Here is a 108,490-nt window from a genome sequence, read left to right as displayed (position 1 = left end):
GCGAAGTCGAGTCGGCCAGCGGCCAGTTCCTTGGTGGTCTCACGCCGCTTGGACAGGAAGCTTTCGATGATCACGGTCGGCGCCAGGCGGCGCAGGCGCTGGAACAGCGGCGGCAGGATCACAGCTTCAGTGAGGTCGGTCATGCTGATGCGGTAGGTCTTGACCGCCTGCAAGGGATTGAAGATGCGGCTTTCCTGCACCGACACGCGCAGCAACGAAAGCGCGTTGCGCACCGGGCCGATAATGTTCTGCGCCATGGGCGTAGGCACCATGCCCTGGGCGGTGCGTACGAACAGCGGGTCGTTGAACGTCTCGCGCAATCGGGCCAGCGCGTTGGACACCGCAGGTTGGGTAATCCCGACAATCTGCCCGGCGCGGGTCAGGTTGGCCTCGGTGTAGATCGCGTCAAAGACGATGAAAAGGTTGAGGTCGACCTTGCTCAGATTCATTGCGCTGCACTCTTGTTTTAGGTGGGCTCGATCAGTCGATCATATATCGGTGATGAATGTTTATACACGCCGAGAATAGGCTAGGTAAATTTTCATGGCTGTTCTAGCATCGATTGCATGAACGAACAACTCCTCTGAAACTCGTTGAAAAGGTAGAGCTGGCCATGGATTTCGCTTATTCGCCCAAGGTGCAAGAACTGCGTGAGCGCGTGACCGCGTTCATGGACACCTACGTCTATCCCGCCGAAGCGGTCTTCGAGCGCCAGGTCGCCGAGGGCGACCGCTGGCAGCCGACGGCGATCATGGAAGAGCTCAAGCTCAAGGCCAAGGCAGAAGGCCTGTGGAATTTGTTTCTGCCTGAGTCCGAACTCGGCGCCGGCCTGACCAACCTCGAATACGCGCCGCTGGCGGAAATCATGGGCCGTTCGCTGCTGGGACCCGAGCCGTTCAACTGCTCGGCACCGGACACCGGCAACATGGAAGTGCTGGTGCGCTACGCCAACGAAGAACAGAAACAACGCTGGCTCGAACCCTTGCTGCGCGGCGAGATCCGCTCGGCTTTCGCCATGACCGAACCGGACGTCGCGTCCTCCGACGCCACCAACATGGCCGCCCGTGCCGTGCGTGACGGTGACGAGTGGGTGATCAACGGCAAGAAGTGGTGGACCTCCGGTGCTTGCGATCCGCGCTGCAAGATCCTCATCTTCATGGGCCTGAGCAACCCTGACGCACCGCGCCATGCGCAGCACTCGATGATCCTGGTGCCGGTGGACACCCCCGGGGTGAAAATCCTGCGTCCGTTGCCCGTGTTCGGCTATGACGACGCCCCCCACGGCCACGCCGAAGTATTGTTTGAAAATGTCCGGGTGCCGTATGAAAACGTCCTGTTGGGCGAAGGACGCGGCTTCGAAATCGCTCAAGGTCGTCTTGGACCGGGGCGGATTCACCACTGCATGCGTTCGATCGGCATGGCTGAGCGTGCGCTGGAACTGATGTGCAAGCGCTCGGTGAACCGTACGGCGTTCGGCAAACCCCTGGCACGCCTGGGCGGCAACATCGACAAGATCGCCGATTCGCGGATGGAGATCGACATGGCCCGCCTGCTGACACTCAAGGCGGCGTACATGATGGACACCGTCGGCAACAAGGTGGCGAAGAGTGAAATCGCGCAGATCAAGGTGGTGGCGCCGAATGTTGCCTTGCGCGTGATCGACCGGGCGATCCAGATCCATGGCGGGGCAGGGGTGTCCAACGATTTCCCGCTGGCCTACATGTATGCGATGCAGCGCACCCTGCGCCTGGCGGACGGTCCGGATGAAGTGCACCGCGCGGCCATCGGCAAGTTCGAGATCGGCAAGTACGTGCCCAAGGAAATGTTGCGCAGCAGTCATTAAGACGGCAGCGCGGGCCCAATCCGGGCCCGCGCTCACTCAACGGGTCAATCCACGCTCGGCAGCCCGTAGAACGCCCGCGCGCAAGCCGTACTGTGGGCGGCCAGGTCTTCCTGGCTTTCGCCGCGGTGCAAGGCCACCTCACGCAAGACTTCCGTCAGATACGCCGGCTCGTTGCGACCGTTTTTCGGTTTGGGGCGAAGGCTGCGCGGCAACAGATACGGCGCATCGCTCTCCAGCATCAACCGCCCGCGCGGGATCTCCTTGACCAAGGGATGCAAATGCGTGCCACGGCGCTCATCGCAAATCCAGCCGGTGATGCCGATGTGTAAATCCAGGTCCAGGTAACTGAACAGCGCTTTCTGTTCGCCGGTGAAGCAGTGCACCACGGCGGCCGGCAACTGATCGCGATAGTCACGCAGGATTTCCAGCAGACGCTGGCTGGCATCGCGTTCGTGCAGAAACACCGGCATTTGCAGTTCGACCGCCAGCGCCAGGTGTTCTTCGAGGACTTTCTCTTGCTGCGGACGCGGTGAAAAATCGCGGTTGAAATCCAGGCCGCATTCACCGACCGCCACGATGTTCGGTTCTCTCAGCAGGCTGCGCAGGCGACGGGCGCTGTCGGCATTCCAGTCGCTGGCCGCGTGGGGATGAATACCGGCGGTGGCGAACAGCTTTTGACCTGTTTCGTCCAGTTGCCGGCACAGCTCCAGCGCCTGTTCGCTGCCCTCGACATTGGTGCCGGTGAGCACCAATTGGCAGACCCCCGCGGCATAGGCGCGGTCCAGTACGGCCTGGTGCTTGTCGGCGAAACTGGGGTTGGTCAGGTTGACGCCGATATCGATGAGTTGCATGGTGCTACCTCGGACCAGGGCCGCAAAGCATACCAGAGCTCTGGATTTATCAGAAAAGCCAAGAACTACAACGGGTTATGGCGGTCTCTTAATGTCGCGAACAAGTCTGGGTGGTGGCGATGCCATCATTGTGCCAGTATTTCGCGCATTGCCAGCGTCTTCAGGCGCTTTATTTCTGACGCTTGATTGCATGAAATCATTCATGTGGTTGACCTGAATTCTTTGCGGAGAGTGGATGATTCGTCCCTCGGTTTTGCTACTGCTGTGTTGCTCGCTGTTGCTGCCGATGTCGGCGGTTGCGCGGCTGCCCGGGCCGCTGCAAGCCGTGCCGGCCGCCAAGGTCCGTGACCTCACGGACATCCGCAGCAGTCGTGTGCTGCGCGTGCTGGTCAACCAGAGCCGTAACAGCTCTGGCGAAGTCCAGGGCCAGGCCATCGGTGTCGAATACCATCGCCTGCGCGCTTTCGAGCAATACCTCAATGGCCACGCCCGGGATGGCCAGGAAATCACCCTCAAGATCATTCCCAAAGCCAAGGATCAATTGCTCGGTGCGTTGCAGCGTGGGGAGGGCGACCTGGTGGCCCCCGGCGAGCTGCTCGACCTGCAGCCGGGCTTCGCCGTCAGCAGCAGTGAACCGGTCGCCAGTGACATCCCGCTGGTGCTGGTGGGGATCAAGGGTGAACGTCGCTATACCCGTCTCGAACAACTGTCGGGAAAAACCCTGGCGCTGCCCAACGGTAGCGCCGCCGGTGACGCCATCAGCCAGATCAACCAGAAGCTCGCGCTGCACAAACTGCCGCCGGTCAAGATCGAGTGGGTCGATCCAAGCCTGGCGGTCGAGGACGTGTTGGAGATGGTCCAGGGCGGGATCTTTCATCTGACCATTGTCGAGCAGCCGATTGCCGAACGCTGGGGCAAGATCCTGCCGAAATTGCGTATCGATCGCCAGGTGCTGATCAGCGAGCCAGGCGAAGAGTTCTGGTTCGTGCGCCGCGACGCGTCGATGCTGAGGGCCAGCATCGATCGTTTCCTGGCGGGCTATAAAAAGCCGTCGGACCAGGACGTAGCGTTTCTGCGCATCTATAGACGCCTTTACCAGGTCCACTATCCGTTGGCCAAGGCTGACCGCCAGCGCCTGGAAAAGCTGCGGCCGGTGCTGCAAAAACATGCAACCGCCCAGGACATGGACTGGCTGAACCTGGCGGCGCTGGCGTTCAAGGAATCGGGCCTGCAACCTGCGGCGCGCAGCGGCGGTGCGCCGACCGGGCTGATGCAGATCACCCCGTCAGCAGCGCAGCGCGTGGGCGTGAGCAACATTCACGAACTGGATGCCAATGTGCAGGCGGGGGCCAAGTACCTGGCGATGATTCGCCGCAAGTTCTTTGCCAGCCCCAAGCTCAACGAACGCGAGCGCATGGCCTTTGTGCTGGCGGCCTACAACATCGGGCCGGAGCGGGTGCAAGGCATGCGCGCAGAGGCCCGTCGACGGGGGTTGAACCCCAACCAGTGGTTTTTCCAGGTCGAACGCATCGCCATGGAGCAGGTGGGAATGGGACCTGTCAGCTATGTTAATAGCGTGAACAAGTATTACTTGGCGTTCGATCGGGAGCGGGAGTCGTTGGAGCCCCAGGGGCAGAAAGTTGCCCTGCGTAAATGATCGAATAAACTGATTGTTATGGCGGATTCTTTGCGCTTTTAACATGAGATTTACTGATTAATATAGCGGCCAACCAACACACACTCTCAAGGGATGTCACAGCATGAGCACACTGATCAACAAGGTATTGTTTACCCGCGCTGGCTACGGCCTGACCGTTTTGCGGATTTTCGTCGGCATCATCTTCGCTGCCCACGGCGCACAGAAACTCTTCGGCGCATTCGGTGGCTATGGCCTGGCGGGCACCGCGCAGTACATGGAAAGCATCGGCCTGGCGCCGGGCTACCTGATGGCGACGCTGGCGGGCGGCACCGAGTTCTTCGGCGGCCTGGCTTTGATCATCGGCTTGCTGGTACGTCCGGCGGCGCTGGGCCTGACCTTCCTTTCGCTGGTGGCGATTTTTACCGTGCATATCAGCAATGGCCTGTTCATGGCGAACAATGGCTATGAATTCGCCCTGGCGTTGCTTGGTGGCAGTATCGCGGTGCTGATCGAAGGGGCCGGCAAACTGTCGGCGGACCGCGCCATCGCCGGCTGACAGCTTTTCGAACAGACAAGAAAATGCCCGTATCACGGGCATTTTTTGTTGCATCAGAACCCGAGTCTGTCGCGCAATCCGTAGTACCACGCGCCAAGTGCAGCAAAGGGTGTACGCAGCAGTTGGCCACCCGGGAACGGGTAGTGGGGCAGGTCGGCAAAGGCGTCGAAACGTTCGGCCTGACCACGCAATGCCTCGGCCAGGACCTTGCCCGCCAGGTGCGTGTAGGTGACGCCGTGGCCGCTGCACCCCTGGGAGTAATAGATGTTGTCGCCCAGTCGCCCGACCTGAGGCAGGCGCGACAGGGTCAGCAGGAAATTTCCGGTCCAGGCGTAGTCGATCTTCACATCCTTGAGCTGCGGGAACGCCTTGAGCATCTTCGGCCGAATGATCGCTTCGATGTTCGCCGGGTCCCTTGCGCCATACACCACGCCGCCGCCGAAAATCAGACGTTTGTCGCCGCTCAGGCGGTAGTAGTCGAGCAGGTAGTTGCAGTCTTCGACGCAATAGTCTTGGGGCAGCAGGCTTTTCGCCAACTCATCGCCCAGGGGCTCCGTGGTGATCACCTGCGTGCCGCAAGGCATCGATTTGGCCGCCAGCTCCGGCACCAGGTTACCCAGGTAGGCGTTGCCCGCCACGATGATGAACTTGGCCCTGACCTTGCCCTGAGGCGTGTGCACGACCGGGTTGGCACCGCGCTCGATGCGCACCGCCGGCGACTGCTCATGAATAGTGCCGCCCAGTGACTCCACGGCCGCCGCTTCGCCCAGCGCCAGGTTGAGCGGATGGATATGCCCGCCACTCATGTCGAGCATGCCACCGATATATTGATCGCAAGCCACCACCTCGCGGATGCGGCGCTGATCCAGCAACTCCAGCTGCGTATGCCCGAAACGCTCCCACAAACGCTTCTGCGCTTCCAGATGACCCATCTGCTTGTCAGTGATGGCGGCAAATACGCCGCCGTCCTTCAAGTCGCACTGGATGTTGTACCTGGCCACCCGATCACGAATGATCCGCCCGCCCTCGAACGCCATCTGCCCCAACAACTGAGCCTGACGCGGACCGACAGTGCGCTCGATCACATCGATATCGCGGCTGTAGCTGTTGACGATCTGCCCACCATTGCGCCCCGACGCACCGAAACCGACCCTGGCCGCCTCCAGCACCGTCACCCGAAAGCCGTGCTCCAGCAGGAACAGCGCCGAGGACAACCCGGTATAACCGGCGCCGATCACGCACACATCCGTCTCGACCTCACCCTGCAACGACGGACGCGGCGGCACCGCATTGGCCGATGCGGCGTAATAGGACTCTGGGTAAGGGGTGTTCGCCATCCTGCAGCCTCTGTTTAATAAATTTAACGAATGCGTCGATCCTACCCGAGTTGAAAAACCGCCGCCAGCCACCGGAAAATCTTCTTTGCCGCAGCGAAATTAAATATTTTGCATATTCATAGGGTTAGCGCGAAAAAAGGTGTTGACACCCTCCCGGAATTCCGTAGAATGCCGCCTCACAGCAGGCACGTAGCTCAGTTGGTTAGAGCACCACCTTGACATGGTGGGGGTCGTTGGTTCGAGTCCAATCGCGCCTACCAAACAAAATCCGCTCTGCTGGGCGGTCTGGAAGGGCTCACCGAAAGGTGGGCCCTTTTTAGTTGTCTGCGATTTAAAAAGCCTATGCAAAGCCTGCGATCAAGCGCCAATCGACGCGTTGCGCAGCCCCGCCTTATTGAATGTATTTCAAACCCACCACATTCCTGTTCAGCTTGGCTCGCTCGCTCCAGGCAATGGTATGGCTGGCCTTGTTCCATCGAACGTTGCTGATCTCCTGACTTGCCGCTTTTTCAATCGCATCCTTGTTGAGACTTCCTTGGATCCACTGGCCACAAAATGGATCTCGTAACGTTCCCTCATTGACTCTGGCATCCTCGCCATTCATTCTCACTTGAGAAATATTACTATTTGAAGACGGCGTTGACGCGAGCCGAATGAAAATCAGTTCGTCTCGGGTTGAACTGCCAGCAGCCAATTGCATCAAAGCAAGACAGGCAACCGGGCATAGCTGCATCGAGGCGGGGGGGAGTGATGAGGAGGCGGACAATGATCAAGTTCTTTGCGGCTTACCTGTCCATTTGCCTCTTGCTTCAGTGGACGGTGGTCGAGGCGTCACCCTGGATTGCCAGCCATGTCCTGCTGCGCTGGATCCTGTAACGCTACGGGCGCGACAGGGGCCTCAGGCGTAAGATAAGCAGTGTTACCTCATCTGAAGGAGTCGTTTATGATCTCCGACCAAGTGAACAGACAGGCATCCGATCACAAGGCTGTGTGGGATCAATATTTCTGCGCCGCGTTGATTGCCGAAAGCAACCTGACGGCACCCGTCGTAGGCGGGGCCACGCATGAAGACCGGCAGAATCTGTTGATTGAAAGGGCCAGGGCGCTCGCGGACAAGATGATGGACTGCAGGAAATAACCAGAGCCCAGCCTTCGCGCTGGGCTCTTCACATCTGCGCAGTGGCACCGTAGCTGATTGATTCAGGCAATCAGCTCGACCTTGCCTGTGGCCAGGCGATAAATGCCCCCCACTATTTTCAACTGGCCCCTGCCGAGCGCGTCAGACAGCAAGGGAGTGGCTTGCTTGAGGCGCTCGATCGAGTTCTTGATGTTTTGTACGGTCGCGTTTTCAACCAGGTCACCTGGATGACTGCCTGCCTGCTCGATAGCGGATTTGAGTGCATCCGTCAGTGCAGGGATCTTCCCGGGGAACACCGTGTGATCCTTGACGGCTTTCACGCCGGCCTCGATGGCACCGCAGCGCTCATGGCCCAGTACCAGGATGAGCGGGGCGCCGAGCACGGCCACGCCGTATTCAAGGCTTGCCAGGCCTTCGTCCGTGACGAAGTTGCCGGCCAGGCGTACGGCGAAAAGGTCGCCCCGGGCGGTATCGAAAGCGTATTCCGGTGCAATGCGCGAGTCAGAGCAGCTCAGCACCGCCACAAAAGGGTTCTGGCCGGTAACCAGTGCTTCTCGTTCATCCTTGAAGTCGTGGGTTTCCGAGTTTCCGCTGACATAGCGTTGGTTGCCCTCCATTAGCCTTTTCAGTGCCTCATCCGGGGTGATGACGTTTTTCGGCTTTGGTGGCGCGGCGTTTTTCTCCGCTGCTTGAACAATTCGGCTCGGCAGGGCGCCGGCCAATAACAGGGCGCCTGCTCCTAATCCGGCAAGGCGAAGAAAGCGACGGCGCTCATTGGTTTTTGCTGCGGCGTTTGAATCACATGATTCACACATGATGTTGTGCACTCAAGGTCAATTTGGTGGGAATGACTGCCGTTGGGGAGCGTACCTGCGGGGGGGGCAACACTGGAATGTTTGAGTCTAGTCGGTGTGTAACATCACGTTTTACGGGGCTTGCAGCGAATGTGCGGGTGAGGCCTTGATACAAAATGCAGGTTGTCCGGCAGGTGCAATCCATTGATTGATGAGCTACTACTGACAGGCTGATTCGACTTGGTCCTTACAGGAGTTTCCCGATGCTGACTCACTGGTTGCTTGCAGCGGTTCATCTTTTGGCGTTTGCGCTTGGATTCTGGGCTGTCCTGGCGCGTGGCACGGCTTTTCGGCGCCTGGCGATCGGCACGGGAGAGGCTCGCAGTGTGTTGATGGCAGACAACCTATGGGGCATTTCTGCGGTTGTCCTTCTGGTTACCGGCGGCATGCGGGCCTTTGGCGGTTTCGAAAAAGGTACGGATTACTACCTGCACCAGCCGTTGTTCCACCTCAAGATGACGTTGTTCGTGCTCATCCTGTTACTGGAAATTGCGCCGATGGTGGCGTTGATCAAATGGCGGGTTGCACGGTCGCGTGGCGCTGCTATCGATACCTGGCGTGCGACGCTGTTTGCACGAATCAGTCATATCGAAGCTGTGCTGATGTTGCTGATGATGGTGGCGGCCACCGGCATGGCGCGCGGTATCGCTTTCGGCTGATCGAGGGGGTTCGGTTAAAGCGCAGGCGATGTTGCGCTTGCATCTTAGCCAGCCGTCGTTGCGGGGCGTACGGGCTGGCTACTGACTGCGACAGGATTCAGGTTTGTGGCTTTTCCGGGGCGGTGAGGCCGGCCTGAATGCGCTGATAAATCTCTTCGCGGTGCACTGCGACGTCTTTGGGCGCGTTGATGCCAATCCGGACTTGCTGGCCGCTTACGCCCAGGATGGTGATCGTAATGTCATCACCAATGTTTATGCTTTCACCGACTTTGCGGGTGAGTATCAGCATGGTCTTCTCCTTGATTGCTTTGTGGGGCACCTGATTCGGACAGTGCAGAGGTCGGTGTTATGTATAGATTAGTGCGAAGTCTCACAGTTTGGGTGCCTCTTTCTGACGCGCAGATGCAGCATTAATTCCCAAGGCGTAACTATACAGAGGCCGCCACTATCATTCTCGTTGTTTTGAGTCCATTTTGCGGCACTCGCGAAGTATTCATGAATGCTAAAATCCCCCGCTTTAAGCATTCAGAGGGAAACGCTGTGCGCAAAATGGTCTTGGCAATCGCGGTATTGGCGCTGGCGGGATGCGGTGAGGGCAAGCGCGAAGAAGCGCAAAAACCGCAGCCTGCAGCGGCGGCAACAGCGGCGCAGGTATCGGGGCCACAGTGGGACCTCGAAGTGCGGGGTGAAACACCTCAGGCCGTCAGCGATCTCAGCGGCTGGCTGATCGAACACAGCTTCATATCCAACGTGATCAGGGAAAACGGCAAGACCCGGATCCTGATGGGGCCGTACAGCTCCAGGGAAGAAGCCGAGGCCAAGCAGGCGCAGGTGAACGCCGCGCTGATCAAGGCGAAAAAGCGGAACATTGAAGTGCTGGTGCTGGAGCGCCCGACGGTTCAGTAAAGGTTGAAGTGGGTGGCTGAAAGACAAAGGCCCGGGGTGTGCAGCCCCGGGCCTTTGTTTGTTCGGCGAGTATTCAGCCGCAGGCTTTCATGTCCACCGAGCCGACAAATTCGTTACCGCGCCCCATGACGCACGCCACGCTCTGGTTGCGTTGGCGTTCCCAGGCTTGCACCGGGTAAGTCTTGTCCCAGGCCTTGTACAGCTGCTGGTCCTGTTTCGACAGGCGCAAACCGTATTGCTTGCTCATGTAGAAATAGGTCCGGGCGATCATGCCGCGGATGGAAGGGCGGGGCATGACCTTTTTCGCCTTGAAGTCGACCTGGGTCAGGCACGAACCGTATTGCCCCGATTGCTCCGGCAGCCAGCCGAAACTGAAGTTGCTGCGGTCACCATTGACCTCGCCGATGCTGGGCACCAGGTTGTGCAGATCGGCCTCGGCCTTCTGGTAGGTCGGATCGTACCGCGTACAGTTCTTACGCCCTCCTTCCTGCCAGCATTGACGCTGATGGCCGATTTGCCAGGCCGGAACGATGTGCTCCCACTCGATGCGCGCCGCGCGCTTGGCGTTTTTGCGCGGCACATACCCGCAGGCTGCGAGGTTCACCTTGTTGCCGGTGTATTTGCAGCCGCAATAGAACTCGGTGGATTGCGGCGCATACAGCTTCCAGGCGACTTTCTTGGCTTCGCTGAAGGTGCGTGGCGCATCGGCCTGGGCACCCGTGGCAAACACCAGGAACAGCAAGGCAAAAAAACGGACACTCATCGTCTCAGTCTTCCTTCGGCACTACCCAGAAAATCTGCACGCCACCGTCGTCGCGATAGGCGAGAGTGACGTTGTCGTTCTCGTCGATTTCTTCGAGCAGGCGTTCCCACTCGTCCACGGGCTCGTCTGGAAGGCGGAAGATCAGGGCGGCCCTGGCTTTCTGAGCAGTAGGGCCATTGATGATTTTCTGAACGCGCAGGCCCATGCGTACATAGGTGTCTGGTGAGGCGGAGGTGCTGTCCACAGGATTATCCTTATTAAGCTGTACGTGCATACAGTATTTAACTGTAGGCATTTTCGCAACCGCTTAAAATTCAAGAGAATCCTCTGACAGTGGTTTTTGCCGATTGGTGTAGGGGGATGAGAGTTTTTTGTCAGGCAAGTGCTGCGAGGCGAGTGGCCAAAGAGGTGCCCGACCGGAGTCGGTCGGGCGAGGGCGAATCAATATTCCCAGAACATCCGTTGCAGCTCTTTGCTGTCATTGGTCTTGGTCAGCGCGACCATCGCCAGGATGCGGGCTTTCTGTGGGTTCAGGTCATGCGCCACCACCCAGTCATACTTGTCGTCAGGCTGTTCGGCGTTACGCAGGACGAAACCGCCGGCGTTGACGTGGGAAGAGCGGATGATCTGCACCCCGTCCTTGCGCAGGGCTTGCAGGGTGGGAACGACCCGGGAAGACACCGAACCATTGCCGGTGCCGGCATGGATGATGGCCTTGGCGCCCGACTGGGCCAGGGCTTTGTAGGCGGTGTCGCTGACGTTACCGTAGGAGTAGGCGATTTCGACGTCAGGCAGGCTTTCAATGGTCTTGATGTCGAATTCCGAGTCCATGGTGTGGCGCTTGGCCGGGAGACGGAACCAGTAGGATTTACCTTCGACCACCATCCCGAGTGGGCCCCAGGCGCTTTTGAACGCCTCGGTCTTGATGTTGATCATTTTGCTGACATCGCGACCCGACTGGATTTCATCGTTCATGGTCACCAGCACGCCTTTGCCACGCGCGTCTTTGCTACTGGCCACGGCGACGGCGTTGTACAGGTTCAACATGCCGTCGGCGGACATTGCGGTGCCGGGCCGCATGGAGCCCACGACAATGATCGGCTTGTCGGTTTTTTCCACGAGGTTGAGGAAGTAGGCGGTTTCTTCCAGGGTGTCGGTGCCGTGGGTGATCACGATGCCATCGACGTCCTTGCTGTCCGCCAGTTCGGCGACGCGACGGCCCAGCTGCAACAGGTTGTCGTTGGTGATGCTTTCGGAGGCGATCTGCATGACCTGTTCGCCGCGGACATTGGCCAGTTGGCCAAGCTGTGGAACCGCGGCGATCAATTGTTCGATGCCGACTTTTGCTGCCTGGTAGGTGGCGCTGTTGGCGGCGCTGGCGCCCGCACCGGCGATGGTGCCGCCGGTGGCCAGGACCACGACGTTGGCCAGCTTCTGTTGGGTTTCGGCTTCTTTCGCCTGAAGGGCGGCGGGCAGGAGCAGCAGGAGGGCCAAGGTGCCCGGGAGAAGGTTTTTCAAAGCAGATGTCATTATTTTTCTCTCTAGTAGTGACGGTGCCGATGCAGGTTCATCTAGATGCGCCCCAAAGGGATCTGGACCTTTTGGGGTGCTGGAGAAAAGCACGACGCGTACCAGTTACAACTGGAATCATAAATAACTCGTAACACACTGATTTGTTTATCGTTTTAAACGGATGGTTGAATGGCGATCGCCCGGTTCTGTCCGGTTTTCCGATTATCCGTGGGTTTTTTATTCGGCATTCCGAAAGGATTACGGACCCAATTAAACATCGGCGTTAAAGAAACCCGCCGGCAGGTCGATGCTTCAATGAAGAATCATGCCCAGGGAGTTCACATGTCATTGACGATCGGTTTGCCCCATTCAGCGGTGCTCAATATCGGCGGGAAGCCCGCGGCTGCCGTCGACACCCTGAGCGACGCGACCTCGGCGCAACAGGCGGGTGTGCCAGTGAAAGAAGAAAAGCCTGTGAGCCTTGGGCAGGGCGCGCAGGCGGGTGAAAAAGCCGAAGGCGCTGGCAGCCAGCAAAGCGTCGCGGTGCAAATGTTGCTCAAGCGCCTGCAGGAACTGCAGGAGCAACTGCGCGAGCAACAGCAACAATTGGCGGCTACCCAGGCCGCGTCTTTTCAGTCTGAAGAGGCCAAGGCCACGGCCGTGATGTCGCTTCAGGCGCAGGTTGCAGATACGTCGGCGGCGTTGATGCAGGTGGCCACCAGCCTGGCGAAAGCCTTGACCGATTCTGGCAGTATTGTCAGCACTACGGCTTGACCAACCTGGCACTTGATTGTGCGCGTAGCCTGCGAACGGGGTAGGTTGACAAAGTCTGGCAACGTTCGCATAGTCAAGCTTCGCAAACGTTTGCGACACCTCCAGATGCCGCCTCGACGTTGCTCACAATAATCATAAGATCGGAGTGAATCCATGAAGCTGCCATTCGCAGGACGTCTTCTTGCTGTCGCCATACTGGCTGGCGCCACCGCCATGCTGCCTGTTTCTTCGGTGTTCGCCCAGACGCCTGAAAAGCCTAAAGTCGCGCTAGTGATGAAGTCCCTGGCCAACGAATTCTTCCTGACCATGGAAGACGGCGCCAAGGCCTATCAGAAAGACCACTCCGGCGAGTTCGAGCTCATCTCCAACGGCATCAAGGATGAAACCGACACCGCCAACCAGATTCGCATCGTCGAGCAAATGATCGTGTCCAAGGTCGATGCGCTGGTGATCGCACCGGCTGATTCCAAGGCCATGGTGCCCGTGATCAAGAAAGCCGTCGACGCTGGCATCACCGTGATCAACATCGACAATCAGCTCGACCCGGCCGTGGTCAAGAGCAAGAACATCAGCGTGCCGTTCGTAGGCCCGGACAACCGCAAGGGCGCGCGCCTGGTGGGTGAGTACCTGGCCCAGAAGCTCAAGGCCGGTGATGAAGTCGGCATCATCGAAGGGGTGTCCACCACCACCAATGCCCAGGCCCGCACCGCAGGCTTCAAGGATGCGATGGAGGCTGCGCAGATCAAGGTCGTGTCCGTGCAATCGGGCGACTGGGAAATCAACAAGGGCAACCAGGTTGCCGCCTCCATGCTCAGCGAATACCCGAACATCAAGGCCCTGCTGGCCGGCAACGACAGCATGGCGGTTGGCGTGGTGTCGGCCGTGCGCGCCGCGGGCAAGGCCGGCCAGGTCCAGGTGGTCGGCTACGACAACATCAATGCCATCAAGCCGATGCTCAAGGATGGCCGCGTCCTGGCCACCGCCGATCAATTTGCTGCCAAACAGGCGGTATTCGGCATCGAGACCGCGTTGAAGATCATCCAGGGCGAGAAGGTCGACAGCGGCACCAACGGCGTGATCGAAACTCCGGTAGAGCTGGTTACCCAGTAATTTTCCGCCGGCACAATGACGCTCGCCCGTTCCGGCGAGCGCCTGGAGAGTTTTATGTCCGTTAGCGCCCCGCACGCTGTCCTCTCGGTCAGTGGCATTGGCAAGACTTACGCCCAGCCGGTCCTGGCCGGCATCGACCTCACGCTCATGCGCGGCGAGGTGCTGGCCCTGACCGGCGAGAACGGCGCTGGCAAAAGCACGCTGTCGAAGATCATCGGCGGGCTGGTCACACCGACCACCGGGCAGATGCAGTTTCAGGGTCAGGATTACCGCCCGGGCAGCCGCACCCAGGCCGAAGACCTGGGCATCCGCATGGTGATGCAGGAGCTCAATCTGTTGCCGACCCTGTCGGTGGCGGAAAACCTGTTTCTGCACAAGCTGCCCAGCACCGCTGGCTGGATCAACCGCAAGCAACTGCGCCAGGCGGCGCTCGAGGCCATGGCTCAGGTCGGGCTCGACGCCATCGACCCGGACACGCTGGTGAGTGAGTTGGGCATCGGCCACCAGCAGATGGTCGAGATCGCGCGCAACCTGATCGGCGATTGCCATGTGCTGATCCTCGATGAGCCGACCGCGATGCTGACCGCCCGTGAAGTCGAAATGCTCTTCGAACAGATCACGCGCCTGCAGGCCCGTGGCGTGTCGATCATCTATATTTCCCACCGCCTCGAAGAACTGGCTCGGGTGGCCCAGCGCATTGCGGTACTGCGGGACGGCAACCTGGTGTGTGTCGAGCCGATGGCCAACTACAACAGTGAGCAACTGGTCACGCTGATGGTCGGGCGCGAGCTGGGCGAACACCTCGACATGGGGCCTCGGGACATCGGCGCGGCGGCGTTGACGGTCAAGGGGCTGACCCGCGCCGACAAGGTGCGTGACGTGTCCTTCGAAGTGCGGGCCGGCGAGATCTTCGGCATTTCCGGATTGATCGGGGCAGGGCGCACCGAGTTGCTGCGGTTGATCTTTGGTGCCGACACCGCGGACAGCGGCACGGTGGCCCTGGGTTCACCGGCGCAGGTGGTGAATATCCGTTCTCCGGTGGACGCGGTCGGGCATGGCATCGCCCTGATCACCGAAGACCGCAAGGGCGAGGGCCTGCTGCTGACGCAATCGATCGGCGCGAACATTGCGCTGGGGAACATGCCGGGTATTTCCAGCGGTGGATTGGTCAATCCGGGCGATGAGGCGGCGTTGGCCCAGCGTCAGATCGATGCCATGCGCATCCGCAGTTCCGGGCCGGCGCAGTTGGTGTCCGAGTTGTCCGGGGGCAACCAGCAGAAAGTGGTGATCGGTCGCTGGCTGGAGCGCGATTGCTCGGTGCTGCTGTTCGACGAGCCGACCCGGGGCATCGATGTCGGCGCCAAGTTCGACATCTACGCGCTGCTCGGCGAGCTGACTCGCCAGGGCAAGGCGTTGGTGGTGGTGTCCAGTGACCTGCGCGAATTGATGTTGATCTGCGACCGCATCGGCGTGCTCTCTGCGGGGCGCCTGATCGACACCTTCGAGCGGGACAGCTGGACCCAGGATGATTTGCTTGCCGCCGCGTTCGCCGGCTACCAGAAACGTGATGCGCAGCTCTTCGAAGCAGCGCCAAAGGATCTTCAATGAAAAGCGCATCTTCGGCCGGCCAGCGCAGCGGCAATTTCTATGGGCTGGGCACTTACCTGGGGCTGGCCGGTGCCTTGCTGGCCATGGTCGTGCTGTTCTCGCTCCTGAGCAGCCATTTCCTCTCCTACAGCACCTTCAGCACCCTGGCCAACCAGATTCCGGACTTGATGGTACTCGCGGTCGGCATGACCTTCGTGCTGATCATCGGCGGCATCGATCTGTCGGTGGGTTCGGTGCTGGCGCTCGCCGCCTCGACGGTCAGCGTGGCGATTCTCGGCTGGGGCTGGAGCGTGCTGCCTGCGGCATTGCTCGGCATGGCGGCTGCCGCGCTGGCGGGGACCGTCACCGGTTCGATCACCGTGGCCTGGCGGATTCCGTCGTTCATCGTGTCCCTGGGCGTGCTGGAAATGGCCCGCGGCCTGGCTTACCAGATGACTGGTTCACGCACGGCCTACATCGGTGATGCCTTTGCCTGGCTGTCCAATCCGATCGCCTTCGGGATCTCGCCGTCGTTCATCATTGCCTTGCTGATCATTTTCATCGCCCAGGCCGTGTTGACCCGTACCGTGTTCGGCCGCTACCTGATCGGCATCGGTACCAACGAGGAAGCGGTGCGCCTGGCGGGGATCAACCCCAAACCCTACAAGATCCTGGTGTTCAGCCTGATGGGGCTGCTGGCCGGGATCGCCGCGCTGTTCCAGATTTCGCGCCTGGAAGCGGCAGACCCCAATGCCGGCTCCGGACTGGAGCTGCAAGTGATCGCTGCCGTGGTGATTGGCGGCACCAGCCTGATGGGCGGGCGCGGCTCGGTCATCAGCACCTTTTTCGGTGTGCTGATCATTTCCGTATTGGCGGCCGGCCTGGCGCAGATCGGTGCCACCGAGCCGACCAAGCGCATCATCACTGGCGCGGTGATCGTGGTGGCGGTGGTGCTGGATACTTATCGCAGTCAACGCGCAAACCGGCGGACCTGAGTCATGGCAACGATCAAGGATGTAGCGGCACTGGCGGGGATTTCCTACACCACGGTTTCCCACGTGGTGAACAAGACCCGGCCGGTCAGTGAAGAAGTGCGGGTCAAGGTCGAGGCCGCGATCAAGACCCTCGACTACGTACCCAGTGCCGTGGCCCGGTCACTCAAGGCCAAGACCACGGCCACCATCGGCCTGCTGGTGCCCAACAGCCTCAACCCGTACTTCGCCGAGCTGGCGCGGGGCATCGAGGATTATTGTGAGCGCAATGGCTATTGCGTGATCCTGTGCAATTCCGACGACAACCCGGACAAGCAGCGCAGCTACCTGCGGGTACTGCTGGAGAAACGCATCGACGGGCTGATCGTCGCCTCGGCCGGGGGTGACAGCGGGCTGGCCCAGGGCCTGGCGAACGTGCGCACGCCGATGGTGATCGTCGACCGCGCGCTCGAAGGCGTCGATGCGGACCTGGTGCGCATCGACCACGAGTACGGCGCCTACCTGGCCACCCGGCACCTGCTGGAGTTGGGGCATCGGGATATCGCCACCATCAGCGGCCCGGCGACCACCAGTGTGGCGCAGATGCGTCTGGCCGGATTTTGCCGGGCCCTTGCAGAGGCAGGCCTCAGCGTTGCGCCCGAGCGCATGCTGGAAAGCGATTTCACCAGCACCGGTGGTTACAGCGCCGCCGCGACGCTGCTGGAACATAATCCGCCCAGCGCGATTTTTGCCGCCAACGACATGATCGGTTTTGGCGTGCTGCGTGCCGCCGCCGAGCGCAATATCCGCGTGCCCACGGACCTGTCGGTGATCGGCTTCGACGACATCCAGATGAGCCGTTATGTCTATCCGGCCTTGACCACCGTGGGGCAGTCGATCCTGCAGTTGGGCGAAATGGCGGCGGGGGTGCTGCTGCGCCGGATCGCCACGCCGACCCTTTCGACCGAGCAACGGATCGTCACCCCCAGCATCGTCATGCGCGAATCCACCGCGCCGTTGGCTGGGGTGTTTGAGCAGTACCGATAAACAAAAAGTACCGCTGAATCCAAAGCAGCGCTGAAACCGTCTTGATGAGTAGCAATGTAATGTCAGCAAAAGTAGTGGTAGTCGGCAGCTTGAACATGGACCTGATGACCCGGGCGCCGCGCTTGCCCCGTGGTGGAGAAACACTGATCGGCCAGTCGTTTGCGACCGTCTGTGGCGGCAAGGGCGCGAACCAGGCTGTGGCGGCCGCGCGCCTCGGCGCGCAGGTGTCGATGGTGGGCTGCGTGGGCAGCGATGCCTATGGCCAGGTGTTGCGCCAGGCGTTGCTGGACGAGGGCATCGATTGTCGGGCCGTCAGCGCCGTGCAGGGCACCAGTGGCGTGGCGTTGATCGTGGTCGACGACAACAGCCAGAACGCCATCGTGATCGTCGCCGGGGCCAACGGCGCACTGACGCCGGCGGTGCTCGGCTGTTTCGATGCGGTGCTGCAGGAGGCGGACGTGATCATCTGCCAGCTGGAAATGCCGGACGCCACGGTCGGTCATGCGCTCAAGCGCGCCCGTGAACTGGGCAAGACCGTGATCCTCAACCCCGCGCCGGCCAGCCGACCGTTGCCGGCGGATTGGTATGCGTCCATCGACTACCTGATCCCCAACGAAAGTGAAGCGGCGGCGCTCAGCGGTTTGCCGGTGGACTCGCTGCAATCGGCGCAGACTGCGGCCACTCGCCTGATCGAGATGGGCGCCGGCAAGGTCATCATCACCCTCGGCGCCCAAGGCTCGCTGTTTGCCGATGGCAAAGGCTTTGAGCATTTCCCGGCGCCGAGCGTGAAGGCGCTCGATACCACGGCGGCCGGCGATACCTTCGTGGGTGGCTTTGCCGCAGCGTTGGTGGCCGGCCAGAGCGAAGCCCAGGCGATACGGTTCGGGCAGGTCGCCGCTGCGTTGTCGGTCACCCGGGCTGGCGCGCAACCCTCGATCCCCACCCTGGCCGATGTGCAGGCGTTTAAAACACCATGAAAAAGACTCCTTTGCTCAATGTCGCGCTGTCGCGGCTGATCGCCTCCCTGGGGCATGGCGACACTGTGGTGATCGGCGATGCGGGCCTGCCGGTACCGCCCGGTGTCGAGTTGATCGACCTGGCCCTGACCCAGGGCATTCCGGATTTTGTCAGCACCCTGAAAGTCGTGCTCAGCGAAATGCAGGTCGAAAGCCATGTGCTGGCGCAGGAGATCCTCGACCGGCAGCCGCCGGCACTGGCGGTCCTGGACGCACTGGAAGTCGAGGGTGCGCTGGGGCGGCGCGAATTGCTCAGCCATGAACAGTTCAAGGTTCTCAGTCGTCAGGCGCGAGCGATCGTGCGGACCGGCGAATGTCAGCCTTACTGCAACATCGTGCTGGTTGCCGGGGTGACGTTTTGATCCCGATCAGCGCAAACCAGGCACCACAACCGATCGACCTGATCATCGATACCGATCCCGGTGCCGACGATGTGATTGCCTTGCTGTTTGCCCTGGCATCGCCGCAGGAATTGAACGTGCGCGCATTGACCACGGTCGCCGGCAACGTGCGCCTGGACAAAACCTCGCGCAATGCCCGGCTTGCCCTTGAGTGGGCCGGGTGCGAAGCGGTGCCGGTGTATGCCGGGGCGCCGAAGCCGCTGAAACGCACGCCGATCTATGCCGAGCACGTCCACGGCGAAGAAGGTTTGCCGGGCGTCGCGGTCCATGAGCCGAAGAAGGGTCTGGCCGAGGGCAGCGCGATCGACTTCCTGATCGACACGCTGCTGGCCGCCAGGCCCCAGAGCATCACCATCGCCATGCTGGGGCCACAGACCAACCTTGCCCTGGCGCTGATGCGCGAGCCTGGGATCGTTCGGGGCATCAAGGAAGTGGTGATCATGGGCGGTGCGCACTTCAACGGCGGTAACATTACGCCGGTGGCGGAATTCAACCTGTTCGCCGATCCGCACGCTGCCGAGGTGGTGCTCAAGAGTGGCGTGAATCTGGTCTATCTGCCGCTGGACGTGACCCACAAGATCCTCACCAATGACGCGCGCCTGGAGCGGATTGCGGCGTTGAACAACAAGGCCGGCAAGCTGGTGGGCGACATCCTGAATGAATGCATCGGCGGTGACATGGCGCGCTATGGCATTCCCGGTGGTCCGGTGCATGACGCCACCGTCATCGCCTACCTGCTCAAGCCGGCGCTGTTCAGTGGCCGCTCGGTCAATGTGGTGGTCGACAGTCGCGAGGGTCCGACGTTTGGCCAGACCATCGTCGACTGGTATGACAGCCTCAAGGCGCCGAAGAACGCTTTCTGGGTTGAAAGCGGTGACGCCCAGGGATTCTTCGATCTGTTGACCGAGCGCCTGGCGCGTCTGAAGTAGCGCTCGAACCCTGGGGGCTCACCCTCGCTGCGTTTGCCCGGCACCATGATTGTTCGAGTGTTTTTCGAAAATCTGGTCGATGAAAGACCGAGCCGCTTCGGTGCCCAGGTCCTTGACCAGCAGGTCAATGCCGATGATGGCCAGCTCTTCCGGGCTGCCGGGGCTGTAAGAAATATGGCCGTCCGGCCATTTGATCTTGATGTCGGCGTCGATGCTCACGGTGGTCATGGTAGGGCTCGAGAGTCAGGGAAAATTGTGAGTGTCGAGTTAATCACTTTATGGCGCTTTTGGCACTGCGACTTAGGCATGAGCGCAGGGCTATGCGACACTTGGTCTTTGACAATTATTCAAGGACCGCGCTGTGCAGATCGATTTGAACACTCCCGGCGGCTTGACCCTTGAAACAGTGCGTCAGTTGCTGGCTGCAGCCAGCGACGATGAGCACACGCAATTGCGCGTGACCAAGGGCGGCATCGCCTATATTTCATCGGGGGTCGTGGGTGGCACCGATATCGACGGCTTGCTGTTTCGCCTGGAGACCTGGGCCAAGGGGTCAGGTTATGTCGGGCGGGTGGCGGCCAGTGATGAAGTCTGGGTCATGCAGATCTACAATGCGTTGAAGCAGAACTGGCCAAAACCGGCTTTTGACTACATCGACGTCTACTGAGAGCCGTTCATATCCCGTCACGATTGAAAGGTGAAGGGCAGGGCGCTGCTCAGGCAAACTTGTCGTTTGTCCGTGTTTAAGGACGGGATGCCTGGGCTCGCCCGTGAAACCAAACGCCGCATTGGCGGTCGCAAGAATTCAGCTAAATCATTGAAATAAGGAGGCGTCATGCCTTGGAAGCTCGCGTCATTGGGTACTGTGCTGGCTGCTGCCATGCTGGTCGGTTGCAGCACGGCCACCACCGAGCCGACTGACCCAGCCACTACCACGGAGTCAGGTCATAGCCGTTGCGAGGCCAAAGCGGCCGAATTCACCATCGGCAAACAGGCGTCGCCTGAGCTGCTGGAGCAGGCACGCACCCGTGCCGGCGCGCAGAACGCACGGTTCCTGCAGCCTAACGACATGATCACGCTGGAATACCGCTCCGACCGCCTGAACCTCAACACCGATGCCAATCGGGTCGTCACCCGCGTCAACTGCGGCTGATCGATCAGGCTTATGTGTCGCCCATAAAAAACCCCGTCACATGGACGGGGTTTTTTTAGTGCGCCTGGAAATTACTCTGGGCGAACTTGAGCAGCTTGCATACCCTTTTGGCCTTTCTCAGCCACGAAGGAAACAGTCTGGCCTTCTTTCAGGCTTTTGAAACCGTCGCTTTCGATAGCTTTGAAGTGTACGAACAGGTCGTCACCGCCACCTTGAGGAGTGATGAAGCCGAAGCCTTTTTCATCGTTGAACCATTTAACGGTGCCGGTTTGGCGATTAGACATGGTGTATCTCCAAGAAACATATATTTTCAGTAGTACTGTGCTGCTCAGGCCAACTGGGCACACCCGAGTATCATAGTCGAAATGTTCGCTTTGGGAGCCCCCCACAGCGGTTGTTTGCCCTACAGTCGCACATTCTTTGTTCGCTTGTGGGGCTGAAAGCCCCGGTTTATAAGGCTTTCAGCCGAAAGTGAAGGCAATAAAAAAAGCTGTAAAACCTGAATAAATTGTAGGAAAGGGGCTGATTGGGCGGCTTTTTACCGGCAAATCAAGGTTCGAAAGCGCTGGGAAGGGGTCATTTCGCCTCTTTGCTGGTGGCCTTGCATTTAGCAATTTTGTCCAGGGCCGCTTTCTTCAGATCATCACTTGCGGTGTTGTTCATCAAAGCCTGAATATCGCTGGCCGGGTACGACTTGATAGCGTCGGCGCCACAGGCGCAGTGGGATTTCGCGGCCGGCGTGCCAATCTTCTCCGCGGCCGCAGGCACGCACTGCGCCATGTACTTCTGCCGCTCGCCCTTGGGCCAGTCCGCATGGGCGGCCAGCGGCAGCAGGAGAACGACTGGGGCGATGACTGCGAACAAACGATTCAGACGCATGCTGGGATGCTCCTTGTGGGTCAATGTCTTGTTATCTGAGGGGTAAAGCGCGGTTCAAGTTCAGCACTCTGGCATAAAACAACGGATTTGCCCCGCCAGAAAACCTCTTCACCGCCACGACCGTTCATCTGTGCTAGCATGCCTGGCTCGGGCGTTCGCAGGCGCCGGTCGACCTTCAGTCCCGGCCGCGGCAGATGCCCGAATAACCCTGATTTGAATCCCAGTCACTCTGGTTCGATTTCCCGGTTGGCCGCAAGGCTCCTGCCGCTGTAAGGCAGGCGTTCGTCATTGAATGGCCTGGATCGGATCTTGTACTGGCTCATCCCAACCCACGTGACCTTTGGTAGGGGTCACCACTAGGAGAGGAGGCGCCATGCCAACTATTACTCTTCCCGACGGCAGTCAACGTTCATTCGATCACCCGGTTTCCGTAGCCGAGGTCGCCGCATCAATCGGTGCCGGCCTGGCCAAGGCCACCGTAGCGGGCAAGGTCGACGGCAAGCTGGTCGACGCCAGCGACACCATCAGCAGCGACGCCACGCTGCAAATCATCACGCCAAAGGATGAAGAGGGGCTGGAGATCATTCGCCACTCTTGCGCCCACCTGGTCGGTCACGCGGTGAAGCAACTGTACCCGACGGCCAAGATGGTCATCGGTCCGGTCATTGACGAAGGCTTCTATTACGACATCGCCTTCGAGCGTCCATTCACCCCGGACGACCTGGCCGCCATCGAACAGCGCATGCAGCAGCTGATCGAAAAAGATTACGACGTGATCAAGAAAGTCACTCCGCGCGCCGAAGTGATCGAAGTGTTCAAGGCCCGCGGCGAAGACTACAAGCTGCGCCTGGTCGAGGACATGCCGAACGAGCAGGCCATGGGCCTGTACTATCACGAAGAATACGTCGACATGTGCCGCGGTCCGCACGTGCCGAACACCCGCTTCCTGAAATCCTTCAAGCTGACCAAATTGTCCGGCGCCTACTGGCGTGGCGATGCCAAGAACGAGCAATTGCAGCGCGTCTACGGCACCGCATGGGCTGACAAGAAGCAGCTGGCGGCCTACATCCAGCGCATCGAAGAAGCCGAGAAGCGCGACCACCGCAAGATCGGCAAGCGTCTGGGCCTGTTCCACACCCAGGAAGAGTCGCCGGGCATGGTGTTCTGGCACCCGAACGGCTGGACCCTGTACCAGGTGCTCGAGCAGTACATGCGCAAGGTGCAGCGCGACAACGGTTACCTGGAGATCAAGACTCCACAGGTCGTTGACCGCAGCCTGTGGGAGAAATCCGGGCACTGGGCCAACTACGCCGACAACATGTTCACGACCCAGTCGGAAAACCGCGACTACGCGATCAAGCCAATGAACTGCCCTTGCCACGTGCAGGTGTTCAACCAGGGCCTGAAAAGCTACCGCGAGTTGCCGATGCGCCTGGCCGAATTCGGTGCCTGCCACCGTAACGAGCCATCGGGTGCGCTGCACGGCATCATGCGCGTACGTGCGTTCACTCAGGACGACGCCCACATCTTCTGCACCGAAGAGCAGATGCAGGCCGAATCCGCGGCATTCATCAAGCTGACCATGGACGTCTACGCCGATTTCGGCTTTAAAGACGTCGAGATGAAGCTGTCCACTCGTCCGGAAAAACGCGTCGGTTCCGACGAGTTGTGGGATCGCGCTGAAGCTGCACTGGCTGCAGCCCTTGATAGTGCTGGCTTGCCGTACGATCTGCAGCCGGGTGAAGGTGCGTTCTACGGTCCGAAGATCGAGTTCTCGCTAAAAGATTGCCTTGGCCGTGTCTGGCAATGTGGTACCCTGCAGCTCGATTTTAACCTGCCTGTCCGTCTGGGTGCCGAATTCGTCTCCGAAGACAACAGCCGCAAGCATCCGGTGATGTTGCATCGGGCGATCCTGGGCTCCTTCGAACGTTTCGTCGGAATCCTGATCGAGCACTACGAGGGTGCATTCCCTGCGTGGCTGGCTCCGACCCAGGCAGTGATCATGAATATCACTGACAAGCAGGCAGATTTTGCCGCCGAAGTGGAAAAAACTCTCAACGAAAGCGGGTTTCGTGCCAAGTCTGACTTGAGAAATGAAAAAATCGGCTTTAAAATCCGCGAGCATACTTTGCTCAAGGTTCCTTATCTCTTGGTTATCGGAGATCGGGAAGTCGAGATGCAGACTGTCGCTGTGCGTACTCGTGAAGGTGCTGACCTGGGCTCGATGCCCGTCGCCCAGTTCGCTGAGTTCCTCGCGCAAGCGGTTTCCCGGCGTGGTCGCCAAGATTCGGAGTAATTATTATTAAGCGTGAAATGAGACAAGATAAACGAACTGCACCGAAAGCCCCGATCAACGAGAATATCTCGGCACGCGAGGTTCGGTTAATTGGGGCTGAAGGTGAACAGCTCGGGATTGTGTCAATTGAAGACGCGCTTCTTAAGGCTGAAGAGGCCAAACTGGATCTGGTGGAGATTTCCGCCGATGCAGTACCACCTGTTTGCAAACTGATGGACTACGGCAAATCGATCTTCGAGAAGAAGAAGCAGATTGCTGCGGCCAAGAAAAACCAGAAGCAGATCCAGGTTAAAGAAATCAAGTTTCGTCCAGGGACGGAGGAAGGGGATTACCAGGTAAAACTGCGCAACCTGGTACGTTTCCTGAGTGACGGGGACAGGGCCAAGGTATCCTTGCGATTCCGCGGCCGTGAGATGGCCCACCAGGAGCTGGGGATGGAACTCCTCAAGCGAGTTGAAGGTGACTTGCTCGAGTACGGTTCGGTCGAACAGCATCCTAAGATGGAAGGACGCCAGCTGATCATGGTCATCGCCCCGAAAAAGAAGAAGTAATCAACAGGGCACGGCAGGCCTTCTGATTATGTTTATCAACTGAATGCGGAGTATCCGAACATGCCAAAAATGAAGACCAAAAGTGGTGCTGCTAAGCGGTTTCTGAAAACTGCTAACGGTATCAAGCACAAGCACGCTTTCAAGAGCCACATCCTGACCAAAATGTCGACCAAGCGTAAGCGTCAACTGCGCGGTAGCAGCTTGCTGCATCCGTCTGACGTGGCAAAAGTCGAGCGCATGCTGCGCCTTCGTTAATTTTAGTCAAGAATAGAGGAAGTAACTCATGGCTCGTGTAAAGCGTGGCGTCATTGCCCGTAAGCGTCACAAAAAAATTCTGAAACTTGCTAAAGGCTACTACGGCGCACGCTCCCGCGTATTCCGTGTTGCCAAGCAAGCGGTAATCAAGGCAGGCCAATACGCCTACCGTGACCGTCGTCAGAAAAAACGTCAGTTCCGCGCTCTGTGGATCGCTCGTATCAACGCTGGTGCTCGTATCAACGGTCTGTCCTACAGCCGTTTCATCGCCGGCCTGAAAAAAGCGTCCATCGAGATCGACCGTAAGGTTCTGGCTGATCTGGCAGTGAACGAAAAAGCGGCGTTTGCTGCGATTGTCGAGAAAGCTAAAGCCACCTTGGCTTAAGTACCCCCGACAGTCACCCGGCCTCACCTCCGTGGGGCCAGGTGTTAAACGTCATAAATAGGGGAAGAGCCTTCAAGCTCTTCCCCTATTTTGTATCTGGAGTCTGTACATGGAAAACCTGGATGCGCTCGTCTCTCAAGCACTAGAGGCTGTGCAAAGCGCTGAAGATATCAATGCCCTGGAGCAAATCCGGGTTCACTACCTTGGCAAGAAGGGCGAGTTGACTCAGGTGATGAAGACCCTGGGGAATTTGCCGGCAGAAGAGCGTCCGCAAGTCGGCGCCCTGATCAACGTTGCCAAGGAGCGTGTCACAGAGGTTCTCAATGCCCGCAAGGCACTGTTTGAAGAGGCCGACCTGGCCGCCAAACTGTCTGCCGAGTCCATTGACGTGACCCTGCCTGGCCGCGGCCAGACCTCGGGTGGCCTGCATCCGGTTACGCGCACTCTGGAACGTATCGAACAGTTCTTCACCCATATCGGCTACGGCATTGCCGAAGGCCCTGAGGTCGAAGACGACTACCACAACTTCGAAGCACTCAACATCCCAGGCCATCACCCGGCCCGGTCGATGCATGACACCTTCTATTTCAACGCCAACATGTTGCTGCGCACCCATACCTCGCCGGTACAGGTCCGCACCATGGAGTCGAAACAGCCGCCGATCCGCATCGTCTGCCCAGGCCGTGTGTACCGTAGCGACTCGGATATCACCCACTCGCCGATGTTCCACCAGGTCGAAGGCCTGCTGGTCGATCGCGACATCAATTTCGCCGATCTCAAAGGCACCATCGAAGAATTCCTGCGGGTGTTCTTCGAAAAAGAACTGGCCGTGCGTTTCCGTCCTTCCTACTTCCCGTTCACCGAGCCATCGGCCGAAGTCGACATGGAATGCGTGATGTGCAGCGGTAAAGGCTGCCGCGTCTGCAAGCAGACCGGCTGGCTGGAAGTGATGGGCTGCGGCATGGTTCACCCGAACGTGCTGCGCATGTCCGGGATCGACCCGGAAGAGTTTTCGGGCTTCGCCTTCGGCATGGGCGTCGAGCGCCTGGCCATGCTGCGTTACGGCGTGAACGACTTGCGTCTGTTCTTCGACAACGACTTGCGGTTCCTCGCGCAATTTCGCTAGTCGTAACGAATTCTTAGGAGAGCAGGATGAAATTCAGTGAACAATGGCTGCGTGGCTGGGTAAGCCCGCAGGTAAGTCGCGACGAGCTGGTTGCCCGTCTGTCGATGGCCGGTCTTGAGGTCGATAGCGTTACGCAGGCCGCCGGTGAATTCAGTGGCGTCATCGTGGGCGAGGTGCTGAGCACCGAACAGCACCCGGACGCCGACAAGTTGCGCGTGTGCCAGGTCAGCAACGGCTCGGAAACTTTCCAGGTGGTGTGCGGCGCGCCAAACGTGCGCCCGGGCCTGAAGATCCCGTTCGCCACCATCGGTGCCGAATTGCCGGGCGACTTCAAGATCAAGAAAGCCAAGCTGCGGGGCGTCGAGTCCAACGGCATGCTGTGCTCGCAAGCCGAGCTGCAAGTGGGCGAAGGCAACGACGGCCTGATGGAATTGCCGGCCGATGCGCCGGTTGGTCAGGACATTCGTGAATACCTGAAACTGGACGATGCCAGCATCGAGGTCGACCTGACCCCGAACCGTGGCGACTGCCTGTCCCTGGCCGGTCTGGCCCGCGAAGTCGGTGCGCTGTATGCCGCTGAAGTCACCCGTCCGGTGGTACCTGCCGTGCCTGCCGTGCACGACGAAGTGCGTTCGATCGAAGTCCTGGCGCCGGCTGCCTGCCCGCGTTACCTGGGCCGAGTGATTCGCAACGTCGACCTGACCAAGCCAACGCCGCTGTGGATGGTTGAACGCCTGCGTCGTGGCGACGTGCGCAGCATCGACGCTGCCGTCGACATCACCAACTATGTGATGCTGGAGCTGGGTCAACCGCTGCACGCCTTCGACCTTGCCGAAATCAATGGCGGCATCCGCGTGCGCATGGCGGAAGAAGGCGAGAAGCTGGTACTGCTCGACGGTCAGGAAGTCAGCCTGCGTAGCGATACGCTGGTGATCGCCGACCACACCCGCGCCCTGGCCATCGCCGGCGTCATGGGTGGCGAGCACAGCGGTGTGAACACCGCGACCACCCGCGACATCTTCCTCGAAAGCGCGTTCTTCGATCAGATCGCCGTCGCTGGCAAGGCCCGTTCCTATGGCCTGCACACCGATGCCTCGCACCGCTACGAGCGTGGCGTGGACTGGCAACTGGCCCGTGAAGCCATGGAGCGCGCCACTGGCCTGCTGCTGGAAATCACCGGTGGCGAAGCCGGCCCGATCATCGAGACCGTCAGCGAACAGCACCTGCCGAAGATTGCCCCGGTCACCCTGCGTGCCCAGCGCATCACCCAGATGCTGGGCATGGAAATGGATTCGGCCGAAGTCGAGCGCCTGCTCAACGGCTTGGGCCTGACCGTTTCTACCGACGGGGCAGGGCAGTGGCGCGTAGAAGTGCCAAGCCATCGCTTCGACATCAGCCTGGAAGTCGACCTGATCGAAGAGCTGGCCCGCCTGTACGGCTACAACCGCCTGCCGGTTCGTTACCCGCAAGCGCGCCTGGCGCCGCAAGCCAAGGCTGAAGCCCGTAGCGACCTGCCTGAACTGCGTCGCCTGCTGGTCGCCCGTGGTTACCAGGAAGCGATCACCTACAGCTTCATCGATCCAAAACAGTTCGAGCTGTTCAATCCAGGTGTCGAGCCGTTGCTGCTGGCCAACCCGATCTCGAACGACATGGCCGCCATGCGCTCGTCCCTGTGGCCAGGCCTGGTCAAGGCGCTTCAGCACAACCTGAACCGTCAGCAGGATCGCGTTCGCCTGTTCGAAAGCGGCCTGCGTTTCGTCGGCCAATTGGAAGGCCTGAAGCAAGAGCCGATGCTGGCCGGTGTCGTCTGCGGCAGCCGCCTGCCGGAAGGCTGGGCACAGGGTCGCGATACCGTCGACTTCTTCGACGTCAAGGCTGACGTGGAAGCGGTGCTGGGCTTTGCCGGTGCGCTGGATGCCTTCACTTTCGTGCCGGGCAAACACCCTGCGTTGCACCCGGGTCAAACCGCGCGCATCGAGCGAGAAGGTCGTCTGGTCGGTTTCGTCGGCGCCATCCACCCGGAACTGTCGAAAACCCTGGGTCTGGACCGTCCAGTCTTCGTTTTCGAGCTGGTCCTGGCGGAAGTGGCCTCGGGTAAAATGCCTAAATTCCACGAGTTGTCGCGCTTTCCTGAAGTGCGTCGTGACCTTGCATTGATTGCTCACAAAGATGTTGCGGCCGCGGCAGTACTGGACGTAATCCGTGAAAATGCAGGCGAATGGCTGACAGACCTCAGGCTATTTGACGTGTATCAGGGTAAAGGCATTGATCCTGATAGAAAAAGCCTTGCAGTTGGCTTGACCTGGCAGCATCCATCGCGCACTCTTAATGACGATGAGGTGAATTCCACGACGCAAAATATCCTCACCTCGCTCGAACAAAGGTTGGACGCCACGTTAAGGAAGTGACGTATGGGGGCTTTGACGAAAGCTGAGATGGCGGAACGTCTGTATGAAGAGCTGGGCCTGAACAAGCGGGAAGCCAAGGAATTGGTCGAACTGTTTTTCGAGGAAATCAGGCACGCTCTCGAAGACAACGAGCAGGTCAAATTGTCCGGTTTCGGCAATTTCGACCTTCGGGACAAACGCCAGCGGCCTGGCCGCAACCCGAAAACGGGGGAAGAAATCCCGATCACGGCTCGCCGTGTGGTCACCTTTCGTCCAGGGCAGAAGTTGAAGGCCCGAGTTGAGGCTTATGCTGGAACCAAGTCATAACGACGAGCTTCCCGTCATCCCAGGCAAACGCTACTTCACCATTGGTGAAGTCAGCGAGCTGTGTGCGGTAAAACCACACGTGCTGCGCTACTGGGAGCAGGAGTTTCCTCAACTCAACCCCGTCAAACGCCGCGGAAACCGCCGGTATTATCAGCGCCAGGACGTGCTGATGATCCGGCAGATCCGCGCGCTGCTGTACGATCAGGGTTTCACCATCGGCGGCGCACGCCTGCGCCTGTCCGGCGATGAAGCCAAAGACGACACCACCCAGTACAAACAAATGATCCGGCAGATGATTGCCGAGCTCGAAGATGTCCTGGTTGTCCTCAAGAAATAAATTTCTGCTTTTAAATACTTCCAGTTTTCAAAAGCTTGCGATATATTCTTGAGCGTTCCTCGAGGTGAGGAACAGGATACACGCCTAGTCGGGGCGTAGCGCAGTCCGGTAGCGCACTAGCATGGGGTGCTAGGGGTCGAGTGTTCGAATCACTCCGTCCCGACCATATTTTTCAATGACTTAGCCCAACTTTCGCGAGTTGGGCTTTTTCATGTGCGTGACTTTTGCGTGACTTCTCGATTTTTCACGCCTGCTTCCTCTTCAAGATTGTCAGGACCGGTCCACGCGAATCGGTTGCTGATACCATGTTCGCAGCTTCAATCAGGTGCCCGAGCTCTGCGCCCGAGTAGTGACTGGTGATGCTGCCGTTCTTGTGGCCCAGAAGCGCCTTCCGGTCTTCCTCGGTGACGCCTGCTGCGCGTAGCCGACGGCCAAACGTGTGTTTGAGGTCGTGGATCCTTATGGATGCATAACCTGGGTGAGCGAGGCGAAGATTTTCCTCCTGCCAGAGTTTCGCCGCTCTCACCCGCGCCTTCTTCCAGGCCGAGTCGTTCATCCGGTGCATCGCGGTACCGTTGTAGGGAAAAACCCATTCCTTGCTCAGACCGCGCTGCTGCTCGATGATCGACTTGGCCACGTTGTTGAGCACGACCAGGCGCTCATCACCGTTTTTCACGCCGGACCGTTCGTGTCTGCCGCCAAAATCAGCAGGGATCAGAAATACACTCGTGCCGAGTTCCGGTACCGAGATTTCCCAATCCCATCGCAGCTTGCAGACCTCCTGCTCCCGGGTGCCGGTGTTCACCTTGAACAGCGCCATCGTTTGCAGGTGAGCCGGCAATTCCGCAAATAGAATCGACTGCTCTTGCCAGGACATCGGGTAGGGCTTGCGGCTCGACTTCTTCTCTTCCAATTTCGTGAGCATTGGCACGCTATCCAGCCACGGCCTGCGCTCATCGTCTCGCCACTTCCTGGCACACAACGATAAAACCCGAACCACACGCTCGATCGAGATATTCACCGTTCTGTTGCTTACACCCTTCTTTACCTTGCCGTCCTCGAGCTTCTTGGTCGCCAACCTGTCCTTGATGAAGGGCACCAGGGCTTCGTCATCAATGTGGGTGAGCGGTATATCGCCAATGAACGGGTCCAGCTGAGAAAGGTGGTGTGCCGATAACTTGATTGAAGGCTGGTCCTTGAATTCCAGCAGGAAGCGAGTCGCCGCCTCCCGCCAGATCCTCACCTTCTTTACGCCATACACCTTCTGCTGGCGGATCTGCTCCAGCCTGAAAATCAGGTAGCGTTCCGCTTCTTCCCTGTCACCAGTTCCAGTGCTTTCGTAAAGTCGTTCTCCGTTGATTTTCTTGTCGATATGCCAGATGCCTTTCCTCTCGGAGAGGCCTGTGATCGATTTTCGCGCCATGATTTATCTCCTTTCAGGCGCTCGCTGCGGGGCAATTGTTGCTCCGGGGCGCGTTTTTTATCAATTGCTTTGGCCTCGACATACGCCGTTGCCCAGTCATCCAGTTCCTGACGGTCGAAGCCGACACCCCGTTCGCCGATGGGGAACTCGCTGACATATGGGCGAACGGTTTTGTCGAATTCGGCGCGACACATGCCCAGGTATATAGGCGCAGCACCGGCACGAATGAAACGGGGAAGGATGCTTTCGCGCCGGGGCCGGGAGGGCGCCTGCGCCAGTTCTGCAGACATAGATGCTCCATGCCGCGCGTGGCGGTAGAAGGTGGTGGATTAGACGGCCATCTCGGCCTGGGTTTCTCGTTGCCAGATGGGCGAACTGTTGTGCGCTTCGATGCGATCCGCAATGACGTTTGCGCGCTGGCCGGCGGTAGGCGGGGCGTACATTCCGAAACGGCTGATGCTGCCGCCGTTGACTGCTGCGTTTGTGGAGTCAGCCGAGGCGAATGGCAGGTGCTGGAAGATCGCTGGGTCGAGCATACGCAGACCGTGGAGGCGGCAAGCGGGCCGACCTTGGTCGTCGCAGATGGCGTCCATAGCTGAGCCGATCCGCTTCCACCATGCTGACGTTCCTGGGCTAGCCCACTGGCCGGAACTGCCAATTGCCACCGTTGGCCAGTGAGCAGCCAGGCGAGCAAGACGCTCGAGGGATTCATGCAGATGCCAAACCGGTACGCCGCGCAACTCCGCCGGCCATGCCAACAGCAGTGCGTCGTTCGCGGCTTCGTCCCCATCGATGACATCGGGGATCAGCGCCCAATCGAAACCCGGGTGCCTATGCCATTGCTCAACCCAACGGGTGTATCCGTCGACGTCAAGTTTGCCGCCTTTCTTCCAGACCGAAAACGCACCGTTGTCGAAGACGAACGACTGGCAAACGTCGGCGACAACGCCCATGTCGTCTTGGCGCGGGAACGGCACGAGGGCGTGCCGGCCGGCAAGGAACCGGGCGCCGTCTTGCCGCGTGCCGCCAATTGGCGTCCCGTGATAAGCGATCATCCGCTGAGCCTCACTGTTTCGATCTCGATGCCCTGGTGGGTGGCGACGATTGTTTGATCACCGCCCAGCGTTTCAGATAGGCGATCGGCAATCTGTTCGTGCCAGCCTTTCTTGATGATCGCGGTCGCGGCCTTGATGTGTTCGACGTGGATCAACTTCGGCGACCGAACTTCCAGCTTGTAGATGATCATTTCGCCGTCGGCCGGGCAGACGGCTGCGAAGGTGTATCGGTAAATATTCACGCGCAGTCCTCGCCCGCCGTATACCGGCAGGCTGGTAGGTGGATTTGGGAAATCAGATGAGGGGTGTTAGGCAGGCTGAGTGGCTGAACTAAGGTTTATTGGTTCACCTCGCCAGTTGCGCACACGCTTTCTCCCCTGAAGGTAACTGGCGGGGTGAACCCCTATCACCGCGGCCTTTTGTAGCAATACACGTAGGCGAACCAGGCGAGGGCGATCATGGCGTTACCTTCTGGTCGAGTAGGACATCGCTGACGCACTTCTCTGGAGATAGGTTGAGATGGATTAAGATTCAGGAGTGAGCAATTAGCGCCGGATCGCTTCAGGTGCATTCTCGGTGCTAATCCCAGGCGTCTACTGCCCACCACGCGGTGGAAGGACAGGTGCGAAAATGTGGGTGCATTGCACGTACTGTAATGGAACAGGGAAGGTCGGATATGGGGTGATGGAACCAAAGTTTCAGTGCTCCGTCTGCCAAGGAATCGGTAGCTATGAGGATGGCAAGATTCCTGAGCGTCCTTTGCCTCCCCCCGGCGATCGCATCATTACGGATTCGGATACAGTCGGAATACTTTCGAGTAATAAAAAATTTTCAACACTAGTCGGATGGGTTGTTGCAGGTTTTTTGTTCTGGAGGTTGTATCTCGCGGGTGCTTTAGAGAAAGAGTGGTATTTCATCGGTCCTATTGTCGCGGGTTGTTTAGCAACATGGCTGCTTCGTCGCGCAGATTGGCTCTGCACCGTTCTTCGAAGGGTTGTATTGGCCGTAATATTTTGTGGCGTCCTAGCAGTGGCCTATTTCTTTCTTAAGAGCTAACAGACCAAAATAGCTTCTCAGGTATGGCTGGTCCTTGCCGCTATAGCGGCTGACTTTGAAGGGGGAGTGGGGTAGTTAGTACTACCGTGTCGATTAGGCTTTCAGCCTAAATACAGGATTGGATCCATTTGATATCATGTGGCCACTCTCCCAGCTCTGGCTCTTTACCAGGCACGGATTGCTAGGCCAGAGTTGGGTGAGCTCTCAGGCCGTTCATTGGCCAGCGGAGGTAGGTGCGCTTCATGCTGCAACCTTCGGCGTGTAGGTCAGCGTGCCGTCGAGAATCGCCGCCTTGATGGCTTCAAACTCCCAGGCGTAATACTGCGACTCGACGTAGACGCGCATTTCGCCGTAGTCGTGCTGCTTGCGCCTGATAAATGCCTCCGCGGCGTCCTTGGTGAAGTGGCTGTTCACTATCTCCCAGCGCTTGTTCCAGCCGGTGACGGTGTGGTCGTCGAGTTCGGCCAGGAACTCCCACTGGTCATCTTCATCAAGCTCAAGGAAATCGCACTCGACGCTTTCTTGAGTGGCCCGGTTTATCTCAGCCTGCTCGTCTTCGTCGAGGTCCTCCCAATATTCAACCGGGGTGAACCACGATTGATCTTCAAGGCACATGACCAGGCCTTCGGCATAGTCCGGCTCGAAGCCGTAATCGATTCGCTTGGTCTGTACGGTGAAAAGCGCGGCCGCTGTGTGGTGCCATTTGACGCCGGCACCGTTGCAGTCATGGCGAAGGCGTTCTACGAAGTCGGTCCAGGTCGCTGCATCGAGGTCGGCGCCGGTCGCCAAGCTCGGTAGCTGCTCGGCCGGTTTGTTTTCTGTGGGCATGGGGATACCTCATGGGTAGCTATAGTTAACGATTCATGGGGAGGTAATTGCGATGGCTATTTACAGCGTTACTGCAGCTAGACATGACAAAGACGGAAAGTTGATTGCGATCCAGGGGCAAGAAACACATGGCCACGTGGCCAACACTTTGCCCCAGGTCTCCGCAGAGTCGCGTGACTTTTCCGTAGCTGAGGTATTGGGACTAATAGAGGGTGGAGATAATTTTCACCTAGTCTTCCGTATGTCAGGTGCCCCCGTTGGCGCAGGATTGATAATTCCCGATGGCAATGGGTCGCTGACAGAGGAGCAGTGTATTCCTGGCAGGCAGATCGCCGACCTTCCTCCGTTCTGAAGGCGTGCCGGCCACATTGGCCCGTCGGTATTGCCGATCAAGCGGCTTTAAGCAAAGCCTCAATGACACGCTGACCAGCCAGCGGAGGTACCGCGTTGCCGGCCATGTGCATGGTCAAACGATGATTGTCCGGCCGCTTTGTATCCGCCGGAAACGACATAGCGGCCAGTGCTTCGTTGGCAGAGAGCATTCGCATCTCATCGCCGCGCACCAAGGCCCACCGGTCTAGCGTCGTGATGGTGCCGATCGGCCTATCCAGGCTGCGACCGGTCAGGCCCGAGCCGGATCCGTAGTAGGGCATGATGAATCGCTCACCGAAGCGCTCCCGGCCATTCTTCACGCGGAGCAGCGTCGATTCAGCTCGTCCAGGCTTCTCGACCTTGCTCCACTTACCTGCGTCGAAATCAATGAACGATGAGGCTGGGACATGCCGACGCTGGTGAAGCTGAAGGTTCAGCGGTGCTTTACTCCTGGTGCAGACGAGAAACAGGCGCACCCGGTGCTGAGGCACGCCGAGATCGGCGCAATCGACAACATGGGGCGCGATCATGTAGCCGAGCGCAGCCATTGCCTGCGACCACGCGGGGTACAAGGCCCAGGCTGTGAACTCTTCGACGTTCTCGACCAGCACCACTTCCGGCCGGTGGAACTCGGCAGCCGACACAACCGCCCAGGCTGTTGATCGCGATGCGTCGTGCTGAGCGTTCCCAGACTTCTTGCCGCGCGCCTTCGAATGCCCCTGGCAACACGGCGAGGCGAGCATGATGTCGTGGGCAGGAACCTTCGACCAATCCGCCTGGTGCAGGTCCTGGCAGATGTGAATTGCATTCGGGTGGTTAGCGCTGTGCCACTCGACGGCGACAGGCCAGTGATTGGCGGCCCAGATTACGTCGATACCGGCATTGCGGGCACCGGTTGACCATCCGCCGAGACCGGCGAACAAATCGATTGCTGTAGGCATTGAGCGTCCTATGCCGGGTAGTGCCCGGGTGGTGGATAGTGGAGAGAGATCAACTAGAGTTCAGCGAGCAATCAACAGCACTCTAAGAAAGGGGAGATTTATGTCGGAGGTCGATACAACGCAGGCGCTTCGTAGGGCCACCAATCCGTATTGCTGGGGCGGCTTTACGATGCTTGGCGTCGCAGCGGTGGCGCCATTAATAGCGCTGTTCGTACCTTGGGTTCCTGTCGGGGAATCACAGGCGACTTGGTTTCAAAGAAGCGGATCGATTACCACAATCTTTTCACTGCTTGCCGCAACCCTATCGATAGCAGCCTCAAGAAACCTACACAAACCAGGTACTTGGGGAGACCTGTATGCGATTACCGTGTTGGCGGAGTACCAGCCAAACTTAAACCGGATAGAGCAGATGTCATTTGTTTTAACTTTGATCGGAACAATAATTTGGGGTTACGGCGACATTCCCTTCAGACATGGCTGAAACTCAATCGCCGCAGAAGCAGTCGATGTCTTCGGAATAGCCAAACGCATCCATCTGGCCCTTGTAATTTTCCGCGTACCAGGCCAAGTGAGAGTACTTCGGGCGGTCCATGCGAAAGACCTGGTTGAACCTTTCCTCGGCGCCAGACCAGAAAATCACCCGTTCCGGCTCGGCCTGAATTGCCTTGAACAGCTTGTCCTCACCTTTTTTCCAGCAGAGGTCGCAGTTGCCCAGGTCGGAGTCCATGCCGAGGTCAAAGGCCTGCGCCTGCCAGAATGCGGCGACGTCTTCCTTCGTGATGCCTGCGGTATAGGAGGGGCAAACGTTGTCCCAGCGAGTGCCGCCCTTTGCGTTGGCGGCCATCATCCGCTGGTAGCGTCCGGGCTCATCCTTGCGGATGCCGATCACGCAGTCCCACTCCTCGTAACCCAGCGAGCGCATGTGCTTTTCGCCAATCTTGATCTTCAGATACGCGGTGCACATGTTGTTGGAGAAGTTGGGCAGCACCGGTGACAGGTTCTTCTCTGCCTTCCGGTACGCGGCGTAATACTCGAGCATCATGGTGAATGGTTCGCCGTCGCGGCTGGCCGTTTCGAAGTCCACCAGCCTGTACCAGGGCGCATCATCCGGCTGGCCGTACACGCGGCACCACTCCATCCAGACGATGTTCACGTTCCAGCGCTTGGAAATCTGATCGATGAAGATCAGCGTTTCCTCGCGCTCCTTGCCGGTGTTCTGGAAGAACAGGTGCACGTCTTCCGGTAGGGCGCCGCCATGCGCTTCGAGGATTTTGTAGACCATGTGCCCGCTGGTGCGACCACCGCTGATGCCGATCTGGGCCGGACCCGTGATCAAATAGGGATTCATAACTGCTCCAGACAGCCGATTGCCTCGCCGGCTGGCGTGATTCGTTGAAGTGGGGTATTTGTGTTCGGCCCGGCATGGGGCCGGACAGGGAGAAGGTAATGAACTGGGAGTGCGTTTTTTACTGGATCGAGCATCACCCGGGCCTGGCTTCTTGGGTGCAAGCGATAGGCTCGGTAGCAGCAATACTCGTTGCCATTTATCTTGCAAGGGGCGAATCAAGAAGAGCAAAAAAAGACAGAAAGGAGCATGAGAGAGTTGTAATCTCAGGACTCATTTCAATGGCAGACAACGCAGCTCTCGCAGTCGAACGCCTGCACGCAAAAGCTTCTCCGAACTCAAGAAGTGCTGAGGATGTTGCTTACGTTGAAAGCAGTCTTGCATCTTTTATGTCAATCGATTTACTGACGCTTCCCAACGAAAAAATTCTAAATGAGGTTCTCAAGGTGCGATCAACCTTAGAGGTGGCCCTGCAAAAAGAAAGTTTATGCCATGGCTTACTGGATCAGGAATCTGCAAAAAAGGAACATGCTTTTATCAAGGAAGCAAGCAAGCTTATCTATGCTTCGTCGTTCAATTTGCAGGCTCTTCGAGCGCGTGTTTAAAATTAGACTCCAGCTTCAGTATTTGGTCATTACGGCCTGATCAGATAGTCGCGCGTTTGAGCTGCTCGCTGAGCTGGGAGGGCAGCCCACGAAGAGTCAACGTGCCGCCGTCTTTGTCGAATTCGATTTTTGAGCCGAGCAGGTGTTGCTCGAAGCTGATCGACAGCCCCTCGGCGCGACCGGTGAAGCGTCTGAATTTGTTCAGGGTCTTCTTGTCGGCGGGGATTGTGGCCGACAGGCCGTAGTCCTTGTCGCGGATGAAGTCGGCGAACACCTTCGGCTGGTCTTCATTGATCAGCTCTGACAGCTCGTCGATGGTTATTGGCTCGCCCAGCTTGGCCTGGGCCATGGAGTAACTGACCAAGGCGTGAATCTTCTCGCGGGCCGACTCTTCCCCCAGGTCTTCGCTTTCCACGAAGTCGCTGAACGCCTTGAGCAGGGTGCGGGTTTCGCCCGGGCCGTCGACACCTTCCTGACAGCCTATGAAGTCGCGGAAGTAATCGTTTGCTTTGCGCCCATTCTTGCCCTTGATGAACGATATGTACTGCCGTGACGCGGGATTGCTCTTCCACTCGCTAAGGTTGATTCGGGCCGCCAGGTGAATGTGATCCATATCCAGGCGCCGGACGGGTAGCAGCGTGAGCGCGTCGGTCATGACAACCGCTTCTGTATCTTGCACCATGGCAATGATCAGGTAGTCGGTCAGGCCCTGCTGGTAGTGGCAGAACAAGGCGTTGCCACCGACTGAGAGATTCGACTCTTCCATCAGCTTCACCAGGTGCTCAACGGCGTTGTCGCTGAAGGAAACGAATCCTTCGCTGCCGGCCAGGTACTTGCCGAGCCATCCACTGAACGGGTAGGCACCTGATTCGGCGTGAAAGAAACCCCAGGCCTTGCCGGCCTTAGCGTTGTAGCTTTCGTTGAACTGGTGCGTCAGGTCGTCCCGAGCCTGGCTCTCGACCAGCTCTGCGTCGCTGCGATGCAGAATTGCAGGGTTACCGTCGGGCTTCTTGTCGATCTTGTGGATAACGCTGTGAAGAACGGGCATTGCGAGTACCTCGGGTAGGCGCCGCCCTCCGTGACCGGATGCGGCATGGTGGCAATTTGGTTTGGGATGGGGTATTACGGTGTGTCCGGCATGGGGCCGGGTTAAGGAGATAATTGTGAAACCGGAAGTTTTCATCAGGGAGTTTGCTAAAGAAGACGTTCCTGAATATCCGTGCCCTTCTTGCGGAAAATCGAAGTTATCAAAAAAAGCTTTTGTATCTGACTCAAACGCTGCGACTAAAAGGAATGACGGCTCAGAGGACTGGGAGCCAGACTGGGATGAGTACGTTTTCAGTCTTACCTTAGAGTGCAAGGAGTGCCTCGAGACTGTTCTCGTCAGTGGTGACGGTTATGTCGACGAGGAAATCGATGTTGACGAGCATGAAAACTGGTCTAGGCAGTGGGTTGTAAAGTACCGGCCGAAGTATTTCTTCCCGGCTCTGCGCTTCATCGAATACCCTCAAGCTACCCCGCGAGAGGTGAAGCAGAGCGTCGACTCCGCGGCTGCGCTGTTCTACGCCCATCCTGGAGCATCATGCAATTCTCTGCGTATGGCCGCAGAGGAGGTGCTGACTTCACTTGGCGTCGCCGAGGCTCGCGTAGGTGAATTCGTTTCATTGGCGAGCCGTATCAAGAGCCTTCCAGAAGATTCCGCTGAGAGGAATCTCTTGGACGCTATTCGTTGGCAGGGTAATGATGGAAGTCATTCGAAATCGATCATTACTCATGCGGATGCTGAGGACACCTTCAATTTGATGAACCTTCTAATCGAAGAGGTCTACAGCGACCGGAAGCGGAAGATTCAAGAGCTAGCCAAGGCCATTAATGAGCACAAAGGCCCGGTTAGATTGCGTGGTTTTAAAGACTGACTATCGTTCGCGCTGGATTGGGCCGACTACTTCATCCCCCGGATCCTGCTGGATCATCAGCAGGCTCTTCCGGTGAAAAGCCTGCGACACGTTTTGGGATACCTCAATAACGTGTCGTGGGGGCCCAAGCAGGGGCGGGGCCCCGCCAGGGCCCAAGCCGTGCAGGTGGTGAATCATCAGCGTGATGGCCTCGCCTTGTTCCTCAATTCCACTCCAGGCCATCAGCTCAGCCAGGGCCTGGCGGGTGCCAGCCATGCAATGCAGCCGGATTTCTTCCTCTCCGCGAGCCTTTCGCCTCGCAGCCGTCTTTGCTGATCGATCTTTCTGCGCGACAGCCATGGGATACCTCTTCGATGCCGCTGGCCGGCAATGCCAGCCAGGCTTGTCGTTTGCGTTGTTGCACGCGTGCCATCCTGCGCATCAGGCTGATGCCGGGAAGTCGAGTGAGTAATCGGCGATCAGCCGGCGGCATAGCGTTTCGCTAATGCCGAGGTGCTTGCTGGCCTTGTACCGCGTCATGCCGGCCGCTTTGCACTCCACCAGTTGAGCGGCCAGAGCGGCTTTTTCGTCGGCGCTGATGAGTCTTCCGCGCTTGGTCTTCGGCGCCTCGATGCTCCGATAGCCGTAGGCCGGCTTCGGGATTTGATCGACGCCAGGGCTGTCCTTGCCGAGGCCTGTTGGAATCAGCTGTGCCTGACCCCCGGATGCAAAGAAGGCAGCTTTCGCCGCTTCCAGTCCACTTTGCCGCTTTGCGGCTTCATCGATTGCTTGGTCCATGTCAGGCACCTTTCGAGCGACTGTTGATGTTGATGTTGTGGATTTCGGCTAGCTCGCGCAGAACGGCCCGGGTGATGCCCAGGGCTGAGCAGATCTCCGCTTGTGACCGGTTGCCGGCCAAGGCCTTGATCTGGGTGACCATTGAGGCCCTATTCTGGCGGCGCACTTCCATCGTCTTGGCGGTGCTGGTCGAGAACTCGACGCCATGCTCAATGGCGATGCGGTTCAGCGTACGGGTTGAGCGGTGCAGCGCCTTTGATGCGGCGAAGACCCCTGCATCAGCGAACTGATGCAGGGCCTGGGCAATGGCTGGCTCGGTGGCCTTGTGGGCATCCCACCTCATGCTGCCGCCTTGACCAGCCTCACGCCGGCCATGCTGAAGGTTTGGCCCTGATCCGCGACCATCGCATCGAGCGCTTCCCAGTTGACGGTCAGCAAGGAGATAGGCGCCTGCCCATAGGCCACGGCTTTGACCAGGTCGAGCAGGTCGAATACTTCGGCCTGAAGGTTCACCGTCTGGTGCGCTGTCGCGGTCGCCGACTTGGGTGTCGACTGTGCCACCGGTGCGGACTTGATCGGGGCAGGCGTCACAACTGGCGCAGGCTCAGCGACAGGCTCGACAGCCTGCTTCGCCTTGGCATCCTCGATCTTTTGCAATTCCTCCTTGCGGATCTGCTCGCGCTGGGTTTCAGCCTTCTGTTCTTCGGCTTTCTGGTGCTCAGCAATTCGAACCTTGATCAGCGCGACCAGGTCGTCATTCGCCTTCATCACCAGTTGCTGAGCATCGATGAACAGGAAGGCATGGTCGGCGGCAAGGGTGCGCAGGCTTTCGAGGTTCAGGCGAATGCCGTCGGCCATCTGGCTCGCGTCAATCTTCGCCCGGGCCAGCTCGGTATCAACGGCGTCTTGCAGGCTGGCGATGGTGCGCTTGTTCTTCATGGCGCCCGCGAAGTCTGCGGCCACTGCCGGCAGGGTCACATTGCCCAGGGTCTTATTGATCGCTGTGACGTGATCAGTCAGCGCCTGCTCGGCCTTCTGCTTGATGTTGGTCTTCACCAGCAGCTCTTGAGCCTTCACCAACTTGTCGACCTTCAGGCGTGTTTCCCGGGCGTGCTTGCTGATGCGGTCCAGCGAGCAGAAGAGCTCGTCGATGGTCTGGGTTTGTGACAGCGCCTGCTTCTTCGCCGCGGTCACGGCGTCTTCGACATCGCCACACCACTTCACGGCCTTTTTCGCGTCCGCGAAATCCTGGTCGGTGGTCAGCGTGGTTTTCACCGAGTCAATCACAGCCAGAGCCGACTCCTCAAACACCTTCAGGTTGCTGGCGGTAACCATGCCAGTCAGCTCAATGCGCAGCGCTGGCAGCTCGTCCGGGGCCTTGCCGACGACGATAGAAGGGGCGTCCGCCACCTCGTGGCCGGCGAGATCCGCCTCGAACTGTTTCCATCCTTCGATCAATTGAGCCGCGCGACCGGCGACCGGGCGATATTCCATGCTGACGAAGTTTTCGGCGGTACCGTCGGAGCAAACGAAGATCACGCGCTCGGCGCCGCTCACCAGCAGCTGCTGCTCAAGCTGCCAGTAGTAGTGCGGGCCCAGGTCTTCTGTGCGCACCTGGGCAGCCAATGATTCGTTCCAGAGCTTGTGCTCGAACAGCGTCTCGCCGAGCATCGTCGCGCCGTCCATCGAGGCGAGCAGGTTGCCCTCGGTGCCCACGACTGGGTACAGCTCTTCGCCGATCATCACCTCAACCAGCGGTCTGGCCATCGCTTCCGTGGCGTGACCTTTGTCGAAGATGTACTGCTGCGACTGCGTGACTTCCGGCGCAATGCCGGTCTTCTTCAGTGTCAGCAGATCGGTGCGGGTCTGGTACTTCGAGGCGCCCATCATTGCCGGGGCTTCGGAGGCGGTGAAATGCTGGCTGCGCAGGGCATGCCACTCGGCGGAGCCTTGAGCTACGTTGTGAATTTTCATGCTGCGTCTCCATCGAGGGCTTTGAGGTTGTTGATCTTTTCTTTCTGCGCATCGGTCAGCGTGTACTTGCTGCTGATGGTGGCGATCAGGTGCTCGGGGCTGGTGCGGTTTGCATCAATCAGCGGCCGCCACTTGACCAGGTTCTCGGCGAGCAGGTCGTCCGAGTAGGCCGGCAGCGCTTCAGGATCCGGTTCCGACCTTTGCTGATGCGGGGTTACGTCGCGCGCCGGCTCTTCGAAGGACTTGCCTTCCATTTCGTCGGCGGTAGGGGCTGATCCGACTTCGGGGAACGCCTTGCGCAGGGCCTGGGCCTCGGCGCACTTGGCGAGCTGGGCAAAGGCCCGGCGCTTCCACATGGCGTTCGGTGCGATGGTGTCTTTGCCGGAGGTTGCGTAGTTCTCCAGCCAGCGCTCGCTGGCGGTGAACTCGGCGACAAGCCCGTTCGACATCTGGCGCTTTACCGTCACCCGGCACCATTCTGGATAGGTGACTTCAACGCCTGCCAGCTTCGTGGTGATCGATGGCCCGAACTCAGGGTCGCTGATGCCGGCGTATTGCCCGGTGCGCGCCGCCTGAATGCGGTAGAGGCCAATCCCGGGCATGACCACATCGACCATCCCGCGGCCTTTCTGGTAGACCGGAACGATGTGGACCGGCTTCAGCATTGGGTCCAGGTGTGCGGCCTGGCAGTAGGCCAAGACCATTACCACCGAGTTATGCGCGGCGCCCGGGTACAGGCTGCCACTCAAGACCTCGACAAGTGCTGCCTCAGACATGGCCGGCGCGTGGTCGACCTGTTTCATTACTGCGGACATGGGGAATCCTTGCCGCGATGCTCGCAGCGTTCGAAGGTGGTGGTTATTGGGTGATCTGGCCGGAGTAGGCGCTTGCCAGCATCCAGGCAGTGAAGAGCAGAAGGGCGATTGCTGAGCCGCGCCAGGTGTGAAGGCGCTTGGCGCGTTGATAGGAGGTCAAGGCCGAACCCTCACAGCGATCCGTCCACCCTTCATGGTTGCAGCCAGGCGCTGCGGCAGGTTGGCGACCAGTTCTTCGCGCTTGCGACCGATCACCTCATTGAAGGGCAGGCCGAAGCGGAGAATGGCGATGCGCCGCTCGATGCCTTCGAGCTGCTCATCGATGACCGTTTTTACTGGTGCTGTGCTCATGACAACTCCTTGCGCTTGCGGCTGATCTTCAGCAGACGAGCGCTGTAGTGGTGGAATTCTTCGGCGGTGATCTCGCCGGCGGTGAAGAGCCTCACAAGCAGTCCGTCGGCGAGGCTGTCGTCGATGTCTCGGCTGCCGGGGTGCTCCAGGGCTTCAAGCGCTTGGTCGATGGTGATGTGGGGGCTCACAGATCGGCGTCCTCGGCCTGGGCGATCAGTGCATCGTCTGCGAGCGGCTCGAGCAGGACTTCGGCAATCTCGCCCAGCTTGCCCAGCGGGTGGTCGCTGTTGCCGAGCAGCTCTGACGCGGAAGTCTTGTCGACCTGGCCCCGCTCAGCAGCGATAAGCAGCCGTCCGAGCGCCGGGGTATCGACCTCGCTGTCAGCCAACCGGTTGTTCACGTACTCGTCCACCGCCAGAGCTAACTGATCAGCTGTCACGCCCTGCGGCGCACGCATGCGGCGCTGGAATGAGACGTTGCTGGAGCGCAGCAACTCTTCGGCAGCGTTGTACAGCCATTCAGCCCGGGCGGCATCCTCCGGGCTGTCGCTCACTGGAGGCGGCCGGTGGCGACCTTGCTTCAACTGAGAAATCTGCGTTGCGTTCATGATCGCCTCCAGGGGCGAGGTGGAGTAGGCGAGGGCCGCCCATCCGTTTTAAACATATGGACCGCGGGCCATTTGGCGCGATCCACTTTTCAGATAAGCGATGCAGTGGGCCGCGTTGCGCGGTGCAGAATCGTCCGCATCGGGGTGTGATCTGGCAGGTGCCAATCTCTGCATCAGCCCTGTTCATCGCTCGGGCTTCGCTGCGTGGAAGCTTGCTGCTTGGCGGCAGGATTCAGATCACACTCCGATGCGGCCTGGTGCTGGGGAGTACCAGGTGCTCGGGCAGTTATCGTCAGGCTGACGTGACGCTGGTTGGTATTACCCGTGGGTGATGGATAGATCACTGATCACGCAAATCGAAGCGTCCTCAGGATCGGTTGATTCGGAGTAGTCGATCTGGTTGTAGACGCCGCCGTGGAAAGCGAGAGTCTTCGTATCCCAGGTGTTGTCGAGGCGCATGATTGCGGAAGCGGATTTGACGCCGTTGCAACTGGCAGATACCGATACAGCGCCGCTCGAATTGGCGTGAATGTTGATCTTGAAGAGTGCGCCGAGCGGCACGTTTTCCAATACCGTCGAGTTGACCGGATCGTCTTGTAGGTAGCTCGACCGGAACCCCATGGTGATTTTGCCTTTGTTCCAGAACACCTTTACCGGGGGGCGTTCAGAACCCTGCACATGAATTTGGCCGATCACGACCTTCTGCAACGAATTGACCTTGGTCAACCGCATTTCCTGACGACACCAATGGTCAGCAGCACTAGAAAATGGCCAGTAACCAGGTTCTTTCCATTCGCAGCGAGTTCGATGGACGCTTTTACTGGATGCGCCAAGGGTGGGCGCTGTCATCTGCAGCGATCCGTCGGGAAGCATTGAGATGACGCTGGGGCATTCGATCAGCGCTCGCCAACCGATCAGGTCGAGGGAGATAGGGTTCGTGTCGGAAATTGGAAGCGGGGTGGCGATGGTGAAGTTGCTGATGTCCACAGTCATTGTCGATTCCTTATTGCCTGATTTCCCGTCTGGCCCTGTCGCCAAGGCCAGCCAGTGAAATTAAATAATCGCCGTCATAGTCTTGGAGCCGTCACCATGTTCAGTCGTGATCATCATCGGCGTGGGTCGACCTCGGCGTTGTATGAAGGCATTCGCTTGCATAAACACGGAGTAGGGCTCGCCATCGCCATCAGGCAGTAAGGTGTTGCACACCAAGCCAGTGCAGTCCTCACCGTTCGGGCCTTCACCATCATGCCCAATGGCAAAGCTGGCCATCATCGCAATGCCTTGGGCCTTGCAGATTTCGATGATTTGCAGCATCAGCGGGCTGATCTGGCTGTCGTAGATCTCTTCTTTGTTCACGGTGCTGCCTCCGGTTGTTTTCCCAATGCACCCGGGTATCCAGGTGCATCAGTGAAATATTCCGTTGTTTCGCTCCCCCGTTACTGGCCACGGTCGGCTTGGCTGAACTAGGGCAAAAATGCCCTAGTTCGATCTCGCACCACGTCTGCCGGGTATCCCCACCTCTGCCCGTCGTCGCACATTTCGTGTTCGATGCTGTTACGGGTGGCTGTGCTGCTTTGCGTCCTCCATGTGGGAGGCCGGCCAGTTCCAGAGCTGGCATGGGCGACGATTTAGCTTGTCTCGACCCTTTCGGGTACGTCGCGTTGGTCACGTCAGGTTTTTAAAGAGCGGTCAGGCCGCTTGAGGCCCTTCGCAGTGGCGGTCCCTTTCGGGGGACTCGGTTGCGATGGGTTGAATATGTACTAATGGTTCACAGCGGTCAAGTACCAAAAGTACATAATTTTTCGAGAGGTACACAAACGGTGAAAATACCGTGAATGCTTTTTTACGGATTTACCTCAATGAATGGCTTCGCTATAGTTCGCACGGTACTGGATGCATATACAGCAAAAAGGGGGATGAAATGGCTAAGCCTAAGAAGCAGGAAAAACCCGCTGAGCGTCGTGAGATGAGCGGAATTGAAAGACTTGGCCTCCGCGTCTCATCGATGATTAATCACCCTGTTGCGCAGGTTCAGCGTTGGGTAACGATCCATCGTTTGGATACGGACGGAGACAGGGAGTGGGAGGAGGTGATGGGCTTGCTATCCGAGACGGACGGCATAGAGATGACGTTCAACGACGATGAGTCAGTGACCTTGAGATGGGAGGCCAGTACTGAGGAAGACCGCCCGGCAGAGGTGTTTGAGCCAATAGAGGAGCCGGCACCTTTCTAATGGGTAACAAAAATCCCGCTCGGCGGGGTGGGCTTGTGGTTTAACTGTTAGAAAGGGCAAATGCGAAAAGCCCGGCGCTAGGCCGGGCTCTCGAAGAATTTAGGCTGCGATAGCCTCAGTCCATTTATGCTCATTTAGCTGGAATACGGTTCTTTCATGCGTCTTAGCGCACGGTTCAACCTTCGCTGGGCCGAAGCTCGCGTGGATGAATGCAGAGTAGAACGCGCGCATCGAGATGTCGGCGGGTCCCTGGATTGCTTCGTTGCCTTTCTTTTCCCAGTTTGCAATTGTCTGGACATCGACTCGCAATAGGGCCGCCATCTCCTCTTGGACCAGGTCTTGCTCCTTTCGAAGGAAGCGGAACTGGTTTCCGGTCATGGGGGTCTTTTGCCTGATGATGTCGATCGCAATTGCGCGGTGCAGGCCCTCTATGTCTTCGATGATCACGCCCTGACCATAGGAAGACTCGACGATCTTGTAACCGTTTTTCAGGAAGATGCCGTCAAGGCCGCTGCCTGTGTAGTTAAACATTTTTTACCTCCCAAACCGTGATGGCAAAAAGCTCTCCTGGCTGAACCACCGGCTTTACAGAGACGACCATACATACGACATCTCGCGGTGGCGGTTCGCACATCCGAAACTCAAAGCTTTTATGCGTTGGGCTGTAGCTTGGGCCACGCACTATAGATCCTCTCTGCAAGCATCGTAACGCCTCGCCCATTGTTACGCCTCTCTGGACAAGCCTCTGCATGCAGTGATTCGTGAAGATAACCTTCGACGAATCCTTCGCCAGCACATGGACCAGGTCCTCAAGCTGCTGCCGCGACCATAATGGCTGATTTGTGCTCATATAAGCCTATAAGATTTATAGGTCGCGCCATACTATTCCGCAACCAAAAATAGTCAACAGGATGTTTTAGCTACCACCCCTTCGTTCTTGATAACACTGGATGCTTCAAAAGAGTCTCAGACCAGCGGGGCATTCTCTCTCCTGGGGCATCCTCTAAATCCCGCGCCTTAAGGTGCCAGCTGGCTCGCCATCATCCAAGAGTTCTACGGAGAACAGTTAACCGAGTTAACACTTACGCGGCGTGAGACCACCTTCCGATGGTGCGGCATCAAACCAGGTGCGCATTCCATACCAGCAGCACGCGTGCCTGGATGTAGGTGTCTTCCGCCCTGATAGTTTGAGGCGGATGCCGAGGGTTGTCAGAAAGCATGTTGATCTGCTCGTCACCCAACCACTGAAGCCGTTTGATGTAGAGGTGACCTTCCCAAGAAAACATGTAGATCCCATCGCCCGCGAATTCACGGATGCTGATGTCGACGAGAAGAGGATCGCGGTGCTTGATGGTCGGCGCCATCGATTGGCCCCAGCCGGTCACCATCTTGAGATGGAAATGCTCTTTGAACTCGACGCCCATCTCGCGAAGGTGCTGCGGGCTGACCCTCACATCCTGGAGCAATTCCGGATAGTCATGGGGGATCTGTCCGCCACCCATAGCGGCGCGGACGTCGTAATGCGCGATCCATACCTCGTCACCGACGACACCAGGCCGGTAGTAGTCGACCTCAAGAACGCCTCCGCCACCATCGGCTTCAGCGACTGCGAGCAATCGCCTCCGAGCATCCTCGGTCAATCCTTTCCCATGGTGGGCAAGCATGTTCCGCACTACATCGGCTGCCGATAGGGGATGTTCGCCAGTGACTCCGCCCTCATCTTTGACGGGTTTTGGCAAGCCGGGCTCTTCGCCCGAGCCGTGCTGAAGCCACTCGATCTTCACCCCAAGCGCGTCCGCAATAGCGCTCATCTTGGCAGGCCCTGGCATGGACTCACCGTTCAGCCATTTGCTCGTTGCTTTAGGCGTGACCTTGGCAATTTCGGCCAGCCGAGCGCCTGCGCCCCACTGGTCAATGCCGCGAGCGGATAAAGCCTTCTTAAGGCGCGTCACAAAAGCCGCGCGAATTTCTTCTATGTGAACCATGGGTTCATTTACGCACGGGCTTGCATGTACTTTCAGTTCCGACATAATATGTACTGTAAGTTCATAATTTACCCCGGAGGCCTTATGCGGCCGCTCAAGAAATCGATAGATGACGCTGGTGGAGTGCCGGTGGTGGCACTGGCCTGCGAAAAGTCACCTCGCGCCGTTTACAAGTGGCTCACCGCTGACTGTTTGCCGCGCACCGAATACACCGGAGAGACACGCTATGCAGAGCGGATTGCCGCTTTAGCCGCCGCCAATGGGAAGCCGTTCGAGCCATCTTGGTTGCTCTCGGAAGCACACCCTAAAAAAGCCGCCGCCTAACTTTTCCAATCGCAAGGAGCAAGACCCGCATGTACGCCAATCCCAAGCACCTACATGACCGAGAGATCAAGGTCCGGGTTGATGAGGACACGTTCGAGTTAATCCAGGCCCTGGCCAAATTCCACCGAACTCAGCGAGCGGTTTTGTGCCGCGAGCTTCTGGAAGCGCAGCTCGCTGCATTGGCTTCGGAGAATACCGACGAACACCAAGTGGCTTGAAGGCCTAAAGGAGGCCCCATGCCTATCGAACAGGTCCAGTTGGGTCAGCGAGAGATGGAGCAGCTTGAGCGTGAGGCAGAGAAGAGGGGGGTAACCCCCGAAGAACTGGCCGCCGAGTTGATGCGTCGAGAGCTGGCTCAACGGACAAAACCCCGAAATCCGCGGGGAGCAGTAAAGCCTTTCCGAAGAAGGGACTGAGCAGGCCCTGAAGCGTAACTACAAAGCTCATCCAGACCACACGATCACAGAAGCAAGCAGGGGAACACCTGATGGCCTATGACGACAAAGCCCACCGCCACGACCACCAGGTCAAGGTTCGTCTGGATGACGAAGACTTCCATGAGCTCAAGGGATACGCCCATGAGCTCAAGGCGCAACACAGCGTGCTGGCTCGCGAGATCATTCTCGCCGCCTTGGCATTCAAGAAAGAGCACGGCTACCTGCCGTTTATTAGCGAAAAAAAGCTCAGGGCCTGAATAGGTCATGGGAGGACCGATGCCAGCAGCAAACGATGCAACGCCAATCCGTGAGGTTGAAGTCGCGCATTTCAGGAAGAACGACTTCGAGGACCTAGAGCTTTGGGCCTCGGAGATGGGGATAAGCACCGATGAACTGGCATCGCAGATCTTGCGCAAAGCCGGCCGGTTTCTCTCGCGGAGAGGGAAGTCGACAGCGGGTGACAACGTCGTCCAGTTCGGGCCGCGAAGGTAAGCGCTCAGTCCCTTATTAGGGACCAAAGAAAAGGTCCCTCTAAGGGGACTGAAGTTTTCAGTAGGCAAAAAAAAGCCGGGGTAGTGACCCGGCTCTCTTCAAACGCTTGTGGAGCGAATCATGCACCATTCAATAGAAACCAGCAATCCCCAGGGCCATGTCGCGACACGTTTTATGCAATCGCAAAACGTGTCGCGTGACAAAAGCAGTAGCAGCACGCGGAGCGGTGCGTGTGTTTATGCCGTTCTTTTCTCCGATGGGTGGCTGAAGGTTGGCCGCGGACGAAACGCGCAAGCAAGGATTGGGTCGCACGCGGGTATTTCCTCAATGCGTAATGCGACGGTAATGAAATCTGTCGTATCCGGGCTGCTGGTGAATCCAAAAAAGGCAGAGAAAAGGCTGATTGATTTCTGCATGAGCATTGCACTGCCTGTACACGGTCGAGAGTGGTTCGTGGGGGTTGACTTCGAGTCAGTTGAATCAATCATCAATGCCGAATTTCAAGGGGACTCAGATGATTCTTTCGCTGTCGCCAAGGCTCGCTCTGACAAGGCGCAAGACAGCCTGTTCAAATCGATCAATAAGGCTTTCGCTCCCGGGGGCGAGGTCAAATCCTCCAGTGTCGAGGACCCGATCCGCTGGGCGACAAGCATCTCCCATGCGCGAATCATCAACAGCATTTACATCGGTGACCTCTATGGCGGGCAGCTATTTCAGGCCGCCCCGTGGGGAATGACTAATTTCGAAACACTTGCCGCACTTGCCCTCCACGGTATGGATGACTCGCAAATTGCGGGTATCTATGGCTCGGTCTTCGCTAATCCTGGTGAAGCTCTGGAGATGATTGTTGGTGCCGGCGAGAGCGTTGTAGATGCCTACCGTTTAGAGGAGGGCATCTAATGGCCCGTGCACGCAACATCAAACCAGCCCTGTTCAAGAACGAGATCCTCGGTGTCGCCGATCCGATGGCGACGTTGTTATTTGAGGGCCTGTGGCTGCTGGCTGACAAAGCCGGCCGTCTCGAAGACCGACCGTTGCGCATCAAGGGAGAGCTGTTTCCGTACCGCGATGGCGTGGACATTGAAGGTCTATTGGGATTTTTGGCTTCGGAAAGCTTCATCACTCGGTACACCGTTGAGGCAAAGCGGTACATCCAGGTTGAGAACTTCGACAAACATCAGAACCCGCATCGTAATGAGCCGGAGTCAGTTATCCCTTGCGCATCAATGGGTTGTATCACTACCGATTTTGGCAGAACTACTTCTGCCATTCTCGGGTGCACTCCGGCTGATTCTCTGATTCCTGATTCCGGATCCCTGATTCCTGACCCCCTCAACACGTCAACGCCTCCGGCATTGCCGCCTTCGCCGAGTGACGAGCTTTTCCCAAAGTTCTGGAAGCTGTACCCGAACAAGAAGGGCAAGGCCGCCGCCGAGAAGGTATGGAAGAAACTCAAGGTCACTGACGACCTGTTCACTCTGATCGCCCAAGGCCTCGCCAAGCAGGTGGTGTGCGCTGAATGGACCAAGGATGGCGGCCAGTTTATCCCCCATCCCTCCACCTGGCTAAACGGCAAACGCTGGGAGGACGAAGTCTCTATGCCGAGCAACGTGCACCACCTGCCAACCAGCCGACACACTGGCTTCGCTGATCGCGACTACACCGCGGGTCTGACCCGTCGGGAGGATGGAACCTATGCGTTCTGAAAAAGTTATCACCATGCCTACGGCCGCGCCTGGTCCACGGCGAACTACCGGCGTGTGCGAAGAGCACGGCCAGTTCCCGCAGACCGTGAACGTGATCTTCGGCAAAGAGTTCAAAACCGCCTGCCCGGACTGCCAGCAGATCGCCAAGGAAACCGAGGCCGCTCGCGTCAAGCAGCAGGCTCGCGACGAACTGGTCTACAAGCTGGGTTCTGCCTTGGTGCCGAAGCGCTTCACAACCAAGACCCTGAATGGTTACGTCGCGGAGTCGGCCGGTCAGCAGGAGGCGCTGCGAATCTGCCGCAAGTACGCGGACAAGTTTCCGGAGATCTCACAGACCGGCCGCTGCCTGTTACTGCTAGGCAAACCCGGCACCGGCAAGACGCACCTGGGCGTGGCCATTGCCAACGAGATCATGCGCAAGACCGCCGCTACGGCCGTGTACCGCACGATCGGCTCGGTCCTGCAGGACATTCGCGCCACGTACGACAAGTCCAATGACCGCAGTGAGAGCTGGATCCTGTCAGGGCTGATCAGTCCGTCGCTGCTCATCCTCGATGAAATCGGCGTGAGCAAGGAAACCCCGAGCGACTTCGAGCTGACGACGCTGTTCGCGATCATCAACGGCCGCTACGAGCAAATGCGCCCGACGGTGATCATTTCCAACCTGGATGCGAAAGCGCTGCCGGCCGCCATTGGTGAGCGCTGCGCCGACCGTCTGCGCGAGGGTGGGGTGATAGTCGTTCCGTTTGAGTGGGAATCGCAGCGCGGCAAGGAGGCTTTCTGATGGCCGCCAAGATCAGTGTAAACAGCCAGGCCAAGCTTTCCGAGGCCATCACCAGCCTGACCGCAATGTACCGCGACAAGAAGTTCGTCGTTGTGTCGCTGCGCCCGGGCAAGGATCGCACCCTGGATCAAAACGCCCTGTGGTTCTCGCTGTACCAGCGCATCGCGGCGATGACCCAGATCGGCGACGTCGAGGATGCGCGCCGCTACTGCAAGCTGCATTTCGGGGTCCAGATCCTGCTGAACGAGGAAGACGACTTCCGTGCGGCCTGGTACCAGACCATGCGTCACCTGAGCTACGGGCAAAAGCTCGAGATGATGGGAGGGTGCTCGCTGTTCGGCCCCGACGGCTTCCCGGTGACACGGTTGTTCAGTCGCGCCCAGGGCATCGCCTACACGGATCGCATCGTGGCCGACTTCACTGGGCGCGGCGTGGTGTTCACGGATCTGCTGGGCGAGGTGGCTGCATGAGCCTTCCAGCCAAACAGCCTCGACCGAAGAAGTGCAAGAACACGGCCTGTGGCATCAGCTTCCCGCCGCAGCGCCTGGGTCAGGCCGTGTGCAGCCCCAAGTGCGGCCTGGCCATAAAGGACGTGAATCAGGAGAAGGCACGCAAGTCGCTGGCCCAGATCGAGCGCCGGGAGATCAAGGTCCGCAAGGAGAAGCTGAAGAGCAGGGCGGAACACCTGCGCGAAGCCCAGGCCGCATTCAACGAATGGATTCGCCTGCGTGACGCCGATCGTCCTTGTGTGAGTTGCGGTCGCCACCACGAAGGCCAATACCACGCTGGGCACTACCGCTCTGTGGGAGCGAACCCCGAACTGCGATTCGAGCCGCTCAACGTGTGGAAGCAGTGCGCCCCTTGCAATACGCATCTGTCCGGCAACCTAGTGAATTACCGCCTTTCGCTCCTACAGCTGATCGGCGACGCACAAGTCGAGTGGCTGGAAGGGCCTCATTCGGCCCGCAAGTACACCGTCGACGAGATCAAGACCATCAAGGCCGAGTACCGGGCCCTGACCAAAGAGTTGAAGGGAGCAGCAGCATGAAGATCAATTCTGCACGCCAGGCATGGCATGACTGCACGTACAACCCGGCCCCGGGCCAGACCTCGGACGTCGCCGTGCTGGGCGTTGTGGTCCAGAGCACCGAGCGCGGGCCGACTGCGAATCACGCAGTGCACGGCGCATTGGCTGGCCAGATTCAATCGGCGATCGCGCGCCTACACTACCAGCTCCGCGCATTCGGCAATGCTATGTATGCGGCCGAGCCAACCGATGATGACCGGGAAGAGGCGGAAGAGGCAGTGTTCAATCTGGCGTGCACCCGGGCGCCGCGCATGACTGCCGACAAGAGAGAGCGAGCCGAGTACGTAGCCAAAGGGGTGTTCCGTCGCTACCGCTACATGCACCAGGGCGGCCAGTCGGCCAACGATGACCCGCTGATCAAGCCTGAACTGTTCAGGTCCTGGGTTAATGCCGAGTACGGGATCAAGCTTCCATCCGCTGCCTGGGGGCGAGACTGGGAACCGTTCGTTCAGCTCTGCTTCGACGCCTGCTACGACATCGACGCGAAGGCGCTGAGCCCGATCGGGGGAGTGATTTACAAGATGAGAGAGGCAGCTTGACTTCCCGCACGGCTGAGGGCATCATTTCGCCATATTGAGTATTTTGCCTGCGGCAACTTGCTCCGAAAGCCCGGCTAAACAGCTGGGCTTTTTAGTTTATGCAGATGATGTTGAATGTTCGGTATGAGAGGGATAGGGCGAGCCGGCGCGTAAAGCGGAGAGGTCGCAACGCTGCTTAAAGGCCCGTTCCCTGCTGATTTGCCAGGCGACCTAGCACGACTTCAGCACCGGCTATCTGCACCCATTACCAGGCCCTGCTCTCGAGCGGGGTTTTTTGCGTCTCCAGTTTATCCCCTTGCCATTGAGCGTCGGCTCGTCTCGCCCCAATAGGCCCTCATTCAGGCCTCTGCACTCGCAGGGGTCTTCCCGTATCTGGCACCCATGCCCCCGTCTTTGCTCCGAGCGGATGAGGACAGCATGGAGCGCCGGACCAATCACAACGCCGAGATACCGAGGCGCCATGAGATATCAATCTATGTCCGAGCCCGGCCCACTCACTGCCGCTGGCGGTATCGCGCTGTACAAGCTGGGGGCGTTTGGCTTCGTTGCCGTCCTGGCTGCTGTCGTCGTTATGGCGATGACGCTACCCAAGACCGTGCGCGAGTTCACCGTCGCCATGATCAGCACGTCGGTGTCGAGCATTTGCGGGGGCGCCTTCGTAGTCCGCTGGCTTGGCATTGCCCACTGGGTGAATGACGACGCCGGGATGATCGCCATTGGCGGAATCATCTTTGTGTGTGGCCTTCCTGCGTGGGTGCTGGTTCGCGCTTGGTTCAAATGGGCAGAGAAGCGCCGCGACAACGACCTGGCCGAAATCGTCGGCGACCTGGCCGAGCTTCGCAAAGCGGTAGCCGACGCCGCCCATCAACAGAATCCGTAAGGAGTGACCCATGCAACTGATCGACAACTGGAAACAAGCGCTGAGCATGACAAGCGTTCAGGCCGGCGGCGCCATTGCTGCCCTGGGCATTGCCGAGCAGCTGATGCCGCAACTACAGGCCGTGCTGCCACCGGTGGCCTATGGCGTGATGGGCTTCCTAGTGATGGTTGCCCGCGTGATCCTTCAGCCGAAATTGAGCAAATAGGTCAAGACACGCTTAGTGAGACAGCAAGCTGTGGCACGAAATTAAGCTTCAGAGCTCTTTTCGGCGAATGCCTGTAGGTTATGCAGTACATAGGAAAGTTCAGACTCCACTTCATGCAATCCCCTTGCCCACGCCTGGCTATGCGGGCTTGTATCGGTGCGCATTCTGAAATTCGCGGATGTGCTCCTAACTGCTGGACCAAAGAAACATTGCTCAAGGTCGGTCTTTGGTGTTTTACGACGAGATAGAGTCTCGTTCTTCGCAGCGCCCTTGATATCTTCTTTGAGGGTGGTCAATCGGGCCTTCAAATGGTCGATGCTATTTGAAGAGAGTCTTGACTTGTCACTGGCATCGTTAATCAGGCTCCAAGCTTCGTCATGCCATCTTTTGAGCTCAGCAATAATCGCCTGAGCCTCTTGTTGATTGAACTCCATATGAAAGTCCCTTTCGATGTGGGGGGGGAGGTGTGCCGCAGGTGAGTGCGGCACGGATGGATCACTTCACTTTCAATGCTGCCTGGATCTGGTCAGCGTATGTAGAAAGATTGACGAACTCTACTTTTAGGGTTGTGGCATCTGCACCTGAGGCCTTCGCGGCAATTACTTCAAGCGCGGCGGCAACTGCAAGCGCCCGTTTCTCTGACGCGTCCAAATCACGACTTTCACCAGCGGCTGTTACGGCGTTCAGTATCGTTTCTGACATGTTGCTCTCCATGCTGTTGATTGAATCACCACCAATACCGGCTACTCGCCATTATTTCAAGCCTCCGAGATACCTCATGACGACGAAGCAACCCGACTGGGAGGCGATCGAACGAGCCTACCGGGCCGGATTGCTTTCCATCCGTGAGATCGCATCAGCCCAGGGCATTACTCATGGCGCAATCAACAAGCGCGCCAAGCGTGACAGGTGGGAGCGAGACCTCAAGGCAAAGATCAAAGCCAAGGCCGACGCGCTGGTATCCAAGCGCACGGTATCCACTGAGGTATCCACCAAAACAGCGGATACCGAACGGGAGATCATCGAGGTCAACGCCGAGGTAATTGCTAGCATCCGCATGGCTCACCGCGGTGACATCTCGCGTGGCCGGCGACTGACCAACAAGCTGCTGGATGAGCTGGAAGGTCTGACCGATAACCGGCACCTGTTTGAAGAGCTGGGCGAGCTGATGCGCTCCGAAGACGACAATGGACAGGACAAGCGTAACGACCTGTACCAAAAGATCATTGATCTGCCTGGCCGATCCAAAACGATGAAGGAAATGGCGGAGACGCTGAAAACTCTCATTTCCCTTGAGCGCCAGGCTTATGACCTTGACGCCAAGTCTGGAGGCAGCGAGGCAGAAGAGCTCTCCAAGCTGATGGACGAACTTTCAAAGGACGCATGACATGAAGCCCGAGCACATGAAACTGCTCAGGGACAAGCGTTGGCGCCTGAACAACCTGTACTGCATCACCGACAAGCAGGGTAAGAAGGTCCGCTTCCGGATGACGGACGAGCAGATTGAGTATTACGACGGCCTGCACACCCGCAACATCATCCTGAAGGCCCGACAGCTCGGCTTCACTACCGAGCAGTGCATCATCCAGCTGGACGCCGCCCTGTTCGAGTCGGCCAAGTGCGCCCTGATTGCCCACACCCTGACGGACGCCAAGCGCCTGTTCCGGGAAAAGATCAAGTATGCCTATGACAACCTGCCCGCCGAGATCCGCGCAGCCAACCCGGCCAGCAACGATGCTGCGGGCGAGCTGGTGTTTCGCAAAGGCGGCTCGCTGTATGTGAGCACGTCCTTCCGGGGCGGGACACTGCGTTATCTGCATGTGTCCGAGTTCGGTAAGATCTGCGCCAAGTTCCCCCACAAGGCGCGGGAGATCGTCACCGGTGCCTTCGAGGCGGTGGCCACAGATTGCTTCGTCACCATCGAGTCGACGGCTGAAGGTCGAGCCGGCTACTTCTACGATTACTCCCAGAGTGCTGAGAAGCAGCAACTGAGCGGCACGCCCCTGGGCTTGCTGGACTGGAAATTCTTTTTCTTCTCCTGGTGGAAGAACAAAGGCTACTGGCTGGACCCTGTCGGCGCGGTCGTGCCGCAGCGCCTGACCGATTACTTCAACGAACTGCATGCCAAGCACGGGATCGTCACGAACGACGGCCAGAGAGCCTGGTACGCAGCCAAGGAGAAGACGCTCGGCGACGACATGAAGCGGGAATACCCGTCGATACCTGCCGAGGCCTTCCAGCAGTCGGTAGAGGGCGCCTACTACGCCAAGCAGTTCGCCAAGCTCTACCTCAATCAGCGCATCGGCACTGTCCCGGACAACAGCCACCAGCCGGTGATGACCTTCTGGGATATCGGCGTCGGCGACTCTACGGCCATCTGGTTCGTGCGCCAGGTCGGATACGAGTATCACGTCATCGACTACTACGAGAACTCGGGCGAAGGCCTGCGGCACTACATGAAGGTGCTCAAGGATCGGGGTTACACCTATTCCGAGCACTGGGGGCCGCACGACATCGACAACCGCGAGTTCGGCAGCGATGCCAAGACCCGCCGCGAGCTGGCCCGTGAGGGCTACGAGATCGACGGACAGAAATACAGCATGACGTTCCAGGTCGTGCCGAAGCTCGGCGTCACTGACGGCATCGAGCAGGCGCGCGAGATCCTCCCCAAATGCGTTTTCGATAGCGCCAAGTGCGAAGAGGGGATCGCATGCCTTGAGGGCTACCGCAAGGAATGGGACGACAAGCGCGGCTGCTGGAAAGACAACCCGTTGCACGACTGGACATCGCACGGCTCTGACGCCTTTCGTTACTTCGCCGTCGCGAAGAGCGCGAGAAAGCCGGTTAAATCAATCAGCATGGGATTCGCCCGATAATGGCCAACGACGTCACTTTTACCCGCCCGGAATACGACGCGGCCCTGAACCGCTGGCGCCTGGTGCGTGACGTGTGCAAAGGGTCAGAGGCGATCAAGGCCGGCAAGGAACGGTATCTGCCGAAGCCGAACCCGGATGACAAGAGCGCGGCCAACACCGCGCGCTACGAGGATTATCTCAAGCGGGCCGTGTTCTATAACGCCACCGGGCGCACGAAACACAGTCTGGTGGGTGCGGCGTTTCGCACCTGGCCAACGCTGACCGTTCCCGGCGCGCTCGAATACGTGGCCAAGGACATCGACGGCCAGGGCGTAAGTATTTATCAACAGTCGCAGTCGGTGACCGGGCATCTGCTCGAAGTCGGCCGTCATGGGCTGCTGGTGGACTATGCCTCCGTGAAGTCGGGCACTGTGAGCAAGGCAGACGAACAATCCGGTCGTGCTCGGGCGAACATTGCCAGCTACCCGGCCGAAGCCATCAGGAACTGGAAGACCCGCAAGGTCGGCGCCCAGCACCTGCTGAGTCTGATTGTTCTGCGCGAAGACGTGGACATTGACACCGATGACGGATTCGGCAGTGAAAAGGTCGTGCAATATCGAGTGCTGCGCCTGGACGATGCCGGAACCTACACGCAGGAAGTGTGGCAAGAGGGCCCCAGCGCCACCTTGATGGTCACTCCAGCCTTCTCGCCCCTGAATGGTTCCGGCCAGCCGTGGTGGCTTATCCCGTTCCAGTTCCTCGGCAGCGAGAACAACGACACTAGCATCGACGATGCTCCGCTGTACGACATGGCCGAGGTCAATATCGGGCATTACCGCAACAGCGCGGACTACGAGGATTCGGCCTACTTTGCCGGGCAGCCGCAGTTCTGGATTTCCGGCCTTGATGAGGCGTGGCGCGATCACCTGGAGGCGAACGGCATCTATGTCGGCTCCCGTGCGCCGCTAACGCTGCCAAAGGATGGATCTTGCGGATTTGCCCAGCCTGAGCCTAACACCCTTGTCAAAGAGGCTATGGACGCCAAGAAAGAGGACATGGTTTCTCTTGGCGCCCGACTGATCGAGCGCGGCAGCGCGGTGAAGACCGCCACCCAGGCCGACAACGACAGCGCCGCCGAGCACAGCGTCCTGTCGCTGATCGTGAGCAACGTCAGCGAGGCCTACACCCAGTGTCTGGTCTGGATGGCTGAGTTTTCGAACGCCCCAGGCGAGACCGCCTACAAGATCAATCAGGACTTCACCCAGGTCAGCCTGGACGCAGCGATCATGTCCGCTCTGTTCAATGCCGTGCAGGCCGGTCGCGTGCCCGAGTCGGACTTCTGGCAATACCTGCGTGATCGCGGTGTGATCGACGCCGAGAAAACCGACGAAGAAATCCGGGGCGAACTGGAGTCCAGCCCGGCGGGCCTGGCCCTTGGCGGTGACTGATGACGACCTTCGAGCAGCTCGACAGCAGCATCCGCAACATGGTCATGCTCGAGCGGCTGAAGTCAGGGGAAGTGAAGAAATTCGGTCCCTTCCTGGTGCAGATCGACCAGAGCATCCGGGAGAGGTTGAGCGGCGACGAACTGACCGACTTCACCCGGGCGCGCCTGGACAAGCTGCTGAAGGAAGTCGACACGGTCCTGGCTGACATTCTCGGCCGTTACACCGATCAGCTGCAGCTCGACTTGATGGACATTGCGCAGTCGCAGGCCAGCTTCGAAGCCAAGCTGCTGACCAACACGCTGCCAGTCGGTATCAGCCTCGATGCAGCCGTGCCAGCGCTCCAAACACTCAGGACAGCAGCCTTCAAGAACCCGCTCAGCATCAAGGGTAATGGCGGCGGCAAGCTGCTCGAGTCGTTCATCAAGGACTGGTCGGCAGCCGAGGTCGAGAAAATCAGCGGGTCGGTCCGGCAGGGCTGGTTCGAAGGGCAGACCAACTCCGAGATAGTCCGGCAGATCCGGGGCACCAAGGCGCTGGCCTACTCCGACGGCATTCTGGCTACGACCGAACGCAACGCCGCAACGGTGGTGCGCACGTCGGTGCAGCATGTCGCCAGCCAAGCGCGCAGTGAGGTCGCCAAGGCAAACGACGACTTCGTGACCGGGGTGCAGCTGATCGCCACCCTCGACAGCAAGACAACGCCGTTCTGCCGGTCAATCGACCATCAGGTCTACCCGGTCGACTCAGGCCCCCGGCCACCGTTCCACCCGAACTGCCGCACCAGCTTCATCCTGCTGACCAAGTTCAGCCAGATGTTCAGCAAAGGCGCGACCCGGGCGAGCGTCAACGGCCAGGTGCCGGCGAGCCTCACGTATTACGCCTGGCTGAAGACCCAGCCGATGAGTTTCATCGAACTGGCCATCGGCCCGAACCGCGCCAAGCTGCTGATGAATGGCGGCCTCGACGCTGACAGGTTCGCCGCCCTGCAGCTGGGCAAGAACTTCAAGCCGATCACCCTGGACCGTATGCGCGAACTTGAGCCGGAAATGTTCAAGCGCGCCGGACTGTAACCCTACGAGGCAAGATATGGACAACCAGCACAAGAAGATCACCGGTTACCGCGACCTGACCCAGTCCGAGATCGACGGCATGAACTCCATCAAGGCGCTGGAGGCTGATGCAGGCGAACTGTTCAAGCAGATCGGCCAGATTGAAGGCGTTGATCCACGAGTGCTGGCCTTGGCCAAGACCAATCTGCAGCAGGGGTTCATGTGGTTTGTGCGCTCGATCGCCAAGCCGGCCGATCCGTTCGCCTGAATCGCGACACAAAACGCTGATACGCAAAAACGTGTCGCGACAAATCACCAAGCCCCGCCAAGTGCGGGGTTTTTCACATCTGCGGGCTGGGCCTGCACCAAAGTCTCTGGGAGACAGCAATGACCTTGAAATTCCAACTGGACACCCTCGAAGGCGTCGACGATTCCGTAAAAGCGCTGTACGTCGAGAAGGACGGCAAATTCGTGCTAGGCATCGAAGGCTTGCCGCAACCCGAGGACGTGAGCGGCCTGAAGTCGAAGGTCGAGGAACTGCTGAGCGAGAAGAAAGCGGCCGAGAAGGCCCGTCGCGAAGCTGAGGAAGCAGCCCGCGCAGAGCGCGAAGAGGCGGCCCGCAAGTCCGGTAACGTCGAAGAGCTCGAAAAGTCCTGGTTGGAAAAATACAACCGCCGCGAAGCCGAGCTGAACGGCATGCTGGAGCAGGAGCGTGGCAGCTTGAGCGGGCAGATCCGTGATCTGACTGTCGGCCGTACCGCTACTGACATCGCGTCTGCCCTGGCAATCCCAGGCAGTGCAGAAGCCCTGTTGCCGCACATCGAGCGCCGTCTGAGCGTCGAGCAGCGCGACGGGAAGCCTGTTGTTGTCGTACTCGACAAGCAGGGCAAGCTCTCAGCGTCAACGCTGGACGAACTGAAAGCTGAATTCGCAAACAACGCGGCCTTCGCGCCGTTGATCGCGGGTAGCAAGGCATCTGGTGGCGGGGCTGCGGGTGCTGGGAATGGCGGCGGGGCCGCAAAAGGAAAAATCGGCGGCACCAAAGAGGAGCGGCAGGCCGCAATCGCGAGCCGGTTCCCTGATCTCCCACAATCGTAAGGAAATAACTCATGTCCCTGTCGCAAATGCAGGTTTTCAACGAATACATCATGCCGGCGACTCTTGAGACGCTGGACCAGTATCTGGCCGCTTTCAACGCTGCCAGCCGCGGCGCAATCGTGCTGTCTCCGGACGGCTTTACCGGCGACTTCCTCCAAGAGTCGTTCTTTCAGACCCTGGCGGCAGCCCAGCGCCGCGTGGATCGCTACAGTGCAAACGCCACTGTGGCCGCCACCGACCTGACCGAACTGAAAAACACCTCGGTGAAAGTCGCCGGCGGCTTCGGTCCGATCCGTTACGAGCCGTCGCAAATGACCTGGCTGGAGCGCCCTACCGCGCAAGGCATCGAAGTAGCTAGCCGTGCGTTCGCTGAAATCCTGCTGAAGGATCAGCTGAACACTGCGATCGCTGCCTTGGTTGCTGCAATCACCGCCCAAGCCGCGGCGGTCAACGATGTGTCGGCTACCGCAGGCATCACCTACGCCGGCCTGAACAACGCTCACGCGAAGTTCGGCGACGCGAGCCAGAACCTGGTTACTCAGGTGATGCAGGGCACCAGCTACCACAAGTTGGTCGGCCAGAACCTGGCGAATCAGCAGCAGCTGTTCCAGGCAGGCAACGTCCGCGTGGTGGACATCCTCGGCAAGATCTCCGTTGTGACGGATGCCCCGGCGCTGATGCAGGCCGGCACCCCAAACAAGGAAATTATCCTGTCCCTGGTGCAGGGCGCTGCCCTGGTCCACGACGGCCGCGACATCATCAGCAACGTCCAGACCACCAATGGTAAGGAGCGTATCGAAACCACGCTCCAAACCGACTATACCTTCGGCCTGGGCCTCAAGGGCTACACCTGGGATACCACTACCGGCGGCAAGTCGCCAACCGACGCAGAGCTGGCGACCGGCACCAACTGGGACAAGACCGCTACCAGCATCAAGCACACCGCTGGTGTTGCTCTGATCGGTGATGCCTCCAAGTAACCCTGATATCTGAGTCGGGCTAGTGCCCGGCTCGACGAGGACGAGATCATGAGCAACAAAAACATCTGGTATTTGCCTGGCCCGTTCCACCAGTACCAGGAAGACGTAAAGGCGTTGGCTAAGGAGCATGGCTTGCGCATCATCGACGCTAGCGCTACCGGCAGCCGCGAAAATGCTGCTGATGAAGTGCCCGACGTGACGATCAATGAAGTCGAGCAGCATCCAGTATTGGTTGTAGGCACAGGCAACAGCCAGGCCGAACTGGAAGACCTGATCGGTAAGCTGCGCATCGAAAGCGATACGGTCCGCTCTGTTATTGATGGGCTCGACGCTGGCGAAATCGAAAAGCCGGAAGCCGGCGAGCTCGCAATCCGACTGTTCCAAGCGCTCGATGGCATTCGGCTTCGGATGGAAGATCTGGCCGGTGCGCGTGACGAGCTTGCCCTGGAGAACGAGAATCTACGTAACGAGCTCGCTGCACTTAAGACCGAGGGCCAGGAGGTCGAAGCTCTGAAGGCTAAACTCGATGCCGCCGGTGTGGCGTACCGCGCCAATGCCTCGAAAGAGTCCTTGGAAAGGCTCATCGCCGAACTGCCCGCTGCGTAATTCATTGGCTGCCGGTGAGCCGGTGGCCACTTATTCAGAACTCATTTCAGCGAGTTGATCCATGACGCTCATAATCGAGGACGGCACCAGCAAGTCTGACGCCGAAAGCTACGCAAGCGCCGCGAACCTGGTCATTTACGCCGGTAAGTTTGGCTTGGTCCTTCCTGTGGATGTACCGACACAGGAATCGTTGTTGCGCCGGGCCGCTTTGGCGATGAATGGCATGACTTGGAAAGGGCGCAAGACCAGCAGCGATCAGGCACTGGCCTGGCCGCGGCGGGGCGTTGAGCTGGATTGCGAGATCAAGCCCGACAACTACCTACCGGCGCGAATCCAGTACGGTCAGATGGCCCTGGCCGCCGAGATTTATCAGGACGACATTGATCCGCCAGAGAAACGCAAAGGTGCCGTCACGCTGGAGCGTGTCGAGGGCGCTGTAACTCGCGAATACGCGACAATTTCGAACACCAGCAGCCGGCTGTTGCCGGCGGCGCCGGATCGGCTGAGCGCTACTCAATTTGCCGACTATCTCCAGAAGCGTGGCTTGTTTGCGGTTCGTGCCTAATCATATACCCAAGTCGATTATGAACAACTCCTTAGGGAAAACGTCGATATATGACGGATAAGAGCTCACCTTGATCGCATCGCTGATAGCTAGTAATTCCTCTTCTTGAAATGGCAGGTTTATAGAGATAAGACGGTTTACTAGAGCGTCGTAAATCTCCATTCCCCTTGTTCCCTCTAGCACCTTTTTAAGCCTTACCCGTAAGGAGAACTTTATCGCCACTACCAGTGGATTCTCTGTTCGGATTGCTTCTTGCAGGCTGCGAATTCCTTCATTCAGGTACTCGGATTTTTCCACGTTGTTCATTTTTGCTCCCTGGAGTCGCCTGTATGGGGTTTTACGACGATATGGCCGCTATGGCGCTGGATATGATCTCAGAATTTGGCCAGAAAATAACATTGCGCATCGTTACACCTGGCGGGTATGACCCAGCGACGAGCGAGACGACATCGGAAACGATCACCGAGCAGGAGGGGCAGGGCATCCTGGCCGACTACACCGGCCTGGAGTTCCAGGCGAATAGCCTGATTAAGCAGGGTGACAAGAAGCTGAAACTGGCCGCCAAGGGCCTGACTTCGGCGCCGTCGCTGCTGAACGAGGTAATTGCCGACGGCAAGACGTATTCGATCGTCCCGCCGCTGAAAGAGATCAACCCGGCCGGCACGCCGCTGCTGTATGAACTGCAGGTGCGTGCGTAATGGCCAATAAGATGCAGGCCAAATACGGCGGGAAATCGGGCAACTTCGCCCTGGAGCTGGCCAAGTTCGCCGAGCAGGCGACGGAAGCGATCGACGCCAGCCTGCGCGAGATCATCATCGAGGTCGGCAACTCCCTGATCCGCATGTCGCCGGTCGACAGCGGTCGTTTCCGCGGGAACTGGCATCTGTCCATCGACGTGGTCGAAAGCGTCACGTTTAACGAGCTCGATCCTCAGGGCAAGGAGGCTATTGCCGCTATCGCTGCGGCCGTCAGCGACTTCACGGCCGGTCAGACGGCCTACCTGATCAATAACCTGCCATACGCCATCCCGCTGGAATACGGCCACTCGACGCAGGCGCCCCAGGGCATGGTCAGGGTGACCCTGGCCCGCTTCCAGGCAATCGTCAACCAGGCAGTCAGGAATCAACAGGTATGAGCCATCGAACCATCCGCCAGATCTACGAGGCCCGCCTTGCTGCCTGGGCTGCCGCCAGAACGCCGTTACTGCGCATCGCCTATCAAGGCGTGACATTCACTCAGGCGCCCGGCGAAACCTATCTCGCGGCCTTCACGCTGCCAGCCGGAACCAGCAGCGAGACGTTGGGCGGCGACCATAGGGCCTATACCGGGCTGTTTCAGGTCAACGTCGTGACACCGGCAGGCAGTGGCACCGGCAAAGCCGAGGGCATTGTCGACGAGCTCGCCGCATTGTTCCCGCTGAATGCCCGGCACACCAAGTCAGGCCTAACGGTCATGACTCTGACGCCGGTCGAGCCAGGCCCGGACATCGAGGTCGACAGCAACTTGACCGTTTCCGCGTCGTTCGAGTACCGCGCCGACACCAACTGACCCGCCGCAGAGCAACACCAGAGCCCGCCTTGTGCGGGTTTTTTCATCTGAGCATGAGGAAAACCCATGTCTGTTTCGCTTCCCAACGGCGCGGTAGTTGCCGCCGCCAACACCTACGCGGCGCCGAAGACCATCACCGCCATCAGCAACGCCGCCGAGGCGTCCGTCAGCTCTGTGGCCCACGGCTTCGTGGCTGGTGACATCCTCGAACTGACTTCCGGCTGGTCACGCCTCAATAGCCGCATCGTCCGCGTGAAATCGCAAACGACTGACGCCTACGTGCTCGAAGGCGTGGACACCAGCAACGTCAACCTTTACCCGGTCGGCGGTGGCGCTGGCTCGGCCCGCAAAATCCTGACTTGGGTGCAAATCACTCAGGTGCTGGAGTTCACCACCTCGGGAGGCGAGCAGCAGTTCGTGACCTATTCCTTCCTCGAGGAAGACGTCGAGCACCAGATCCCAACCGTCAAGTCGGCATCGAGCTTCGCCATGACCATCGGCGATGACGCATCGCTGCCCTGGTACTCGCTGCTGTCTGCCGCCAACGATGACCGCGTGCCGCGGGCGGTTCGCATCACCCTGCCGTCGCAGTCGAGCATCCTCTACAACGGGTATGTGACGCTGAACAAAACCCCGACCCTGACCAAGAACGAGATCATGGGCTTGCAGGCGACTGTCTCCCTGACCTCCGAGCCGATGCGCTACTCGGCCTGACCACCATAGCCCGCCCCTGTGCGGGCTTTCTTTTCTGGAGCAGAAAGATGACCGTTAAATTCAGCCTGAAGGCCGCCCCGACGTTCAAAAAGACCGTGGACCTTCCGGTGCATGGCAGTGGCGTCGCCCCCGTCGAGTTCGAATTCAAGCACCGCACCAAGGACGAGCTGAATGCCTGGCTAGAAGGAATCGAGACGAAATCAGACGCCGACGTTTTGGTCGACTGCGTTGCAGGGTGGGATCTCAAGGACAAGTGCACCGCTGCCAGCTTCGAGTTGCTGATCCAGAACTACGCCGGTTCCGGCAAGGTGATCGTGCAGAGCTATATTGACGAGATCCTGCAGGCACGCCGAAAAAACTGATCGACGCTGCCCGTAGGCTGTATGCGAAAGGCCCTGACACAAGCGAGCTGGCCGCGTTCGGCTTCCGCCCGGAGGATATGGGCAGCGACGAATTCGATATTTGGCCCGACAACTGGAAAATCGTTGACGTATTCATGTCGATGGGTACGCAGTGGCGCACAGGAATGAACGGGCCGACCGGGCTGGATTACGGGGTGTTGCCCGACGTGATGCGCCTTCGCGGCGTGCCGAAGGCGGATCGCGCTGAGGTATTCGACTGCATCATGCTGATGGAAGCAGAGGCGCTCAGTCAGATGCGAGAGTCGAAGTGAGCATGTTAAAGTTCGAGGATTAACCAAGGACGAAAACCAATGCGCTCATTCCTCGCCTCACTTTTTCTTGTCGCCGCACTTACCGGCTGCGCTGGCTCACCATTCACTTTTGATCAGGCCCGACAGGTTCGCGTGGGAATGTCCGAGCAACAGGTCACCGAAATTATGGGGCGGCCATACCAGGTTGTATCGAGGGCTGAAGAGCAGACTTGGATCTGGAGTCATGCGAATGGGCTGACCGGAGCAAGCCAAGTTATTTCCTTCAAGATGAAGGACGGCAAGGTCACCGAGGTTCCGGTGATCCCGTCCAGCTTTCAATAGATACGCCTAATACAACACAACCCGCTTCGGCGGGTTTTTTATTGCCTGGAGGAAAGCATGACCTCGATTGCCGAACTGGGCATACGCGTAAATTCTACCGAAGCCGCCCAGGCGGCGACCGACCTCGACAAGCTGGCGCAGTCGGGGGCCAAGGCCGAAAAAGCCACGGTTGGCCTGACCCAGTCGACCGAGAAGTCCGAGAAGTCCTTCAAGGGTATGGGCGAAGGGGCAAAGGGGGCCGAGAAGTCCACTGAAGGATTGACCAAGCAGACCGAAAAGCTCGGGATTTCGGCCAAGCAGACGGCGGCGGCTCTTCGTGGTGTGCCGGCGCAGTTCACCGACATTGCTGTCTCGCTCCAGGGCGGCCAGGCTCCGCTGACGGTCCTCCTGCAACAAGGTGGCCAGCTCAAGGACATGTTCGGCGGCGTAGGGCCAGCGGCTCGGGCGTTGGGCGGCTACGTCGCTGGCCTGGTGAATCCGTTTACCCTGGCGGGCGCTGCCGCTGTGGCCCTGGCCATTGCGTATAACCAAGGCAGCAAGGAGGCGGACGCCTTCAACAATGCGCTGATCCTGACCGGGAAAGTCGCCGGCACCACCGCTGACGCCCTGGGCACCATGGCGCGCAACGTCAGTTCGAGTGTCGGCACCACTGGCGCAGCGGCTGACGTGCTGGCTCAACTGGCCGGCAGCGGCAAGGTCGCAACGGACAGCTTCGAGGAAATCACTGTCGCGGCCCTGTCCATGCAGCAGGCCACCGGCAAGGCTGCCGAGGAAACCGTCGCCGAGTTCGTCAAGATCGGCAAGGACCCGGTCGCCGCAGCGAAAGAGCTGAACGACCAATACCACTTCCTGACCCAGTCGATCTATTCGCAGATCGTGGCAGCCAAGGAAAGCGGGAACACGACCGAAGCGTCTCGCCTGCTGACCGAGGCCTACGCCAACGCCATTCGCAACCGCACGGCAGAAGTCACCGGCAACCTGGGGTTGATCGAACGCGCCTGGCTGGGGATCAAGAACGCCGCCCTGGGCGCGCTTGACGCAACCCTGAATGTTGGCCGGGACAGCACGCTCGGCGAGCAGCTGGCCGATGCCAAGAAGCTCCTTGCAGATCTAACCGCAGGCGGACGCGATGCCGCCAAGGAAGACCCGTTTCGCTACGAGTCGACGACCAAGGAAATCGGCTTTCTCGAAATGCAGATCGAGGCCGAGAAGTCGCTCGCCAAGTTCGTCGGCGATCGGCAGAAGGTCCAGGACGCGGGCGTGGCTGCGGCTGAGCGTGTGGACGCGTTGACGAAGTCGACTTACACCAATGAGCAGAAGCGCGGCGAGGAAATCAAGAAGTACAAGGCCGATCTCGACAAGATCCGGGAGGCCAACCCGAGCGATGCCAGGCTCAATCAGGCGTCGATTGACAAGAACATCGCCAACATCAACGACAAGTACAAGGATGCGAAGGCGCCGAAAGGCCCGACCTTCCGCGAGGATGCCGGCGAGCGACTTCTGACCTCCCTGCGCAGCCAGGAAAGCTCGCTCTCTGCCCAGCTGAAGAGTGACGACAAGCTGACAGAGGCCGAGCGAAAGCGCGCTGAGATCACCCAGCAGATCGCCGACCTCAAGACGCGGTCGGTGCTGACGGCGGATCAAAAAAGCCTGCTGGCCAGCGAATCCGGCATCAAGGCCCAGCTCGACAAGAACGTCGCGGTTGCCGAGGAAGTTCGGCTGCACACCGAGACGATCAAGCTGCAGGAGCGGTCGGCGCAGATTCAGGCCTCGATCGCCTCGGCCTCCGAGAGCAAAAACGACCAGCGCACCACTGAGCTATCGACCATTGGTCTCGGGCGACAGGCGGCTGAACGTGCAGCAGAAGAAGCGGCCACTCGCAAGGAATTTCAGCGCTATCAGGACCAGTTGAACAAGGCCACGCCAAAAGACCAACTGGGCGGCCCGGCCTACACAATCGAGGCGAGCAAGATCCAGGAACAGCTAAACCTGGCTTTAGCTGCCAACGAGGATTACTACGACAGACTCGCAGAAAAGCAGGCCAACTGGAAAAACGGTGCGTCTGATGCGCTTCGGGACTATATGGACGAGGCTCAAAATCTTGCCGGACAGACCTACGACATCATCGGCGGCACCATGGAGGCCCTCACAACGGGCATCGCTGATAGCTTCGCGCAGTCGATAGTCATGGGTGACGAGCTTGGCGAGTCAATGCGTAGACTCGGCCAGACAGTTCTGACCGAAGTCCTCAGCTCAATGATCCAGGTAGGGGTTCGAATCGCTGCAAACACAGCGCTAGAGCAGTCGGGAATAATCGCGGTAACAGGCACAAAAGTCGCAGCTGAAGGAACCAAAACGGCAGCCGAACTGACCAGAATTGGCGCGGTCACCACGGCATCGCTCGCGTCAACCGCTGCTACCACCACCGCCCAAGTGGCAGCTGCGGGCACAACGCTGTCGGCCTGGCTACCGGCTGCATTGGTGGCGTCGGTCGGCTCGTTCGGCGCAGCGGCAATCGTCGGTGGCACTGCGCTGCTGGCGGCATTCGCTCTGACCAAGGGGTTCAAGACCGGCGGCTATACCGGCGACGTTGGCACCAATGACGTGGCGGGCGTGGTGCACGGCAAGGAATACGTGTTCGACGCAGCCAGCACGGCGCGCATCGGCAAAAGCAACCTTGATGCTATCCGTGCCGGGAAGATGGAGGCGCCAAGCCCGGCCGGGATCTACACCGGTTCAGGCCCGGGTGCTGCGGCAAGCGAGACCAAGCCCGCGGCGCCTGGCGGCGTCATCGTCAACCTGCATGAAGACGCCAACCGCGCAGGGCAGGTGCAAACCAGCATCGCGCCGGACGGCAGGCAGCAAGTCGACACCTACGTTTCGGATATTCGCGGCCAGGGCAAGATGGCCAAAACCCTTGAACAAACCTATGGATTGAAGAGAGTGGGGCGATGACGGCACTTGAAACGCTGTACGCCTCTGGCGGCAAAGCCGTGACCATCCCGACGCTTGAACTGTTCTGTATTCCGTGGGCAGCGCCGATTTACATCTGCCAGGGCTTCAACGACATAACTGCGACAACTGAGGCAGGTGTAACCGCGAAGTTCACTGCTGCGGGGTTCGCCGCGGCACTGCCCAAGCGGGATAACAGTGGCAACCAGACGTTGACCTTCGCTATCGACAACGTGACAGGGGAAGCTCAGCAGCTGATCGACAAGGCGCTGGATGCTCGAGCGAATATCGGGCTGGTTTTCCGGATCTTTATCTCGAGCGATCTGACCGCCCCGGCCGAGCGGCCTTATCGAATGAAAGTGCTCAACGGGTTCATGGAGGGGCCGAGCGTGCAACTTAACGCCGGCTACTTCGACCTGATCAACCTCGGCTGGCCACGGCGCAAGTACACCCTGGCCTTCGCGCCCTGCCTTCGGTACATCTAAATGTTCGAAAAATACCTGAACGCTTCCTACGAGGATGGCGGGCGAGGCCCTGCGCGTCTGGACTGCTGGGGCCTGGCTCGACTTGTCCGGCATGAAGTCTACGGCCTGCCCCTGCTACCAAGTTGGGGGCATGTCCGCAACACCATGCCGAAGGCGTTCACCCAGGCGGTGAACGAGGGCGCAGCAGCCATGGAACGCTGTGAGCCTGAGGTCGGCGCGATCGCCTGTATATGGCGCGGGCGGTTCTGCATTCATGTCGCCGTGATCATCGAAGTCGAAGGCCGGCTTCACGGGATGGAAATGAAGCCTTCGGGCGCGACCATCAAGCCGCTGCGCAAATTCCAAGACCAATACCTGACAGTGAGTTATCACCGTGATCGAACTCTACCCGAGCAAACTTGAAGGCCAGCCGCTGGAGCGCCACAAGACCGATCGCGTGATGACCATCGAAAGCTGGCTGGTGGCCAAGGTGCCGAGCTACCAGGTGCGCGAGTCGCCACCGATCAGCATCGAGGTTAACGGCCTGTTTATTGATCCGGCACACTGGGCAAAGGTTGAATTCGGTCCGGCCGACACCGTGCGGATCTATCCTGAGCCGAAGGGTACTGGCCTGGAGATCGCCGCGTGGGCTGTCGTTGCCGCGATCGTTGCTGTCGGCGCGATCATGCTGACGCAGAAGCCGTTGGTCACGCCGAGCACGGCGAACAATGCAGCATCAGGCAAGGGGCTCGGGCTGGCCAAAACCACCGCGAACCAGGTCAAGCTGGGCGATGTGATTCGCGAGTGCGCGGGTAAGAACGAAATATTCCCTGATTACCTCACCCCGACGCGTCGTTACTTCGGCACCGATCCGAAGGTGCAGTGGGTCGAAATGCTGCTCTGCATCGGTGTGGGCGAGTTCGAAATTCAGCCTGGCCAGGTCCGTATTGGTGGGACGCCGATCGCTTCTCTCGGCAGCACGGCCAGCTATGCCATTTATGGACCAGGAGAGTCGGTAGCTGCCGAGCCCGCCAGGCTCTGGTGGCACAATTCGGAAGAGGTCGGATCTACCTCTACAGGTAGCGCAGGCCTAACCCTCACCACCACTACCAACATCGATCAGCAGCTCAATGCAGCAACCGTGCAGTTCAGTGAGTACGTGGTGTCCGTTCCTGTCGGGGCGGGATGGTTTCCGACGGGGTGGGATGCTGGCTTGATCGCCCGGATTGAGGTTCTGTATCCCTACCTGTTCACCGCGCCGGCGGACGGTTCGGCAACCGTTATCAGCGGCGACTATATCCCGATGCTCAAGCCGTTCGTTGGCATGAAGATCGAGGTCACCGGTGCCAATGCCGGCGATTACGTGGTCGCGAGCTATGACCCCTATGTTCCAGCCGTGCCCGCGGTGACCGGCAGTGCTTCCATGGTCACCGGCAGTGCTGCCCCGACACGGTACGACTTCGACGTCACGCCGCTGACATTTACGGTCAGTCGCGGCGCGAGCACCTACTCGGTAACCCTGAGCTCGGCGACAACCAACCTCGCCGGGCTGGTCACCGCGGTAAATGCTGCCCTGGTCAGCACCGGCCTGGTTGCGAGTGCCTCAGGCAGCTTACTGCGGATCGCCGAGTCTGCATCGCCGTACAGCGGTGTTGCCGTGAACCTGGGCGGTTCGTCGTCAACGGTGTTCGGCTCGTCTCCTGTGTTTGTCACGGGAGTGAAGACGGTCACAGCTGCTGATGCCGTGCCTGCCAAAATCACCCTGGCTTACGATGGCGGGGCGCCCGCAGTAGGGCTGCAGACCGGTACGCTGTGGTCGTGCATTGGTTATCGCGATCTTCGGTACCGAATTGCCTCGGTATCGGATGATGCTGTTCAGGATGACGAAAGCACCGCAGATGTCGACGAAAGTCACGGACCGTCAGCGATCACCGTCATTCGGCTGACCGATACCGGCGCCGAAGATGAGGACTGGTTGGGTTACGACGACATCGAAACAAATACAGCCTCGATTACGCTCGATGGCTCGACCACTGAAGGCGACTGGGCAGGGCCGTTTTATGCCTGCCCAGAAGGCGAGACCATTCGCCGCTTTGAAGTGGATTTCTTTTTCCCGCAGGGATTGGTTCGATACACCGAGAAGAACGGGAACATCCGCTCGCACTGGGCGAAAACAGAGGTCCAGTATCGTGATGCTTCGACTGCTGGAGCCTGGACAAGTGTGTCCTACACCTTCACCGCAATGAGCCCTGATCAACAGGGTTACACACGGGCGATTGTGGCGCCGACCTACATCCGGCCAGAGGTCAGGATCCGTAGAATCGGGGACGAGTCACCGGAAAACTTCAAATTCAACCGTGTGCAGTGGTACGGGCTCCGGGGACGAATCGACAAGGCGCCAACGAAATACAACGACTGCACCATCATGGCGCTCTACGTACGCGGCGGCGACAAACTGTCAGCTCAGTCTCAAAACCAGGTGTCGGTGATCGCCACAAGGAAGCTGCCGATTCTGGTGGATGGTTCGTGGAGTGCGCCCGTGGCCACGCGTGACATCGTGCCTTGGGTGAACTACGTCATGAAGTCGGCGGGCGGTACCGATGACGATATGGATATCGACGAGCTGGCACGCTACGGCGCCATCTGGAACGGTCGCGGCGACTATTTCGACTACGCGGTCGAAGACGACAGCACGGTCAAGGAGTGCATCAATGACGCGCTTCTGGCTGGCTTTGCCGAGTTCACCCTTGAGCGCGGCCGGGTGACACCGGTTCGTGATGAGGTCCGCACGCAGATCAGTCATATGTACACGCCTCAAAACATGACCGAGCAGCTCAAACGCAGCTTCACGTTACCAGCTCCCGACGATTACGACGGCGTCGACATCAAGTACATCGACGAGAAGACCCGCGCGACTGAGGTGGTCAGGTGCAGGCTGCCTGGCGACCTCGGTTTGCGTGTGCAAACGGTCACGCTGAAAGGGGTTACCAACCGAGATAAGGCTTGGCGGATCGGGATGCGCATTCGGCGGGCGCAGGTTTACCGCAACAAAAGCTACAGCTGGAGCACTGAGTTTGATGCTTTGAACAGCGGATACCTCAGCTATGACGCGGTTGCCGACGACATTCCTGGTTACGGCCAAAGCTCGATTCTGCTGGGAATTACGACCGGGAATGGCCTCGTACTTCTGGAAAGCTCCGAACCCCTGACTTGGAAGACGGGCGTTTCCCATGTGGTCGGCCTGCGACGACCGGACGGCACCGTCAGTGGGCCTTGGCCTGCAACGCGCCTCGATGACTTCAGGCTCACCATCGCTTCGTTGGATTTTGAACCGGACTTTTCATGGGACATCGATCCGCCGCACCTACTGTTCGGCGAATCGACACGCTGGTGTTATCCGGTGCTGATCTCGTCAATCGACCCAGGCGATCACTCTGCGGATGTCGAGGCGGTGAATTACGACCCGCGTGTTTATGCGGATGACGACAACTTCGCCGACAACTAAGGATCGCGAAATGCTGACAATGCCTAACGGTATTCCGCTGCCGTTGCGAGACGGTTACGGATTCAAACCGACAAGCCCTATCGTCCGCTCTCGATTCGTGAGCGGTCGAGCGAGGAATCGGCGGCGCTACCTGAGTGTGCCAACAGAGGTATCTGTTTCGTGGCTGTGCAATGCCGAACAGGCTCCAATGTTTGAGGGGTGGTGCAAGTGGGGGATCGGCTGGGCCGATTGGTTCATGTGTCCCATCCGAAGCCCGCTCGGCCTGACGATGACGCAGGCCCAGTTCACGGACATCTACGACGGCCCCACGTTGGTGGGCGTCAACCTCTGGCGATACACCGCTGTGTTATCGCTCTTTGAAATGCCGGTTATTTCAGAAGCAGAACTGACCGACATGATGGCAGGGATTGATATCGGGGTGATGAATTCCAACCTGCGCAGCCAGCTGAAGCGCTGGTACACAAAGTCTTGGCCAGGTGCGACGTAGCCCTGGGATTGAGCGCACCGAAATTTCCAGCCCACTACTCAGTGGGCTTTTTTTTGTCTGGAGAAAATATGAGCGGACCTTCGGATCTCGCGAGGCTGACGGCGACGATTGACACAGCGAATGAGCTGTTTCTGTCGGAAGTGCCAGAGATGATCGACGTGGGCGGCGGGGTAATGCGCCCCACCAACGCCAAGGTGTTGGCCGACCTGGCAACGCAGATGACCGGAGCGCTGATCTATACCTCGGTTGTTCTTGGCCTGGCTGGCACTGTTTCGGGTGGAATGTTCAGCGTCAAATCATCTGCTGCAGATGAGTACATCACCCTTTATCGTAATGATGCCGGGGTGCCAGTTCAGCTCGACACCTACCCCAATGCTACCGCCCTGGCGAACGTCGCTGGTCGGATCGCAGGCTATACACCAACTGCTGAGGCAGAAGTCACGGCTCTGGTGGTCGTCAACAAGGAGAGGGGGGTCGTGGCTCGCGTCACGAACAAGAGCCTTGTTCTACCGGCCATGAAGCTATCGGCTGTAGATGGCCGAACCATTCTCAGGAACCAAGAAGGCGGAGCAGTTCTGTATGAAGACGGCCGGCGTGCGCTTTTTGGCTGGATGGAGCATCGCCCTACAACTCGTCAGGGCACCTACGTAACCAACCCTGAAGGGGGGTTGATCTGCGATCTCTCGGGAACTATTAACGTCGATTCGGCGGAGACTGACCCGTTCGCGGCGGGTGTGATGTTCTCACCGCTACTTGTTACAGCCGATGGCTTTGAACAGACGCTATACCTCAAAAACCTGCTTCCCAAGCGCGGCTTGGCACCAAGCGTCACCGTTTCATTGAACAGCACATCAACATCTGCCAGCGAGACAGGGCCTGAACTGAAGCTTTCTCCAGGCAAATACGGCACCGGGGCGGTGCTGAACTTGCGCAGCATTTCGCTTCCTGCGGCACGGCATTTCGCAAATGTTGTGGTGAAGAACGTGCCGGTTCAATCGACTCCCAAAGTCGTGAAGGTGCTGATGATTGGCGACAGTATTGTGAACCGCCAGGGTGGATTTCTGCTGAAGCAGGTGCTGCAGGCGCTCAACATCACTGCCGTGTTTGTCGGCACGCTGCGCGGCTCGTCGAGTGCGAGCGATCCCAACAACTTCACTGGAGAGCTGGGAGAGGGCCGAGAAGGCTGGGAGACGGGCGACTTCACCTACGCGATCGCGGATCGCGCCATAGTTGTCGCGCCGGGCGAGGAGGCTGCCTATACGGCGCTGGCCAAGTCAGATCAAATGTTGCGCAATCCGTTTTTGCGGGCGGCGTCGGGGGGCGATCCTGGCTCGGTGGTGCGTAACGGCTACGTCTTTGACCCGGCGTTCTATCAGAGCCGATTCGGGCTAGAGACCCCTGATGTGGTCATCCATTCGCTTGGCACCAACGATGTGCGCGATCGCAGCGCCGAGACGATCTATGACGCGGTCCTCGCCAATGACACCCTGATTCATTCGCAGATCCGTGCAGCCTGGCCATTGGCCAAGATTGTCCGGATGTTCCCCGGAACCGCGATAAACACCGCTCGCGACGCGCTTTGGGAGTCGCACTACCTGCCAATGCTCCGCGCGATTCAGCAGGCCGCCGCCAACCTCGCGGATTCCAAGTTGATCGTGGCTCCGACCTGGGCACTGACCAATCCCGAAACCGGCTACGCCTTCTCGGCGACTTCGCCAGGGACTGATGGCTTCTACACCGGCGACTGGACGGACGCAATTCACCCTATTCATTCAACACGACAGCGCTTGTACGAGGTCGTCGGCGCTTACTCCGCCGCCGCCTCCCTGAACATCATCTGATCAAATATAGGAAAACTACATATGGGCGTAGCAATCACTACAGACGGCGCAATCACACCAACTCGCTTTGTAATCGCGAATGTTGATCGTGGGCTGGAGCTCTGGCACGAGTTTGATACCAGCGTTTCGAGCTTCAACCTGAACAAAGCGCCAGGTAAACCTAACTCGGTGATTATCGGTTCGCCCGTGGCTTATCCGTCCCACGCACGCTTCAAAGGGTTGAGCAACTTCATTCAAACGATGGTTGGTGATAGCGACGAAGTCACGATCATCGTGGTTGCCCGGAGCGTACTTCTTCCAACAGGCAACGCCGACGGCTCCATTCTGGTTGGTGGGTACACAGGCACTTCGGTAACTCCAGGTATCACCGGGTCGGCGGCGGGCGCTAACATTTACCTGGCCAACCCAACATCAGCTACTGGTTCTGCGAGCCGCAATGATGGTTCGGGAGTTGCCACTGCGGCAGGCGTAAGCGGCAACGGGATTATCCCTACCGGCTGGTCTATTCGCTCTGTGCGTGCGAAAACTGGATCCCCAACTGTTCTGACCGATCATACTGCTGGCCTGACTTTTACCGGTACTAGCTCCCTGCAGCGTGCGCTGAACGGCAACAAGTACCGAATCGGTTCGGGCACATCGGCCTTCACCGGCGAGTGTGATGTCTCCATGGCGGCCATTTTTTCCGCCTACCACAGTGATGCGGAACTCCAGGCGAACCTGGACATGATCCGACTGCGTCTAACGCGACTCGGAATCAACGCTTAAGGGTACCTTAGAATAAAGAACGAGAAAAAACATAAAGTGCGGTCAGTAGCCAAGCTCACCGCACTTCGATTTAGCCAATGTATGGTGGCTTCGCCATTACTGTAACCAGTGCATCGAGCCCATCTTCATGTGTTTTTTTAAGTTGCTTGATTTGAGTTGTCACGCCTGTAAGCCCCAATAGTGATAGGGCGTCCAGCTGCGCTGGAGTGTCGAAAATCAACAGATAAACTCCAGTGTTGGCTGTTCCCATTTGTATTACTATCCCTGTTCCAACTCCTTTTACGTCATGCCCGAGACTGTGCAATAGTCCGCCGAGTTGTTCGGCGTAAGTTTTTGCCTCGAAGTCATGGCCGTTACATTCAATCTGTATCTTCAGCTTTCTATTAATCCTAGCTGAAGAATCTCTGATTTCTTTTTCTGTTTTTTTTGAAATGCTACGTCTTTCTACGGCTTTCTGTAGCTCAAGTCTTTCTTTACGCTCTTTCTCAAGCTTGATCTGAAGCTCGAGATTTTGTTTGGTCAATATTTCAGTGTTCGCATTTGCTTGTGCAGCAGCGTTATTTGCTTCAGCGCTTACGCTATTGGCCTTGGCAATCGCTTCGTCGGAGTAACGCGCCAGAGTTGATGCAGACATGTAAGTAAGTACGCCGGCTATTGCAGTAACAAAGCCAGCCGAAATGGCAATTATGGATGCGTAAGAATTTATCGTGTTAGCTATTTCTTGTGACACGTTAAGCATAGTTTTTTTCTTCATGTTCTTTGCTTTGATGGGGTTGATGGTTTATTTGAACGCTTTTTTATATGGCCATGATTTTTCCACTGATCAGCGCTTATGCTCTGTATTTTGCCCTCTAGCTTAGCGGAATAAGTAGCGACTGGAAGAATTCCTCTATTAATTTTTCCGCCCCGTGCGGTTAATCGCTTGGAAAAAAGTATGCCGATCACCATGCAGCAGTTGTTGCAGATCTTCCCCAACGCCGGCCCAGTTGCCGGCGTTTTTGTGTCCGCGCTAAATGACGCGATGGCACGCTTCAAGATTCAAGGTTCGTTGCGTGTTGCCGCGTTCCTGGCACAGGTCGGGCACGAGTCCGGTCAGTTCCGGTACGTGAAGGAGTTTGGCGGCGACCAGTACCTGAGCAAGTACGATACCGGCACGCTGGCTAAGCGCCTGGGGAATACGCCGGAAGCTGACGGTGACGGCCAGAAGTACCGCGGGCGCGGCCTCATCCAGATCACCGGGTACGACAATTACCTGGCGTGCAGCAAGGCGCTGTTCGGCGACGCTCGCTTGCTGCGCACCCCTGAACTGCTGGAGCAGGCCGAGTGGGCTGCGAAGTCGGCGGCGTGGTTCTGGAGTTCGCGGAAACTTAATGCCCTGGCTGATGCTGGTGAGTTCAGCGCGATCACCCGGCGCATAAATGGAGGCTTAAACGGCTTGGCCGAGCGACTTACCTTCTACAACACTGCGTTGAAGGTGCTGGCATGACCACCATCTGGCTGCGGATCCTTCCTTATATAACTGCGCTGGCGTTTGTAGTCGGCGCGCTGTTCGGGGCCTATCACCGCGGCGTAACGGTTACGGAGGAAAAATGGCAGGGCGAGTGGAGTGCCCGCGACACCCGTGACGCAGTCGCCAATGCGAAAAACGAAGCTACCGAGCGTACAAAAGAACAGGCCTACCAACACTCAATCGATAAGGCGGTTCAAGATGGCCAATAGATCATTGACCAAGTTACAGCTGATGCTGCTGCCGATCGCGCTTCTTCTCACGGGCTGCGCGGGACAGTTGACGACCTTACCCGTCGACTCGCAGCCAGTGAAGCGAGCGGCCATTCCTGCACTGCCTCCGCAAGCAAGACAGCTGCCCGCTACGCCACTGTGCTTGCCGACGTGCTCAAGCGCGCTGACCAGCGAGCGGGCGACCTGGCTGAAGCTGCTGACCAAGCCCGTTCTCGAGGATTGATCTGCGAAGAGGCGTATGACGGGTTGAAGGCGGCGCCTTAATGCCTTCACCACAACGGCTTACGCGTTTTGGGCAATTCTGCTACTAATCCTGCTCCGTTTAATCCACGTCATCGAAGGCTTCTCAATAAAGATATGTATTAGAAGTGATGCCAAGTACGCGCAAACTGTAGCTGTCGCTATCGAAGCGTATGTGCCGAATCCGTGATCCACCAGCACATACATAATGGCGTAGCCAAACAATGCGTGTACTACATAAAGTGGATAGCTGATGTCGGAAAAGTGAGAGAGCACCTTGTTTTCTTTGATGCTGTTTCGAAGCAGGAAGCAGATGTAAAATACGGCCATCGCAATAATGTAGCCGATTATCCATTGTTTTATATAGCTTGCGGGTTCTGCTACTCCCAGCCAAAGGAGTAGAATTAATGCGAATACAGTTGTCTGTAGAATCCAAAATTCCTTTGTGGTTATTTTTCTGTTTAGTAGTGAATAATAGGCTGTCCCTAGCAGAAGCAATAACCCTGCGGCGACCTGAACACCCATAAGGTAGCCTTGTGTCTTAAATGTTAAGGTCGATGCGGCCGCAATAGCCAATGCAGTCGCTAGGTATTTTTTTATGTCGAAATCTAAAACTCTTGCTCCAAATACGCACATTACCAAGTAGAAGTAAATTTCAACTTCCAAAGTCCAACTGATTCCGTCAATTCTATCTACTCCCAACGGAGCGCGGGTAATCACGCCAAAGTGCGCGAGCATGTCCCCGATGGAAAACATGAAAGGCCTGTCTGTATAATATGAAAGGCAATATAGGGAAAGCATTACAACGCAAAATCCAGCTATGTAAACCGGATAAATGCGGATGGCGCGCCGATATAAGAAACCAAGCTTGGTATCACTTCTCAGTGAGAATGGAATCACAAGTCCACTTACGATAAAAAACACGCCTACTCCGAACTGCCCAAAAACAATGCAGTAATCAGATAAGACAGATAGTGGAAATTCTAAGCTAGGAAAGTTCTCTAGCTTAGGCACTTTCATTAGGTCGGAAATTCCAGGATGCATTACCCAGAAAATCCCAATGTAGTGGGATATCAGCACGGCAATCGCGCCGACACCTCGAAGGATGTTGGCAAAAACAATTCTTTCGCTCGTCATGTACATTTCCGACAGGGGTGAAGATCGGCGCCAAGATTACCATTTGTTGCTTTTCAGGTCGCGGATTTGGATGAGGGGAGCGGACGCTGGCGCTAGGCTACCAGGTCTTCTATGAGGATGCCTTGAGGGCCATATGCCTCTACCTTCAGCCGATTAATCAAATGAAATGGAGTCGGAATGGAAGGTGTAGAGCTAAGCCCGAAGATCGAGCGCGAAGCCGACAAGCTTCTTGATCAGATCGCTCGGGCGGATTCGATGATTGTTGCAGCGAAAGCTGGCGCACGCGCTGAGGGGTTCGTTCTTGGCCTGGAATCGGCCCGCGCGCTGAGTGAGGCAACCATTGATCGGCTCTATGTCATCTTCGATTCCGCGACTGAAGAGCGGCTCAGGGCACTGGCCCCAACTTAGAACAAACCGTCTTCCTCGGCTGGCTTGATCAAATCAGGCCCCTGATTGCGCACGTTGCCTATTGCCCGATCTACCTTGAACCACTCGAACGCCTCGGAGGGTTCGCCTTGGTGCATGACCATCTGTTCTGCGCGCTCCTTTGGCGTGGCCGGGTCGAGCCATTCTCGGGCGAGTTCTGGCGATAGCGTCACAGGTCGGCGGTCGTGTATATCGACCATACCGCCAGCGCTGTCGGCGGTGATTATCACAAAGCCGTCGTGCTCGCTGGGCTCATGCTCAGCGTTCGGATATTGGCCGATCGCTGCACACAGGATTGGCGACCGGTTGCGCCGGCGGATCAGGTAGGGCTGCTTCTTCGGTCCGCCTTCATCCACCCATTCGAACCAGTTGTTGATCGCGATGATCGTCCGGTGCGGCCAGATGGCACGGAAGAAAGGGCCGTGACTTTCTCCACCCTGGCATTGATTGGTGCTGCGCGGTCCTTGGCCCAGTGCGGGCGCCACCCCCAGCGCACCATGTCGGCGTGCAGGTATTCGCCTTCCTGGTGAAAGATGGCGAGCTGGGTTGTTGGAGCGGCGTTGAACCGCTCGAGCAGTTGGTCTCCTGAATTTTCGTCATGAGTTGTAGTCCACTACTCTACTCCGTCACTTAATCAAAAATTTATGGAAGTCAGTACCGTGCTAGCCAAAAGAAAGTTAAAGATTAAAGATTCAATATTTTTTATGGCTCCCTTGTCGTTGATGTGTGCCCTATGGTATCAGCCAGCGAGCGCGCAAGAGGTTGGAGGCTGTCAGCTGCCAAACTCCGGAAGGTTAAGTGGTGCCATAGAGTTACAATCGAACTGCACTTACCCGCAAGGCATAACTGTCAGTGACTCTAATACGCATATCGACTGCAAAGGCGCAACGCTGGATGGGAAGCACTCAGAAAAAATAGGAATTCTTATCAGTAGCGAAGGACGCTCTCTGAGAAATGTCAGCGTTAAAAACTGCACGGTAAAGAATTTTTCCCAGACAGGTGTCTTGGTGACGTCAGAAATTCCTAACTACAAAAGATCTAACGATCACGAAAAAAACTACAATGAAACGCCGACTAACGTAACGCTGGACTCTTTGAATGTTTTATCCAATGATGGCGCCGGTGTTTACTTTCACAGTTACGTGTCCAATTCAACTCTGAAAAACTCAAGAATCGAAAAATCTAAAGCGGAAGGCATCTACCTTGACCAAAGCTCGAGGGGGAATCACATACTTAACAATACAATAAAAAACAATGGTGAACTCGACGGTCCCAATAGTGGCCAAAGGGTAGGGCTGGCTATTGATTCCTCCGCCAAAAATCTGGTTGAAAACAATAAGTTTATCGGGAATTTTGGGGGCGGTGTATTTTTATACAAAAACTGCGGTGAAAACTTCAGCAAAGGAATGTCTGTTATTCGATGGCAGCACAGCGATGAAAATACAATAAAAAATAATGTGTTTGATGGCGAAAAAGTAGGAGTCTGGATTGCTTCGCGACAAAGCTCAAATCTTCAGAGAAAAGATTGTGGAGATAAGCCGCTAGATGCAGATGGCAAGTACTACCAAGATTTCGCCAACAATAACACCATTACCGGGAATAAATTCTGCCGAAACAAAACCTATATAAGAGTGGAGGGTGACAATAATACAATCACAAACAATCGATCCGATAATAATGGTAGGTGGGTTGTCGAGCCGACATCTATGAAAACACGCCTAACCGGCATCCCCACAACAGGAAATAAAATCACCAACAACAGCTTTGAAAAGTGTGAAATATAGCTGGCTGGCCAAAAAAATGACTGAACACCTGGCTTTAAAATTGCGATCGCAGTTCGAAGACTTTATCGAAGAAGCCGGCCAATGTACCGCCACTGAGGTCGTTACGGATTATCAGCGGCGGATCAGCCCAGCGTGACGAGCTGTAGGAGGAGGCATTGCGATCGGCAAAGGCTTTCGGCGATTCCTATGCGGCATCCCAAGGCTTTGCCGCTGAGAAGTCACTCCGGAGTCATCATTACCGCGAGCGTCATTTTGATGAACTCCTCGTTCTTGTCGATGGTGTCCAGGGCGCCGCGGACGTTATCGGCGACCTCGGCGCCGCCGTGGTGTTCGACCCAATTGGACAGTTCCATGATGGCGGCTTCCAGGGCGAGTTGGTTTTCGTTGATTTTGAAAAGCAGGGAAGGGAGCAGGTCTGAGTTCGGCATGGGATTTCCTCTATGTCGGAAACCAGCGTAGCAGTCGGCGATACATTGGCTTGAAGGGAGAGGGGTACACATTCGGCAGAACGCCGGAATGGGAGTAAAAAGCTGTCTAAAACTACCTCTGGCTTGCTCGGTTTCATTGACCCGAAAGGCGCCTAAGTCGGGCTAGAGTTTTAGACAAATGACAATGCATATCCTTGAAACACAAGGCCTCTAGGCTATTTCCATAAGTACTGTTGCAGTAGCGGTGCCAGGGGAGCGACGGGCGAGCTGGACGATTGATTAGGTGGCGCAAGGGCGGTATAGAAGAAGGATTATTTTCTCGCCATGGAAGAGCTCCAAATGAAGCACATAAAAATACTGATGCCAGTTTTTATCTTCCTGGGGCTGGCCGGCTGCATGTCTGCTGACATGGTTTCCTCTCCAAATTCTGGATCCGCCTACGCCCCTGTAAACGAAAGCTCGAGATCCGGAATTGTGAAGTACCTGAACGCCGGAGCAGACTATGTTCGTAAACAGCGCCGCGAGGATGCTTATAAGCAGATGCATGACGCTTGCAACGGCTCCTACAAAATTGATGCCGAAGGCTCAAATGCGGAAGGCGGATCGGTCATAAACTCCGGTGGGGCATCTATTTGGACTCAGACCAATTACTGGTACATCCAGTTTTCCTGTGTTCGATAAAAGCAAAGCCCCGAAGGTTCGCGGCTCCGGGGCTTCTATTTTCGCCCGCATCCCTTAATGCCTGGCGAACGTGGCGGCGAGATTACCAGCGTTGAATCGGTGACTCACTACCTGCGATGGGCGGATTGTTTTCGGTCGGCAGGACGCCGAAGGAGGACAGAAGCTATACCGGCTTTGCGAGGGGCTGAAACCGACCCGTTGCCGTAAAGGGATTACGACAGCGAAAATTATTATGCCAACGGGTAGAGTTACCTCCAATCTTTTTTGCCATGAGTTCGACTATGACACGCCATTGGTCTGAAGACCCCTACTGGACAGAGGCTGCTGACCGCTTCTACGAGCGTCGCGAGGAAGGGACGAAGCAGCTCGTCATTGACCTCGATGCCATCAGCGAGACGCTATACGATGGGGATGGTCCAGCATACCGAGCGCTTGAGGCCATGCTGTCGGTGCACGAGCATGAGGGCTGGGATGGATGCCGCGGGGCTCCACGAATTGTCCTGGCACTGCTGCAGATACTCAGCGAGCAGGGCCGCAACTCTAAGCAATAAATTCATTATTTAGAGCTGTAAGCGGTCGGCAGGACGCCGGGGAGGGTAACAAAGCGTGCGTGACTTTTGCGTGACTTCCTCACGCACCTATAAGCTCTTGTAGGCATTCGGTTGCAGCGAGCGCCAGTAAAAACGGCCATTACAAAGGGGCTTGCATGGGCCCTGCGTGCATGGGGTGCTAGGGGTCGAGTGTTCGAATCACTCCGTCCCGACCATATTTCCTGATTAAAATCAGACACTTAAGCCGATCATCTAGATCGGCTTTTTTGTGCCTGCGCAAAACCCGCGCAAAACCCGCGCAAAACTAGCCGGTGATTTCGCTGATATTCAGGTCCCGATTTCCTCGGCCCCCAGATGGCGTCCTCGTGGTCGCGCTGGTAGTTTTTGGTCATGCCCTCGCTCGCATGATCTGCGCGTGGATCGTCGGATTGGTGGGGTATCCAAGCAGTAATTGGCGATGTCTCCATTCAGGCGCCCTAAGTGGGGGGGACCGTTCGTCGGCGCTCGCGCACGATCAACAAATTGCCAAGTCGATGAAGTAGCCCAAAAAAAAGACAGGTTCTTATGCGACCACTAATCCTCGATTTGCCGAATGGGCGTGAGCTCGCAAATGAACTTGATCTTGCAATCGGGCAGATGATGGCCATCCCGGTCGAACTAATCGGTGGCACAGAGTGGCTGGCGGCTTCCACCAGGCAGCAGCAAGCCTTCCAAAAATGGCGAGAGTATCTTCAGCTCATGGCTGATGGGCGAGTAAATGTCGAGTCGTTAAGGGTCGCCTGATTTATGGCCCGTTGTAGATGAGTCGGTGCAAGTAGAGCGGGGCTGCTATAGACAGGAGGATCATGTCTTGCCAACGGCCTCTCGGTCATATGCGAGGGTTGCATGGCGTCAACAGCACTGCACGGCGCAGGGCCGGTGCTGACCGCAAATGAAAAAGCCCGACACTGGGTCGGGCTTTGCAATCACGTAGCCAATTCCTTTTGGCTGACTGCATTGTGCTTGGCAAGTGTGACGAAGGCGTGACGGGAGTGCATATCAGGTGAAGACCTGATTTCTGACGATGCAAGGGAAACGCGCCTAAGCTCAACCCAGCTTCCATAACAATTAAAGGCCGAGGTGCAGCGTGAGTATCAAAAGCACTAGCTTTACGATCATTGTCCTTGTGTTATCAGGCTGCGCCACTTCCGGCAGCGAGCCCATGAAGCCTGTACCGCCTTCTGCGGTGACCCTGGACGACGCGCAGATTCGAGCGGCCTTGACCGGATATAAACTGAACAATGTCAACAAACCATCATCGTTGAGTTTTAACGCTGACGGGTCGGAAATCTTCAAAAGGTCTGGGGCTGAGCCTCTGACGGAACGATGGAAAGTCAAAGACGGAATTCTATGTATTGAATCCCCGGGCTACCCCATGGAATGTGCGCGAGTGAAAGCGGACAAAGATGACTACTGGTTTGTCAGTACAGACAGCGGCGAGGTGCGTTATCAGTTCACCCGGTCTCCCCAGTGAAGCGAAAACCGTCGCGGGGTGCAAAACGCAAAACTGACCTCAATGCAAAACCCTGCGACTCTCTCCAATCCTGATCCGGTCGAGCGCCCGGTTCAATGCATCCAAGGCATCAAGAAGGGCTTTCGCCTCAGCTTCCCGGCCATCTCCCCACAGTCTTTCCGCCATCTTGTTCAGGGCCTGGATGGACCTTTCAATGTCTGCAGCGGTTGCTGCGGGTGTATCTGTCTGCCGCTTCTTTGGCATTTTCAATATTGCTCCGTGCTCGATTTTAAGCGTGTGCCACAGGCGCAGCGGGGAGATAGTGGAAGCCACTATCTCGTAACGTGACTCGTAATGGCCAGTTTGAATCCGACACTCCAGGCATTCATAACAGACCACAGATACATTTGGCGCGCATCGTTTTTGTAGACAATCTCATGTCTAATTGCCACTATCGCGCGTCTTGTACCTGAACCGGATTTTTTCCATGCGTAAGCTACTTTTTCTTGTAATGCTGGCTGTTGTGGTAACCGGCTGCTCCAGCCGTAAAGACTTTTACGCAACCGGTGGGAGCCGGGCGGATGGTTCGATCGACATGGCTTACGACTTCAAACCCTTTGAGACTCCGATCGTTGACTATAAGCAAGCAGAATCGATTGCAAATAGTAAATGTGCGGTTTGGGGTTACAACCGAGCCGAACCTTTCGGCGGGCAAACCCAGAATTGCCAGGTTCGCGATGGCTGGGGTAACTGCACGGCTGGCCAGATGATCGTCAAATATCAATGCATTGGAAACATCACGCCATCTAACCAGACCACAGTTCCTACGCTCACCACTGTTCCGGTTGGACTGCTGACCCCTGCTCAGTACAAAGAATCACGCGTCAAAGCGTTAATGGATCAAAATCTCCCCTACGCCGAGTACCAAAAGCAGTATCAGGTGATAATGGCTGAGTAATTTTAACAACGCTGGTTTTACTGTTCGGCTCAATTTCTCAGCATCTCTTTGCGGCCGTTTGGGAACTGAGCCAGTTCTTCATTCGAAACAAACTGCCTCTCCGCAACAGCGTGAAATGGAGGCGACGTGGTGGTTCAAGGTGCTTCGAGACATACTCAGCAATCAAATCCGAATCCGCAGGTCACAACACATGGAAGTCACACCGCAGCTCAATGAGCTATTTGCGTGCGATGAGTTCTTGGCACTAACTCAATACACGCGGGCATTCGACCCGTTTAGGGTGATGGGGGTAAGCACCAAGGAGCTACTGCACTCCAGGGTTATAGCAGCGTTTCTCAGCGCCAACGAACCTCATGGTCTAGGGAGCACTTTTCGTGACGAGTACGTGGCGTCACTAATGAACTGCCGTCAGGTAGGGGCTGCGCGACCTATCAATGCAACAATACTGGTAAACGCTGTCGGCGCTCATGCCAAGGTCGCTAGAGAACTAGCGGGAATCGATATCCTCCTCGACTTTCCCGACTTGCGACTGGTCCTTGCAATCGAGAACAAAATTCACGCGATTGATCAACCCAAACAGCTGAAACGCTATCAAGAATCACTGTGTGAACTCTTCCCGTATTACGAGCACCGAGCAATAGTCTATCTGACACCCACCGGGCGTGACTCCCCAACTGCAAACCTGGATTGCTCGCGTGTCCCTATTTACTACCAGTCCTATGCAATGATCGCAGCCTTGCTTAGGGGGTGCCGCCCCTTGGCTAGTCCACCGGCCGGTGTTTTTATTGACCAGTTCACCAGCCATATTGAGCGCTCCATGACCGACAGTTCCGAAATCAAGGCCCTCTGCTGGGGTGTCTTCGAAAAGAGCGAAGAAGCGTACGAGCATATGGCAAAACACCTTTTTTATTGCCGGCAACGTAAGTTCGCAACGCGATTCACCGCTCTAGAACTCGAGATAAGGCAAGGCAGCCAGTTCAAAGAATGGGGCAACGAGATCCAGACACGGATCGTAGAGGCCAGCAAGGGCGATAACCCCTATTTCGATCTAGATGTCAGGCTAAAGTCTTGGCCTGATGGTGTGTGGGTAAAGCTCTACAAGCACAACTGGCTCGGGGTGTTTCCGTTTTTTCTTGCACAGGATAGCGAAATGGTTTCTCAACGCCTTGAGCAATTCTGCACACCGTCACGCGATGTGCCGGACTGGATTGGTCACAAGTATGCATCCCTCAGGTTTCAGCTGAAAACTGATCGGGCAGTGAGCGAGAACGGCAATCGCGCTGCAGATTCTGACTACAACGCGGCCCTTACTCGTGTACGTGAATGCATTGTGGAGATCAACGATGCACTAAATGCGACGCATTCCTTGCCCGCCGAATTGTCAATTGCCTGATTGGGCACGTGAATCCGTAAGCCATAACGGTCTTGTTCTGGAAGGCTTATATCGAGGGGCAATTGTCAGCCAGGACAAAGACGGTTTGTGCAAAACCTCCGCTGGAGACCACGATTTACCATTTGGATAAGGGTAAACAAGCGGATTTTTTGCCATACGTCGATGCGCCCGCTCAACAGTGAACTGGATTGGAAGGAAGAGAAGCAGCGAAACGCGACTCAAGGTCCAGGACATCGCCTGAGCATTGACTGAGGTGCAGGGCACGCATATACAGGTGCCCTTTGCACAGTTTAGTCAACGCAGGAAACGTAAATGAGCGATGAGATTGATATTCCTGAGCCCGAGCACGACCATCTGCTCGATCATGAATTCCACGATGATGAACCCTGGGTTGAAGAAGACGCCCAGGGCATTCTTGACGATGAAGACGAAGAAGATGATGACCTTGATTTTCTTGATTCGATTGATCAAGAGGACAGGGGCGACAATATCAAGGATTGCTAGGATGGCTGCGTTTTTTCAAGGAGGAAGCCAATGAAATACTCAAGGCCCTGAACGCAGCCTCAGAACGTTTTCTCAGCAGGTTTACCCGCAAGCAGTTTTTCTTTGCTGGCATCGCGGTCACCGCGGTCACCTATTCGTTGGCCTATACAGTCCCTGTATACAAGTCCCTTTACCTGGCCATGATCGGTGGTTGGCTGTTCGGTATGATGTTCGCGAGCTTTCATCCTGCCAAATGAGCTCGGAAATCGAGCAGCCAACTTTATTGATGAGGGTTGAATGGCCTATTTTTCCGACAATTTGAACGCTCTGCCGGGGCTGGCGCATGCATTCGACGAAGCCTGCGATACCCGCACACCCGCGGGCCTGTTTTATTGTGCCCAGAAGCATGGTGCCAACGTTATTGAGGTCGGTGATGAGCAACTGGCTGGAATCATCGCTGGGGATGCGGTGTTCACCCGTACAACACGTCCAATAGGCATCGTGACGGCAGATTGCCTGCCCATACTCATTGGTTCTACAACGGATCAGTTCGTTGCAGCCATACATGGCGGCTGGCAGGGATTAACGGCAGGGATAATCGAAAACTCCTTCAATGCCTTCCGTCTAGCTGGCATTTCTTTGGACAATTTGCAGGTGGCAATAGGCCCAGCCATACAGACATGTTGCTATGAGGTTGGAGGGGCCCTTGCCGACAAGATAGAACAGGTGCATGGGTACTTGTGGCGCGGGAGGCAGGCCCCTTGGTCAACCACTCGCGAAATGTCAGGGATGACCTCCAATTTCCGTCAAGCGCCCGCCAGTCACGGCGAGGCCTGGTTTGATCTCACTCTTTATTGTCTTTATTTGCTGGAGGCGTCGGGAGTGGATCGTGCTCAAGTGCAGACAGCAGGCGTATGCACTTATTGCGCAGGGCAGAACTGGGGCAGTTACAGGCGACGAACTCATCGAGTAGAGGAAAAAACCTATCAGTACTCATGGATCTGCCTAGGGGATGTTGATGCTTGAAGGCGTCATCATGAATGCGAAGGTCGTGGGAATGCAAAGGAGGATCGAGGGCCCTTAGCAGGACCCTCGCTTCAATTCTCGATCTCGTACCAGTGAAGGCAACACTAGTATGGGATCAACCGCTTAGTTGGCGGTCTTCAGCTGCCCTTGCGCGCTCGATCCGGTGCGCGTAATCACGGTCAGGATCGACAGGGCAGCAATCACCAACCCTGGTGAGGTCGCCAGCAGCACGCCAGTGGTGCCTGCACCGGCTGCGAGGATCTGCCCGGCGGCCAGGGGGCCTGCCACCGAGCCCAGGCGGCCGATGGCCACGGCGGCGCCGACACCGGTGGCGCGCACTGCGGTTGGGTAGGACGGTGGCGCCAGGGCGTAGAGCACCAGTTGCGCCGCCATGACGAACAACCCGGCGGCAAACCCGGCGATCGCCATCGGTACGATACCCACCGCGAGGCCGACCCCAGCCAGCGCCGTCAGCAACCCGGCATAGACGAACAGCACGACCTTGACGCCGTTGCAACGGTCCAGGAGCAGGCCGCCGAGCAGCGAGCCGAGGGCGCCGCCGATGTTGAACAGCATTTGCACCATGCCCGCCTGGGGTTTGCTGAAGCCCTGTTCCAGCAGTAACGAAGGCAGCCAGTTGAGCAGCATGTACATCACGGTCAGGGTGAAGAAATAGCTCAGCCACAAGGCCAGGGTGTTGCGTGTGCGACCTTCGCCGAACAGCGCCTGTGCGCTGGAGGGGCGCAGGTTGCCAGTAGCTGAATGTTGCTGGCGGAAGGCGCTGGATTCGGGCAGCAGCAGGGCCATCAGCGGTACGACCAGCAAGGGTGCCAGGCCGCCGATGATGAAGGTGGTCTGCCAGTGTTCACTGGAAAACATCGCCACCACCGCCGCGAGTGCACCGCCCAGGGGAACTCCGCAATACATGACGCTGATGGCGGTGCCGCGGTTGCGTTCGCTCACGGCTTCGGCGCACAGGGCGATCAGGTTGGGCAGGGCGGCGCCCAGGCCCAGGCCGGTCATGAAGCGCACCAGCAACAGGCTGGAGTAGCTCTCGACGTAGGCTGTGCAAAGGGAAAATACGCCAAACAGCAGCACGGCACTGACGAGGATTTTCTTGCGGCCGATGCGATCGGCGATCCAGCCGCCAAAAAATGCTCCGGGCAGCAGGCCGATGATCCCGGCGCTGAACACCCAACCCATCATCTTCGGGTCCAGGGCAAAACTCTGGCGCAGCCCGGCGGCAGCGGTGCCGGCGGCCTGCAGATCGAAACCCTCGATCAGCGCAACGATAAAGCACAAAGCGATTGTCAGCGTCGAACGACGCGATGGGCTGTCCATGGGTGAAACCTCATTGTTGTTTTTGTTGTGGAGTCGAGCCGTCCCATCGCACAGGGTACGCGGAAGATGACTGCCGATGAATAAGATAACAAAGATAACTAAAAAATGAACTGCCTCATGAAAATCCGAAAAATCAGCCGATAAGGCTTATAAATCAACTACTAAGATCATGATGAAGCGGCTAACTGGAAAATAGATAATAATATTAATGTTCGATTATCGGTCATTCGCCGTTGACAGCTGTCATCGGCTGTTTCCATTCTCTGTTCGCGAAGCCGGCTGCAGTGCGCTCCCCCGGCAGCACAAACAACAATAAAAAATGGAAATCGAACATGCCAAATCTCCCCACGCACGACGTTGCGACGGCGTCAGCCACCTGTGTGCCCGGTATCAACCGAGGGTTGGTCCTGGCGCTGCTCGGCTTGAGCGTCCTGCCCACCCAGCTTCGCGCCGCTGGTTTTATCGAAGACAGTCACGGCACCTTGACCCTGCGAAATTACTACCTGGACCGTCAATACAAGGACGATGGCGCCAAGACCGCCGCCCAGGAGTGGGCTCAGGGTTTCATCATGAACATGGAGTCTGGGTTTACCGAAGGGCCGCTGGGTTTTGGCCTGGACGTTCGCGGGCTGCTGGGGGTCAAGCTCGACTCCGCGCCGGATCGCAGCGGCACCGAGTTGTTGCCGGTGTCGGCCAGCGACAATCGTGCGGCGGATGAGTACTCGCGCCTGGCCCCGACCGCCAAGCTGCGTTTTGCCCAGACCACGGTGAAGTCCGGGGACGTGTCGATCTTCCTGCCGTTTGCCTTTGCCAGCCCCTCGCGATTGCTGCCACAGACCTTTCGCGGCACCACCCTCAGTTCCAGGGACTTCGATGGCCTGACGCTGAACACCGGGTACATCGATCGCATCGACAAGCGCAATTCCACCAACTATGAGGCGATGACCATCGCTTCGCCCAACCGGCGCTTCAACGCCACTGCCACGACTTCGCACATGGCCTACCTGGGGGGCGATTATCAGGTCAGCAAGACGCTGAGCCTGCGGGCCTACCACGCGGAAGTGGCCGACTTGTACCAACAGGACACCTTTGCCTTGCTGCATGACCTGCCCCTGGGCGGCGGGACATTGACCAGCGACCTGCGCAGTTTCTTCAGTCGCGAGGATGGCAGCGCCAAGGGCGGTGAAGTGGATAACCGCAACGTCTCGGGGCTGTTCAGCTACCGTTACGGCGGACACAAGCTGGGCATCGGCTATATGCATTCCAGTGGCGACTCGGCGACGCCCTACATCTCCGGGACAGAGTTGATGGGGATGAGTGAGCTGACCATGGCGTCTGACTTTCTCAACGCCAAGGAGCGCACGTGGCAGGCCATCTATGACTACGACTTCGTCGCGTCCGGAGTGCCCGGGCTGAGGGGGCGGTTGCGTTATTTGCGTGGTGACAATATCGAGCTGGCAGCCTTCAACGCCGAGGGCCGTAAAGAGCGAGAATTCCAGATGGAGCTGGGCTATGTGGTGCAGAGCGGTCCGCTGAAAAACGTCGCGCTGGTGGCGCGCAAGGCGATCTACCGCAACGATTTCCCAAGCGGCGCGGCATTTCGCGATGAAAACCAGACCCGACTCCTGGTGACCTACACCTTGCCGATCTGGTAACCGCCTGCAAGCTTCTCACCGGCACGCCCCTTGGGGGGGGGGCGTGCGTCACTCCTGATAAATCTTCTTCAGCAGCCGCAGCAGCTCTTCGCGCTCCTGATCGTCCAGCGCCGCGGTGGCGTCCAGGTCGCTTTGCGCGGCGATCTGGTTCAGTTCCTTGAGCAGGGTCTCGCCGGTCTTGCTGAGGAAGATCCCGTACGAGCGCTTGTCCGGCTTGCAGCGCACGCGCACTGCCAGCGCCCGGCTTTCCAGCTTATTGAGCAGCGGCACCACCTGAGGCGGCTCGATGGTCAGTGCCCGGGCCAGATCGGCCTGCATCAGGCCGGGGTTCTGATTGATGATCGCCAGGGCCGAAAACTGGGCAGGTCGCAGATCGTGGGCCGAGAGGCGGCCAATCAGGTTCTGGAACAGCTTGAGTTGTGCGCGGCGCATGGCGTAGCCGATCAGGTCGTTCAAGGCCGAATCGAGTGGTGCCTGCATCTCGGCGTTGTTCGACGGTGCCTCGATCGACTCGGCGAGGGGGGAGGGCTTGGCCATTGCGGGTGAGTCCTGGGGATTTTGGGTTAACAAGACTATCTATTTTGCCGGCGTTGACCGGTGATTGCTATGGCCAAAATCGCTGGCGTTCGGACAGCAGGGCGCTGCGCAGCGGGAAACTGGTTAATTTTATTAATAGTTAATTGACATAACTAATTCGCCGGTTTAATTTCCAGTCATCTTCAAACCAAGAACAAGAGAGCATCGTCATGAGCAATTACGAAGGTCGCTGGACAACGGTCAAAGTGGAAATCGAGGAAGGCATCGCGTGGGTCATCCTCAACCGCCCGGAAAAACGCAACGCCATGAGCCCGACCCTGAATCGCGAGATGATCGATGTCCTGGAAACCCTCGAGCAGGATCCGGACGCCGGTGTCCTGGTGCTGACCGGTGCGGGCGAAGCCTGGACGGCGGGCATGGATCTCAAGGAGTACTTCCGCGAAGTGGACGCCGGCCCGGAGATCCTTCAGGAAAAAATCCGTCGCGAAGCCTCGCAATGGCAGTGGAAACTGTTGCGCATGTACGCCAAGCCGACCATTGCCATGGTCAATGGCTGGTGCTTCGGCGGCGGTTTCAGCCCTCTGGTAGCTTGCGACCTGGCGATATGCGCCGACGAAGCGACGTTTGGCCTGTCGGAAATCAACTGGGGCATCCCGCCCGGCAACCTGGTCAGCAAGGCCATGGCCGACACCGTGGGCCACCGTCAGTCGCTGTACTACATCATGACCGGCAAGACCTTTGGCGGGCAGAAAGCCGCCGAGATGGGCCTGGTCAATGAAAGCGTCCCGTTGGCGCAACTGCGTGAAACCACTGTGGAGCTGGCGCGTAACCTGCTGGAGAAAAACCCGGTGGTGCTGCGTGCGGCCAAGCATGGTTTCAAACGTTGCCGCGAACTGACCTGGGAGCAGAACGAAGACTACCTGTACGCCAAGCTCGATCAGTCGCGCCTGCTCGACACCGAAGGCGGCCGTGAGCAGGGCATGAAACAATTCCTCGACGACAAGAGCATCAAGCCCGGCCTGCAAGCGTACAAACGCTGAGGTTCTGCGGTAGGTAGCCGGGCGCGGTTGCGTCCCGGTACTGCGGTTACATCGTTCTTAATGTATTCCCGACAAAGACTATAAAGAGGAATCACCATGCTGGACGTGCCCCTGCTGATTGGCGGCCAGTCGTGCCCCGCCCGCGACGGTCGAACCTTCGAGCGCCGCAACCCGGTGACCGGCGAGTTGGTGTCGCGGGTTGCCGCCGCCACCCTGGAAGATGCCGACGCCGCGGTGGCCGCTGCGCAGAAGGCGTTTCCCGTCTGGGCTGCCCTGGCCCCCAATGAACGTCGCACCCGTTTGCTCAAGGCAGCCGAACAATTGCAGGCGCGCAGTGCCGAGTTCATCGAGGCGGCTGGGGAGACCGGCGCCATGGCCAACTGGTACGGGTTCAACGTGCGGCTGGCGGCCAACATGCTGCGTGAAGCGGCGTCGATGACCACGCAGATCAATGGCGAAGTCATCCCCTCGGATGTGCCTGGCAGTTTCGCCATGGCCCTGCGCCAACCCTGCGGCGTGGTGTTGGGCATCGCGCCCTGGAACGCCCCGGTGATTCTTGCCACCCGCGCTATCGCCATGCCATTGGCCTGCGGCAACACCGTGGTGCTCAAGGCCTCCGAGCTCAGTCCTGCGGTGCACCGCTTGATCGGTCAGGTACTGCAGGACGCCGGCCTGGGCGATGGCGTGGTCAATGTCATCAGCAACGCACCTGAGGATGCCCCGGCGATTGTCGAGCGATTGATCGCCAATCCGGCGGTGCGCCGGGTCAATTTCACCGGCTCGACCCATGTCGGACGAATCGTCGGCGAGCTCTCGGCGCGCCACCTCAAGCCGGCGTTGCTGGAATTGGGCGGCAAGGCGCCGCTGCTGGTGCTCGACGATGCCGACCTGGATGCTGCGGTAGAGGCGGCCGCCTTTGGCGCCTATTTCAATCAAGGGCAGATCTGCATGTCCACCGAGCGCCTGATCGTCGATGCCAAGGTGGCCGATGCCTTTGTCGCCAAGTTGGCGGCCAAGGTCGCCACCCTGCGCGCGGGCGACCCCGCAGATGCGCAATCGGTGCTCGGTTCGCTGGTGGACGCCAGCGCCGGCACGCGCATCAAGGGCTTGATCGACGATGCATTGGCCAAGGGCGCGCGCCTGGTGGTCGGCGGGCAACTGGATGGCAGCATTTTGCAGCCGACCCTGCTCGACGGTGTCGACGCGAGCATGCGTCTGTACCGCGAGGAGTCCTTCGGACCGGTGGCCGTGTTGCTGCGCGGGGAAGGGGATGAGGCGTTGCTGCAGTTGGCCAACGACTCCGAGTTCGGTTTGTCGGCGGCGATTTTCAGTCGCGATACCGGGCGTGCCCTGGCCCTGGCCCAACGGGTCGAGTCGGGCATCTGCCATATCAACGGCCCGACCGTGCACGACGAGGCGCAAATGCCTTTTGGCGGGGTCAAGTCCAGCGGCTACGGCAGTTTCGGCGGCAAGGCGTCCATTGAGCATTTCACCCAGCTGCGTTGGGTCACCTTGCAGAACGGACCGCGGCACTACCCGATCTGAACAGGCGGGCAAGGCCGAAATAACAATAACAAGGCTGCAGCCAACGGCTGCCACGCTATCGCTGAGTCACCTGTGGGTGACTTGGTTTAGCGTGCCTCGACGGAGTACATGCACTTGAGTTCCGAATTCAGTTTACAAGCCCAAGCCCAGGCCAGCGCACCGCGCTATCGCCCCGTGTCCATCGGTTGCGCGGCGGTCGAGGTGACCGAGCAGCAGGGCGAACTGCACATGCGCTCCCTGGAACCCTTGGCCGAGATGCCCAGGCGCTTGCTCGACCGTCTGGTACATTGGGCCCGGGTGCGTCCCGAGCAGACCTTTATCGCCGCCCGCCAGGACGACGGTGAATGGCGTCGGGTGAGTTACGCGCAAATGCTCGACAGCGTCCGGGCGATCGCCCAAAGCCTGCTGGGCTATGGACTGTCGGCCGACAGGCCCCTGGTGTTGCTCTCGGGCAATGACATCGAGCATTTACAAGTCGCCTTCGGCGCGCTGTATGCGGGCATTCCCTACTGCCCGGTGTCGCCGGCCTATTCGCTGCTGTCCCAGGATTTCTCCAAGCTGCGCCACGTGTGCGACCTGCTGCAACCTGGCCTGGTGTTCGTCAGTGATGCCCCGGCGTACCAGCGCGCCATTGACGCCGTGCTGCCGGCCGATACGCCACTGATTATCGTCCGTGGCCAGGTCGCGGGGCGCCGCCAGGTGAGCTTTGCCAGCCTGCTCGAACAATCGGGCGGCGCCGAGGCCGAAGCCGCTTTCGCCGCCACCGGCCCGGACAGCATCGCCAAGTTTCTGTTCACCTCCGGCTCGACCCGGCTGCCCAAGGCCGTGATCACCACCCAACGCATGCTCTGCGCCAATCAGCAGATGTTGTTGCAGACCTTTCCGGTGTTCGGTGAAGAACCTCCGGTGCTGGTGGACTGGCTGCCGTGGAACCACACGTTCGGCGGCAGCCACAACCTCGGCATCGTGCTCTACAACGGCGGCAGTTTTTACCTGGACGACGGCAAGCCGACCGCCCAGGGATTTGCCCAGACCCTGCGCAACCTCAAGGAAGTGTCGCCCACCGCCTACCTGACCGTGCCCAAGGGCTGGGAAGAACTGGTCTCGGCCCTGGAACAGGACGCGCAATTACGGGAGTGTTTTTTCAAGCGCGTCAGCCTGTTCTTCTTCGCCGCTGCCGGGCTGTCGCAAAGCGTCTGGGATCGGCTTGATCGGGTCGCCGAACAACACTGTGGCGAACGCATCCGGATGATGGCGGGGCTGGGCATGACCGAGGCCGCGCCCTCCTGCACCTTTACCACCGGGCCCTTGTCCATGGCCGGTTACATCGGCCTGCCGGCACCGGGTTGCGAGGTCCGCTTGGTGCCCAGGGAGGGCAAGCTGGAAGGGCGCTTCCGTGGGCCGCACATCATGCCCGGTTACTGGCGCTCACCAAAGCAGACCGCCGAGGTGTTCGACGAACAAGGCTATTACTGTTCCGGTGACGCGCTCAAGCTGGCTGACCCGGATGACGCGCAACTGGGGCTGATGTTCGATGGGCGCATTGCCGAAGACTTCAAGCTGTCTTCCGGGGTCTTCGTCAGTGTCGGGCCGCTGCGTAATCGTGCGGTACTGGAGGGCTCGCCCTACGTTCAGGACCTGGTGGTGACCGCGCCGGATCGTGAATGCCTGGGCGCGCTGGTGTTCCCACGAATGTACGAATGCCGCCGCCTGGCGGGGCTCGGTGCCAGTGCCAACGATGCCCAGGTGCTGGCCAGCGCGCCGGTGCGGCAGTGGTTCGCCGACTGGTTGCAGCGGCTCAATCGCGACGCCAGCGGCAACGCCAGTCGCCTGGAATGGATCGCGTTGCTCGACGAGGCCCCGTCCATCGATCGCGGTGAAATCACCGACAAAGGCTCGATCAACCAGCGTGCGGTGTTGCAATGCCGTGCGGCCCAGGTCGAGGCGTTGTATCGCGGTGAAGACCCGTCGATCCTGCGTGCAGGGCCACGGTCATGAGTGGCCCGGGGCAATACTCGTCCTTCAGCGATGTGGCGATTCTTGAAGCCGTGCGAACACCTTGGATTGATGTCGGCGGCGCGTTGGCCCAGGTATCGCCCATTGATCTGGGCATCAAGGTCGGTCGCGAAGCGTTGGCCCGTGCCGGGCTCGATCCGCAGGCAGTTGACACGGTGCTGGCCGGCTCCATGGCCCAGGCCAGCTTCGACGCCTACATGCTGCCACGCCATATCGGTCTGTACAGCGGTGTGCCGCAACAGGTGCCGGCATTGGCGGTACAGCGCATTTGCGCGACCGGCTTTGAGCTGTTGCGCCAGGCCGGCGAGCAGCTTCAAGGGGGCGCACAACTGGCACTGTGCGTGGGTGCCGAATCCATGTCGCGCAACCCGATTGCCGCCTACACCCATCGGGGCGGGTTTCGCCTCGGAGCGCCGGTGGAGTTCAAGGATTTCCTTTGGGAAGCGCTGTACGACCCGGCGCCGGGCCTGGACATGATTGCCACGGCGGAAAATCTCGCCAGGCGTCACGGCCTGAGCCGCGAGGCGGTGGATGCCTATGCCTTCCACAGTCACCAAAGGGCGCTGCACGCGCAGACCAGCGGCTGGTTCAGCGATGAAATCGTCCCGGTGGATAATGAGGTGTTTGAACTGGAGGGCTATCAGCCACGGGGGATTACCCTGCCGCGTCGATGTGAAGCGGTGACCCAGGACAGCCATCCCCGGCCCACCGATTTATCCGCGCTGGCCAGGCTGCAGGCGATTCATGCTGATGGCGTGCAAACCGCCGGCAACAGCTGTGCGGTGGTGGACGGCGCAGCGGCCGCACTGGTCGGCCGAGCCTCGATGAGTACGCGTCCGGTACTGGCGCACCTGTTGGCGACTGCGGTGGTCGGTGTGGCGCCGGAGTTCATGGGGATCGGCCCGGTGCCGGCGATCCAGTTGTTGCTGCAACGCAGCGGCCTGGCCCAGGACGATATCGCCCTGTTCGAAATCAACGAGGCGCAAGGTGCGCAGGTGCTGGCGGTGGCTCAGGCGCTGGAGCTGGATAGCCAGCGGCTTAACCGCCGTGGTGGTTCGATCGCGCTGGGGCATCCATTGGCCGCCACGGGCCTGCGTTTGGTGATGACCCTAGCGCGGCAATTGCGCGAACAACATCTGCGCTACGGAATCGCCGCTGCCTGTGTCGGCGGCGGGCAGGGCATGGCCGTGCTGATCGAGAACCCGGATTTTCGTGGCTGAACCCTGGCGGTATTTTTTCCTTTAATCGACACGAGGTTTGCCATGTGGCACTACCAGGCACCGTTGCGCGACATGCATTTCATCCTTGAACACTGGCTGCAGGCGCCCCAAGCCTGGAGCCAGATGCCCGCATTCGAGGCCCTGGACTTGCCGTTGGCACTCCAGGTGCTGGGCGAGGCCGGGCGTTTCAGCGCGGATGTACTGGCGCCGCTCAACAGCAGTGGCGATCGCCAGGGTTGCCGCTTCGACAATGGCCGGGTCAGCACCCCGGACGGTTTTGTCCAGGCTTACCGGGCATTCGCCGAAGGTGGCTGGCCGGCATTGGCCTGTGATGAAGCCTTCGGTGGCCAGGGACTGCCGCAACTGCTCGATGCCGCCTTGCAGGAAATGCTCTACGCCAGCAACCACGCCTGGGCCATGTACACGGGAATCGCCCATGGCGCTTACCTGTGCCTCAAGACCCATGCGCCGCAGTGGATCAAGGAGCGTTATCTGCCGCAGATCGTCAGTGGCGAGGCGCTGCCCACCATGTGCCTGACCGAACCCCAGGCCGGCAGCGACGTCGGCCTGCTGCGCTGCCGTGCCGAACCCCAGGGCGACGGCAGTTATCGGTTGAGCGGCAGCAAGCTGTTCATTTCCGGAGGCGAACATGACCTGACCGAAAATATCCTGCACCTGGTGCTGGCACGCTTGCCCGGGGCGCCCACTGGTAGTCGTGGTATTTCGCTGTTTTTGGTGCCTAAGCGCCTGGATGACGGCCAAACCAATGCGCTGCGCTGCGACGGTATCGAACACAAGATGGGCATCAAGGGCAGTGCCACGTGCTCGCTGGTCTTCGACGGCGCCCAGGGTTGGTTGATCGGCGAGGCGAACCGTGGTTTGGCCGCGATGTTCGTGATGATGAACTCGGCGCGACTGCATGTCGGTCTCCAGGGGTTGGGGCATGCCGAGGCTGCATGGCAGAACGCCTATACGTACGCGCTGGAGCGCAGACAAATGCGTGCGCCCAAGCGTCCTGTCGGCGTTGCCGCCGAAGCGGTCGACCCGATTCATTATCATCCGGCCATGCGCCGGGTTTTGCTGGAATTACAGGCCTGCGCCGAGGGCATGCGCGCCGTTGGTTACTGGGCTGCGCATTTGCTCGATCAGGCCGATCATGCCCCGGACCTGGCCACTCGGCAGAGTACCTTGCAACTGGCGGAGCTTTTGACGCCGGTGATCAAGGCTTTTTTCACTGAGCAGGGTTTTCGCCTGGCCAGCAATGCCTTGCAGGTCTTCGGTGGCTACGGCTACGTCGCCGAGTTCGCCATTGAACAGACCCTGCGCGACAGCCGAATCGCGATGATTTACGAGGGCAGTAACGAAATCCAGGCCAATGACCTGCTGCTGCGCAAAGTGCTGGGCGATGAAGGCCGGGCCCTCGCTCAATTGTTGGCGGTGATGCGCGAAGAAGCCGGGCAGGATTGCGAAACAGCAGGCTGCGCCGGTTTTGGCGCTGAGCTGGCGTTGCTGTGCGATAAGCTCGATAGTTTGCACCTGGATATACGTGATCAGGCCGTCGAGGACGGCGAATATCCCTATCGGGCAGCGGGCGATTTTCTACGACTGTGTGGCGTGGCCCTCCTGGCGTTTGCCTGGACTCGGGCGGCGCGTGTCGGTCGGTTGCTACCGGACAGCGATCCTCTGCGCGCCAGTAAACTGCAAACCGCGAGCTTTTTCTTTGCCTACCTGCTGCCGGAAGCGGATCAGCGGATCGCTGCCATTCGTGCGGCCAAGGCACCGCTGCCGTTTCTCAAGTGAGTTCAGGAGGCGGGTCGCGGGCATCAGGCACCTGATTCCGGGTCGCTCGCAGGCAAGCCGCGAGCCTCCTTGTCGTTTTCGTCCTGATCGTTCATGTGCGGGGCGGCGTCGGAATCTTCGAGGCGAGCACCTTTTCCATGGTCCGGATGCTCACTCGAGACCGGGTTATTTGCCTCCACGCCTCTCATATCTTCATCGACAGGCGCTTCATCGTTCGGCGGCAATGGAACCTCAGGCGCATCCTTCATGGGGTCATGGCCGGTTTCGTTGTCCGTGGTTCGCGTCACGTCCTGCTGCGACCTGTTACCCACTGCATTCTCGTCAATGTCCATGCTGGTTCTCCGTTTTGATGCGCGCAATGTCCGCGCTTATACATGAGAGATAGCGGCGCGGCTCGAGTGCCGAGCTTTGGACGAGCGGCAAACTCGAGAGAGCCCTCAGGAAAGCTCAGTCCCAGTCGAAACCGAGTTCCTGATCGATCGGCGGGATGCACTGCAGGGTCGCCAGATCCAGCAGGGTGAAATAACCGTCCAGCCAGCCCGCTGTGTCGATGTGGTACACGTTGCCGAGAACCGCAGGCTGCCTGAGTGGTGTATGCCCGACTACCAGGGCGCGCAGTCCCTCAATGCAGTCGGTATCGCCGTCCTGAATCCGGGTTCGCGACCACAGGCAACTGTGCTGCACAAGTTCCAGCCGCTTGGTGCTTTCAGGTGATTGCAGTTCGGTACGCAGTTGATCCCACGACGGCACCGGGCAATCGGCGTGAACGATCCCGACCAATCCGCCAGGCGTATCCACCTCGATGGCGATCGGCAGCTCGGCGAACTGCAGCGCGAACCCTATCTGCTCGACCAGCGACAGCCCGGCGAACCATTCCCCGCCGTTGCAGATCCAGCTGTCGACGTCGCAGGTGTCGAAGTGCGCCACGTAGTCGTCATGGTTGCCGCGCACCGGGTGAAACCATGGTTTGGCAAGCCAGTCGAGTGCGTCGCGGCTCTCGGGTCCACGATCAACCAGGTCACCGACACTGAACAGACGGTCGACGACAGGATCGAAATCGACCGCCTCCAGCGCAGGCTGCAATCGGCTGAAGTGACCGTGAATGTCGCCCACCGCAAAGTCCCGGCCGGCGGTGTTTGCGGCGAAGCGCTTGATGCGTGACGACTCGATGGTTTCGATCATGGCGCACTCCGGTACGACAGAAGGCGATCCTTTGAATATTGGCATAGCTTGGCCTTGCCCGTCCTTCACCGTCGGAACCAAAACAGTCCAGAGTGTCTACATTACAGGGAGTCTTCCCTTTCTGAGAGAACGGATATGATCAGACATCGCTCGTTGATTGCAGCTATCACATGTGTCGCATTGGTCTGCGGCCCGGCCACGGCATGGGCCGATCCAGGTAATGGCAAGGGGCAAGGAAACGCCAAGGGCAATTCGCAACACAGCCAGGAGCATGGCAACCAGGGCAATAAGGGGAATAAGTCCGGGGGCGATGATTGGGACCATGGTCCAAGCATCAATCGAGGAAGCATTATTGGCATTGTCGATGGGTATCGGGACTACTGGAGCCCCGGACCTGCCTTGCCACCCGGCATTCAAAAGAACCTCGCCCGGGGTAAACCGCTGCCACCCGGGATTGCGAAAAAGCTCGATGGTCGACTGATCGGCCATCTGCCTCGTTATGAAGGTTACGAATGGCAGCAGGCGGGCACCGACCTGATACTGGTTGCGCTTGCTACCGGCCTTATCTATGAGGTCCTCAATGGCGCTTTCGATTGACGAATGACTGACGTATCCGTCCGTCGCGGAACTTGAACTGTCGGGGATTTAACGCGTCTTAAACAACGCGCAATCAACCCTCACGGAAGCAATCATGCTTTTAAAAAACAAGAGTTTCGTTGCTGTAATGTCATTCGCCATGATGCTTGCAGCCGCTCCGTTACTGCCTGCTGACCTGTCCATCATGAACTCCGCCTATGCCAAAGAAGGTGGTGGTGGTGGTGGTGGTGGTGGTGGCGGCGGTGGTGGCGGTGGCCACGGCGGTGGAAATGGCGGCGGTAATGGTGGTGGCCATGGCGGCGGTAACGCTGGCGGTCACAGCGGTTCGGGTCACTCCGGCAGTAACGGCCGCGGTGAGGGATTGAGCAGTGATCATGCGGGCAAATCGGTTCGCGACCATGGCATCAGCGGCAACCGTTACGGCAGTGATCGCAACGGTGACAAGGGTCACGGCACCACCACTTCGGGCATCGCACAATCCAAGGATACCCGCGGCCTGACTAAAGCCTCTGCAATCTCGGCCACGACGCCGGGAGATCACAACGCCAAGGGATTGAGTAATGCCGGCTCGTCAACTTCGAAAAAGTCCGATTGAGCAGAATCGGGATGAGTTGACCGCTGCAGGGTGAGCTCATCGTTATAGCGATGTGGTTCTGTGAGCAAAAAATCCCGGAGACCTTCTGTCTCCGGGATTTTTCGTTGTAAGGCCGGGGGAAATCCTGCCGTACGTCGTGATCCACCAGCTGGTTCCCTGGCTCGACTACGGTTGGATGTAAGACTGCTTTCCAACCCAGGAGCGTTAGGCATGCACAGAATCCTCTTCCTGATGTCCGCCGCCCTGGTCATGTGCGCCAGCCAGGTCATGGCGGACACCCTCAAGATCAGCGTCATCGGCGCTGGCAACGTCGGCGGTACGCTGGGTACGCTTTGGACAAAGGCCGGGCACTCGGTGATGTTTTCGTCACGCCATCCCGAGGAGCTGGCGGACCTGGTCAAGCGCGCCGGCGCCAACGCCCGGGCGGGCTCGGTGACCGATGCCGCGGCCTGGGGCGATGTGATCGTGTTGAGTGTTCCCTACGGCGCGATGCCGGTGCTGTCCGAACAGCTCAAGGGCAAGCTCGGTGGCAAGGTGGTGTTCAGCACCAGCAACCCGTTCAGCGGCCGTGATGGAGATGTCGGGAGCAAGGCGCTGGAGACGGGAGCAGCCCTGGCGGACCAGCAATACCTGCCCGGCGTACACTTGGTGCGGGCATTCAACGCCATAGGCTACGCTTCCATGAAGGACGAGTCTGGCAAGGGCAAGGCGATTCCCGTTTTCGCCGACGACGCCCAGGCCAAGGATGTGGGGGCGCGGTTGGTGCGCGACGCCGGATTCCTGCCCGTCATTTTCCCGCTGGCGCGAGCCAATGAAGGTTTACCCCGCGGTCCGCTCAGCGGTCTGTGGAACGAAGCCGAACTCAAGGGCAGGCTGGCTCCCTAGGAGAAAAACAGCATGGCTCCCGCAAACCTGTTGGTCCTGGCCTGGGGTGTGTTCTTCTGCACGGCAGCGTTCGGTCAAGGCGCGGCAGACACTGATCACCCACCGGCGATACTTCCACTGGAATCCGAGGCGACGCCAAGCCTCATTGCCTGGCCGCCGCTCGCCGAACCGCTCGCCCGTGGGGTCGTCATCATCCAGTATCGAACGGAGCACGCCAGGATCATGCCGATCTTTGGCAAAGCGGCCGCTGATGTTTCACCACGCCTGGGTCACCTTCATGTGACCGTCGACGACTGGAAAGGTACATGGGCGCACACCAGTGAAGACCCGATCATCCTCGTCGGGCTGACCCCCGGCACGCACAAGGTTCTGCTGGAAGTGGCCGACCCGACGCACAAGATCCTCACCCGTACGACAGTGAGTTTTGTCGTTCCGCAGAAGAACCCCACGGACGCGCCGCACGTTGACGAGGGTCACGCCGCAAAACCCTGACGATGAACATCAGACAAAGCCGTTACTTGCGCACGTTCTGGTACAGCATCAACCGTGAGGTTTCATGCATGGCGCGGGTCAATTGTGACAGGCGTTTGAACTCCTCGGGGTTTTGCTCGGCGACGTTGTCCAGCGGCGTCGGCGAGGCCAGGTCATGCAGGCTTGGCGAGCTGCCGTCGTGCTCCATCTGCACCATGTAGTGTTGCGTCACGCCCGCAATCAGCGGGAAGGTGCCTTCACGCAACACCAGTGGCACCACGCGTTCACCTTCGGGGGCGGGCTGCTGGATATCACGGCCCATGCCGCCGTTGCGAAACTCAAGCCCGGCCATACCCGCCACGGTGGGCAGCAGGTCCACCAGGCCGACCGCTTCCTCGACTTTGCGGGTACCGATCATGCCGGGTGCGTGGATGATCATCGGCACCGCGTTGCTTTCCAGGCCCAGTTGCTCGTAGGCCGGCGCCAGGAACGGGATCTGCGCGATACGGGTGTTGTGGTCGCCAAACATCACGAAAATGGTGTTGTCGTACCAACCGCCGGCCTTGGCGATTTCCATCAGGCGTCCGAGGTTGAAGTCCAGCAGGCGCACGGCGTTGTATTGCTCGACACTGCGCGAGCCGGCGGCCTGGACTTGCTCCAGGGTAGGGTGCTTGATCTCGAAGCCGTCATTGTCCTTTGGAATCGTGAAGGGCCGATGGTTGCCGGCCGTTTGCACATAGGCGAAGAACGGCTTGTCCTTGGGCAGCGCTTGCAGGATCTGGTCGGTTTCCTTGAACAGGTCCAGGTCCGAGATGCCCCAGACATCCACCACCGGGGATTTCCAGTCGCGCTCGTCGAACAGGCGCACGCCGTCGATACTTTGCCTGATCAAGGCATTCATGTTGGCCCAGCCGGAGTTGCCACCGATGGTGTAGATCTTCTCGTAGCCGGTGAAGGCATTGACGAGCGTGTTCTGCCGGGTGATCAGGGGATTGCGCGTCGCGGTTTCGTGGCGGGTGACGTCAGGCACTCCGGTGATGCTGGCCCAGACGGTTTTCGCGGTGCCCGTGACCGGCACGTAGAAGTGTTTGAAGAACCAGCTCTGGGTGGCCAGGCGATCGATATTGGGCGTCGGATCGATCGGGTTGCCATAGGCTCCGACGGCACTGGTGCCCAGCGACTCAAGCATGATGAACATCACGTTCGGTGGCCGCGAGCCTGGAATCTTGTAGGGCTGTGGCGCCTGGTGGCGGACAAAGTTGAGGGTCTGCGGGTCGGGTTGGTCGACACTCAGGTAGTGGGCCATGACCGCGTAGTGTTCGCGCACCTGGGCTTCGTCATAACGCGACTGGCCGACCTTGACCGTGTCGTAGAGGAAAATCACCGGGTTCAGGCCCAAGGCGGCGACCTGGTTGTTGCCCGAAAAGAACGCATCGCTCCAGCGCAGCGGCACGGGGTTTTCAAGGTTCAGGTTTTCGACACGACCCAAAATACCCAGCAGCACCAGTACCACCATCACCGCACCGCCCCATGTCGCGGAAAGTGGGTGAATGGTTGTGCGCGGGCGGTCCAGCGTGACCCGTTCCAGACGCACCAGGGCCAGTATCACGAAGGCGACTGTTGCCAGCCAGCCCAGGGTAATCCAGATGACCGGGTAGGTTTGCCAGACCATGTCACGGGATATCTGCGCATCCTCGATGAAGCGCAAGACCGTGGCGTTGATCCTCACGCCAAGGTAGGCGTAATGGCCAAAATCGATGATGTAGATCAGCAGCACAGCGCTGAGGATGGCGACCAGGTACAGACGGTTGATGATGCGCAGGAGGCGGCTGCCGACAAGGTTCCAGCGCGGGATCCAGGCCAGCAATGCCACCGGCAGCATGACCAGGATGGCCAGGCGCAAGTCGAAGCGAAAGCCGATGCCCAGGGTTGTCAGGACGTCCTCGTTGCCCAGGGCTTTGGCGTCAAAACCGGAATAGCCGAAAAAGAACAGCACCCGCAGCAGTGCAAACAGCACGAACAGGATTGCTGTTGCGCCCAGCCAGTAATGCAGTCGTCTCGATTTCAGCCAGCCCATGCGTCTTTCCTTATTGAGAATTTCGTTGAATTTCAAACGCCGCGCAGCGTCATGAGCCGGCGATACGTCCAGCGCGCCGCCAGCACCAGCAGTGCCAGGCAGCAATACAGGCCCAGCAGCGGATCGACCAGGTAATCCCAATAGTTGTGGGAAGGTTTGAGCCCGGCGATGAAGGCCAGGGTCGCACAGGTCAACATCACCACGGCCAGGTAATGGCGCAGGTAAAACAGGCTGAACGTCACCAGCGCGACGAACAACAACAGGGCGCGCGGGCTGTAACCACGCCGGTACGGGTCCAGGTCACTCAAGCCCAGGGTGGCCGGGTACAGCACCAGGGCCAACGCGGCGAAGAGGATCAATACGCTCGTGTGCCCCTGCTGCGCAGGCGGCAACACATCCAGCCGACGCAAACACCCCCAGGCCATGAACACCAATGAGGTGATCGCAAGGTCGTCGATATGGCTGCGCAAGTAAGCGGCCAGCGACAACCCGCCCAGGGGTATGAAGCTGGCGGCCAGCAGTGCGAGCAGCAGCGCGATGCGCCAGACCCTGCCCAGGCCAAAAGACGGCAGTAACAGGAAGATGATCATCGCGAAGCTGACATGGGCTTGCCACAGGTTAATCATTTCAGGCGCTCGGACAGCCAGGCATCGTTGAAGGAGACGTGTTTGATGAAGGTGTTGTTCCAGGAGTAAACCAGGTGATACATCCCGTCGGGACTGCGGATGAAGTAGGGGTATTCATATTCGAATTCACAGCCCTGGCTTTTACACACACGTTTGTCGAGGTTGGCGAGGAATGCCGCCTCCAGCGCCTGGCGCAGCTTGCCACTGGAACCGCGGAACTCTTTGCCGATGATTTCCTTGTAAACCAGGGGTGAATACGGATCGCCCTCGGGATCCGGTGATTTGTCCAGGTCGTGCAACAGGCGCCAATCGTCCATTTTTGCATCGGTGATATACAGGCTCAGCTTGAAGCGCCCCTCTTGCAGGTCGTTGAGCGCTACCAGCAACCGGTGTTCGGGCGTCGCCACGGCCGCCAGCGAGGAATTGGGGTTCGAAGGCACCAGCGGAAAAGGTTCGCTCCAGCTTTGCCCGGCATCTTCCGTGCGGCTCGCCAGGACTCGGTGGTAGGTGCTGCCGGCATAACGCAACAAGGCGATGCCGCGTTGGCCATCCAGCGGAACGATCGCCGGTTGCAATGAATTGCTGCCGTGGCTGATGCGGAATTTATCGATCACCTCACCGTCCGCGCTCAAATACAGGTACTCGGCAAATTTGCCGAGGAATTCGTGATAGACCGGCAAGCCGATGGAGCCGTCGACATGAAACACCGGTGCCGAGCGGACCAGGGTGCTGATGTTCAGGAAAGGCGAAGTGATCAATTGCCGCGGCGCCGACCAATGCCCGCCAAAGTCGTCTGAAACCATCACGTTGACCGCGCTACCGGCCCAGCCGCCCATGGAGACGGAAACGTAGAACAGCCACAGGCGATTGTCCGGCGCGAGGGCGATGACCGGATTGCCCAGTTTGCGGATGTATTTGCGCGTGCTCTGCTGGGTCGAATCCCGGGTGGCCATGACCTGCTCCTCCCCCCACTCGCCGGTGCTCAGATTGAAACGGGCGGAGCGCACCTGCACATCGGCGGCGCCTTCGCGGGTGCCGGCGAACCAGACTGCCATCAGGCTACCGTCAGGCAAGGCTGTGACCGACGCGGAATGCACGAAGTCCACCAGCCCGGAGGAGGCGAAACGGCTGGTATAGATGGGTTTGGCCTCTTTATCAGCCACCGACATGAGCGGACTGATTTGGGCAAAGGACGAATGCCTGGGAGCGGGGTGGGTGATCCATGCGACTGCAAAGAGGCAGGCCAAGGCAATGTAAATACAGAGTGCAGGAATGCCGGGAAGTTTGCTGCGCATGATTGGACCTATGGCATTTTGTGGGCCATTAGAACACTCAAGTGAAGACTTTAGTACAGGATCGCATCCCGCGAGTTTCAATTCTGCGAGCTGTTGTTTGTTCCTGGCAGTACGGACACCGCGATCATCACGCCCCGCTGGAACTCCAACGGAATCATTGAGTTACTTAATGGTCATAACCAGGGTTCAACGCCGTGCGGGTTATCCGCCGGGCAAAACCTTCACAGCCCCCGACCTTCAGGATGTTCAAATGAATCGCGCAGTAATGATGACCCTGGCCATTTCCAGTTTGCTCCTGCTGGGCGGCTGCGGACCTCACTGGGAAGACGGAGAAAGGTACGGCCGCTATCACGATCATGATCATCGCCGTGGCTATGACCAGCGCGATGACGACGACCGAGGGTATGACCATCGATATGATCGGCGTGACGATGATCGCGACAACCGTCGTTATCGCGATCGTGATGACCGCGACGACTGATAATGAAAAAGAGGGGTAGTGAGTGATCAGCTTCCCGACTCACTGCCTTTCTGATTGTCCCCGTCGTCTTCCGACGCCGCGTCTTTTTTCAACGAATGGGCATCGGCGCCGGAGTTCGAGCCTGACGCTTCCTCGCCCTTTTTATCAGCCTTTTCCTCGTTGGATTCAGCGCCCTGGTTGAGCGCGGGAGCGGAGGGTGGAATGGTTGCATCCTCGGTGGTTTTTTCGGTGGCCAGCACGCAAAGCGGAGAGGCTGACAGCAAGCCCGTGAACATGAGCGCGGCAAGGGTGGTGTTCATCGTTTGAGTCTTCCGTGCGAGGGGGGTGTACTGCATTGGAAGAGCGGCGCACAGGAAGGTGCGCAGTGGCGGACGAATGGCTGTACCCGATCTACTGTGGGAGCTGGCCTGCCGGCGATGCAATGGTGAAGCTGATGCCGCCATCGCTGGCAAGCCAGCTCCTACAGGTTTTGCGCAGGTAAGTTGAATTGGTGGCGTCACGCAAATCCGTAGGAGCCGGCTTGCTGGCGATGCGATGGTGGCCGTGACGCCGCCTTCGCTGGCAAGCCAGCTCCTACAGGGTTTGCGCAGG

The 108,490-nt window shown here is 58.5% G+C and carries 131 protein-coding genes, 2 tRNA genes and 2 pseudogenes (1 of these 135 cut by a window edge); 87 read left to right on the top strand and 48 right to left on the bottom strand.

Annotated features, from left to right (window positions below):
• Positions 1-449: the start of a LysR family transcriptional regulator gene (locus SOP85_RS05425; RefSeq protein WP_274076554.1), read on the bottom strand. It extends 481 nt beyond the left edge of the window; 449 of the gene's 930 nt are visible here — the first part of the coding sequence; it begins with the start codon at positions 447-449; its stop codon lies beyond the left edge, outside the window.
• A gap of 164 nt (positions 450-613) precedes the next feature.
• Here SOP85_RS05425 and SOP85_RS05420 point away from each other — a divergent pair, with 164 nt between their 5' ends.
• Positions 614-1,843 carry an acyl-CoA dehydrogenase gene (locus tag SOP85_RS05420; RefSeq protein ID WP_008057192.1) on the top strand — a complete coding sequence of 410 codons (1,230 nt, stop codon included), beginning with the start codon at positions 614-616 and terminating at the stop codon, positions 1,841-1,843.
• Positions 1,844-1,887: 44 nt separating this feature from the next.
• Here SOP85_RS05420 and SOP85_RS05415 read toward each other — a convergent pair whose 3' ends face one another.
• On the bottom strand, positions 1,888-2,694 hold the full coding sequence (locus tag SOP85_RS05415; protein ID WP_323607513.1) for a TatD family hydrolase: 807 nt from the start codon (positions 2,692-2,694) through the stop codon (positions 1,888-1,890).
• Between the two features lie 235 nt (positions 2,695-2,929).
• Between SOP85_RS05415 and SOP85_RS05410 the strand changes: the two genes are divergently transcribed.
• Positions 2,930-4,351 carry a transglycosylase SLT domain-containing protein gene (locus tag SOP85_RS05410; protein ID WP_323626323.1) on the top strand — a complete coding sequence of 474 codons (1,422 nt, stop codon included), beginning with the start codon at positions 2,930-2,932 and terminating at the stop codon, positions 4,349-4,351.
• Positions 4,352-4,454: 103 nt separating this feature from the next.
• Positions 4,455-4,889, top strand: coding sequence for a DoxX family protein (locus SOP85_RS05405; protein WP_274076551.1), 435 nt, complete (start codon positions 4,455-4,457; stop codon positions 4,887-4,889).
• Between the two features lie 53 nt (positions 4,890-4,942).
• On the opposite strand, the gene SOP85_RS05400 is transcribed toward SOP85_RS05405, so the two are convergent.
• Positions 4,943-6,226 (bottom strand): NAD(P)/FAD-dependent oxidoreductase, encoded by a 1,284-nt coding sequence (locus tag SOP85_RS05400; RefSeq protein WP_274076550.1) that lies wholly within the window; start codon positions 6,224-6,226, stop codon positions 4,943-4,945.
• A 183-nt stretch (positions 6,227-6,409) separates the two neighbouring features.
• Here SOP85_RS05400 and SOP85_RS05395 point away from each other — a divergent pair.
• Positions 6,410-6,486, top strand: a tRNA-Val gene (locus SOP85_RS05395).
• Between the two features lie 131 nt (positions 6,487-6,617).
• On the opposite strand, the gene SOP85_RS05390 is transcribed toward SOP85_RS05395, so the two are convergent.
• Positions 6,618-6,992: a hypothetical protein gene (locus tag SOP85_RS05390; protein WP_323626322.1), complete on the bottom strand. Its 375-nt coding sequence runs from the start codon at positions 6,990-6,992 to the stop codon at positions 6,618-6,620.
• Between the two features lie 177 nt (positions 6,993-7,169).
• On the opposite strand from SOP85_RS05390, the gene SOP85_RS05385 reads away from it, so the two are divergent.
• A complete protein-coding gene (locus tag SOP85_RS05385; protein ID WP_274076548.1) occupies positions 7,170-7,364 on the top strand; it encodes a hypothetical protein in 195 nt (64 codons plus the stop codon).
• Between the two features lie 62 nt (positions 7,365-7,426).
• Here SOP85_RS05385 and SOP85_RS05380 read toward each other — a convergent pair whose 3' ends face one another.
• The gene (locus SOP85_RS05380) at positions 7,427-8,179 is read right to left on the bottom strand and encodes a carbonic anhydrase (protein WP_274076574.1); all 753 of its coding nucleotides are present in this window, start codon (positions 8,177-8,179) and stop codon (positions 7,427-7,429) included.
• Positions 8,180-8,421: 242 nt separating this feature from the next.
• Between SOP85_RS05380 and SOP85_RS05375 the strand changes: the two genes are divergently transcribed.
• The gene (locus SOP85_RS05375; RefSeq protein ID WP_323626321.1) at positions 8,422-8,877 is read left to right on the top strand and encodes a DUF2214 family protein; all 456 of its coding nucleotides are present in this window, start codon (positions 8,422-8,424) and stop codon (positions 8,875-8,877) included.
• Between the two features lie 97 nt (positions 8,878-8,974).
• On the opposite strand, the gene csrA is transcribed toward SOP85_RS05375, so the two are convergent.
• Positions 8,975-9,166, bottom strand: coding sequence for a carbon storage regulator CsrA (csrA, locus tag SOP85_RS05370; RefSeq protein ID WP_008057174.1), 192 nt, complete (start codon positions 9,164-9,166; stop codon positions 8,975-8,977).
• Positions 9,167-9,417: 251 nt separating this feature from the next.
• Between csrA and SOP85_RS05365 the strand changes: the two genes are divergently transcribed.
• On the top strand, positions 9,418-9,783 hold the full coding sequence (locus tag SOP85_RS05365) for an SPOR domain-containing protein (protein ID WP_323626356.1): 366 nt from the start codon (positions 9,418-9,420) through the stop codon (positions 9,781-9,783).
• Between the two features lie 73 nt (positions 9,784-9,856).
• Here the strand turns inward: SOP85_RS05365 and SOP85_RS05360 are convergent, their stop codons facing one another.
• The 3 genes from SOP85_RS05360 to SOP85_RS05350 form a co-directional block, all read right to left on the bottom strand.
• Positions 9,857-10,546, bottom strand: coding sequence for an endonuclease I family protein (locus tag SOP85_RS05360; protein ID WP_323626320.1), 690 nt, complete (start codon positions 10,544-10,546; stop codon positions 9,857-9,859).
• Between the two features lie 4 nt (positions 10,547-10,550).
• The gene (locus SOP85_RS05355) at positions 10,551-10,841 is read right to left on the bottom strand and encodes a DUF1654 domain-containing protein (RefSeq protein ID WP_274076545.1); all 291 of its coding nucleotides are present in this window, start codon (positions 10,839-10,841) and stop codon (positions 10,551-10,553) included.
• A 146-nt stretch (positions 10,842-10,987) separates the two neighbouring features.
• Positions 10,988-12,076, bottom strand: coding sequence for an asparaginase (locus tag SOP85_RS05350; RefSeq protein WP_274076544.1), 1,089 nt, complete (start codon positions 12,074-12,076; stop codon positions 10,988-10,990).
• Positions 12,077-12,400: 324 nt separating this feature from the next.
• Here SOP85_RS05350 and SOP85_RS05345 point away from each other — a divergent pair, with 324 nt between their 5' ends.
• The 8 genes from SOP85_RS05345 to SOP85_RS05310 all read left to right on the top strand — a co-directional run bounded on the left by SOP85_RS05345 (position 12,401) and on the right by SOP85_RS05310 (position 19,893).
• A complete protein-coding gene (locus tag SOP85_RS05345) occupies positions 12,401-12,832 on the top strand; it encodes a hypothetical protein (RefSeq protein ID WP_323626355.1) in 432 nt (143 codons plus the stop codon).
• A 153-nt stretch (positions 12,833-12,985) separates the two neighbouring features.
• Positions 12,986-13,942 (top strand): sugar ABC transporter substrate-binding protein, encoded by a 957-nt coding sequence (locus SOP85_RS05340; protein ID WP_323626319.1) that lies wholly within the window; start codon positions 12,986-12,988, stop codon positions 13,940-13,942.
• Positions 13,943-13,996: 54 nt separating this feature from the next.
• Positions 13,997-15,550 (top strand): sugar ABC transporter ATP-binding protein, encoded by a 1,554-nt coding sequence (locus tag SOP85_RS05335; RefSeq protein WP_323626318.1) that lies wholly within the window; start codon positions 13,997-13,999, stop codon positions 15,548-15,550.
• Positions 15,547-16,524 (top strand): ABC transporter permease, encoded by a 978-nt coding sequence (locus SOP85_RS05330; protein ID WP_323626317.1) that lies wholly within the window; start codon positions 15,547-15,549, stop codon positions 16,522-16,524. The genes SOP85_RS05335 and SOP85_RS05330 overlap by 4 nt, the downstream gene beginning before the upstream one ends.
• 3 nt (positions 16,525-16,527) lie before the next feature.
• Positions 16,528-17,547, top strand: a complete 1,020-nt coding sequence (locus SOP85_RS05325; protein WP_274076539.1) for a LacI family DNA-binding transcriptional regulator — start codon at positions 16,528-16,530, stop codon at positions 17,545-17,547.
• A gap of 59 nt (positions 17,548-17,606) precedes the next feature.
• Positions 17,607-18,524 carry a ribokinase gene (rbsK, locus tag SOP85_RS05320; protein ID WP_323626316.1) on the top strand — a complete coding sequence of 306 codons (918 nt, stop codon included), beginning with the start codon at positions 17,607-17,609 and terminating at the stop codon, positions 18,522-18,524.
• Positions 18,521-18,925, top strand: coding sequence for a D-ribose pyranase (gene rbsD / locus SOP85_RS05315; RefSeq protein WP_274076537.1), 405 nt, complete (start codon positions 18,521-18,523; stop codon positions 18,923-18,925). Before rbsK ends, rbsD begins: the two co-directional genes overlap by 4 nt.
• On the top strand, positions 18,877-19,893 hold the full coding sequence (locus SOP85_RS05310; RefSeq protein WP_323626314.1) for a nucleoside hydrolase: 1,017 nt from the start codon (positions 18,877-18,879) through the stop codon (positions 19,891-19,893). The genes rbsD and SOP85_RS05310 overlap by 49 nt, the downstream gene beginning before the upstream one ends.
• Positions 19,894-19,911: 18 nt before the next feature.
• Here SOP85_RS05310 and SOP85_RS05305 read toward each other — a convergent pair whose 3' ends face one another.
• Positions 19,912-20,121 (bottom strand): hypothetical protein, encoded by a 210-nt coding sequence (locus tag SOP85_RS05305; RefSeq protein ID WP_274076535.1) that lies wholly within the window; start codon positions 20,119-20,121, stop codon positions 19,912-19,914.
• Positions 20,122-20,254: 133 nt separating this feature from the next.
• Between SOP85_RS05305 and SOP85_RS05300 the strand changes: the two genes are divergently transcribed.
• The gene (locus tag SOP85_RS05300) at positions 20,255-20,560 is read left to right on the top strand and encodes a hypothetical protein (RefSeq protein ID WP_274076534.1); all 306 of its coding nucleotides are present in this window, start codon (positions 20,255-20,257) and stop codon (positions 20,558-20,560) included.
• A gap of 168 nt (positions 20,561-20,728) precedes the next feature.
• Positions 20,729-21,046: an I78 family peptidase inhibitor gene (locus SOP85_RS05295; protein WP_274076533.1), complete on the top strand. Its 318-nt coding sequence runs from the start codon at positions 20,729-20,731 to the stop codon at positions 21,044-21,046.
• A 71-nt stretch (positions 21,047-21,117) separates the two neighbouring features.
• Here SOP85_RS05295 and SOP85_RS05290 read toward each other — a convergent pair whose 3' ends face one another.
• Positions 21,118-21,330 carry a cold-shock protein gene (locus tag SOP85_RS05290; protein WP_003179963.1) on the bottom strand — a complete coding sequence of 71 codons (213 nt, stop codon included), beginning with the start codon at positions 21,328-21,330 and terminating at the stop codon, positions 21,118-21,120.
• Between the two features lie 292 nt (positions 21,331-21,622).
• Positions 21,623-21,925, bottom strand: a complete 303-nt coding sequence (locus SOP85_RS05285; protein ID WP_323607504.1) for a hypothetical protein — start codon at positions 21,923-21,925, stop codon at positions 21,623-21,625.
• Positions 21,926-22,298: 373 nt separating this feature from the next.
• Between SOP85_RS05285 and thrS the strand changes: the two genes are divergently transcribed.
• The 9 genes from thrS (at position 22,299) to SOP85_RS05240 (ending at position 29,755) form a co-directional block, all read left to right on the top strand.
• Positions 22,299-24,221, top strand: coding sequence for a threonine--tRNA ligase (gene thrS, locus SOP85_RS05280; RefSeq protein WP_046815517.1), 1,923 nt, complete (start codon positions 22,299-22,301; stop codon positions 24,219-24,221).
• Positions 24,221-24,772 carry a translation initiation factor IF-3 gene (infC, locus tag SOP85_RS05275; protein WP_172435703.1) on the top strand — a complete coding sequence of 184 codons (552 nt, stop codon included), beginning with the start codon at positions 24,221-24,223 and terminating at the stop codon, positions 24,770-24,772. The genes thrS and infC overlap by 1 nt, the downstream gene beginning before the upstream one ends.
• A gap of 60 nt (positions 24,773-24,832) precedes the next feature.
• Positions 24,833-25,027, top strand: a complete 195-nt coding sequence (gene rpmI, locus SOP85_RS05270; protein ID WP_002553160.1) for a 50S ribosomal protein L35 — start codon at positions 24,833-24,835, stop codon at positions 25,025-25,027.
• Between the two features lie 28 nt (positions 25,028-25,055).
• Positions 25,056-25,412: a 50S ribosomal protein L20 gene (gene rplT / locus SOP85_RS05265; protein ID WP_007905879.1), complete on the top strand. Its 357-nt coding sequence runs from the start codon at positions 25,056-25,058 to the stop codon at positions 25,410-25,412.
• A gap of 109 nt (positions 25,413-25,521) precedes the next feature.
• Positions 25,522-26,538, top strand: a complete 1,017-nt coding sequence (pheS, locus tag SOP85_RS05260) for a phenylalanine--tRNA ligase subunit alpha (protein ID WP_007905876.1) — start codon at positions 25,522-25,524, stop codon at positions 26,536-26,538.
• 26 nt (positions 26,539-26,564) lie between these two features.
• On the top strand, positions 26,565-28,946 hold the full coding sequence (gene pheT / locus SOP85_RS05255) for a phenylalanine--tRNA ligase subunit beta (RefSeq protein ID WP_323626313.1): 2,382 nt from the start codon (positions 26,565-26,567) through the stop codon (positions 28,944-28,946).
• A 3-nt stretch (positions 28,947-28,949) separates the two neighbouring features.
• The gene (gene ihfA / locus SOP85_RS05250; RefSeq protein ID WP_002553164.1) at positions 28,950-29,252 is read left to right on the top strand and encodes an integration host factor subunit alpha; all 303 of its coding nucleotides are present in this window, start codon (positions 28,950-28,952) and stop codon (positions 29,250-29,252) included.
• Positions 29,233-29,589, top strand: coding sequence for a MerR family transcriptional regulator (locus SOP85_RS05245; protein WP_003179985.1), 357 nt, complete (start codon positions 29,233-29,235; stop codon positions 29,587-29,589). The genes ihfA and SOP85_RS05245 overlap by 20 nt, the downstream gene beginning before the upstream one ends.
• 89 nt (positions 29,590-29,678) lie before the next feature.
• Positions 29,679-29,755, top strand: a tRNA-Pro gene (locus tag SOP85_RS05240).
• Positions 29,756-29,833: 78 nt separating this feature from the next.
• On the opposite strand, the gene SOP85_RS05235 is transcribed toward SOP85_RS05240, so the two are convergent.
• The 6 genes from SOP85_RS05235 to SOP85_RS05210 form a co-directional block, all read right to left on the bottom strand.
• Complete coding sequence (locus SOP85_RS05235; protein WP_323626353.1) at positions 29,834-30,997, bottom strand: tyrosine-type recombinase/integrase; 1,164 nt, start codon at positions 30,995-30,997, stop codon at positions 29,834-29,836.
• Positions 30,883-31,302, bottom strand: a complete 420-nt coding sequence (locus SOP85_RS05230; protein WP_323626311.1) for a hypothetical protein — start codon at positions 31,300-31,302, stop codon at positions 30,883-30,885. The genes SOP85_RS05235 and SOP85_RS05230 overlap by 115 nt, the downstream gene beginning before the upstream one ends.
• A gap of 39 nt (positions 31,303-31,341) precedes the next feature.
• A complete protein-coding gene (locus tag SOP85_RS05225; protein ID WP_323626310.1) occupies positions 31,342-32,067 on the bottom strand; it encodes a hypothetical protein in 726 nt (241 codons plus the stop codon).
• A complete protein-coding gene (locus SOP85_RS05220) occupies positions 32,064-32,309 on the bottom strand; it encodes a hypothetical protein (protein ID WP_323626309.1) in 246 nt (81 codons plus the stop codon). The genes SOP85_RS05225 and SOP85_RS05220 overlap by 4 nt, the downstream gene beginning before the upstream one ends.
• Before the next feature lie 1,054 nt (positions 32,310-33,363).
• Entirely contained in the window at positions 33,364-33,951 is a 588-nt protein-coding gene (locus SOP85_RS05215) for a hypothetical protein (protein WP_323626308.1), read from the bottom strand.
• A 389-nt stretch (positions 33,952-34,340) separates the two neighbouring features.
• Positions 34,341-35,264, bottom strand: a complete 924-nt coding sequence (locus tag SOP85_RS05210) for a DNA cytosine methyltransferase (RefSeq protein ID WP_323626307.1) — start codon at positions 35,262-35,264, stop codon at positions 34,341-34,343.
• A gap of 100 nt (positions 35,265-35,364) precedes the next feature.
• Here SOP85_RS05210 and SOP85_RS05205 point away from each other — a divergent pair, with 100 nt between their 5' ends.
• Positions 35,365-35,745: a hypothetical protein gene (locus SOP85_RS05205; RefSeq protein WP_323626305.1), complete on the top strand. Its 381-nt coding sequence runs from the start codon at positions 35,365-35,367 to the stop codon at positions 35,743-35,745.
• A gap of 3 nt (positions 35,746-35,748) precedes the next feature.
• Here SOP85_RS05205 and SOP85_RS05200 read toward each other — a convergent pair whose 3' ends face one another.
• Positions 35,749-36,612, bottom strand: coding sequence for a hypothetical protein (locus SOP85_RS05200; RefSeq protein ID WP_323626304.1), 864 nt, complete (start codon positions 36,610-36,612; stop codon positions 35,749-35,751).
• Between the two features lie 98 nt (positions 36,613-36,710).
• Between SOP85_RS05200 and SOP85_RS05195 the strand changes: the two genes are divergently transcribed.
• Complete coding sequence (locus SOP85_RS05195) at positions 36,711-37,214, top strand: hypothetical protein (protein WP_323626302.1); 504 nt, start codon at positions 36,711-36,713, stop codon at positions 37,212-37,214.
• Positions 37,215-37,254: 40 nt separating this feature from the next.
• Here the strand turns inward: SOP85_RS05195 and yejK are convergent, their stop codons facing one another.
• Positions 37,255-38,262 carry a nucleoid-associated protein YejK gene (gene yejK / locus SOP85_RS05190; RefSeq protein WP_323626301.1) on the bottom strand — a complete coding sequence of 336 codons (1,008 nt, stop codon included), beginning with the start codon at positions 38,260-38,262 and terminating at the stop codon, positions 37,255-37,257.
• 115 nt (positions 38,263-38,377) lie between these two features.
• Here yejK and SOP85_RS05185 point away from each other — a divergent pair, with 115 nt between their 5' ends.
• Positions 38,378-39,130 (top strand): DUF4145 domain-containing protein, encoded by a 753-nt coding sequence (locus SOP85_RS05185; protein ID WP_323626300.1) that lies wholly within the window; start codon positions 38,378-38,380, stop codon positions 39,128-39,130.
• Here SOP85_RS05185 and SOP85_RS05180 read toward each other — a convergent pair whose 3' ends face one another.
• From SOP85_RS05180 to SOP85_RS05135, 10 genes are all read right to left on the bottom strand, one after another.
• Complete coding sequence (locus tag SOP85_RS05180; protein ID WP_323626298.1) at positions 39,131-39,469, bottom strand: hypothetical protein; 339 nt, start codon at positions 39,467-39,469, stop codon at positions 39,131-39,133.
• 81 nt (positions 39,470-39,550) lie between these two features.
• Entirely contained in the window at positions 39,551-39,907 is a 357-nt protein-coding gene (locus tag SOP85_RS05175; protein WP_323626296.1) for a hypothetical protein, read from the bottom strand.
• Between the two features lies 1 nt (position 39,908).
• Entirely contained in the window at positions 39,909-40,250 is a 342-nt protein-coding gene (locus SOP85_RS05170; protein WP_323626295.1) for a hypothetical protein, read from the bottom strand.
• Positions 40,247-41,881 carry a YqaJ viral recombinase family protein gene (locus SOP85_RS05165; protein WP_323626293.1) on the bottom strand — a complete coding sequence of 545 codons (1,635 nt, stop codon included), beginning with the start codon at positions 41,879-41,881 and terminating at the stop codon, positions 40,247-40,249. Before SOP85_RS05165 ends, SOP85_RS05170 begins: the two co-directional genes overlap by 4 nt.
• On the bottom strand, positions 41,878-42,684 hold the full coding sequence (gene bet / locus SOP85_RS05160) for a phage recombination protein Bet (protein WP_323626352.1): 807 nt from the start codon (positions 42,682-42,684) through the stop codon (positions 41,878-41,880). Before bet ends, SOP85_RS05165 begins: the two co-directional genes overlap by 4 nt.
• A 168-nt stretch (positions 42,685-42,852) precedes the next feature.
• Positions 42,853-43,047, bottom strand: coding sequence for a hypothetical protein (locus SOP85_RS05155; RefSeq protein WP_323626292.1), 195 nt, complete (start codon positions 43,045-43,047; stop codon positions 42,853-42,855).
• A complete protein-coding gene (locus SOP85_RS05150; protein ID WP_323626291.1) occupies positions 43,044-43,235 on the bottom strand; it encodes a hypothetical protein in 192 nt (63 codons plus the stop codon). Before SOP85_RS05150 ends, SOP85_RS05155 begins: the two co-directional genes overlap by 4 nt.
• Positions 43,232-43,654, bottom strand: a complete 423-nt coding sequence (locus SOP85_RS05145; RefSeq protein WP_323626290.1) for a hypothetical protein — start codon at positions 43,652-43,654, stop codon at positions 43,232-43,234. The genes SOP85_RS05150 and SOP85_RS05145 overlap by 4 nt, the downstream gene beginning before the upstream one ends.
• Positions 43,655-43,972: 318 nt before the next feature.
• Positions 43,973-44,647, bottom strand: coding sequence for a polysaccharide lyase family 7 protein (locus SOP85_RS05140; RefSeq protein WP_323626289.1), 675 nt, complete (start codon positions 44,645-44,647; stop codon positions 43,973-43,975).
• Positions 44,648-44,707: 60 nt separating this feature from the next.
• Complete coding sequence (locus SOP85_RS05135; RefSeq protein ID WP_323626288.1) at positions 44,708-45,010, bottom strand: hypothetical protein; 303 nt, start codon at positions 45,008-45,010, stop codon at positions 44,708-44,710.
• A 565-nt stretch (positions 45,011-45,575) separates the two neighbouring features.
• Here SOP85_RS05135 and SOP85_RS05130 point away from each other — a divergent pair.
• Positions 45,576-45,887 carry a DUF1654 domain-containing protein gene (locus tag SOP85_RS05130; RefSeq protein ID WP_323626287.1) on the top strand — a complete coding sequence of 104 codons (312 nt, stop codon included), beginning with the start codon at positions 45,576-45,578 and terminating at the stop codon, positions 45,885-45,887.
• Positions 45,888-45,986: 99 nt separating this feature from the next.
• On the opposite strand, the gene SOP85_RS05125 is transcribed toward SOP85_RS05130, so the two are convergent.
• Positions 45,987-46,418 carry a helix-turn-helix domain-containing protein gene (locus SOP85_RS05125; protein WP_223535342.1) on the bottom strand — a complete coding sequence of 144 codons (432 nt, stop codon included), beginning with the start codon at positions 46,416-46,418 and terminating at the stop codon, positions 45,987-45,989.
• A 587-nt stretch (positions 46,419-47,005) separates the two neighbouring features.
• Positions 47,006-47,872: a LexA family transcriptional regulator gene (locus SOP85_RS05120; protein ID WP_323626350.1), complete on the bottom strand. Its 867-nt coding sequence runs from the start codon at positions 47,870-47,872 to the stop codon at positions 47,006-47,008.
• 84 nt (positions 47,873-47,956) lie between these two features.
• Between SOP85_RS05120 and SOP85_RS05115 the strand changes: the two genes are divergently transcribed.
• The 11 genes from SOP85_RS05115 (at position 47,957) to SOP85_RS05065 (ending at position 54,326) form a co-directional block, all read left to right on the top strand.
• On the top strand, positions 47,957-48,196 hold the full coding sequence (locus SOP85_RS05115; RefSeq protein ID WP_323626286.1) for a hypothetical protein: 240 nt from the start codon (positions 47,957-47,959) through the stop codon (positions 48,194-48,196).
• A 29-nt stretch (positions 48,197-48,225) separates the two neighbouring features.
• Positions 48,226-48,414 carry a hypothetical protein gene (locus SOP85_RS05110; protein WP_168757765.1) on the top strand — a complete coding sequence of 63 codons (189 nt, stop codon included), beginning with the start codon at positions 48,226-48,228 and terminating at the stop codon, positions 48,412-48,414.
• Positions 48,415-48,683: 269 nt separating this feature from the next.
• On the top strand, positions 48,684-48,890 hold the full coding sequence (locus tag SOP85_RS05105) for a hypothetical protein (protein WP_323626285.1): 207 nt from the start codon (positions 48,684-48,686) through the stop codon (positions 48,888-48,890).
• Between the two features lie 355 nt (positions 48,891-49,245).
• Positions 49,246-50,025, top strand: a complete 780-nt coding sequence (locus SOP85_RS05100) for a GIY-YIG nuclease family protein (RefSeq protein WP_323626284.1) — start codon at positions 49,246-49,248, stop codon at positions 50,023-50,025.
• Complete coding sequence (locus SOP85_RS05095; protein ID WP_323626282.1) at positions 50,025-50,831, top strand: phage replication protein; 807 nt, start codon at positions 50,025-50,027, stop codon at positions 50,829-50,831. Before SOP85_RS05100 ends, SOP85_RS05095 begins: the two co-directional genes overlap by 1 nt.
• On the top strand, positions 50,821-51,615 hold the full coding sequence (locus tag SOP85_RS05090; protein WP_323626281.1) for an ATP-binding protein: 795 nt from the start codon (positions 50,821-50,823) through the stop codon (positions 51,613-51,615). The genes SOP85_RS05095 and SOP85_RS05090 overlap by 11 nt, the downstream gene beginning before the upstream one ends.
• The gene (locus tag SOP85_RS05085) at positions 51,615-52,085 is read left to right on the top strand and encodes a hypothetical protein (protein WP_323626280.1); all 471 of its coding nucleotides are present in this window, start codon (positions 51,615-51,617) and stop codon (positions 52,083-52,085) included. The genes SOP85_RS05090 and SOP85_RS05085 overlap by 1 nt, the downstream gene beginning before the upstream one ends.
• Complete coding sequence (locus SOP85_RS05080; RefSeq protein WP_323626279.1) at positions 52,082-52,663, top strand: recombination protein NinG; 582 nt, start codon at positions 52,082-52,084, stop codon at positions 52,661-52,663. The genes SOP85_RS05085 and SOP85_RS05080 overlap by 4 nt, the downstream gene beginning before the upstream one ends.
• Positions 52,660-53,241 carry a hypothetical protein gene (locus SOP85_RS05075; RefSeq protein ID WP_323626278.1) on the top strand — a complete coding sequence of 194 codons (582 nt, stop codon included), beginning with the start codon at positions 52,660-52,662 and terminating at the stop codon, positions 53,239-53,241. Before SOP85_RS05080 ends, SOP85_RS05075 begins: the two co-directional genes overlap by 4 nt.
• A gap of 475 nt (positions 53,242-53,716) precedes the next feature.
• Complete coding sequence (locus tag SOP85_RS05070; protein WP_323626276.1) at positions 53,717-54,121, top strand: hypothetical protein; 405 nt, start codon at positions 53,717-53,719, stop codon at positions 54,119-54,121.
• 10 nt (positions 54,122-54,131) lie between these two features.
• Positions 54,132-54,326, top strand: coding sequence for a DUF7940 domain-containing protein (locus tag SOP85_RS05065; protein WP_323626275.1), 195 nt, complete (start codon positions 54,132-54,134; stop codon positions 54,324-54,326).
• A 41-nt stretch (positions 54,327-54,367) separates the two neighbouring features.
• Here SOP85_RS05065 and SOP85_RS05060 read toward each other — a convergent pair whose 3' ends face one another.
• Together SOP85_RS05060 and SOP85_RS05055 are read right to left on the bottom strand one after the other, a co-directional pair.
• A complete protein-coding gene (locus SOP85_RS05060) occupies positions 54,368-54,760 on the bottom strand; it encodes a hypothetical protein (RefSeq protein ID WP_323626274.1) in 393 nt (130 codons plus the stop codon).
• Between the two features lie 61 nt (positions 54,761-54,821).
• Positions 54,822-55,028: a hypothetical protein gene (locus tag SOP85_RS05055; protein ID WP_323626273.1), complete on the bottom strand. Its 207-nt coding sequence runs from the start codon at positions 55,026-55,028 to the stop codon at positions 54,822-54,824.
• A gap of 76 nt (positions 55,029-55,104) precedes the next feature.
• Between SOP85_RS05055 and SOP85_RS05050 the strand changes: the two genes are divergently transcribed.
• The 9 genes from SOP85_RS05050 (at position 55,105) to SOP85_RS05010 (ending at position 62,927) form a co-directional block, all read left to right on the top strand.
• Positions 55,105-55,713, top strand: a complete 609-nt coding sequence (locus SOP85_RS05050; protein WP_323626272.1) for a hypothetical protein — start codon at positions 55,105-55,107, stop codon at positions 55,711-55,713.
• Between the two features lies 1 nt (position 55,714).
• A complete protein-coding gene (locus SOP85_RS05045; RefSeq protein WP_323626270.1) occupies positions 55,715-57,202 on the top strand; it encodes a terminase in 1,488 nt (495 codons plus the stop codon).
• A complete protein-coding gene (locus SOP85_RS05040) occupies positions 57,202-58,629 on the top strand; it encodes a DUF4055 domain-containing protein (RefSeq protein WP_323626268.1) in 1,428 nt (475 codons plus the stop codon). Before SOP85_RS05045 ends, SOP85_RS05040 begins: the two co-directional genes overlap by 1 nt.
• The gene (locus SOP85_RS05035; RefSeq protein WP_323626267.1) at positions 58,629-59,699 is read left to right on the top strand and encodes a minor capsid protein; all 1,071 of its coding nucleotides are present in this window, start codon (positions 58,629-58,631) and stop codon (positions 59,697-59,699) included. The genes SOP85_RS05040 and SOP85_RS05035 overlap by 1 nt, the downstream gene beginning before the upstream one ends.
• Before the next feature lie 16 nt (positions 59,700-59,715).
• Entirely contained in the window at positions 59,716-59,946 is a 231-nt protein-coding gene (locus tag SOP85_RS05030) for an Acb2/Tad1 domain-containing protein (protein WP_323626266.1), read from the top strand.
• A 119-nt stretch (positions 59,947-60,065) separates the two neighbouring features.
• Positions 60,066-60,776, top strand: a complete 711-nt coding sequence (locus SOP85_RS05025) for a hypothetical protein (RefSeq protein WP_323626264.1) — start codon at positions 60,066-60,068, stop codon at positions 60,774-60,776.
• Between the two features lie 11 nt (positions 60,777-60,787).
• Positions 60,788-61,756 carry a major capsid protein gene (locus SOP85_RS05020; protein WP_078825126.1) on the top strand — a complete coding sequence of 323 codons (969 nt, stop codon included), beginning with the start codon at positions 60,788-60,790 and terminating at the stop codon, positions 61,754-61,756.
• Between the two features lie 48 nt (positions 61,757-61,804).
• Entirely contained in the window at positions 61,805-62,362 is a 558-nt protein-coding gene (locus SOP85_RS05015; protein ID WP_323626263.1) for a hypothetical protein, read from the top strand.
• Between the two features lie 61 nt (positions 62,363-62,423).
• A complete protein-coding gene (locus SOP85_RS05010) occupies positions 62,424-62,927 on the top strand; it encodes a DnaT-like ssDNA-binding protein (RefSeq protein ID WP_323626262.1) in 504 nt (167 codons plus the stop codon).
• Here SOP85_RS05010 and SOP85_RS05005 read toward each other — a convergent pair whose 3' ends face one another.
• On the bottom strand, positions 62,928-63,233 hold the full coding sequence (locus SOP85_RS05005) for a hypothetical protein (protein ID WP_323626261.1): 306 nt from the start codon (positions 63,231-63,233) through the stop codon (positions 62,928-62,930).
• Positions 63,234-63,256: 23 nt separating this feature from the next.
• On the opposite strand from SOP85_RS05005, the gene SOP85_RS05000 reads away from it, so the two are divergent.
• The 14 genes from SOP85_RS05000 (at position 63,257) to SOP85_RS04935 (ending at position 76,197) form a co-directional block, all read left to right on the top strand.
• Positions 63,257-63,625, top strand: coding sequence for a hypothetical protein (locus SOP85_RS05000; RefSeq protein ID WP_323626260.1), 369 nt, complete (start codon positions 63,257-63,259; stop codon positions 63,623-63,625).
• 11 nt (positions 63,626-63,636) lie between these two features.
• A complete protein-coding gene (locus SOP85_RS04995; protein WP_323626349.1) occupies positions 63,637-64,062 on the top strand; it encodes an HK97 gp10 family phage protein in 426 nt (141 codons plus the stop codon).
• Positions 64,059-64,475, top strand: coding sequence for a phage tail terminator-like protein (locus SOP85_RS04990; RefSeq protein WP_323626259.1), 417 nt, complete (start codon positions 64,059-64,061; stop codon positions 64,473-64,475). The genes SOP85_RS04995 and SOP85_RS04990 overlap by 4 nt, the downstream gene beginning before the upstream one ends.
• A 66-nt stretch (positions 64,476-64,541) precedes the next feature.
• Entirely contained in the window at positions 64,542-65,189 is a 648-nt protein-coding gene (locus tag SOP85_RS04985) for a phage tail protein (protein WP_323626258.1), read from the top strand.
• Between the two features lie 47 nt (positions 65,190-65,236).
• The gene (locus SOP85_RS04980) at positions 65,237-65,551 is read left to right on the top strand and encodes a phage tail assembly chaperone (protein WP_323626257.1); all 315 of its coding nucleotides are present in this window, start codon (positions 65,237-65,239) and stop codon (positions 65,549-65,551) included.
• Complete coding sequence (locus SOP85_RS04975; RefSeq protein ID WP_323626348.1) at positions 65,548-65,862, top strand: DUF1799 domain-containing protein; 315 nt, start codon at positions 65,548-65,550, stop codon at positions 65,860-65,862. Before SOP85_RS04980 ends, SOP85_RS04975 begins: the two co-directional genes overlap by 4 nt.
• Before the next feature lie 39 nt (positions 65,863-65,901).
• Positions 65,902-66,183, top strand: coding sequence for an outer membrane protein assembly factor BamE domain-containing protein (bamE, locus tag SOP85_RS04970; protein ID WP_323626256.1), 282 nt, complete (start codon positions 65,902-65,904; stop codon positions 66,181-66,183).
• 57 nt (positions 66,184-66,240) lie between these two features.
• Positions 66,241-69,138, top strand: coding sequence for a phage tail length tape measure family protein (locus SOP85_RS04965; protein WP_323626255.1), 2,898 nt, complete (start codon positions 66,241-66,243; stop codon positions 69,136-69,138).
• A complete protein-coding gene (locus SOP85_RS04960) occupies positions 69,135-69,620 on the top strand; it encodes a DUF1833 family protein (RefSeq protein ID WP_323626254.1) in 486 nt (161 codons plus the stop codon). The genes SOP85_RS04965 and SOP85_RS04960 overlap by 4 nt, the downstream gene beginning before the upstream one ends.
• On the top strand, positions 69,621-70,022 hold the full coding sequence (locus SOP85_RS04955) for a hypothetical protein (RefSeq protein ID WP_323626253.1): 402 nt from the start codon (positions 69,621-69,623) through the stop codon (positions 70,020-70,022). It begins immediately after the preceding gene.
• Positions 69,994-73,104 carry a host specificity factor TipJ family phage tail protein gene (locus tag SOP85_RS04950; protein ID WP_323626252.1) on the top strand — a complete coding sequence of 1,037 codons (3,111 nt, stop codon included), beginning with the start codon at positions 69,994-69,996 and terminating at the stop codon, positions 73,102-73,104. Before SOP85_RS04955 ends, SOP85_RS04950 begins: the two co-directional genes overlap by 29 nt.
• Before the next feature lie 10 nt (positions 73,105-73,114).
• Complete coding sequence (locus SOP85_RS04945; protein WP_323626251.1) at positions 73,115-73,591, top strand: hypothetical protein; 477 nt, start codon at positions 73,115-73,117, stop codon at positions 73,589-73,591.
• Positions 73,592-73,659: 68 nt separating this feature from the next.
• Complete coding sequence (locus SOP85_RS04940) at positions 73,660-75,432, top strand: SGNH/GDSL hydrolase family protein (protein WP_323626250.1); 1,773 nt, start codon at positions 73,660-73,662, stop codon at positions 75,430-75,432.
• Between the two features lie 21 nt (positions 75,433-75,453).
• Positions 75,454-76,197 (top strand): hypothetical protein, encoded by a 744-nt coding sequence (locus tag SOP85_RS04935; RefSeq protein ID WP_323626249.1) that lies wholly within the window; start codon positions 75,454-75,456, stop codon positions 76,195-76,197.
• Positions 76,198-76,267: 70 nt separating this feature from the next.
• Here the strand turns inward: SOP85_RS04935 and SOP85_RS04930 are convergent, their stop codons facing one another.
• On the bottom strand, positions 76,268-76,951 hold the full coding sequence (locus tag SOP85_RS04930; RefSeq protein WP_323626248.1) for a hypothetical protein: 684 nt from the start codon (positions 76,949-76,951) through the stop codon (positions 76,268-76,270).
• A gap of 180 nt (positions 76,952-77,131) precedes the next feature.
• Between SOP85_RS04930 and SOP85_RS04925 the strand changes: the two genes are divergently transcribed.
• Complete coding sequence (locus SOP85_RS04925) at positions 77,132-77,683, top strand: glycoside hydrolase family 19 protein (RefSeq protein WP_323626247.1); 552 nt, start codon at positions 77,132-77,134, stop codon at positions 77,681-77,683.
• Positions 77,680-78,201: pseudogene (locus SOP85_RS04920) on the top strand (DUF2514 family protein). Before SOP85_RS04925 ends, SOP85_RS04920 begins: the two are co-directional and overlap by 4 nt.
• A gap of 18 nt (positions 78,202-78,219) precedes the next feature.
• On the opposite strand, the gene SOP85_RS04915 reads toward SOP85_RS04920, so the two are convergent.
• Complete coding sequence (locus SOP85_RS04915; protein ID WP_323626246.1) at positions 78,220-79,314, bottom strand: acyltransferase family protein; 1,095 nt, start codon at positions 79,312-79,314, stop codon at positions 78,220-78,222.
• A 177-nt stretch (positions 79,315-79,491) separates the two neighbouring features.
• Here SOP85_RS04915 and SOP85_RS04910 point away from each other — a divergent pair, with 177 nt between their 5' ends.
• Positions 79,492-79,722 (top strand): hypothetical protein, encoded by a 231-nt coding sequence (locus tag SOP85_RS04910; protein ID WP_323626245.1) that lies wholly within the window; start codon positions 79,492-79,494, stop codon positions 79,720-79,722.
• On the opposite strand, the pseudogene SOP85_RS04905 reads toward SOP85_RS04910, so the two are convergent.
• A pseudogene (locus SOP85_RS04905) lies at positions 79,719-80,332 on the bottom strand (SOS response-associated peptidase family protein); the annotation flags it as partial. The gene SOP85_RS04910 and the pseudogene SOP85_RS04905 sit on opposite strands and share 4 nt — an antisense overlap.
• A gap of 52 nt (positions 80,333-80,384) precedes the next feature.
• Between SOP85_RS04905 and SOP85_RS04900 the strand changes: the two are divergent.
• Positions 80,385-81,524, top strand: a complete 1,140-nt coding sequence (locus SOP85_RS04900; protein WP_323626244.1) for a right-handed parallel beta-helix repeat-containing protein — start codon at positions 80,385-80,387, stop codon at positions 81,522-81,524.
• 218 nt (positions 81,525-81,742) lie between these two features.
• Here SOP85_RS04900 and SOP85_RS04895 read toward each other — a convergent pair whose 3' ends face one another.
• Positions 81,743-81,952: a hypothetical protein gene (locus tag SOP85_RS04895; protein ID WP_323626243.1), complete on the bottom strand. Its 210-nt coding sequence runs from the start codon at positions 81,950-81,952 to the stop codon at positions 81,743-81,745.
• Between the two features lie 324 nt (positions 81,953-82,276).
• Between SOP85_RS04895 and SOP85_RS04890 the strand changes: the two genes are divergently transcribed.
• From SOP85_RS04890 to SOP85_RS04880, 3 genes are all read left to right on the top strand, one after another.
• The gene (locus SOP85_RS04890; protein ID WP_323626242.1) at positions 82,277-82,633 is read left to right on the top strand and encodes a hypothetical protein; all 357 of its coding nucleotides are present in this window, start codon (positions 82,277-82,279) and stop codon (positions 82,631-82,633) included.
• A 281-nt stretch (positions 82,634-82,914) separates the two neighbouring features.
• Positions 82,915-83,184: a hypothetical protein gene (locus SOP85_RS04885; RefSeq protein ID WP_272605612.1), complete on the top strand. Its 270-nt coding sequence runs from the start codon at positions 82,915-82,917 to the stop codon at positions 83,182-83,184.
• A gap of 1,126 nt (positions 83,185-84,310) precedes the next feature.
• Positions 84,311-84,697, top strand: coding sequence for a hypothetical protein (locus SOP85_RS04880; RefSeq protein WP_323626241.1), 387 nt, complete (start codon positions 84,311-84,313; stop codon positions 84,695-84,697).
• Positions 84,698-84,736: 39 nt separating this feature from the next.
• On the opposite strand, the gene SOP85_RS04875 is transcribed toward SOP85_RS04880, so the two are convergent.
• Positions 84,737-84,940, bottom strand: coding sequence for a hypothetical protein (locus SOP85_RS04875; RefSeq protein WP_274077396.1), 204 nt, complete (start codon positions 84,938-84,940; stop codon positions 84,737-84,739).
• A gap of 223 nt (positions 84,941-85,163) precedes the next feature.
• On the opposite strand from SOP85_RS04875, the gene yecR reads away from it, so the two are divergent.
• The 5 genes from yecR (at position 85,164) to SOP85_RS04845 (ending at position 88,536) form a co-directional block, all read left to right on the top strand.
• Complete coding sequence (gene yecR / locus SOP85_RS04865) at positions 85,164-85,634, top strand: YecR family lipoprotein (RefSeq protein WP_323626240.1); 471 nt, start codon at positions 85,164-85,166, stop codon at positions 85,632-85,634.
• Positions 85,635-85,824: 190 nt separating this feature from the next.
• On the top strand, positions 85,825-87,027 hold the full coding sequence (locus SOP85_RS04860; protein ID WP_323626239.1) for a PDDEXK-like family protein: 1,203 nt from the start codon (positions 85,825-85,827) through the stop codon (positions 87,025-87,027).
• A gap of 312 nt (positions 87,028-87,339) precedes the next feature.
• A complete protein-coding gene (locus SOP85_RS04855; protein WP_274077374.1) occupies positions 87,340-87,531 on the top strand; it encodes a hypothetical protein in 192 nt (63 codons plus the stop codon).
• Positions 87,525-87,767 (top strand): hypothetical protein, encoded by a 243-nt coding sequence (locus SOP85_RS04850; RefSeq protein ID WP_274077375.1) that lies wholly within the window; start codon positions 87,525-87,527, stop codon positions 87,765-87,767. The genes SOP85_RS04855 and SOP85_RS04850 overlap by 7 nt, the downstream gene beginning before the upstream one ends.
• A 40-nt stretch (positions 87,768-87,807) precedes the next feature.
• On the top strand, positions 87,808-88,536 hold the full coding sequence (locus SOP85_RS04845; RefSeq protein WP_323626238.1) for a polyphenol oxidase family protein: 729 nt from the start codon (positions 87,808-87,810) through the stop codon (positions 88,534-88,536).
• Positions 88,537-88,659: 123 nt separating this feature from the next.
• On the opposite strand, the gene mhpT is transcribed toward SOP85_RS04845, so the two are convergent.
• Complete coding sequence (gene mhpT / locus SOP85_RS04840) at positions 88,660-89,877, bottom strand: 3-(3-hydroxy-phenyl)propionate transporter MhpT (RefSeq protein WP_323626237.1); 1,218 nt, start codon at positions 89,875-89,877, stop codon at positions 88,660-88,662.
• Positions 89,878-90,209: 332 nt separating this feature from the next.
• On the opposite strand from mhpT, the gene SOP85_RS04835 reads away from it, so the two are divergent.
• Positions 90,210-91,532, top strand: a complete 1,323-nt coding sequence (locus SOP85_RS04835; RefSeq protein WP_323626236.1) for an OprD family porin — start codon at positions 90,210-90,212, stop codon at positions 91,530-91,532.
• 48 nt (positions 91,533-91,580) lie between these two features.
• Here the strand turns inward: SOP85_RS04835 and SOP85_RS04830 are convergent, their stop codons facing one another.
• Complete coding sequence (locus tag SOP85_RS04830; protein WP_323626235.1) at positions 91,581-92,069, bottom strand: MarR family winged helix-turn-helix transcriptional regulator; 489 nt, start codon at positions 92,067-92,069, stop codon at positions 91,581-91,583.
• 209 nt (positions 92,070-92,278) lie between these two features.
• On the opposite strand from SOP85_RS04830, the gene SOP85_RS04825 reads away from it, so the two are divergent.
• The 5 genes from SOP85_RS04825 (at position 92,279) to SOP85_RS04805 (ending at position 99,690) form a co-directional block, all read left to right on the top strand.
• A complete protein-coding gene (locus tag SOP85_RS04825) occupies positions 92,279-93,109 on the top strand; it encodes a p-hydroxycinnamoyl CoA hydratase/lyase (protein WP_274077380.1) in 831 nt (276 codons plus the stop codon).
• A gap of 96 nt (positions 93,110-93,205) precedes the next feature.
• Entirely contained in the window at positions 93,206-94,654 is a 1,449-nt protein-coding gene (locus tag SOP85_RS04820; protein WP_274077381.1) for an aldehyde dehydrogenase, read from the top strand.
• A gap of 114 nt (positions 94,655-94,768) precedes the next feature.
• Positions 94,769-96,652, top strand: coding sequence for a feruloyl-CoA synthase (locus SOP85_RS04815; protein WP_323626234.1), 1,884 nt, complete (start codon positions 94,769-94,771; stop codon positions 96,650-96,652).
• A complete protein-coding gene (locus SOP85_RS04810) occupies positions 96,649-97,890 on the top strand; it encodes a thiolase family protein (RefSeq protein ID WP_323626233.1) in 1,242 nt (413 codons plus the stop codon). The genes SOP85_RS04815 and SOP85_RS04810 overlap by 4 nt, the downstream gene beginning before the upstream one ends.
• Positions 97,891-97,932: 42 nt before the next feature.
• Positions 97,933-99,690 (top strand): acyl-CoA dehydrogenase, encoded by a 1,758-nt coding sequence (locus tag SOP85_RS04805; protein ID WP_323626232.1) that lies wholly within the window; start codon positions 97,933-97,935, stop codon positions 99,688-99,690.
• 23 nt (positions 99,691-99,713) lie between these two features.
• Here SOP85_RS04805 and SOP85_RS04800 read toward each other — a convergent pair whose 3' ends face one another.
• Together SOP85_RS04800 and SOP85_RS04795 are read right to left on the bottom strand one after the other, a co-directional pair.
• A complete protein-coding gene (locus SOP85_RS04800) occupies positions 99,714-100,022 on the bottom strand; it encodes a hypothetical protein (protein WP_323607496.1) in 309 nt (102 codons plus the stop codon).
• Positions 100,023-100,137: 115 nt separating this feature from the next.
• Positions 100,138-100,872 (bottom strand): metallophosphoesterase, encoded by a 735-nt coding sequence (locus SOP85_RS04795; protein ID WP_323626231.1) that lies wholly within the window; start codon positions 100,870-100,872, stop codon positions 100,138-100,140.
• A 135-nt stretch (positions 100,873-101,007) separates the two neighbouring features.
• Here SOP85_RS04795 and SOP85_RS04790 point away from each other — a divergent pair, with 135 nt between their 5' ends.
• From SOP85_RS04790 to SOP85_RS04775, 4 genes are all read left to right on the top strand, one after another.
• Positions 101,008-101,469 (top strand): anti-virulence regulator CigR family protein, encoded by a 462-nt coding sequence (locus SOP85_RS04790; RefSeq protein WP_274077387.1) that lies wholly within the window; start codon positions 101,008-101,010, stop codon positions 101,467-101,469.
• A 94-nt stretch (positions 101,470-101,563) separates the two neighbouring features.
• Entirely contained in the window at positions 101,564-102,064 is a 501-nt protein-coding gene (locus SOP85_RS04785) for a hypothetical protein (RefSeq protein WP_274077388.1), read from the top strand.
• Positions 102,065-102,274: 210 nt separating this feature from the next.
• Positions 102,275-102,949, top strand: coding sequence for an NADPH-dependent F420 reductase (locus SOP85_RS04780; RefSeq protein ID WP_323626230.1), 675 nt, complete (start codon positions 102,275-102,277; stop codon positions 102,947-102,949).
• A 12-nt stretch (positions 102,950-102,961) separates the two neighbouring features.
• Entirely contained in the window at positions 102,962-103,441 is a 480-nt protein-coding gene (locus SOP85_RS04775) for a DUF6130 family protein (RefSeq protein WP_323626229.1), read from the top strand.
• A gap of 22 nt (positions 103,442-103,463) precedes the next feature.
• Here the strand turns inward: SOP85_RS04775 and SOP85_RS04770 are convergent, their stop codons facing one another.
• Genes SOP85_RS04770 through SOP85_RS04760 form a run of 3 tightly spaced genes read right to left on the bottom strand, consistent with a single transcriptional unit; the run spans position 103,464 to position 107,418 of the window.
• Complete coding sequence (locus tag SOP85_RS04770; protein WP_323626228.1) at positions 103,464-105,497, bottom strand: LTA synthase family protein; 2,034 nt, start codon at positions 105,495-105,497, stop codon at positions 103,464-103,466.
• 32 nt (positions 105,498-105,529) lie between these two features.
• Positions 105,530-106,123, bottom strand: a complete 594-nt coding sequence (locus SOP85_RS04765) for a hypothetical protein (RefSeq protein WP_274077392.1) — start codon at positions 106,121-106,123, stop codon at positions 105,530-105,532.
• Positions 106,120-107,418 carry a sialidase family protein gene (locus tag SOP85_RS04760; RefSeq protein ID WP_323626227.1) on the bottom strand — a complete coding sequence of 433 codons (1,299 nt, stop codon included), beginning with the start codon at positions 107,416-107,418 and terminating at the stop codon, positions 106,120-106,122. The genes SOP85_RS04765 and SOP85_RS04760 overlap by 4 nt, the downstream gene beginning before the upstream one ends.
• 250 nt (positions 107,419-107,668) lie before the next feature.
• Here SOP85_RS04760 and SOP85_RS04755 point away from each other — a divergent pair, with 250 nt between their 5' ends.
• A complete protein-coding gene (locus SOP85_RS04755) occupies positions 107,669-107,899 on the top strand; it encodes a hypothetical protein (RefSeq protein WP_274077394.1) in 231 nt (76 codons plus the stop codon).
• Positions 107,900-107,925: 26 nt separating this feature from the next.
• Here the strand turns inward: SOP85_RS04755 and SOP85_RS04750 are convergent, their stop codons facing one another.
• Positions 107,926-108,198 carry a hypothetical protein gene (locus SOP85_RS04750; RefSeq protein WP_323626347.1) on the bottom strand — a complete coding sequence of 91 codons (273 nt, stop codon included), beginning with the start codon at positions 108,196-108,198 and terminating at the stop codon, positions 107,926-107,928.
• Positions 108,199-108,490: the final 292 nt, after the last annotated feature.

Origin of the sequence: Pseudomonas sp. YuFO20 (assembly GCF_035064975.1) — a bacterium.
In the GTDB taxonomy this organism is placed as follows: domain Bacteria; phylum Pseudomonadota; class Gammaproteobacteria; order Pseudomonadales; family Pseudomonadaceae; genus Aquipseudomonas; species Aquipseudomonas putida_AE.
The sequence above is the reverse complement of the archived record's forward strand: the minus strand, read 5'-3'. Positions and strand labels throughout refer to the sequence as shown.

Bases quoted from the DNA above. Each gene is read 5' to 3' on its own strand.
- SOP85_RS05310 (WP_323626314.1), top strand. From the start codon at position 18,877: ATGTCAGCCTTACTGCAACATCGTGCTGGTTGCCGGGGTGACGTTTTG.
- SOP85_RS05085 (WP_323626280.1), top strand. From the start codon at position 51,615: ATGGCCGCCAAGATCAGTGTAAACAGCCAGGCCAAGCTTTCCGAGGCC.
- SOP85_RS04755 (WP_274077394.1), top strand. From the start codon at position 107,669: ATGAATCGCGCAGTAATGATGACCCTGGCCATTTCCAGTTTGCTCCTG.
- SOP85_RS05015 (WP_323626263.1), top strand. From the start codon at position 61,805: ATGAGCAACAAAAACATCTGGTATTTGCCTGGCCCGTTCCACCAGTAC.
- SOP85_RS05005 (WP_323626261.1), bottom strand. From the start codon at position 63,233: ATGAACAACGTGGAAAAATCCGAGTACCTGAATGAAGGAATTCGCAGC.
- SOP85_RS04855 (WP_274077374.1), top strand. From the start codon at position 87,340: ATGAGCGATGAGATTGATATTCCTGAGCCCGAGCACGACCATCTGCTC.
- SOP85_RS05115 (WP_323626286.1), top strand. From the start codon at position 47,957: ATGCGGCCGCTCAAGAAATCGATAGATGACGCTGGTGGAGTGCCGGTG.
- SOP85_RS04955 (WP_323626253.1), top strand. From the start codon at position 69,621: ATGTTCGAAAAATACCTGAACGCTTCCTACGAGGATGGCGGGCGAGGC.
- SOP85_RS04795 (WP_323626231.1), bottom strand. From the start codon at position 100,872: ATGATCGAAACCATCGAGTCGTCACGCATCAAGCGCTTCGCCGCAAAC.
- SOP85_RS05130 (WP_323626287.1), top strand. From the start codon at position 45,576: ATGGCTAAGCCTAAGAAGCAGGAAAAACCCGCTGAGCGTCGTGAGATG.
- SOP85_RS05200 (WP_323626304.1), bottom strand. From the start codon at position 36,612: ATGAATCCCTATTTGATCACGGGTCCGGCCCAGATCGGCATCAGCGGT.
- SOP85_RS05000 (WP_323626260.1), top strand. From the start codon at position 63,257: ATGGGGTTTTACGACGATATGGCCGCTATGGCGCTGGATATGATCTCA.
- thrS (WP_046815517.1), top strand. From the start codon at position 22,299: ATGCCAACTATTACTCTTCCCGACGGCAGTCAACGTTCATTCGATCAC.
- SOP85_RS05155 (WP_323626292.1), bottom strand. From the start codon at position 43,047: ATGAGCACAGCACCAGTAAAAACGGTCATCGATGAGCAGCTCGAAGGC.
- SOP85_RS05340 (WP_323626319.1), top strand. From the start codon at position 12,986: ATGAAGCTGCCATTCGCAGGACGTCTTCTTGCTGTCGCCATACTGGCT.
- SOP85_RS05055 (WP_323626273.1), bottom strand. From the start codon at position 55,028: ATGTCAGAAACGATACTGAACGCCGTAACAGCCGCTGGTGAAAGTCGT.
- SOP85_RS05165 (WP_323626293.1), bottom strand. From the start codon at position 41,881: ATGAAAATTCACAACGTAGCTCAAGGCTCCGCCGAGTGGCATGCCCTG.
- pheT (WP_323626313.1), top strand. From the start codon at position 26,565: ATGAAATTCAGTGAACAATGGCTGCGTGGCTGGGTAAGCCCGCAGGTA.
- SOP85_RS04845 (WP_323626238.1), top strand. From the start codon at position 87,808: ATGGCCTATTTTTCCGACAATTTGAACGCTCTGCCGGGGCTGGCGCAT.
- SOP85_RS05245 (WP_003179985.1), top strand. From the start codon at position 29,233: ATGCTGGAACCAAGTCATAACGACGAGCTTCCCGTCATCCCAGGCAAA.
- SOP85_RS04750 (WP_323626347.1), bottom strand. From the start codon at position 108,198: ATGAACACCACCCTTGCCGCGCTCATGTTCACGGGCTTGCTGTCAGCC.
- SOP85_RS04775 (WP_323626229.1), top strand. From the start codon at position 102,962: ATGGCTCCCGCAAACCTGTTGGTCCTGGCCTGGGGTGTGTTCTTCTGC.
- SOP85_RS05100 (WP_323626284.1), top strand. From the start codon at position 49,246: ATGCACCATTCAATAGAAACCAGCAATCCCCAGGGCCATGTCGCGACA.
- SOP85_RS05325 (WP_274076539.1), top strand. From the start codon at position 16,528: ATGGCAACGATCAAGGATGTAGCGGCACTGGCGGGGATTTCCTACACC.
- SOP85_RS04760 (WP_323626227.1), bottom strand. From the start codon at position 107,418: ATGCGCAGCAAACTTCCCGGCATTCCTGCACTCTGTATTTACATTGCC.
- yecR (WP_323626240.1), top strand. From the start codon at position 85,164: ATGCGTAAGCTACTTTTTCTTGTAATGCTGGCTGTTGTGGTAACCGGC.
- SOP85_RS05035 (WP_323626267.1), top strand. From the start codon at position 58,629: ATGACGACCTTCGAGCAGCTCGACAGCAGCATCCGCAACATGGTCATG.
- SOP85_RS05140 (WP_323626289.1), bottom strand. From the start codon at position 44,647: ATGACTGTGGACATCAGCAACTTCACCATCGCCACCCCGCTTCCAATT.
- SOP85_RS05230 (WP_323626311.1), bottom strand. From the start codon at position 31,302: ATGTCTGCAGAACTGGCGCAGGCGCCCTCCCGGCCCCGGCGCGAAAGC.
- SOP85_RS05380 (WP_274076574.1), bottom strand. From the start codon at position 8,179: ATGTGTGAATCATGTGATTCAAACGCCGCAGCAAAAACCAATGAGCGC.
- SOP85_RS05040 (WP_323626268.1), top strand. From the start codon at position 57,202: ATGGCCAACGACGTCACTTTTACCCGCCCGGAATACGACGCGGCCCTG.
- SOP85_RS05400 (WP_274076550.1), bottom strand. From the start codon at position 6,226: ATGGCGAACACCCCTTACCCAGAGTCCTATTACGCCGCATCGGCCAAT.
- SOP85_RS05210 (WP_323626307.1), bottom strand. From the start codon at position 35,264: ATGCCTACAGCAATCGATTTGTTCGCCGGTCTCGGCGGATGGTCAACC.
- SOP85_RS05095 (WP_323626282.1), top strand. From the start codon at position 50,025: ATGGCCCGTGCACGCAACATCAAACCAGCCCTGTTCAAGAACGAGATC.
- SOP85_RS04785 (WP_274077388.1), top strand. From the start codon at position 101,564: ATGCTTTTAAAAAACAAGAGTTTCGTTGCTGTAATGTCATTCGCCATG.
- SOP85_RS05290 (WP_003179963.1), bottom strand. From the start codon at position 21,330: ATGTCTAATCGCCAAACCGGCACCGTTAAATGGTTCAACGATGAAAAA.
- SOP85_RS05110 (WP_168757765.1), top strand. From the start codon at position 48,226: ATGTACGCCAATCCCAAGCACCTACATGACCGAGAGATCAAGGTCCGG.
- SOP85_RS05120 (WP_323626350.1), bottom strand. From the start codon at position 47,872: ATGGTTCACATAGAAGAAATTCGCGCGGCTTTTGTGACGCGCCTTAAG.
- SOP85_RS04940 (WP_323626250.1), top strand. From the start codon at position 73,660: ATGAGCGGACCTTCGGATCTCGCGAGGCTGACGGCGACGATTGACACA.
- SOP85_RS05075 (WP_323626278.1), top strand. From the start codon at position 52,660: ATGAAGATCAATTCTGCACGCCAGGCATGGCATGACTGCACGTACAAC.
- SOP85_RS04830 (WP_323626235.1), bottom strand. From the start codon at position 92,069: ATGGCCAAGCCCTCCCCCCTCGCCGAGTCGATCGAGGCACCGTCGAAC.
- SOP85_RS05285 (WP_323607504.1), bottom strand. From the start codon at position 21,925: ATGCGTCTGAATCGTTTGTTCGCAGTCATCGCCCCAGTCGTTCTCCTG.
- SOP85_RS05170 (WP_323626295.1), bottom strand. From the start codon at position 40,250: ATGAGGTGGGATGCCCACAAGGCCACCGAGCCAGCCATTGCCCAGGCC.
- SOP85_RS04925 (WP_323626247.1), top strand. From the start codon at position 77,132: ATGCCGATCACCATGCAGCAGTTGTTGCAGATCTTCCCCAACGCCGGC.
- SOP85_RS05295 (WP_274076533.1), top strand. From the start codon at position 20,729: ATGCCTTGGAAGCTCGCGTCATTGGGTACTGTGCTGGCTGCTGCCATG.
- SOP85_RS04790 (WP_274077387.1), top strand. From the start codon at position 101,008: ATGATCAGACATCGCTCGTTGATTGCAGCTATCACATGTGTCGCATTG.
- SOP85_RS05420 (WP_008057192.1), top strand. From the start codon at position 614: ATGGATTTCGCTTATTCGCCCAAGGTGCAAGAACTGCGTGAGCGCGTG.
- SOP85_RS05345 (WP_323626355.1), top strand. From the start codon at position 12,401: ATGTCATTGACGATCGGTTTGCCCCATTCAGCGGTGCTCAATATCGGC.
- SOP85_RS05350 (WP_274076544.1), bottom strand. From the start codon at position 12,076: ATGACATCTGCTTTGAAAAACCTTCTCCCGGGCACCTTGGCCCTCCTG.
- SOP85_RS04965 (WP_323626255.1), top strand. From the start codon at position 66,241: ATGACCTCGATTGCCGAACTGGGCATACGCGTAAATTCTACCGAAGCC.
- yejK (WP_323626301.1), bottom strand. From the start codon at position 38,262: ATGCCCGTTCTTCACAGCGTTATCCACAAGATCGACAAGAAGCCCGAC.
- SOP85_RS05385 (WP_274076548.1), top strand. From the start codon at position 7,170: ATGATCTCCGACCAAGTGAACAGACAGGCATCCGATCACAAGGCTGTG.
- SOP85_RS04945 (WP_323626251.1), top strand. From the start codon at position 73,115: ATGCTGACAATGCCTAACGGTATTCCGCTGCCGTTGCGAGACGGTTAC.
- SOP85_RS04825 (WP_274077380.1), top strand. From the start codon at position 92,279: ATGAGCAATTACGAAGGTCGCTGGACAACGGTCAAAGTGGAAATCGAG.
- SOP85_RS04765 (WP_274077392.1), bottom strand. From the start codon at position 106,123: ATGATTAACCTGTGGCAAGCCCATGTCAGCTTCGCGATGATCATCTTC.
- SOP85_RS05205 (WP_323626305.1), top strand. From the start codon at position 35,365: ATGTCGGAGGTCGATACAACGCAGGCGCTTCGTAGGGCCACCAATCCG.
- SOP85_RS05335 (WP_323626318.1), top strand. From the start codon at position 13,997: ATGTCCGTTAGCGCCCCGCACGCTGTCCTCTCGGTCAGTGGCATTGGC.
- SOP85_RS04980 (WP_323626257.1), top strand. From the start codon at position 65,237: ATGACCGTTAAATTCAGCCTGAAGGCCGCCCCGACGTTCAAAAAGACC.
- SOP85_RS05010 (WP_323626262.1), top strand. From the start codon at position 62,424: ATGACGCTCATAATCGAGGACGGCACCAGCAAGTCTGACGCCGAAAGC.
- SOP85_RS05215 (WP_323626308.1), bottom strand. From the start codon at position 33,951: ATGCCCACAGAAAACAAACCGGCCGAGCAGCTACCGAGCTTGGCGACC.
- SOP85_RS05180 (WP_323626298.1), bottom strand. From the start codon at position 39,469: ATGGCTGTCGCGCAGAAAGATCGATCAGCAAAGACGGCTGCGAGGCGA.
- SOP85_RS05070 (WP_323626276.1), top strand. From the start codon at position 53,717: ATGTCCGAGCCCGGCCCACTCACTGCCGCTGGCGGTATCGCGCTGTAC.
- SOP85_RS05020 (WP_078825126.1), top strand. From the start codon at position 60,788: ATGTCCCTGTCGCAAATGCAGGTTTTCAACGAATACATCATGCCGGCG.
- SOP85_RS04770 (WP_323626228.1), bottom strand. From the start codon at position 105,497: ATGGGCTGGCTGAAATCGAGACGACTGCATTACTGGCTGGGCGCAACA.
- SOP85_RS05145 (WP_323626290.1), bottom strand. From the start codon at position 43,654: ATGAACGCAACGCAGATTTCTCAGTTGAAGCAAGGTCGCCACCGGCCG.
- SOP85_RS04805 (WP_323626232.1), top strand. From the start codon at position 97,933: ATGTGGCACTACCAGGCACCGTTGCGCGACATGCATTTCATCCTTGAA.
- SOP85_RS05060 (WP_323626274.1), bottom strand. From the start codon at position 54,760: ATGGAGTTCAATCAACAAGAGGCTCAGGCGATTATTGCTGAGCTCAAA.
- SOP85_RS04810 (WP_323626233.1), top strand. From the start codon at position 96,649: ATGAGTGGCCCGGGGCAATACTCGTCCTTCAGCGATGTGGCGATTCTT.
- SOP85_RS04780 (WP_323626230.1), top strand. From the start codon at position 102,275: ATGCACAGAATCCTCTTCCTGATGTCCGCCGCCCTGGTCATGTGCGCC.
- SOP85_RS05330 (WP_323626317.1), top strand. From the start codon at position 15,547: ATGAAAAGCGCATCTTCGGCCGGCCAGCGCAGCGGCAATTTCTATGGG.
- SOP85_RS04960 (WP_323626254.1), top strand. From the start codon at position 69,135: ATGACGGCACTTGAAACGCTGTACGCCTCTGGCGGCAAAGCCGTGACC.
- SOP85_RS04860 (WP_323626239.1), top strand. From the start codon at position 85,825: ATGGAAGTCACACCGCAGCTCAATGAGCTATTTGCGTGCGATGAGTTC.
- SOP85_RS05090 (WP_323626281.1), top strand. From the start codon at position 50,821: ATGCGTTCTGAAAAAGTTATCACCATGCCTACGGCCGCGCCTGGTCCA.
- SOP85_RS04875 (WP_274077396.1), bottom strand. From the start codon at position 84,940: ATGCCAAAGAAGCGGCAGACAGATACACCCGCAGCAACCGCTGCAGAC.
- pheS (WP_007905876.1), top strand. From the start codon at position 25,522: ATGGAAAACCTGGATGCGCTCGTCTCTCAAGCACTAGAGGCTGTGCAA.
- SOP85_RS05375 (WP_323626321.1), top strand. From the start codon at position 8,422: ATGCTGACTCACTGGTTGCTTGCAGCGGTTCATCTTTTGGCGTTTGCG.
- SOP85_RS04900 (WP_323626244.1), top strand. From the start codon at position 80,385: ATGGAAGTCAGTACCGTGCTAGCCAAAAGAAAGTTAAAGATTAAAGAT.
- SOP85_RS04985 (WP_323626258.1), top strand. From the start codon at position 64,542: ATGTCTGTTTCGCTTCCCAACGGCGCGGTAGTTGCCGCCGCCAACACC.
- SOP85_RS05080 (WP_323626279.1), top strand. From the start codon at position 52,082: ATGAGCCTTCCAGCCAAACAGCCTCGACCGAAGAAGTGCAAGAACACG.
- SOP85_RS05195 (WP_323626302.1), top strand. From the start codon at position 36,711: ATGAACTGGGAGTGCGTTTTTTACTGGATCGAGCATCACCCGGGCCTG.
- SOP85_RS05125 (WP_223535342.1), bottom strand. From the start codon at position 46,418: ATGTTTAACTACACAGGCAGCGGCCTTGACGGCATCTTCCTGAAAAAC.
- SOP85_RS05050 (WP_323626272.1), top strand. From the start codon at position 55,105: ATGACGACGAAGCAACCCGACTGGGAGGCGATCGAACGAGCCTACCGG.
- SOP85_RS05305 (WP_274076535.1), bottom strand. From the start codon at position 20,121: ATGACCACCGTGAGCATCGACGCCGACATCAAGATCAAATGGCCGGAC.
- SOP85_RS05175 (WP_323626296.1), bottom strand. From the start codon at position 39,907: ATGGACCAAGCAATCGATGAAGCCGCAAAGCGGCAAAGTGGACTGGAA.
- ihfA (WP_002553164.1), top strand. From the start codon at position 28,950: ATGGGGGCTTTGACGAAAGCTGAGATGGCGGAACGTCTGTATGAAGAG.
- SOP85_RS04930 (WP_323626248.1), bottom strand. From the start codon at position 76,951: ATGAAGAAAAAAACTATGCTTAACGTGTCACAAGAAATAGCTAACACG.
- SOP85_RS04990 (WP_323626259.1), top strand. From the start codon at position 64,059: ATGAGCCATCGAACCATCCGCCAGATCTACGAGGCCCGCCTTGCTGCC.
- SOP85_RS05355 (WP_274076545.1), bottom strand. From the start codon at position 10,841: ATGCCTACAGTTAAATACTGTATGCACGTACAGCTTAATAAGGATAAT.
- SOP85_RS04915 (WP_323626246.1), bottom strand. From the start codon at position 79,314: ATGACGAGCGAAAGAATTGTTTTTGCCAACATCCTTCGAGGTGTCGGC.
- mhpT (WP_323626237.1), bottom strand. From the start codon at position 89,877: ATGGACAGCCCATCGCGTCGTTCGACGCTGACAATCGCTTTGTGCTTT.
- SOP85_RS05105 (WP_323626285.1), top strand. From the start codon at position 48,684: ATGGCCTATGACGACAAAGCCCACCGCCACGACCACCAGGTCAAGGTT.
- SOP85_RS04835 (WP_323626236.1), top strand. From the start codon at position 90,210: ATGCCAAATCTCCCCACGCACGACGTTGCGACGGCGTCAGCCACCTGT.
- SOP85_RS04935 (WP_323626249.1), top strand. From the start codon at position 75,454: ATGGGCGTAGCAATCACTACAGACGGCGCAATCACACCAACTCGCTTT.
- rplT (WP_007905879.1), top strand. From the start codon at position 25,056: ATGGCTCGTGTAAAGCGTGGCGTCATTGCCCGTAAGCGTCACAAAAAA.
- SOP85_RS05030 (WP_323626266.1), top strand. From the start codon at position 59,716: ATGGACAACCAGCACAAGAAGATCACCGGTTACCGCGACCTGACCCAG.
- SOP85_RS05410 (WP_323626323.1), top strand. From the start codon at position 2,930: ATGATTCGTCCCTCGGTTTTGCTACTGCTGTGTTGCTCGCTGTTGCTG.
- SOP85_RS04890 (WP_323626242.1), top strand. From the start codon at position 82,277: ATGGAAGAGCTCCAAATGAAGCACATAAAAATACTGATGCCAGTTTTT.
- SOP85_RS04885 (WP_272605612.1), top strand. From the start codon at position 82,915: ATGACACGCCATTGGTCTGAAGACCCCTACTGGACAGAGGCTGCTGAC.
- rbsK (WP_323626316.1), top strand. From the start codon at position 17,607: ATGTCAGCAAAAGTAGTGGTAGTCGGCAGCTTGAACATGGACCTGATG.
- csrA (WP_008057174.1), bottom strand. From the start codon at position 9,166: ATGCTGATACTCACCCGCAAAGTCGGTGAAAGCATAAACATTGGTGAT.
- SOP85_RS05415 (WP_323607513.1), bottom strand. From the start codon at position 2,694: ATGCAACTCATCGATATCGGCGTCAACCTGACCAACCCCAGTTTCGCC.
- SOP85_RS05360 (WP_323626320.1), bottom strand. From the start codon at position 10,546: ATGAGTGTCCGTTTTTTTGCCTTGCTGTTCCTGGTGTTTGCCACGGGT.
- bamE (WP_323626256.1), top strand. From the start codon at position 65,902: ATGCGCTCATTCCTCGCCTCACTTTTTCTTGTCGCCGCACTTACCGGC.
- SOP85_RS04995 (WP_323626349.1), top strand. From the start codon at position 63,637: ATGCAGGCCAAATACGGCGGGAAATCGGGCAACTTCGCCCTGGAGCTG.
- SOP85_RS04820 (WP_274077381.1), top strand. From the start codon at position 93,206: ATGCTGGACGTGCCCCTGCTGATTGGCGGCCAGTCGTGCCCCGCCCGC.
- SOP85_RS05045 (WP_323626270.1), top strand. From the start codon at position 55,715: ATGAAGCCCGAGCACATGAAACTGCTCAGGGACAAGCGTTGGCGCCTG.
- SOP85_RS05025 (WP_323626264.1), top strand. From the start codon at position 60,066: ATGACCTTGAAATTCCAACTGGACACCCTCGAAGGCGTCGACGATTCC.
- SOP85_RS04800 (WP_323607496.1), bottom strand. From the start codon at position 100,022: ATGGACATTGACGAGAATGCAGTGGGTAACAGGTCGCAGCAGGACGTG.
- SOP85_RS04895 (WP_323626243.1), bottom strand. From the start codon at position 81,952: ATGCCGAACTCAGACCTGCTCCCTTCCCTGCTTTTCAAAATCAACGAA.
- bet (WP_323626352.1), bottom strand. From the start codon at position 42,684: ATGAAACAGGTCGACCACGCGCCGGCCATGTCTGAGGCAGCACTTGTC.
- SOP85_RS05065 (WP_323626275.1), top strand. From the start codon at position 54,132: ATGCAACTGATCGACAACTGGAAACAAGCGCTGAGCATGACAAGCGTT.
- rpmI (WP_002553160.1), top strand. From the start codon at position 24,833: ATGCCAAAAATGAAGACCAAAAGTGGTGCTGCTAAGCGGTTTCTGAAA.
- SOP85_RS05225 (WP_323626310.1), bottom strand. From the start codon at position 32,067: ATGATCGCTTATCACGGGACGCCAATTGGCGGCACGCGGCAAGACGGC.
- rbsD (WP_274076537.1), top strand. From the start codon at position 18,521: ATGAAAAAGACTCCTTTGCTCAATGTCGCGCTGTCGCGGCTGATCGCC.
- SOP85_RS04910 (WP_323626245.1), top strand. From the start codon at position 79,492: ATGGAAGGTGTAGAGCTAAGCCCGAAGATCGAGCGCGAAGCCGACAAG.
- SOP85_RS05405 (WP_274076551.1), top strand. From the start codon at position 4,455: ATGAGCACACTGATCAACAAGGTATTGTTTACCCGCGCTGGCTACGGC.